This window comes from Roseospira navarrensis, from assembly GCF_009601025.1.
GTDB classification, from domain to species: Bacteria; Pseudomonadota; Alphaproteobacteria; order Rhodospirillales; family Rhodospirillaceae; genus Rhodospira; species Rhodospira navarrensis.
In genome coordinates this window covers 1-112782 of sequence record NZ_WIVE01000002.1, presented here as the reverse complement: position 1 = coordinate 112782, position 112782 = coordinate 1, and the positions used below count along the sequence as shown (strand labels likewise).

At 69.0% G+C, this 112782-nt stretch carries 103 protein-coding genes and 1 tRNA gene (1 of these 104 only partly in view); 46 read left to right on the top strand and 58 right to left on the bottom strand.

The window, feature by feature from the left end; genetic code table 11:
• From GHC57_RS01735 to GHC57_RS01720, 4 genes are all read left to right on the top strand, one after another.
• Window positions 1–1229 carry the final stretch of a sarcosine oxidase subunit alpha family protein gene (locus tag GHC57_RS01735; protein ID WP_153340512.1) on the top strand. It extends 1834 nt beyond the left edge of the window, so 1229 of the gene's 3063 nt are visible here — the last part of the coding sequence; the start codon falls outside the window, past its left edge; its stop codon occupies window positions 1227–1229.
• Window positions 1210–1881, top strand: coding sequence for a sarcosine oxidase subunit gamma (locus GHC57_RS01730; RefSeq protein ID WP_153340510.1), 672 nt, complete (start codon window positions 1210–1212; stop codon window positions 1879–1881). Before GHC57_RS01735 ends, GHC57_RS01730 begins: the two co-directional genes overlap by 20 nt.
• 252 nt (window positions 1882–2133) lie before the next feature.
• Window positions 2134–4581 carry a GcvT family protein gene (locus tag GHC57_RS01725; protein WP_153340508.1) on the top strand — a complete coding sequence of 816 codons (2448 nt, stop codon included), beginning with the start codon at window positions 2134–2136 and terminating at the stop codon, window positions 4579–4581.
• Window positions 4582–4937: 356 nt separating this feature from the next.
• Entirely contained in the window at window positions 4938–5585 is a 648-nt protein-coding gene (locus GHC57_RS01720) for a cation efflux transmembrane domain-containing protein (RefSeq protein WP_170294619.1), read from the top strand.
• Between the two features lie 50 nt (window positions 5586–5635).
• On the opposite strand, the gene GHC57_RS01715 is transcribed toward GHC57_RS01720, so the two are convergent.
• From GHC57_RS01715 to GHC57_RS01695, 5 genes are all read right to left on the bottom strand, one after another.
• Complete coding sequence (locus GHC57_RS01715) at window positions 5636–6097, bottom strand: hypothetical protein (RefSeq protein WP_153340504.1); 462 nt, start codon at window positions 6095–6097, stop codon at window positions 5636–5638.
• A 184-nt stretch (window positions 6098–6281) separates the two neighbouring features.
• The gene (gene fliP / locus GHC57_RS01710; RefSeq protein ID WP_425500632.1) at window positions 6282–7088 is read right to left on the bottom strand and encodes a flagellar type III secretion system pore protein FliP; all 807 of its coding nucleotides are present in this window, start codon (window positions 7086–7088) and stop codon (window positions 6282–6284) included.
• Window positions 7085–7456, bottom strand: a complete 372-nt coding sequence (locus GHC57_RS01705) for a flagellar biosynthetic protein FliO (protein ID WP_153340502.1) — start codon at window positions 7454–7456, stop codon at window positions 7085–7087. The genes fliP and GHC57_RS01705 overlap by 4 nt, the downstream gene beginning before the upstream one ends.
• Before the next feature lie 63 nt (window positions 7457–7519).
• A complete protein-coding gene (locus tag GHC57_RS01700; protein ID WP_153340500.1) occupies window positions 7520–8116 on the bottom strand; it encodes a hypothetical protein in 597 nt (198 codons plus the stop codon).
• Window positions 8113–8532, bottom strand: a complete 420-nt coding sequence (locus GHC57_RS01695; protein WP_153340498.1) for an EscU/YscU/HrcU family type III secretion system export apparatus switch protein — start codon at window positions 8530–8532, stop codon at window positions 8113–8115. The genes GHC57_RS01700 and GHC57_RS01695 overlap by 4 nt, the downstream gene beginning before the upstream one ends.
• A 195-nt stretch (window positions 8533–8727) precedes the next feature.
• Between GHC57_RS01695 and GHC57_RS01690 the strand changes: the two genes are divergently transcribed.
• The 7 genes from GHC57_RS01690 to GHC57_RS01660 all read left to right on the top strand — a co-directional run bounded on the left by GHC57_RS01690 (window position 8728) and on the right by GHC57_RS01660 (window position 14897).
• Window positions 8728–9144 carry a flagellar basal body rod protein FlgB gene (locus GHC57_RS01690; RefSeq protein ID WP_153340496.1) on the top strand — a complete coding sequence of 139 codons (417 nt, stop codon included), beginning with the start codon at window positions 8728–8730 and terminating at the stop codon, window positions 9142–9144.
• A 40-nt stretch (window positions 9145–9184) separates the two neighbouring features.
• Complete coding sequence (flgC, locus tag GHC57_RS01685) at window positions 9185–9595, top strand: flagellar basal body rod protein FlgC (protein WP_153340494.1); 411 nt, start codon at window positions 9185–9187, stop codon at window positions 9593–9595.
• A gap of 52 nt (window positions 9596–9647) precedes the next feature.
• On the top strand, window positions 9648–9974 hold the full coding sequence (gene fliE, locus GHC57_RS01680; protein ID WP_153340492.1) for a flagellar hook-basal body complex protein FliE: 327 nt from the start codon (window positions 9648–9650) through the stop codon (window positions 9972–9974).
• A gap of 71 nt (window positions 9975–10045) precedes the next feature.
• Window positions 10046–10312 carry a flagellar biosynthesis protein FliQ gene (gene fliQ, locus GHC57_RS01675; protein WP_153340490.1) on the top strand — a complete coding sequence of 89 codons (267 nt, stop codon included), beginning with the start codon at window positions 10046–10048 and terminating at the stop codon, window positions 10310–10312.
• Between the two features lie 34 nt (window positions 10313–10346).
• Window positions 10347–11108, top strand: a complete 762-nt coding sequence (fliR, locus tag GHC57_RS01670; protein ID WP_153340488.1) for a flagellar biosynthetic protein FliR — start codon at window positions 10347–10349, stop codon at window positions 11106–11108.
• Between the two features lie 20 nt (window positions 11109–11128).
• The gene (gene flhB, locus GHC57_RS01665; RefSeq protein ID WP_170294618.1) at window positions 11129–12196 is read left to right on the top strand and encodes a flagellar biosynthesis protein FlhB; all 1068 of its coding nucleotides are present in this window, start codon (window positions 11129–11131) and stop codon (window positions 12194–12196) included.
• Complete coding sequence (locus GHC57_RS01660; RefSeq protein WP_246152062.1) at window positions 12165–14897, top strand: hybrid sensor histidine kinase/response regulator; 2733 nt, start codon at window positions 12165–12167, stop codon at window positions 14895–14897. The genes flhB and GHC57_RS01660 overlap by 32 nt, the downstream gene beginning before the upstream one ends.
• Window positions 14898–15147: 250 nt before the next feature.
• Here GHC57_RS01660 and GHC57_RS01655 read toward each other — a convergent pair whose 3' ends face one another.
• From GHC57_RS01655 to GHC57_RS01640, 4 genes are all read right to left on the bottom strand, one after another.
• Window positions 15148–15303, bottom strand: coding sequence for an entericidin A/B family lipoprotein (locus tag GHC57_RS01655; RefSeq protein WP_153340486.1), 156 nt, complete (start codon window positions 15301–15303; stop codon window positions 15148–15150).
• Window positions 15304–15375: 72 nt separating this feature from the next.
• Complete coding sequence (locus GHC57_RS20375) at window positions 15376–16809, bottom strand: sensor histidine kinase (protein ID WP_211369098.1); 1434 nt, start codon at window positions 16807–16809, stop codon at window positions 15376–15378.
• Entirely contained in the window at window positions 16806–17477 is a 672-nt protein-coding gene (locus tag GHC57_RS01645; RefSeq protein WP_153340484.1) for a response regulator transcription factor, read from the bottom strand. Before GHC57_RS01645 ends, GHC57_RS20375 begins: the two co-directional genes overlap by 4 nt.
• Entirely contained in the window at window positions 17477–17986 is a 510-nt protein-coding gene (locus GHC57_RS01640) for a PepSY domain-containing protein (RefSeq protein ID WP_153340482.1), read from the bottom strand. Before GHC57_RS01640 ends, GHC57_RS01645 begins: the two co-directional genes overlap by 1 nt.
• Before the next feature lie 172 nt (window positions 17987–18158).
• Here GHC57_RS01640 and GHC57_RS19260 point away from each other — a divergent pair, with 172 nt between their 5' ends.
• Together GHC57_RS19260 and GHC57_RS01630 are read left to right on the top strand one after the other, a co-directional pair.
• Window positions 18159–18464 (top strand): PepSY domain-containing protein, encoded by a 306-nt coding sequence (locus tag GHC57_RS19260; RefSeq protein ID WP_170294617.1) that lies wholly within the window; start codon window positions 18159–18161, stop codon window positions 18462–18464.
• A gap of 46 nt (window positions 18465–18510) precedes the next feature.
• The gene (locus GHC57_RS01630) at window positions 18511–19212 is read left to right on the top strand and encodes a cytochrome b/b6 domain-containing protein (protein ID WP_153340478.1); all 702 of its coding nucleotides are present in this window, start codon (window positions 18511–18513) and stop codon (window positions 19210–19212) included.
• 204 nt (window positions 19213–19416) lie between these two features.
• On the opposite strand, the gene GHC57_RS01625 is transcribed toward GHC57_RS01630, so the two are convergent.
• Together GHC57_RS01625 and GHC57_RS01620 are read right to left on the bottom strand one after the other, a co-directional pair.
• Complete coding sequence (locus GHC57_RS01625) at window positions 19417–20325, bottom strand: isocitrate lyase/PEP mutase family protein (RefSeq protein ID WP_153340476.1); 909 nt, start codon at window positions 20323–20325, stop codon at window positions 19417–19419.
• Between the two features lie 82 nt (window positions 20326–20407).
• On the bottom strand, window positions 20408–20752 hold the full coding sequence (locus GHC57_RS01620) for a BolA family protein (RefSeq protein WP_153340474.1): 345 nt from the start codon (window positions 20750–20752) through the stop codon (window positions 20408–20410).
• A 366-nt stretch (window positions 20753–21118) separates the two neighbouring features.
• Between GHC57_RS01620 and GHC57_RS01615 the strand changes: the two genes are divergently transcribed.
• Entirely contained in the window at window positions 21119–21592 is a 474-nt protein-coding gene (locus tag GHC57_RS01615) for a J domain-containing protein (RefSeq protein ID WP_246152061.1), read from the top strand.
• A gap of 78 nt (window positions 21593–21670) precedes the next feature.
• A complete protein-coding gene (gene cobS / locus GHC57_RS01610) occupies window positions 21671–22657 on the top strand; it encodes a cobaltochelatase subunit CobS (RefSeq protein WP_153340469.1) in 987 nt (328 codons plus the stop codon).
• Between the two features lie 84 nt (window positions 22658–22741).
• On the opposite strand, the gene GHC57_RS01605 is transcribed toward cobS, so the two are convergent.
• The gene (locus tag GHC57_RS01605; protein WP_153340467.1) at window positions 22742–23035 is read right to left on the bottom strand and encodes a DUF4282 domain-containing protein; all 294 of its coding nucleotides are present in this window, start codon (window positions 23033–23035) and stop codon (window positions 22742–22744) included.
• A 124-nt stretch (window positions 23036–23159) separates the two neighbouring features.
• Here GHC57_RS01605 and GHC57_RS01600 point away from each other — a divergent pair, with 124 nt between their 5' ends.
• Window positions 23160–23969 carry a DNA polymerase beta superfamily protein gene (locus GHC57_RS01600; RefSeq protein ID WP_170294616.1) on the top strand — a complete coding sequence of 270 codons (810 nt, stop codon included), beginning with the start codon at window positions 23160–23162 and terminating at the stop codon, window positions 23967–23969.
• A 19-nt stretch (window positions 23970–23988) separates the two neighbouring features.
• On the opposite strand, the gene GHC57_RS19445 is transcribed toward GHC57_RS01600, so the two are convergent.
• From GHC57_RS19445 to GHC57_RS01560, 8 genes are all read right to left on the bottom strand, one after another.
• Entirely contained in the window at window positions 23989–24273 is a 285-nt protein-coding gene (locus GHC57_RS19445; protein WP_211369097.1) for a hypothetical protein, read from the bottom strand.
• Window positions 24274–24311: 38 nt separating this feature from the next.
• Window positions 24312–25139, bottom strand: a complete 828-nt coding sequence (locus GHC57_RS01590; RefSeq protein ID WP_153340463.1) for an MBL fold metallo-hydrolase — start codon at window positions 25137–25139, stop codon at window positions 24312–24314.
• Window positions 25140–25243: 104 nt separating this feature from the next.
• Window positions 25244–26020: an SDR family oxidoreductase gene (locus GHC57_RS01585; RefSeq protein WP_153340461.1), complete on the bottom strand. Its 777-nt coding sequence runs from the start codon at window positions 26018–26020 to the stop codon at window positions 25244–25246.
• Window positions 26021–26068: 48 nt separating this feature from the next.
• The gene (locus GHC57_RS01580; RefSeq protein ID WP_153340459.1) at window positions 26069–27070 is read right to left on the bottom strand and encodes a C45 family autoproteolytic acyltransferase/hydrolase; all 1002 of its coding nucleotides are present in this window, start codon (window positions 27068–27070) and stop codon (window positions 26069–26071) included.
• A 40-nt stretch (window positions 27071–27110) separates the two neighbouring features.
• Window positions 27111–27965: an ABC transporter permease gene (locus tag GHC57_RS01575; RefSeq protein WP_153340457.1), complete on the bottom strand. Its 855-nt coding sequence runs from the start codon at window positions 27963–27965 to the stop codon at window positions 27111–27113.
• 24 nt (window positions 27966–27989) lie between these two features.
• Window positions 27990–29267, bottom strand: coding sequence for an ABC transporter permease (locus GHC57_RS01570; protein ID WP_153340454.1), 1278 nt, complete (start codon window positions 29265–29267; stop codon window positions 27990–27992).
• 121 nt (window positions 29268–29388) lie between these two features.
• The gene (locus GHC57_RS01565; protein WP_153340452.1) at window positions 29389–30489 is read right to left on the bottom strand and encodes a polyamine ABC transporter substrate-binding protein; all 1101 of its coding nucleotides are present in this window, start codon (window positions 30487–30489) and stop codon (window positions 29389–29391) included.
• Window positions 30490–30554: 65 nt separating this feature from the next.
• Complete coding sequence (locus GHC57_RS01560; RefSeq protein ID WP_153340450.1) at window positions 30555–31646, bottom strand: ABC transporter ATP-binding protein; 1092 nt, start codon at window positions 31644–31646, stop codon at window positions 30555–30557.
• A 477-nt stretch (window positions 31647–32123) separates the two neighbouring features.
• Between GHC57_RS01560 and GHC57_RS01555 the strand changes: the two genes are divergently transcribed.
• The gene (locus GHC57_RS01555) at window positions 32124–32852 is read left to right on the top strand and encodes an N-acetylmuramoyl-L-alanine amidase family protein (RefSeq protein ID WP_170294615.1); all 729 of its coding nucleotides are present in this window, start codon (window positions 32124–32126) and stop codon (window positions 32850–32852) included.
• Between the two features lie 12 nt (window positions 32853–32864).
• Here GHC57_RS01555 and GHC57_RS01550 read toward each other — a convergent pair whose 3' ends face one another.
• Genes GHC57_RS01550 through GHC57_RS01540 form a run of 3 tightly spaced genes read right to left on the bottom strand, consistent with a single transcriptional unit; the run spans window position 32865 to window position 36455 of the window.
• Window positions 32865–33617, bottom strand: a complete 753-nt coding sequence (locus GHC57_RS01550) for an ATP-binding cassette domain-containing protein (RefSeq protein WP_170294614.1) — start codon at window positions 33615–33617, stop codon at window positions 32865–32867.
• A complete protein-coding gene (locus GHC57_RS01545; protein ID WP_153340446.1) occupies window positions 33614–35089 on the bottom strand; it encodes an EAL domain-containing protein in 1476 nt (491 codons plus the stop codon). Before GHC57_RS01545 ends, GHC57_RS01550 begins: the two co-directional genes overlap by 4 nt.
• Window positions 35082–36455, bottom strand: coding sequence for an EAL domain-containing protein (locus GHC57_RS01540; protein WP_153340444.1), 1374 nt, complete (start codon window positions 36453–36455; stop codon window positions 35082–35084). Before GHC57_RS01540 ends, GHC57_RS01545 begins: the two co-directional genes overlap by 8 nt.
• 353 nt (window positions 36456–36808) lie before the next feature.
• Here GHC57_RS01540 and GHC57_RS01535 point away from each other — a divergent pair, with 353 nt between their 5' ends.
• A complete protein-coding gene (locus GHC57_RS01535; RefSeq protein WP_211369099.1) occupies window positions 36809–37576 on the top strand; it encodes a metallophosphoesterase in 768 nt (255 codons plus the stop codon).
• A gap of 6 nt (window positions 37577–37582) precedes the next feature.
• Here GHC57_RS01535 and rsmA read toward each other — a convergent pair whose 3' ends face one another.
• Genes rsmA through GHC57_RS01515 form a run of 4 tightly spaced genes read right to left on the bottom strand, consistent with a single transcriptional unit; the run spans window position 37583 to window position 43615 of the window.
• Entirely contained in the window at window positions 37583–38449 is an 867-nt protein-coding gene (rsmA, locus tag GHC57_RS01530) for a 16S rRNA (adenine(1518)-N(6)/adenine(1519)-N(6))-dimethyltransferase RsmA (RefSeq protein WP_153340442.1), read from the bottom strand.
• Window positions 38446–39504, bottom strand: coding sequence for a 4-hydroxythreonine-4-phosphate dehydrogenase PdxA (gene pdxA / locus GHC57_RS01525; RefSeq protein WP_153340440.1), 1059 nt, complete (start codon window positions 39502–39504; stop codon window positions 38446–38448). Before pdxA ends, rsmA begins: the two co-directional genes overlap by 4 nt.
• A 42-nt stretch (window positions 39505–39546) precedes the next feature.
• A complete protein-coding gene (locus GHC57_RS01520; RefSeq protein WP_153340438.1) occupies window positions 39547–40866 on the bottom strand; it encodes a peptidylprolyl isomerase in 1320 nt (439 codons plus the stop codon).
• A gap of 10 nt (window positions 40867–40876) precedes the next feature.
• Window positions 40877–43615: an LPS assembly protein LptD gene (locus GHC57_RS01515; RefSeq protein ID WP_170294613.1), complete on the bottom strand. Its 2739-nt coding sequence runs from the start codon at window positions 43613–43615 to the stop codon at window positions 40877–40879.
• Between the two features lie 403 nt (window positions 43616–44018).
• Between GHC57_RS01515 and secG the strand changes: the two genes are divergently transcribed.
• From secG to GHC57_RS01490, 5 genes are all read left to right on the top strand, one after another.
• The gene (secG, locus tag GHC57_RS01510) at window positions 44019–44411 is read left to right on the top strand and encodes a preprotein translocase subunit SecG (protein WP_153340434.1); all 393 of its coding nucleotides are present in this window, start codon (window positions 44019–44021) and stop codon (window positions 44409–44411) included.
• A gap of 145 nt (window positions 44412–44556) precedes the next feature.
• Window positions 44557–46191, top strand: coding sequence for a CTP synthase (gene pyrG / locus GHC57_RS01505; protein ID WP_153340432.1), 1635 nt, complete (start codon window positions 44557–44559; stop codon window positions 46189–46191).
• A 52-nt stretch (window positions 46192–46243) separates the two neighbouring features.
• Complete coding sequence (gene kdsA / locus GHC57_RS01500; protein WP_153340429.1) at window positions 46244–47122, top strand: 3-deoxy-8-phosphooctulonate synthase; 879 nt, start codon at window positions 46244–46246, stop codon at window positions 47120–47122.
• Between the two features lie 84 nt (window positions 47123–47206).
• On the top strand, window positions 47207–48484 hold the full coding sequence (eno, locus tag GHC57_RS01495; protein ID WP_153340427.1) for a phosphopyruvate hydratase: 1278 nt from the start codon (window positions 47207–47209) through the stop codon (window positions 48482–48484).
• A 355-nt stretch (window positions 48485–48839) separates the two neighbouring features.
• Window positions 48840–51548 carry a bifunctional acetate--CoA ligase family protein/GNAT family N-acetyltransferase gene (locus GHC57_RS01490; RefSeq protein WP_153340424.1) on the top strand — a complete coding sequence of 903 codons (2709 nt, stop codon included), beginning with the start codon at window positions 48840–48842 and terminating at the stop codon, window positions 51546–51548.
• 65 nt (window positions 51549–51613) lie between these two features.
• On the opposite strand, the gene GHC57_RS01485 is transcribed toward GHC57_RS01490, so the two are convergent.
• Complete coding sequence (locus GHC57_RS01485) at window positions 51614–52144, bottom strand: peroxiredoxin (RefSeq protein WP_153340422.1); 531 nt, start codon at window positions 52142–52144, stop codon at window positions 51614–51616.
• Window positions 52145–52249: 105 nt separating this feature from the next.
• Between GHC57_RS01485 and GHC57_RS01480 the strand changes: the two genes are divergently transcribed.
• Window positions 52250–52726: a nucleoside deaminase gene (locus GHC57_RS01480; protein ID WP_425500628.1), complete on the top strand. Its 477-nt coding sequence runs from the start codon at window positions 52250–52252 to the stop codon at window positions 52724–52726.
• Here GHC57_RS01480 and GHC57_RS01475 read toward each other — a convergent pair.
• From GHC57_RS01475 to rpsF, 6 genes are all read right to left on the bottom strand, one after another.
• A complete protein-coding gene (locus GHC57_RS01475; RefSeq protein WP_153340420.1) occupies window positions 52723–53952 on the bottom strand; it encodes a D-alanyl-D-alanine carboxypeptidase family protein in 1230 nt (409 codons plus the stop codon). The two genes, GHC57_RS01480 and GHC57_RS01475, sit on opposite strands and share 4 nt — an antisense overlap.
• Window positions 53949–54881: a site-specific tyrosine recombinase XerD gene (locus GHC57_RS01470; RefSeq protein ID WP_153340418.1), complete on the bottom strand. Its 933-nt coding sequence runs from the start codon at window positions 54879–54881 to the stop codon at window positions 53949–53951. Before GHC57_RS01470 ends, GHC57_RS01475 begins: the two co-directional genes overlap by 4 nt.
• A 147-nt stretch (window positions 54882–55028) precedes the next feature.
• Window positions 55029–55634, bottom strand: coding sequence for a 50S ribosomal protein L9 (gene rplI / locus GHC57_RS01465; RefSeq protein WP_153340630.1), 606 nt, complete (start codon window positions 55632–55634; stop codon window positions 55029–55031).
• A gap of 2 nt (window positions 55635–55636) precedes the next feature.
• Window positions 55637–56608 carry a DUF2232 domain-containing protein gene (locus GHC57_RS01460; RefSeq protein WP_153340416.1) on the bottom strand — a complete coding sequence of 324 codons (972 nt, stop codon included), beginning with the start codon at window positions 56606–56608 and terminating at the stop codon, window positions 55637–55639.
• Between the two features lie 58 nt (window positions 56609–56666).
• Window positions 56667–56897: a 30S ribosomal protein S18 gene (gene rpsR, locus GHC57_RS01455; protein ID WP_153340414.1), complete on the bottom strand. Its 231-nt coding sequence runs from the start codon at window positions 56895–56897 to the stop codon at window positions 56667–56669.
• 3 nt (window positions 56898–56900) lie between these two features.
• Window positions 56901–57371, bottom strand: coding sequence for a 30S ribosomal protein S6 (rpsF, locus tag GHC57_RS01450; RefSeq protein ID WP_153340412.1), 471 nt, complete (start codon window positions 57369–57371; stop codon window positions 56901–56903).
• A gap of 505 nt (window positions 57372–57876) precedes the next feature.
• Between rpsF and fabD the strand changes: the two genes are divergently transcribed.
• The 8 genes from fabD to scpA all read left to right on the top strand — a co-directional run bounded on the left by fabD (window position 57877) and on the right by scpA (window position 67852).
• Window positions 57877–58833 (top strand): ACP S-malonyltransferase, encoded by a 957-nt coding sequence (gene fabD / locus GHC57_RS01445; protein ID WP_153340410.1) that lies wholly within the window; start codon window positions 57877–57879, stop codon window positions 58831–58833.
• 84 nt (window positions 58834–58917) lie between these two features.
• Entirely contained in the window at window positions 58918–59658 is a 741-nt protein-coding gene (gene fabG, locus GHC57_RS01440; protein WP_153340408.1) for a 3-oxoacyl-[acyl-carrier-protein] reductase, read from the top strand.
• A 289-nt stretch (window positions 59659–59947) separates the two neighbouring features.
• Window positions 59948–60184, top strand: a complete 237-nt coding sequence (locus GHC57_RS01435) for an acyl carrier protein (RefSeq protein ID WP_150060570.1) — start codon at window positions 59948–59950, stop codon at window positions 60182–60184.
• A 231-nt stretch (window positions 60185–60415) separates the two neighbouring features.
• On the top strand, window positions 60416–61675 hold the full coding sequence (gene fabF / locus GHC57_RS01430) for a beta-ketoacyl-ACP synthase II (RefSeq protein WP_153340406.1): 1260 nt from the start codon (window positions 60416–60418) through the stop codon (window positions 61673–61675).
• Between the two features lie 10 nt (window positions 61676–61685).
• Window positions 61686–62825, top strand: a complete 1140-nt coding sequence (gene mltG, locus GHC57_RS01425; protein ID WP_153340404.1) for an endolytic transglycosylase MltG — start codon at window positions 61686–61688, stop codon at window positions 62823–62825.
• A gap of 193 nt (window positions 62826–63018) precedes the next feature.
• Complete coding sequence (locus GHC57_RS19440; RefSeq protein ID WP_211369096.1) at window positions 63019–63378, top strand: TraR/DksA family transcriptional regulator; 360 nt, start codon at window positions 63019–63021, stop codon at window positions 63376–63378.
• 149 nt (window positions 63379–63527) lie between these two features.
• Window positions 63528–65660, top strand: a complete 2133-nt coding sequence (locus GHC57_RS01415; protein WP_153340402.1) for a methylmalonyl-CoA mutase family protein — start codon at window positions 63528–63530, stop codon at window positions 65658–65660.
• The gene (scpA, locus tag GHC57_RS01410) at window positions 65657–67852 is read left to right on the top strand and encodes a methylmalonyl-CoA mutase (protein ID WP_153340400.1); all 2196 of its coding nucleotides are present in this window, start codon (window positions 65657–65659) and stop codon (window positions 67850–67852) included. Before GHC57_RS01415 ends, scpA begins: the two co-directional genes overlap by 4 nt.
• Window positions 67853–68418: 566 nt before the next feature.
• Here scpA and GHC57_RS01405 read toward each other — a convergent pair.
• The 3 genes from GHC57_RS01405 to GHC57_RS01395 all read right to left on the bottom strand — a co-directional run bounded on the left by GHC57_RS01405 (window position 68419) and on the right by GHC57_RS01395 (window position 70554).
• Complete coding sequence (locus tag GHC57_RS01405) at window positions 68419–68787, bottom strand: type II toxin-antitoxin system HicB family antitoxin (protein ID WP_153340398.1); 369 nt, start codon at window positions 68785–68787, stop codon at window positions 68419–68421.
• Window positions 68788–68824: 37 nt separating this feature from the next.
• Window positions 68825–69709 (bottom strand): class I SAM-dependent methyltransferase, encoded by an 885-nt coding sequence (locus GHC57_RS01400; protein ID WP_153340396.1) that lies wholly within the window; start codon window positions 69707–69709, stop codon window positions 68825–68827.
• Window positions 69710–69849: 140 nt separating this feature from the next.
• Entirely contained in the window at window positions 69850–70554 is a 705-nt protein-coding gene (locus GHC57_RS01395) for a hypothetical protein (RefSeq protein ID WP_153340394.1), read from the bottom strand.
• A 109-nt stretch (window positions 70555–70663) separates the two neighbouring features.
• On the opposite strand from GHC57_RS01395, the gene GHC57_RS01390 reads away from it, so the two are divergent.
• Both GHC57_RS01390 and GHC57_RS01385 read left to right on the top strand, forming a co-directional pair.
• Window positions 70664–71464, top strand: a complete 801-nt coding sequence (locus tag GHC57_RS01390) for an exodeoxyribonuclease III (RefSeq protein ID WP_153340392.1) — start codon at window positions 70664–70666, stop codon at window positions 71462–71464.
• A gap of 366 nt (window positions 71465–71830) precedes the next feature.
• A complete protein-coding gene (locus tag GHC57_RS01385) occupies window positions 71831–72079 on the top strand; it encodes a hypothetical protein (RefSeq protein ID WP_153340390.1) in 249 nt (82 codons plus the stop codon).
• A gap of 9 nt (window positions 72080–72088) precedes the next feature.
• Here the strand turns inward: GHC57_RS01385 and GHC57_RS01380 are convergent, their stop codons facing one another.
• The 3 genes from GHC57_RS01380 to GHC57_RS01370 all read right to left on the bottom strand — a co-directional run bounded on the left by GHC57_RS01380 (window position 72089) and on the right by GHC57_RS01370 (window position 74545).
• The gene (locus GHC57_RS01380; RefSeq protein WP_153340388.1) at window positions 72089–72901 is read right to left on the bottom strand and encodes a DUF2189 domain-containing protein; all 813 of its coding nucleotides are present in this window, start codon (window positions 72899–72901) and stop codon (window positions 72089–72091) included.
• Between the two features lie 128 nt (window positions 72902–73029).
• Window positions 73030–73584, bottom strand: coding sequence for a hypothetical protein (locus tag GHC57_RS01375; RefSeq protein WP_153340386.1), 555 nt, complete (start codon window positions 73582–73584; stop codon window positions 73030–73032).
• 70 nt (window positions 73585–73654) lie between these two features.
• Window positions 73655–74545 (bottom strand): DUF3108 domain-containing protein, encoded by an 891-nt coding sequence (locus GHC57_RS01370; protein WP_153340384.1) that lies wholly within the window; start codon window positions 74543–74545, stop codon window positions 73655–73657.
• Between the two features lie 513 nt (window positions 74546–75058).
• On the opposite strand from GHC57_RS01370, the gene GHC57_RS01365 reads away from it, so the two are divergent.
• From GHC57_RS01365 to GHC57_RS01350, 4 genes are all read left to right on the top strand, one after another.
• Entirely contained in the window at window positions 75059–76213 is a 1155-nt protein-coding gene (locus GHC57_RS01365; protein WP_153340382.1) for a Re/Si-specific NAD(P)(+) transhydrogenase subunit alpha, read from the top strand.
• A gap of 14 nt (window positions 76214–76227) precedes the next feature.
• Complete coding sequence (locus GHC57_RS01360; RefSeq protein ID WP_153340380.1) at window positions 76228–76659, top strand: NAD(P) transhydrogenase subunit alpha part 2; 432 nt, start codon at window positions 76228–76230, stop codon at window positions 76657–76659.
• 12 nt (window positions 76660–76671) lie between these two features.
• Window positions 76672–78063: an NAD(P)(+) transhydrogenase (Re/Si-specific) subunit beta gene (locus GHC57_RS01355; protein WP_153340378.1), complete on the top strand. Its 1392-nt coding sequence runs from the start codon at window positions 76672–76674 to the stop codon at window positions 78061–78063.
• 329 nt (window positions 78064–78392) lie between these two features.
• Window positions 78393–79118 (top strand): VPLPA-CTERM sorting domain-containing protein, encoded by a 726-nt coding sequence (locus GHC57_RS01350; protein WP_153340376.1) that lies wholly within the window; start codon window positions 78393–78395, stop codon window positions 79116–79118.
• Window positions 79119–79324: 206 nt separating this feature from the next.
• Here GHC57_RS01350 and trxA read toward each other — a convergent pair whose 3' ends face one another.
• Window positions 79325–79639 carry a thioredoxin gene (trxA, locus tag GHC57_RS01345; protein ID WP_153340374.1) on the bottom strand — a complete coding sequence of 105 codons (315 nt, stop codon included), beginning with the start codon at window positions 79637–79639 and terminating at the stop codon, window positions 79325–79327.
• A gap of 447 nt (window positions 79640–80086) precedes the next feature.
• Here trxA and GHC57_RS19740 point away from each other — a divergent pair, with 447 nt between their 5' ends.
• Entirely contained in the window at window positions 80087–80812 is a 726-nt protein-coding gene (locus tag GHC57_RS19740; RefSeq protein ID WP_170294612.1) for an SGNH/GDSL hydrolase family protein, read from the top strand.
• Between the two features lie 50 nt (window positions 80813–80862).
• Complete coding sequence (gene thrC / locus GHC57_RS01340) at window positions 80863–82260, top strand: threonine synthase (RefSeq protein WP_170294611.1); 1398 nt, start codon at window positions 80863–80865, stop codon at window positions 82258–82260.
• A gap of 44 nt (window positions 82261–82304) precedes the next feature.
• On the opposite strand, the gene GHC57_RS01335 is transcribed toward thrC, so the two are convergent.
• From GHC57_RS01335 to mepA, 4 genes are all read right to left on the bottom strand, one after another.
• Window positions 82305–84869, bottom strand: coding sequence for a sensor domain-containing protein (locus tag GHC57_RS01335; protein WP_343031070.1), 2565 nt, complete (start codon window positions 84867–84869; stop codon window positions 82305–82307).
• Between the two features lie 408 nt (window positions 84870–85277).
• On the bottom strand, window positions 85278–87173 hold the full coding sequence (locus GHC57_RS01330) for a propionyl-CoA synthetase (protein WP_153340368.1): 1896 nt from the start codon (window positions 87171–87173) through the stop codon (window positions 85278–85280).
• A gap of 194 nt (window positions 87174–87367) precedes the next feature.
• Complete coding sequence (locus GHC57_RS01325) at window positions 87368–89128, bottom strand: L,D-transpeptidase family protein (protein ID WP_170294610.1); 1761 nt, start codon at window positions 89126–89128, stop codon at window positions 87368–87370.
• Window positions 89129–89215: 87 nt separating this feature from the next.
• A complete protein-coding gene (gene mepA, locus GHC57_RS01320) occupies window positions 89216–90124 on the bottom strand; it encodes a penicillin-insensitive murein endopeptidase (RefSeq protein ID WP_153340364.1) in 909 nt (302 codons plus the stop codon).
• 119 nt (window positions 90125–90243) lie between these two features.
• Between mepA and htpX the strand changes: the two genes are divergently transcribed.
• Window positions 90244–91209: a zinc metalloprotease HtpX gene (gene htpX / locus GHC57_RS01315; protein ID WP_153340362.1), complete on the top strand. Its 966-nt coding sequence runs from the start codon at window positions 90244–90246 to the stop codon at window positions 91207–91209.
• A gap of 37 nt (window positions 91210–91246) precedes the next feature.
• Window positions 91247–92542, top strand: a complete 1296-nt coding sequence (locus GHC57_RS01310) for an RsmB/NOP family class I SAM-dependent RNA methyltransferase (protein ID WP_153340360.1) — start codon at window positions 91247–91249, stop codon at window positions 92540–92542.
• A gap of 236 nt (window positions 92543–92778) precedes the next feature.
• On the opposite strand, the gene GHC57_RS01305 is transcribed toward GHC57_RS01310, so the two are convergent.
• Window positions 92779–92943 carry a DUF3096 domain-containing protein gene (locus GHC57_RS01305; protein ID WP_153340358.1) on the bottom strand — a complete coding sequence of 55 codons (165 nt, stop codon included), beginning with the start codon at window positions 92941–92943 and terminating at the stop codon, window positions 92779–92781.
• Window positions 92944–93057: 114 nt separating this feature from the next.
• Window positions 93058–93813 (bottom strand): SDR family NAD(P)-dependent oxidoreductase, encoded by a 756-nt coding sequence (locus tag GHC57_RS01300; protein WP_246152069.1) that lies wholly within the window; start codon window positions 93811–93813, stop codon window positions 93058–93060.
• Between the two features lie 96 nt (window positions 93814–93909).
• Here GHC57_RS01300 and GHC57_RS01295 point away from each other — a divergent pair, with 96 nt between their 5' ends.
• Window positions 93910–94560 (top strand): SOS response-associated peptidase, encoded by a 651-nt coding sequence (locus GHC57_RS01295; protein ID WP_153340354.1) that lies wholly within the window; start codon window positions 93910–93912, stop codon window positions 94558–94560.
• Window positions 94561–94770: 210 nt separating this feature from the next.
• Here GHC57_RS01295 and GHC57_RS01290 read toward each other — a convergent pair whose 3' ends face one another.
• The 3 genes from GHC57_RS01290 to glmU all read right to left on the bottom strand — a co-directional run bounded on the left by GHC57_RS01290 (window position 94771) and on the right by glmU (window position 99421).
• Complete coding sequence (locus tag GHC57_RS01290) at window positions 94771–95928, bottom strand: PAS domain-containing sensor histidine kinase (protein ID WP_153340352.1); 1158 nt, start codon at window positions 95926–95928, stop codon at window positions 94771–94773.
• A gap of 300 nt (window positions 95929–96228) precedes the next feature.
• Window positions 96229–98058 (bottom strand): glutamine--fructose-6-phosphate transaminase (isomerizing), encoded by a 1830-nt coding sequence (gene glmS, locus GHC57_RS01285; RefSeq protein WP_153340350.1) that lies wholly within the window; start codon window positions 98056–98058, stop codon window positions 96229–96231.
• A gap of 19 nt (window positions 98059–98077) precedes the next feature.
• Entirely contained in the window at window positions 98078–99421 is a 1344-nt protein-coding gene (gene glmU, locus GHC57_RS01280) for a bifunctional UDP-N-acetylglucosamine diphosphorylase/glucosamine-1-phosphate N-acetyltransferase GlmU (protein ID WP_153340348.1), read from the bottom strand.
• A gap of 174 nt (window positions 99422–99595) precedes the next feature.
• Between glmU and gph the strand changes: the two genes are divergently transcribed.
• From gph to GHC57_RS01265, 3 genes are all read left to right on the top strand, one after another.
• Window positions 99596–100324, top strand: coding sequence for a phosphoglycolate phosphatase (gene gph / locus GHC57_RS01275; protein WP_153340346.1), 729 nt, complete (start codon window positions 99596–99598; stop codon window positions 100322–100324).
• A gap of 79 nt (window positions 100325–100403) precedes the next feature.
• Window positions 100404–100478, top strand: a tRNA-Val gene (locus GHC57_RS01270).
• A 255-nt stretch (window positions 100479–100733) separates the two neighbouring features.
• Window positions 100734–102215, top strand: coding sequence for a PAS domain-containing sensor histidine kinase (locus GHC57_RS01265; RefSeq protein WP_170294608.1), 1482 nt, complete (start codon window positions 100734–100736; stop codon window positions 102213–102215).
• A gap of 15 nt (window positions 102216–102230) precedes the next feature.
• Here the strand turns inward: GHC57_RS01265 and treY are convergent, their stop codons facing one another.
• The 8 genes from treY to GHC57_RS01225 form a co-directional block, all read right to left on the bottom strand.
• Window positions 102231–105296 (bottom strand): malto-oligosyltrehalose synthase, encoded by a 3066-nt coding sequence (gene treY, locus GHC57_RS01260; RefSeq protein WP_153340342.1) that lies wholly within the window; start codon window positions 105294–105296, stop codon window positions 102231–102233.
• 313 nt (window positions 105297–105609) lie between these two features.
• A complete protein-coding gene (frdD, locus tag GHC57_RS01255; RefSeq protein ID WP_153340340.1) occupies window positions 105610–105957 on the bottom strand; it encodes a fumarate reductase subunit FrdD in 348 nt (115 codons plus the stop codon).
• Window position 105958: 1 nt separating this feature from the next.
• Window positions 105959–106351: a fumarate reductase subunit C gene (locus GHC57_RS01250; RefSeq protein ID WP_153340338.1), complete on the bottom strand. Its 393-nt coding sequence runs from the start codon at window positions 106349–106351 to the stop codon at window positions 105959–105961.
• Window positions 106348–107094: a succinate dehydrogenase/fumarate reductase iron-sulfur subunit gene (locus GHC57_RS01245; protein WP_153340336.1), complete on the bottom strand. Its 747-nt coding sequence runs from the start codon at window positions 107092–107094 to the stop codon at window positions 106348–106350. The genes GHC57_RS01250 and GHC57_RS01245 overlap by 4 nt, the downstream gene beginning before the upstream one ends.
• Window positions 107091–108854 (bottom strand): fumarate reductase (quinol) flavoprotein subunit, encoded by a 1764-nt coding sequence (gene frdA / locus GHC57_RS01240; protein WP_153340334.1) that lies wholly within the window; start codon window positions 108852–108854, stop codon window positions 107091–107093. Before frdA ends, GHC57_RS01245 begins: the two co-directional genes overlap by 4 nt.
• Window positions 108855–108933: 79 nt before the next feature.
• Window positions 108934–109776, bottom strand: a complete 843-nt coding sequence (locus GHC57_RS01235; protein WP_170294607.1) for an endonuclease/exonuclease/phosphatase family protein — start codon at window positions 109774–109776, stop codon at window positions 108934–108936.
• Window positions 109777–109867: 91 nt separating this feature from the next.
• On the bottom strand, window positions 109868–112111 hold the full coding sequence (locus GHC57_RS01230; RefSeq protein WP_153340329.1) for a VTT domain-containing protein: 2244 nt from the start codon (window positions 112109–112111) through the stop codon (window positions 109868–109870).
• Window positions 112112–112138: 27 nt separating this feature from the next.
• Entirely contained in the window at window positions 112139–112381 is a 243-nt protein-coding gene (locus tag GHC57_RS01225; RefSeq protein ID WP_153340327.1) for a hypothetical protein, read from the bottom strand.
• Window positions 112382–112782: the final 401 nt, after the last annotated feature.

The window sequence follows — 112782 nt, the reverse complement described above, 5'->3', positions numbered from 1 at the left end:
CCATGGCCGGGCGCGACCGGGGCGATCACCTGGACCCGGCGCGGCTGACCGCGATCCACGATCGGCACGTGGCGATGGGCGCGGAGTTCGAGGACGTGGGCCAGTGGAAGCGCCCCTGGTACTACCCCCGCGCCGGGGAGAGCCTCCATGAGGCCGTCGCCCGCGAATGCCAGGCCGTGCGCGAGGGCGTGGGCATCCTGGATGCCTCCACCCTGGGCAAGATCGACATCCAGGGACCGGATGCCGCCGAGTTCCTGAACCGCGTCTACACCAACGCCTGGAAGAAACTCGCGGTCGGCCGGGTGCGCTACGGCCTGATGTGCCGCGAGGACGGCATGGTGTTCGACGACGGCACGACGGCCCGCATCGCCGAGGACCGCTTCCTGATGACCACCACGACGGGCGGCGCGGCGGCGGTCATGGACCACCTGGAGGACTACCTCCAGACCGAATGGCCGGACCTGCGCGTGCGCCTGACCTCGGTGACCGAGCAGTGGTCCACGGTCGGCATCGCCGGACCGAAGGCGGGGATCCTGATGGCGCGGCTGGCGTCGGGCCAGGACCTGTCGCCGGAGAGCTTTCCGTTCATGAGTTGGCGGCCGGCCATCGTCGCCGGGCTGCACGCCCGCGTGTTCCGCATCAGTTTCACGGGCGAACTGCAATACGAAGTCAACGTGCCCTGGCACCAGGGCGGCGCGCTGTGGGACGCCATCCTGCGCGTCGGCGTGGACCTGGGGGTGACGCCCTACGGCACCGAGACCATGCACGTCCTGCGGGCCGAAAAGGGCTTCATCATCGTCGGCCAGGAAACCGACGGCTGCCAGACGCCCCTTGACCTGGGCATGGACTGGATCGTCTCCAAGCAGAAGCCGGACTTCATCGGCAAGCGGTCCCTGTCCCGGTCCGACACCGCGCGGCCCGACCGCAGGCAGTTGGTCGGGCTGATGCCGAAGGACAAACGCCGCGTGGTCCCGGAAGGCAGCCAGATCGTCGAGCCGGGCGCGTCACGGGGACCGAAGCCGGTGCCCATGCTGGGGTTCGTCACGTCAGCCTACTGGTCGCCCGCGCTGGAGTCCGGGTTCGCGCTGGCGCTGGTGGCCGGCGGACGTGCGCGTTTGGGCGTGACGGTCTCGGTCGCGCTGCCCTCGGGCGAGGTGCCGGCGGTGATCTGCGATCCGGTGATGTTCGACAAGGAAGGAGCGCGCCGCGATGGCCTCCCCGCAGCTTGAGCCCGACGCGCCCAAGGACGGCCTGGAATACGGCCTGGGCGGTCCCGGCGGGCGCTGGGAAAGCCCGCTCTATCCCCTGGAACTGGCGATGGCCAGGGCCGGCGGGCCGCTGGTCACGCTGTCGTCCGGGGCGGCGCGCACCGTGCTGAACCTGCGCGCGACCGAGGGCATGCTGCCCGAGATCGGCAAGGCCTTCGGCGTGCAGCCGCCGACCGCGCCAAACACGTGGGTCGCCAGTCCGGACGGTCGCCGGCTGGCGCTGTGGCTGGGGCCGGACGAGTGGCTGCTGGTGGCGCCCGATGGCTCTGCCCGGGCGCTGGATCAGGCGATCCGCGAAGCGCCGGTGAACGATCCGTGGCTGTCGGTCAGCGACCTGTCGCACAATTATACGGTGCTGGTGCTGGCCGGGCCGCGCGCCCGTCTGGTGCTGTCCAAGGGCTGCCCGCTGGACCTGCATCCGCGCGCGCTGAAGGCGGGCGCCTGCGTGCAGACCACGCTGGGGCGGACCCGCGCCCTTCTGCGGGTGACCGTGGACGGGCCGGAGGGCGGTGATGCGATCGAGATCTGGGTGCGCAACTCCTTCGCCCGCTACACGGCGGCCTGGCTGATCGACGCCATGACGGGAATCGACAAGGAACCGTCGGATTTCTAGGCGCGCGATCCCTCTGCCGCGGGATACGCACGGGAAAGGCCGGGGCCGTGAACCGATTCGACTCACGCCCGAAGGTAAGGGAATGGCCCACCGCACAACCAAGTGCCATCCTGAGGGAGCGAAGCAACCGAAGGATCTCGTGGCAAGACGTGCTGCCGGTTCGGCGTCATCCAACCGCCCGAGATCCTTCGCCGCTTTCAGCGGCTCAGGATGACGCGATCAAGCTTCAGGGTGGCGAACAGGGAGGCAATCATGAGATCACACGCGCGCGTGGTGGTGATCGGCGGCGGTGTCGTCGGCGTGTCCACCCTGTACCACCTGGCTGCCAAGGGCTGGTCGGACGTCGTCCTGATCGAGCGCAAGGAGCTGACCTCGGGCTCCACCTGGCATGCGGCCGGGCTGCTGCCCCTGTTCAACATGAGCTATTCGGTCGGCCAGGTGCACAAGTACTCGGTGGACTTCTACCAGCGCCTTCAGGAAGAGACCGGCCAGGACGTCGGCTTCCGCAACGTCTCCAACATCCGCCTCGCCCAGACCCGCGACCGCATGGACGAGTACCACCAGTACGCCGGCGTCGCCCAGACGATCGGGGTCGAGGTCGAGTTCATGACGCCGGAGCAGGTCCAGGAAATCTGGCCGCTGTGCAACATTGACGGCGTGGTGGGGGCGATCCGGCATCCGGCCGATGGCTACATCCAGCCGGCGGACCTCACCCAGGCGCTGGCCAAGGGCGCCCGGGCGCGCGGGGCGGAGATCAACCGCAACACCACCGTGCTGGGCATCGAGCCGACCCGAAGCGGCGAGTGGCGGGTGAAGACCGACAAGGGCGACATCACCTGCGAGCACATCGTCTCGTGCACCGGCAACTTCGCGCGCGCGACCGGCCGCATGGTCGGGCTCGATATCCCGGTGATCCCGGTCGAGCACCAGTTCATCGTGACGGAACCCCATCCCGAGATCGTCGCCCGCCGCAAGCAGGGCCTGCCGGAAATGGGTGTGCTGCGCGATTCCGATAACGCCTGGTACATGCGGGAGGAGAACGGCGGCCTGCTGCTCGGTCCCTACGAGAAGGGCGCGCCTTGCTGCTATGCGGACGACCCGCACCCCGACACCGAGTGGGAGCTGTTCCAGGGCGACCTGGAGCGCCTGGAACCGCACATCGAGGGGGCGATCTTCCGCGTGCCGGCTTTCGGCGAGGTGGGCGTCAAGGAGGTCTACAACGGGGCCATTGCCTACACCCCGGACGGCAACCCGATCATCGGCCCGGCCTGGGGCCTGAAGAACTTTTGGCTGAACGAGGGTCACTCGTTCGGGATCACGGCCGCCGGCGGGGCCGGCTGGCAGCTTGCCGAATGGATCGTCGAGGGCGAACCGACCATCGACATGCTGGGCGTGGACCCGCGCCGCTTCGGCGACTACGCCACCAAGGGCTATCTGCGCCGCAAGAACGAGGAAGCCTACGCCAACGTCTTCACCATCCACTATCCGGACGAGGAACGCCCGGCCGCCCGGCCGCTGCGGACCGCGCCGTGCTACGAGCGCATGCGCGACCTGGGCGCGGTGTTCGGCCAGAAGTTCGGCTGGGAGCGGCCGAACTGGTTCGCGCCGCCGGGCGTGCCGCGCGAGGACGACTGGTCCTTCCGCCGCTCGCAGTGGTTCGAGGCGGTCGGCACCGAAGCCCGCAATGTGGCTGAAAACGTTGGCCTTCTGGACATGACGGCCTTCGCCAAGGCGCGCCTGACGGGCCGGGGGGCCGAGGCGTTCCTGACCCACCTCGTCGCCAACAGGCTGCCGAAAAAGATCGGCCGCGTCGGCCTGTGCCACGCCCTCACACCGCGCGGCGGGGTGCATTCCGAGTTCACCATCCAGCGCGAGGGCGAAACCCAGTTCTATCTGGTCTCGGCCGGTGCGCTGCAACGGCTCGATCACGACTGGCTGACCAGGCACATGCCCGATGACGGCTCGGTGCAGCTTCAGAACCTGACCGGGGCCATGGGCGTGCTGGTGCTGACCGGGCCGAAGTCCCGCACCCTGCTGGAGCGCGTTTCGGACGCCGACTTCTCCAACGCGGCCTTCCCGTGGCTGTCGGGCCAGGAGGTCGTGATCGGCATGGCGCCGGTGAAGGCGCTGCGGGTCAACTTCGTCGGCGAACTGGGATGGGAACTGCACCACCCCATCGAGTACCAGACCCACATCTTCGATACGTTGATGGAGGCCGGGGCCGATCTGGGCCTCAAGCCCTACGGCATTCGCGCCATGGACAGCCTGCGTCTGGAGAAGTCCTACCGCATGGTGGGCACGGAGCTGTCGATCGAATACGCGGCCTATGAATCGGGGCTGGATCGCTTCATCCATCCCGACAAGGGCGATTTCATCGGCCGGGACGCGCTGCTGCGCTGGCGGGATGCGGGCTTCCGGAACCAGTTCGTCACGCTGCAAGTGCACGAGGCGACGGATGCCGATGCGCTGGGCAACAACCCGATCTATGACGGCAAGACCGTGGTGGGCCGGGCCACGGGGGGCAATTACGGGTTCCGTGTCGGGCAGTCGCTGGCGCTGGCCATGGTCCGGCCCGAGGTGGCGGCGGTCGGCACCGACCTGTCGATGGACATCCTGGGGACCATGCACAAGGTGACGGTCATTCCGGAGAGCCCCTACGATCCCGACAACCTGCGCCTGCGCGGGGTGGCGCCGAACTAGCGAAAGGTTCGGATGGGCGGGAGGCTCCGTCCGGACGGTTGAAACGAGGCACGCGACAGGGCAACGGGCGCAGGGTAACGCGATCGCTCCTGCGGGTCTTTGCAGCGGATCGGAGACCCAAGCTCGAGATCCTTCAGCCGCTTCGCGGCTTCAGGATGACACCCTATCGTTTTCGTTTGTCATCCCGAGTGAGCGAAGCGAGACGAGGGATCTCGAGAGGCCTGCGCTGACGGCGCGGACCGTGCCGTCATGGAAACCTGCGCCCGTTGCCCTGAGGCATGCGACCCTTCCCCTTTCGTGCGCAACGCCGCCGTGCCATATAGGTGCGATTGGCTCTCAAACACAGGAGGGGCGCCGTGTCTGGCTGCGGCTGTTCCCACGACACCAAATTCGACGGCGTGTCCGCCGACTACAAGCGCATCCTGCTGGTGGTCATCGCCATCAACGCCGCCATGTTCCTGGTGGAGATGACCAGCGGTCTGTATGCCCAGTCGATGGCGCTGAAGGCCGACGCCCTGGACTTCCTGGGCGACAGCGTGACCTATGCGATCTCGCTGGCCGTCATCGGGATGTCGGTGCGGGTGCGCGCCACCGCCGCGCTGTTCAAGGGCGTGAGTCTGGGGGTGATGGCCGCCGTGATCCTGTCGGCCAGCGTGTATCGGACCTTCGTCGTCGCCCAACCGGACGAGGTGGTGATGAGTTCGGTCGGCCTGCTCGCCTTCACCGCGAACCTGATCGCGGCGTTGCTGCTGATGCGCTACCGCGATGGGGATTCCAACGTGCGCTCGGTCTGGCTGTGCAGCCGGAACGACGCCATCGGCAACCTGGGCGTGGTCGGCGCGGGCGTGCTCGTGGGCGTCACCGCAACCCCGTGGCCCGATCTGGTGGTGGCCGTGGTGCTGGCGGCGCTGTTCCTGTCCTCGGCCGTGGGCATCATCCGGCAGGCGCTGACGGAGAAACGCGAGGCGGCGTGCGCCGTCTCGGCCGCCGCGATGGCGGAATAGGGCAACCGCGGCCATGAAACGGACCGTTCCGTTTCATGGCCGAATAAACCCTAGTGCACGTACTCCTTGTAGGCCTTCTTGACGGCCGACTCCATGCCCTTCTTGATGACGAACTGCTTGACCACGTTTTTGGTCACGGCCTTCGCCACCCCGCCGGCGGCGGAGCCGATTCCTCGGCTGAAATAGGCCGCATAGACACCGTCGGCGACCAGGCCCCGGGCGAAGTTCAGGTACATCTTGTTCGCCATGTGCGTGAAACTGGCGTCGCGCCGCAGCACCTCCATGTTGTAGCGGGCCGCCATGGCGACCTCGGTGACGGCCTTGTTCTTGATGTCCAGGGGCGACAGGAACGCGGCCACGCGCTCCGGAATGGAGACCTCGCCGTCCATGTTGCCGTCCCGGTAATCGTAGAACGAAGCGACCACAGCGGCTTCGCCGTTGATGAAGCCGATCGCGCCGATTTCCTTGTTCAAGCTCTTGATGATGACCCAGTCGATCTCGTCGTTCGCCATGGCCCAGCCCCCCGGTTGCTGCGTTTGGGTGACCGTCTCGCTTCCGCCGGGGCGAACGGCGGACGATCCCCGCGAAATAGGTCCCTCCGCCGCCAAGTGTCCGGATTTCCCGCGATGAAATCAACGTTGTCCTGCAAACGGAACGGCCCCAAGGGCATGCCCGCCACGCGCGGCGGTCTCGGGGCTATCCGCCGGGCAGGGTGGCCGGGCCGAGTCCCTCGCCGAAGCTCTCCACCAGACTGCCGACGACCAGATACCAGCCGTCCACCAGCACGAAGAACACCAGCTTGAAGGGCAGGGCGATCATCATGGGCGGCAGCATCATCATGCCCATGGACATGAGAACCGAGGCGATCACCATGTCGATGATGACGAACGGGACGTAGATCAGGAACCCGATCTCGAAGGCGCGGCGCAGTTCGCTGATGATGAAGGCCGGCACGATGGCGGCCAGAGAGGCGGTCTCGGCCGTGGTCTCCGCCGGCGCCTGGGACAGGTTGAGCATCAACTCCAGGTCCTTGGGCCGGGTATGGCGCAGCATGAATTCGCGGAACGGCACCACGGCCCGGTCGAAGGCCTCCATTTCGTCGATCTGCTCGTTGACCAGGGGGGCGATGCCCTCGTCCCAGGATTGCTGGAACGTGGGCGCCATGATGAACACGGTCATGAACAGGGCGAGGCCGACCAGCACCATGTTGGGCGGCGTGGTCTGCGTGCCCATGGCATGGCGCAGGATCGAGAACACCACCAGGATGCGCGTGAACGAGGTGGTCATCAACAGGATGCCCGGCGCCACGGACAGCACGGTGATGAGCGCCACGAGCTGGACGATGCGGCCGGTCAGGGTGCCGTCCTCGCTGCCCAGGTCGATGGACAACGACTGGGCGAGCGCCGGCCCGGCGGGCACCAGCACCAGCAGCGCGGTGGCGGTCAGGATCAGGAGCAGGACGAGCACGGCCGGCACGCGGCGCATTCCCGGGAGCGGGCTCATGGGCGGCCCCCGCCGGTGCGGCCCAGCAGGGTGCGGAACGATGGGGTAGGCTCCGATGCTCCGGTGTCCGCGGCGTCCGGGGTGGTGGTCTGGGGCAGGGGCAGGGCGATGCCCGCTTCCACCACCAGATCCGTGGTGCCGCCGATCAACAGCAGGTGTTCCCGGTCGTCCCGGCGCACCAGAAGCAGCCGGCGGCGCGGATCCACCATGATGGCCTCCACGACCTGCAGGCGCCGACGCCCGGTCCGCCCGCCGCGCGCAGGTCCGCTCATCGGGCCATAGCGCCGCACCAGGGCCGCGACCAGAAAGATGAGGCCCAGCACGATCAGCAGGGCCAGAACAAAACGGGTGTAGGTGTCCAGTTCCATTGACGGTGGTCCGTGGGGCGCCCAGGGCCGGGCGCGGAAAAAAGCAAAGCTGGCGCGTTTTCCTCAAACGCCGCCGGGGTCCTGCGCCGAGGCGCCGCCGGGCGGTGCGGCGGTGTCGGGATCACCGTCCTCGCCTGTGTCACGTCGATCCGAGCGGCGCCGGTCCCCGCCACGGCGCCGCTCTCCGTTGCGGCGCTCCACGCGGCGGCGGTTGCCCTGGGGGTCCGGTTCCACAAACGTTTCGGGCGGCGCGACCGCCAGGGCGCGGGCATAGGCCGCGCTGGCGCGGGTGGAGTCGGACAGCCGCGCGCCGGAATCAGGGGAGCCGGCCGGGAGCCTGGGGGGGCCGTCGCCCCGGGCGGCGGCCAGGGTCCGGCTGGCGTCGCGCGTCACCCCTTCCAGGCGGTCCAGGCTGGCGACCAGCACGGTCAGTTGGGGGGCGAAGGCGTGCGCCTCGCTCGGCGGCAGGGCGGAGACGGCCTGGCAGATTTCCATGACCCGCGTGTCCAGGTTGCGCAGGGTCACGATCTGGTTGTTCCGGGACAGCCGTTCGGCGGTCGCCACGAGGCTCAGCACCTGGTCCAGGGCGTGAAGGATATCGTCGTGCGTCTGCCGGCCAGGGGGGCCGGGGGGCGGCTGGGGAGGGGAGGCTTCGGTCATGGCGGGCCGCTCCTGTGCGTCGGGTCGTCGTGCGCGGCGCCATCGGCGGGCGGGTCCTGCGGGACGGGTGGGTCGTGCGGTGGCGGGGCCGGGTCGGATCGGCCGGCCAGCCGCCCGTTGGCCCGATACACATAACTGAGGATTTCGGCGACGGCTGCCAGGGCCTCCAGCGGGATTTCACTGTCCACCTCCACCGCGGCCAGGATTTGGGCGAGGTCGGCGTCCTCGCGTACCTTGACGCCCTGCGCGAAGGCGATGGACAGGATCTGTTCGGCGACGGTGCCCCGGCCGCTGGCCAGAACGGTGGGCGCCCGCCCGCCTTCCGGGTCGTAGCCCAGGGCGACGGCGATGGCGTCGGTTCTGCGCGATGGCGCGGCCGGGCCGGCGGCGCGGGCGGAAGACCGGGGGTCGGACATAGAAAGGCGGCTCCGGAACGAGCGGGGCGCGACATCCTTTTATCGCCACCCTGCCGTGAATATTCCGTTAAGTCAGACACATCACGGCGATCCCCGGGCCGTCGCGCCACTTTACCGAATGTTAAAGCGCCCGGCGGATAGTGGAGAGGTCGCAGAGGGGTCGGGGGCCGACCCCGACTGAACGGGATGTGCAGGATGGATCTGAGCAAATTCGCGCTGTTTCGGATGGCGCAGACCACGATGAACTGGAGCGCCCAGCGCCAGAAGGTGCTGGCGCAGAACGTCGCGCACATCAACACGCCGGACTATCGGCCCAAGGACCTGAAGGAGTTGGACTTCCGGCGCATGGCCACCGAGGCGGCCCGTCCGGAGCCGGTGCGCGCGACCATGACCCACGCGGCCCATCAGCCGGGCACCCGCGAGGAACCGGGCCAGTTCGCGGCGCGCGAGTCCCGGCGGACCTTCGAGACGACGCTGGACGACAACACCGTGGTCCTGGAAGAGCAGATGCGGAAGATCGGCTCGACCAAATCCCAGTTCATGCTGGCCACGAACCTGTTTGAACGCAACCTGCGCATGCTGAAGACGGCCCTGGGCCGCCAGGGCGGCTGACGGATTCCCCGCCGTCCCGGTCAGGAAGGATGAGACCACCATGGACGACCTGAAATCGGTCACGCGCATTGCCGTTGCGGGGATGAAGGTCCAGGCCGAACGCCTGCGGGTCATCTCGCAGAACCTGGCCAATGCGGACTCCGTGGGCCAGCGCCCGGGCGAGACGCCGTACAGACGCAAGCTCATCACGTTCGAGGACGCCATGGACCGCGAAATGGGGCTCCGCAGCGTTCACGTGCGCGGCGTGACCGAGGACATGTCGCCGTTCCCGAAGCGCCTGGACCCCAGCCACCCGGCCGCCGACGCGGATGGATATGTGATGATGCCCAACGTGGACCCGCTGGTGGAAATGATGGACATGCGCGAGGCGCAGCGCTCCTACGAAGCCAACATGAGCACCATTTCCGTGGCCCGCGAGATGGCCAAGCGCACCCTTGAGATGCTGAAGTAAGACCCGGCAGCGCCGGACTCCCGTGCCCGTGCCCGTGCAAGGACCCTGAATCATGGCCGACGTCAGTTTCAACAGCGCCATCCAGGCCTATCGCGCCGCCTCCCGCCAGATGTCGGAGAGCGCGCCCCAGCCCGGCCAGATGCCCGAGGCGTCGGCCGGCTCGTCCAGTTTCGCGTCCATGGTCCATGACGTGGTCAAGGACTCGATCGGCTCCGTCCGCGAGGGCGAGCGCATGAGCCTGAAGGCCGTGACCGGCGAGGCCGACACGCGCGACGTGGTCATGGCCGCCAACAGCGCGGAAATCACGCTGCAGACCGTGGTGGCCATCCGCGACAAGGTCATCAGCGCCTACGACACCATCATGCGGATGCCGCTGTAATCCGCATCCGGGCCCGGGGCCCGGCCCCGATCACGCCAGACCGCGCACGACCGACAAGGGAACCGTCCGACATGGAGGAGGCCCAGATCCTCGACGTCGCCCGCGACGGCATCTACACCATGATCCTGATGGCGGCCCCCATCCTGCTGTCCGGGCTGGTGGTCGGCCTGGTGATCTCGCTGTTCCAGACCCTGACCCAGATCCAGGAAATGACACTGGTCTTCGTACCCAAGATCCTGGTCGTGTTTCTGGCCACGCTGGTTCTGCTGCCCTTCATGATCCGTACACTCACGGACATGATGACGCGGTTGATGGACATGGCCGTCAGCCTGCCATGACCGTCCGAGGGGCGGCGCGGACAGGAGGCCGGACGTGCTCGAATCCCTGCTGACGACCTCGGTCTTCAATTTCTTGCTGGTGTTCGCCCGGCTGGGCATCGTGATGATGCTGCTGCCGGGGTTCGGGGCCGCCTATATCACCGCGCGCACCCGGCTGGCCTTTTCCCTGCCGCTGGCCCTGGTCATCCTGCCGACGGTCGCGCCGGCGCTGCCGCCGCCGCCGGAGAGTGCCTCGGTGCTGGTGTTCCTCCTGGTCTCCGAGGTTCTGGTGGGCGTCTACCTGGCCTTCGTCGTGCTGCTGTTCCAGGCCGCGCTGCACCTGGGGGGCACATCCATAGGCTTCGCCGGCGGCCTGATGCACGCGCGGGCGTTCGACCCGGTGACCGCGCAGAGCAGCCCGATGATGGTCAACTTCATGATCCTGGTCTCGATCGTGTTGATCTTCGCGGTGGACCTGCACCACCTGTTCATCGAGGCCGTGGTGCATAGCTATTCCCTGTTCCCGCCCGGCGTGCTGCCGCCGCCCGGGGATTTCGTCAGCTATGCGACCGACGTGCTCGACAGATCGTTCCGGGTCGGCTGGCAGTTGGCCGCGCCCGTGGTGGTGTTCTCGTTTGTGTTCTTCGTCTCGATGGGGATCATCAGCCGGTTGATGCCGCAGATGAACGTGTTCTTCGTCGGGCTGCCGCTCAACATCCTGCTGGGGTTGGCGATGGTGTTTCTCACCCTGCCGGCCATCATGCTGGTGTATCTGAGATACCTTGACGAGGGCGTCCGGACCTTTATCGGGTTCTGAGCCCCTGACCGGAGGCCGCCGTGGCCGAGGAAGACAAGGCATCCAAAACGGAAGACCCGACCGACCGGCGCATCCAGAATGCCCGCAAGGAAGGCAACGTTGCGAACTCGCGCGAAGTTTCCAACTTCGCGGTGCTGCTGGGCGCGACCGTTTTCATGATTGCCCTGCTGCCCTGGGCGGCGGAGGGCATCGCCGGGCATCTGGCCAACTTCCTGGCCCGCGCGCACCAGTTCCCGCTGGAGACGGAGGGGATCGCCGTCGGCATGGCCGAGTCCGTGTTCACCGTGCTGCCCTACGTCATCGGGCCGGTGGTCATGTTCATGGTGTTGGGCTTCGTCTCACAGGTGGGCCAGGTGGGCTTGCTGTTCACGGCCAAGCCATTGAACCCGGAACTCAACAAGCTGTCGCCCATCAAGGGCTTCAAGCGCATCTTCTCGCTCAAGCAGCTTCTGGAGATCGTCAAGGGACTCCTGAAGCTGACCCTGGTGGCGATCCTGGCCTATTTCGTGCTGCGGCCCATCGCCGAATCGCCCAACCTCTATGTGGATCAGGATATCCTCATCACGCTGCACGACCTGCACGATGCACTGATCGCGCTGTTCGTGGGCACGCTGCTGTTCATGACCGTGATTGCCATGGCCGATCTGGTGTTCACGCGCTACAAGTATCGCGAAGACCTGCGCATGACCAAGCAGGAGGTCAAGGACGAGCACAAATCGACCGAGGGCGACCCGCACGTCCGGGCCCGCATCCGCAGCCTGCGTGTGGAACGCGCCCGCAAGCGCATGATGCAGGCCGTGCCCAGCGCCGATGTGGTCGTGACCAACCCCACACACTTCGCGGTCGCGCTGAAATACGATATGCAGAGCATGGCGGCTCCGCGCCTGGTCGCCAAGGGACAGGACCACCTGGCGCTTCGCATCCGCGCCCTGGCCGAGGACAATGACGTTCCGCTCGTTGAAAACCCCCCGCTGGCCCGCGCGCTCTATGCCGCCGTGGACCTGGATCAGGAGATCCCGCCCGAGCACTACCAAGCCGTGGCCGAGGTAATCGGGTATGTCATGCGGCTCAAGAAGGCATTTCGCTAGAAGCCCCGCCGTCTGGGGCCTGCTGCTGGGTGTGGTCGCGCTTCTGGGTGCGGTGCTCGCCAGTCATCCCGCCCTGGTGGAGACCTGGCCCGATCTGGTCCGTCAGGCCGGTCCCGTCCTGGCCGGACTCGGGGTCCCGCTCACGGTGTTTTCGCTGGCGGGGCTGATGCGGCTGGTCATCCGGCTGCACCGCATGGCGGCGTCCGGAGACCTGCTGCGCGACGTGCTGGAGGACGACCGCGAGGCGCGTCTTCTCTGCACCGAGAACGGCGAGATCGTCGTTGCGAACGAGACCGCGCGCAGCCTGTGGCCGGATCTGGAGCCGATCCGGGATCTGCGGCGGCGGTTGTATGATCCCCGCCGGCTTCCGGGGCCGGAGGACGGCGACAGCCGGCTGGACCGCCTCGCCGGGGCGGCGGCTGCGGGGTTCACGGAACACGTCACGGTGCCGCTCCGCCCGATGGCGGAGGGCTTTCCGGTCGGCGCGGGTGATGTCGCCGCGCGCGAATGGCCCTTCGCTCTGGAGGAGCCGGAGTGGTGGGACATTACCGTGCGCCGTGTGGCCGCACCGGGGGCGCGGGGACGGCGCGGCGAGGGCGGGTCGCACCGCCTCTGGGTGGGCCGCGACGTCACCGCCCAGCGCGCCATCGACGAGGTGCTGGCCCGAGAGCGGGAAAGCCTGGCCGACCTGCTGTTCTACCTGCCGGTGGGTCTGTACTCCGTCGATGCCAACGGCAGCCTGCGCTTCGTCAACCAGCGCATGGCCCGCTGGCTGGACCGCGACCCGGCCGCGCTGCGCGGCACGCCCCTGGTCGAGGTCGTGGACGGCAGCCTGCCGCCGCCGGAGGACGGGGACTGGCGCGGCGAGATGCGGTTCCTGACCGCCGACGGCCACCGCTTCTCCGCCCTGGTCAGTCAGGCCGCCTATGACGAGGCGGGGGAGCTGTTCACCCAGGCCGTGGTGATGCGCGAGGCCGTGGACGCCACCGCCGTGGGCCGGGAGCAGGCGGACGGCGCCCCCGGGTCCTGGCGCTGGGACCGCATGTTCCGATGGCTGTTCGACGGCGCGCCGGTCGGCATTGCCCTGACCGACCCGGAAGGCCGTCTGACGGACTGCAACCGGGCGCTGGTGTCGTTGCTGCGCCAGCGCCGCGACGATCTGCTGGATCAGTCGTTGATCGCGCTGGTCTCAGAGGGCGACCGTCCCGCCGTCGCCGATGCCATGGCCCGCCTTCTGTCCGGCGTGGAGGTCGGCGGCATGCACTTCGACATCACGCTGGATGCGGGCGGCGGCGCGGCGGCCGGGCGTGGGACCGGCGGCGCCCGGGGGCGGCCGCCGCAGGGGCCGTCCGGTCCGGTGACGGCGGCGCTGTTCCTGGGACCCATGGGCGGCAAGGAGGGAGCGGATGTGGAGGGCGTGATCGCCCATGTCATCGATACATCCGAACAGCGCAGCCTGGAGCGCCAGTTCGCCCAGGCGCAGAAGATGCAGGCGATGGGGCAACTCGCCGGCGGCGTGGCGCACGACTTCAACAACCTGCTGACGGCCATGATCGGCTATTCGGACCTGCTGCTGCAGCGGCACGGGACCGGCGATCCGTCCTTCGCCGACATCATGCAGATCCGCCAGAACGCCAATCGGGCCGCCAATCTGGTTCGCCAGCTCCTGGCGTTCTCGCGACGTCAGCCCCTGCGACCGCGCCCGCTCGACGTGGGGGCCGCGCTGTCCGAGCTGTCGCACCTGCTGCGCCGCCTGCTGGGCGAGGCGATCCAACTCCGTCTGGTTCACGGGCGCGACGTGGACCGGGTGCGCGTCGATCCGGGGCAGTTCGATCAGGTCATCATCAACCTGGCGGTCAACGCCCGCGACGCCATGCCGGACGGAGGGGCGCTGACCATCTCCACCCGGCTTGCGACCCTGGATGCACCCATCGACCGGGGCGCGGAGACCATGCCGCCCGGCCCCTACGTGGTGATCGAGGTGCGGGACACCGGCAAGGGCATCAGCGAGGAAAACCTGTCCCGCATCTTCGAACCGTTCTTCACCACCAAGGGCGGCGGCGCGGTGGGGGCGGGGACGGGGCTCGGCCTGTCCACGGTCTACGGCATTCTGCGCCAGACGGGCGGGTTCATCGACGTGGCCTCGACGCCGGGCGAGGGCACCACGTTCTCGATCAGCCTGCCCAGCGAACCGATCGCCGAGGTGGTGGAGGCGCGCGCCGAGACCGGCGCGCCGCCGGCCCCTCAGGACGAGTCCGCCGAGAGCAGCCCGGCCCCGGCGGTCGAGGACCTCACGGGGGCGGGGACAATCCTTCTGGTCGAGGACGAGGTGCCGGTGCGCCTGTTCGCGGCGCGCGCGCTGCGCAACAAGGGGTATTCGGTCATCGAGGCCGGCACGGGCGAAGCGGCCCTTGATGTGCTGGAGGATCAGCCCTCGCTGGTGCTGCTCATCACCGACATGGTGATGCCCGGCATCGACGGCGCGACCCTGGCCCGTCGGGTGCGGGAGAGCCGCCCGGACCTGCCCGTCATCATCACCAGTGGCTATTCCGAGGACGCGGCGCGTGGCGACATCCTGGAGCAACCGGCCATTCACTTCCTGCCCAAGCCGTTCAGTCTCAAACTGCTGGCGGAGACGGTGAAGGATATTCTGGCCGGCCGCACGTCCGGCCGCACGCCCGACCCCGACGCGGGCGCCTGAGGCAGGGCAAAGGTCTCGGGTCAACGGGATCTCACCTGCAGGTCTCTACAGCGGATCGGCGACCCGCGCCCGAGATCCTTCAGCCGCTTCGCGGCTTCGGGATGACACCCTATCGTTTTCGTTGGTCATCCCGGGCGAGCGAAGCGAGACGAGGGATCTCGAGAGGCCTGCTCCGGCCGAGCGGACCGTGCCGTCATGTTGACCTGAGCCCCGTTGCGCGGGCGCCTGACCGGCCGGGGCCATCCCGCAATCACAGCTTCTCGCGCACGTCCCGCGCCGTGTCGGAGATGACCTCGCCGCCTTTCTCGATGTCCTTGCCCATGCCTTCGATAGTGCTGCAGGCGGACAGGGCGGCGGCGCAGGTCAGGACCAGCAGCAGAAGGGCGGCGGGGCGTCGTCGGGTCATGGGTGTCTCGTGGATGATGAGGACAGGGGAAGAGTCAACGGTCCCTGTCAATTATCGCCAGAATATGGCGCGTCAAGGCGTTCCGCCGCGCCTTCGCATCGCCTGTTCATGAGCGGCCTGCCGAACAGGCAGCGTGACCACGGCGGCGAGGCCGCCAGACGGCGCCGCCTCCAGCGTCAGGGTCCCACCCCAGGCGGCCAGGATGTCCTGCGCGATGGCCAGGCCCAGACCACTGCCCGCCGACGCCATGTCCAGGCGCACCCCGCGATCGAGCACCGTAGACCGCATGTCGGCCGGAATGCCGGGTCCGTCGTCCAGCACCCGCAGCACCACGCCGCTGTCGGCCGCCGCGCCCTCGATCCGGATGTGTCCGGCGGCATGGCGGGCCGCATTGTCGATCAGGTTGCCCAGAACCTCGGTCAGGTCGTCCGCGTCCATGCGCGCCGTCAGATCGTCCGGCACGGCGCTGTCCCACTGCAGACGAGCGCCGTCGGGCGCCCGCCGCACAACGTTGACCACTCGGCGCACCACCTCCGCCGGCCGGCACCGGCTGTCCACCACGCCGGCGGCGAGGCGGGCGCGGGCCAGTTCGCGTTCGACGTGCCGGCGCATGCTGGTCGCGACCTGCTGGATCTCGTCCGCCACGGCGGTTTCGCCCTGGTTTCGCAGGCGGTCCACGTCGCCGGCGAGCACCTGCAGCGGGGTCTTCAGGCCGTGCGCCAGATCGGCGGCGCGGGCGCGGGCGCGCACAACGTCTCCCTCGCGGGCGGTCAGCAGCGCGTCAACCTCGGTCGCCAGCGGCATCACCTCGCTCGGGAAATCGGAGCCCAGGCGGCTGGCCGTTCCCGACCGGATGGCGTTGATTCGGGCCCGGATGGCGGCGAGCGGCCGCAGGCCCACGGTGATCTGGATCGCGCTCGCGCCGATCAGCATTAGGGCGAGCACCCCCAGATAGGGCAGCAGATCGCGCGCGAAATGGGCGGTCGCCGCGCGCAGGTCGGCGCGGTCCAGCGCCACCACCGTGCGCACCCGGGTCCCGCCCAGGCGCTCCGGCAACTGCACCATGCGTTCCAGCGTCAGCAGCGAGGCCCCGAGCGGCCCCGTGATGACATGCTCGTGCACCTGGCCGTCCGCCAGATCGTCCTGGAGCACCGGCAGCCGGGCATCCCAAAGCGAGCGCGAGCGCAGCACCCAGGGGTCCGCATTGGTGCGATGGTCGCTTTCCACCTGCCAGTACAGCCCGGACAGAGGGCGGCCGAAACGCGGGTCGGCCGGCGTCTGGCTGAGATTGACACGGCCGGTCTCGGGATCGCGGTCCAGGCTGGCGATGATCTGGTCCAGATGCACCGAGAGTTCGGCGACGGCCCGGCGCTCCACGTGGCGCTCGAACACCAGCGTCATGCCGGCCCAGGCGAGGGCGAGGGCGATCAGGATGGACAGCGCCCCCACCGCCAGCAGGCGCAGGCGCAGCGAGCGGCGCCACCCAAAGACGCCGAGTTGCCTCACGACGGGTCGTCTCCGCCCGCCAGCGTGTAGCCGAACCCGCGCCGGGTCTCGATGATCCCGGGACCCAGCTTGCGGCGCAGGCGCGCGACGACCGCTTCCAGGGCGTTGATTTCGCGGGAGTCGTCGTCGCCGTACAGGTGATCCAGCAGTTCGGGCGGCGGCACCACGCGCGCGCGCTGGTGGACCAGATAGGCCAGCAACCGATATTCCAGCGGCGAGACGGACACCGGCGCCCCATCCACCGCCACCGACAGGGTACGCGTGTCCACGGACAGACGGCCGGCGCGCAGCACCGTCGAGCCGTGGCCCGAGGCCCGCCGGATGAGGGCGCGGGCGCGGGCCAGCAGTTCTTCCATCTGGAAGGGTTTCGGCAGGTAGTCGTCCGCGCCGGCGTCGATCCCCTCCACGCGCTCGGTCCAGTTGCCGCGCGCGGTCAGAACCAGAACGGGCGTCTCGCGGCCGCCGGTCCGCCAGCGTTTGAGCACGCTGAGCCCGTCCATGCCCGGCAGACCCAGGTCCAGGACGATCAGGTCATAGTCCTCGGTGTCGCCCAGGAACCACGCCTCCTCGCCGTCGCCGCAAGTTTCGACCCGGTAGCCGGCGGACTCCAGGGCGCGGGCCGTGTCCTGTGCAATGCGGGCATCGTCCTCGACGACCAGAACGCGCATCAGTCGTCCTCGACCTTCACGATGGCGCCGGAGGCGGCGTCCACATAGACCTCGCGCAGGCGGCCGTTTGGCGTGACCACCTTGATTTCGTACACGTACCGCCCGTCCTCGCGCTCGAACTCGGTGTCGATCATGCGGCCGCCCAGGTGGGGCGAGACGATGGCCATGATCTCCACCAGCGAGCGGATCTCTCCGGCTTCCAGCAGCCGGCGGGCGAGGTCGTGATCGTGTCCGTCGCCGTGACGGTTCGGACGGGCATCGCCACGGCGGTCGTCGCCGCGCCGATATCCGTCGTCGTCATCGTGGTCGTCATCATCATCGTCGTGGTCGCGATGGATGTAGCCGTCGTCATAGCCGGTGTCGCCGGACCTATACCCGGTGCCGGCGTCGGCCAGGGCGGGCGTGTGGGCCAGGCAGGCCAGCAGGACCACGGCGCCGGGCAGCGTCAGCCGGCCGGGACGGATCGGGCGGCGCAGGGTCCGCCGGGCGGTGAGGGGTGTGTAGCGCATGGCGGCATCCTCGCCGATCGCCGCTGACAGGACGCTGACGGGCGCTATCAGGTCCCTGTCAGGGGCGGTGTGGCAGGGTGCCGATCGTGACGCGGCCATGTCCCGAACCCGTCCCCCAGAAAAAGGGCGCGTCGCGCCGACTGGATCATGCATCGCGGAAGGAGACGCACCCATGCGCAACACGCTTGTCGGCCTGACGGCCGTCATGGCCCTGTCGGGCGCGATCACCGCGTCCGCCCTGGCCGCCGAACCCGCCCTGATCGGCACCGACGCCCCGCGTTCCGAGTGGCTGAGCGTGGGGCAGGCCGCCAATCTTCTGACCAGCCAGGGATACGACGTGCTGGAGATCCGGACGGACGCCGGAGTCTACGAGATCCGGGCCTATGACGCCAAGGGCGAGCACATCGAGGCCTTCGTCGATCCCATGAACGGCAAGGTGCTGATGAAGAAGCGGGGACACGGCGCCCCCCGCCCATGACCCCGGGCGGGTCCCACACACTTGTTTCGCAGGAGAACACAACACCATGTCCACAGCCTCCGCCGACCCAACCACGTCCGACTCCGACCCCACCCCCAACGGCCGCACCGTCAGGGTCTGGGACCCGGTCGTCCGCATCGGACACTGGGTTCTGGTGGCCGGATTCCTGATCTGCTACCTGACCGAAGGCGAGCCGGAGTGGCTGCACAACTGGTCCGGCTATGCCGTGGCCGCCGTCGTGGTGCTGCGCATCGTCTGGGGTGTCGTCGGCACCAAGCACGCCCGCTTCAGCGATTTCGTGCGCGGCCCCGGCGCGGCCCTGGAGTACCTGAAGGGAACCGTCAGCGGTGCCGGCAAACGATACCTGGGCCACAACCCGGCCGCCGGTCTGATGGCGCTCGCCCTGCTGACCTCGATCGGGATCACGGCCTTCACCGGCATGGCGATGATCGCCGAAGAGGGCCGGGGGCCGCTGGCGTCGTTCATCGGCCCGCAGGCGGCTGTTGAAATGCAGGTGGTCTCGCCGGCGCTGGCCGATGATGACGAGCATGAATACGGCGAGCACGGCGAAGGGGGCGAGGGCGCCGGCGAGGGCGCCGGCGAGCAGTGGGAGGAGATCCACGAACTCTTCGCCAACATCACCCTCGGCCTGATGGTCCTGCACATCCTGGGTGTGCTGGTCAGCAGCATGGCCCACAACGAGAACCTGGTGCGCGCGATGATCGACGGCCGCAAGCGGGCGTCTTAATCCGGCGCGTCTTGAACCGACCTCAAGCCGGGCGGGAGTTGGACTCCCGCCCGGACCGCTTTTTCCCTGGTCCGGGGTGCCTTCGCAACCGCCGGGGCTTCTGACGGGTGAGTCCTTCGGCGACTCCGGCTGGTCCCGATCCGGACGGGGGTGAAACCCCCGTCCGGCAGGGCGCGCGATGATCGATGGCCGCAAGCGGACGTCTTAATCCGGCGCGTCTTGACCGTGACGCCGAAGGAGATCCTCGGAGAAATCCAGCACGGCCTGCTCGCGCGCCCGCAGCGCGGGCAGGCCGACCAGGTCGGCGAAGCCCTCGAAGTCCGTCATGCGGTCCAGCCATCCTTCCGTCGTGCCGGTCTCGCGCAACTCGGCGAACAGGCCCCGCAGGGTGTCCACGACGGCGTACAGCGCGCCGACCGGATGCGCGACGAGCGCATAGCCGATCGCCTCCAGCTCGTCCGCCGGCAGCAGCGGCGTCAGGCCGGTTTCCAGGGTGTTGGCCATGCAGGGTCCGTTGACCTCGGCGCAGATGCGGCGCATGTCCGCGATGGTGCGGGGGGCCTCCACGAACAGCAGGTCCGCGCCGGCCTCGCGGTACAGGTTGGCGCGCTCGATGGCCGCATCCAGCCCCTCGACCGCCAGCGCATCGGTCCGGGCCATCACCACGAAATCGGAGTCCTGGCGGGCATCGAGAACGGCCTTCAGCTTGGGCAGGAACTCGGCTGCCGGCACCACGTCCTTGCCCGCCATGTGGCCGCAGCGCTTGGGGAACACCTGATCCTCGATGAACACGCCGGCGAGGCCCGCGCGCTCGTAGGCCCGCATGGCGCGGGCGGCATTGGTGGCGTTGCCGAAGCCCGTGTCCATGTCGCCGAAGACGGGAATCTCCACGGAATCGCACAGCCGGGCGTAATGGTCCGCGAACTCGCTCATGGTGAGCTGCGACGTGTCCGGCTGGCCCAGGTGGGTGGCCGTCGCCGCATAGCCGCCGCAGGTGATGGCGTCGAACCCCGCCTCTGCCGCGAGGCGTGCGCTCAAGGGATCGTAGACCCCGGGCATGACGAGGATGCGGTCGGCCTCGACCAGACGGCGGAAACGGGTGGTGCGGCGCATGGGTCCTCCGAAGCGGGCGCGGGCGGGTCAACGGCGAAGCCCGCCACGCTATCCAATGCGCCGCCCCGGGGGAAGTGGCGGGTTACGCCCCCGGCTTGTCGGCTTCCGCCGGGGTGCGCGCCTTGATGGCCAGGGCGTGCACGCGCTCGCGCAACTCATCCGCCAGCAGCGCATTGACCATGCGGTGGCGGTCCACGCGGGACTTGCCCTCAAAGGCGGCCGAGACGATGTCCACGCGGAAGTGGGTCTCGCCCTGGTCGTCGATCGGCGCGTGGCCGTGGTCCCCGCCCTGGGTCGCCAGCGCGGCCATGCGCGGGCCGTGGTGGGCGTGCTTGCGGGAGTCGTCCTCGATGTGCAGCGACACGGGGGCGAGCCCCTCGGTAAGCTTGGCTCGGATCCGTGTCTGATAGGGGCCCTGCGTGGTCATGTCCTCTCCGTCCGTCTGCCCTGCGCACGGTGCGCGGCGTGTGCTCTTCCGGGCATATGGCGGGCGGATCGGGCGGGATCAAGCGCGGGGTCCTGCGAGGGACGGGCGCCGGGCGAGGTCGGCGCGGCGGCCCGGCTTGTCAGCGGCCCGGGCGAGCCCCATAGTAGACGGACCATGGCCGCATATGGACGGAAATCGGGTGCCCAGGGCGCCACTGCCGCACGGCGTCGACGGCTGGATCCGGTCCCCGATCTTGAGGAGTTCCTCGATCGGTCGGGACCAGGGGCCGGGCCGCCGCAGGACCCGGTGTGCGACGTGCCCGGCTGTGGCGAGCCGGGCGAACATCGCGCCCCCAAGGATCGCACGTTGAGCAGCTACTTCCGGTTCTGCCTGGAGCACGTGCGGGCCTACAACAAGGCGTGGAACTACTACGCCGGCATGAGCGAAGCGGAGATCGAGGCCCAGTTGCGGACCTCGACCATCTGGGACCGCCCGACCTGGCGCATGGGCGGAACGGGACACGGCGTCGGGCAGGATCCGCGCCGGTTCTCGCCGGAATACCTGCGCGATCCGCTCGGCATCTTCGCGGCCGCCCGCGAGGCCGAACGCCGCCGCGAGCACGAGGCCGCGAGCCCCTTCGCCCGCGACAGCAAGGAGACCCGGGCGCTGGGCGAACTGGAACTGACCTGGCCGGTCTCCCGCGAGGACCTGCGCGCCCGTTACCGCGTGCTGGTGAAGCGCTATCACCCCGACGCCAACAACGGCGCCAAGGAGGCCGAGGAGCGCTTCAAGCGCATCAGCGAGGCCTATCGGGTGCTGCTGCCGCTGGTGTCGGCGTAGGCCGCTTTCCGGTTTCCTCCCCGGCGGCTCATGGATTACTCTCCGCCCACTTTCGATTCCGTGACACGAGGACATTCTATGGACATCCAGGCCGAACCCCTCCTGGACAAGCCCGACACGACGGTCTCGGTCCGCGAGGCCTTCGGCATCGACTCGGACATGACCGTGCCGGCCTTTTCCCGCCGCACGGAGCATGTGCCGGACGTGGATCCGAACTACCGCTTCGACCGGGACACGACCCTGACGATCATCGCCGGCTTCGCGCATAACCGGCGCGTCATGATCCAGGGCTACCACGGCACGGGCAAGTCCACCCACATCGAGCAGGTGGCCGCGCGCCTGAACTGGCCGTGCATCCGCGTGAACCTGGACAGCCACGTCAGCCGCATCGATCTGGTGGGCAAGGACGCCATCGTGCTGCGCGACGGCCTGCAGGTGACCGAGTTCCGCGAAGGCATCCTGCCCTGGGCGCTGCAGCATGCCTGCGCGCTGGTGTTCGACGAGTACGACGCCGGCCGGCCGGACGTGATGTTCGTGATCCAGCGCGTGCTGGAGGTGGAGGGCCGCCTCACCCTGCTCGACCAGAACAAGGTGATCCGCCCGCACCCGTCGTTCCGCCTGTTCGCGACCGCGAACACCGTGGGCCTGGGCGACACCACGGGCCTTTATCACGGCACCCAGCAGATCAACCAGGGCCAGATGGACCGCTGGAACATCGTCGCGACCCTGAACTATCTGGAGCACGACGCCGAGGTGGAGATCTCGGCGGCCAAACAGCCGCAGTACGACACGCCGGAGGGCCGCAAGACCCTGAGCCAGATGGTCGCGGTCGCGGATCTGACCCGCAACGGCTTCATCAATGGCGACATTTCCACCGTCATGAGCCCGCGCACGGTCCTGACCTGGGCCGAGAACGCCACCATCTTCGGCGATCTGGCGTTCGCCTTCCGGGTCACGTTCCTGAACAAGTGCGACGAGACCGAACGGGCGCTGATCGCCGAGTACTATCAGCGCTGCTTTGGGGCCGAACTGAAGGAAAGCGCCGCGAACCTGACGGTGACCTGAGCGACCGGCGATCCGGGCGCATCCGGCGCGGCGCCGCCGCCAAAAGCCCGGATCCTGATGGGTCAGGATCCGGGCACAATGGCTTCAAAGTCGTTGGCCGCCGGACTTGGTCTTGCCGTGCACCAGGGCGTCGTGGATCTGGAAGAAGGCGATCACGCCTTCGACACCCACGCGCACGAACACGATGCCCAGGAACGTGCCGACTACGGCCGCGATCAGCATGCCGAGCGCCTGGATGAAGCTGCTTCCGAGCATGCTCAGGGCCACGACGATCTGGACCACGCCTGACACGGCGACGACAACAAGCAGCACGTAATAGATGAACTTGATGACCGTCGGCGTGATGAACGAATCGAAACTGATGAAGCTTTTGACCATGCCGCTGTCCCCCTCATGAGTGGCGCACGCCCGCAAACCGGCGGCGTTGCGCCGGTGGAACGAGAAGTCTAGCGGCCCGGCCCGGAATCGCAAGCCGTGGGCGGTCCGTCAGGATGAATTGATCGTGACCGAGTTGGACGACCACCATGATCGCATTCTTGCGCGCCTGACGGACATTGAGGCCGAGGAAGGGGTGCGCATCCTCTATGCCGTGGAGTCGGGAAGCCGTGCCTGGGGTTTCCCCTCGCTGGACAGCGACTACGATGTCCGGTTCGTCTATGCGCACCCGGTGGAGTGGTACCTGTCGCTCGATCCGGGTCGCGATGTGATCGAGCGGCCCCTTGACCCGGATTTGATTGATCTGGCCGGGTGGGACGTTCGCAAGGCGTTGCGGCTGCTGCTGAAATCCAACCCGGCTCTATCGGAGTGGCTGCGCTCGCCGATTGTCTATCGGGACGACGGGGCGTTTCGACCTGCCGCCCGCGCGCTGTTCGACCAGTGCGGCGACCGCAGCACGCTGGCGCGGGCCTACGCCAGCATGGCCTGGACGAACTGGCGTGCGTATCTCGGGGATCGCACCGAGGTTCGCCCGAAAAAATATTTCTATGCGATCCGGCCCTGTCTCTGCCTGCTGTGGATCGCGGAGACCGCCGTGCCACCGCCCATGGCCCTGGCGTCCCTGCTGGCTGACCTTGACGTCCCGGAGTCCGTGCGCTCGGCCATTGCCGATCTGCAGGCCGCCAAGGCGCTCACGTCGGAACTGGGCAGAGAGCCTCGCGTGCCCGTCCTGGACGACTGGATCAAGGCGGTGCTGGATCAGGGCATTCCCGACCGGGTGGGGACGTCCGGCCCCAATAGGTCGGTGCTCGGCCGGGCCGAGGCCGAGGCGCTGTTCCGGGTGACCATCGGCCACGTTCCCACGCCTGGTGGCTGATCCTGCGGCAGGCCAGGGATCAATCGCCGCCGCCGCCATCGCCGCCGCCATCGCCGCCGCCATCCCCATCCCCATCGCCGTCGTCATCATCGTCGTCCGGGTCGCGCCAGGATCCGCGCGCCCAGGCGCGGCGCTGGGTCTCGTCCTCCCAGTTCGGATTGTCGGCCCAGGCGAGATGGGCGGAGGGGTTCCGCGCCCGAGGCCGGCTGCGGCGGAGCGCCTTCGTGGCGATACCCATGAGGACGATCGCGAACAGGGCTGGGAGCAGATAAGTCTCAAGGACTTGCAGCAGGATGCACGCCATGGTCAGGGTTCTCCCTGGTGGAGCCGGCGACAGATCCTTCAGGGGCGCAACGTCAGTTCCATGCCGTCGCGCGCCACCAACGCGTGGGTCCAGCGCTGCCGGACCTCGTCTTCCAGACGCCCCATGAAGGCGTCGTCATGCTCCGGTTCGTGGTGGAACACCGCCAGCCGCTTGGCCCCGGCCATCCGGCACAGGCGGATGCCCTCCTGCCAGGTGGAATGGCCCCAGCCGATCTTGGCCCCGAACTCCTCGTCCGTGTACGTACTGTCGTAGATCACGAGGTCCGCGCCCTCGATCAGGTGCAGCACATTGCGGTCCGGCTGGTTGGGCACGTGTTCCGTGTCGGTGATGTAGCAGATGGCCAGCCCGGCGTATTCCAGCCGATAGCCGGTGGCGCCGTTCGGGTGGTTGAGCGGCGCCGTGGCGACATGCACCGCATCTTCGAGCACGAAGGTATCCCAGGGCTGGAAGTCCCGGAAGGTCATGCGGCTGTTCATGGAATCCAGCGGCACGGGGAACATGGGGTCCGCCATGCTGGTGGAGAACAGACGGCGGATGCCCCCGTTGTGGGAGACGTGGCCGGCCATGATGTCCAGCGAGAAATCGGCGCGATAGGCGGGGGCGAAGAACGGGAAGCCGATGATGTGATCCCAGTGCGTGTGGGTCATCAGCAGGGTGCCCTGGGTGATGCCCCGCGCCAGCCAGGACTTGCCGAGCAGCCGCAGCCCGGTGCCCGCATCCAGGATGATGTGTCGCCCGTCCAGGACGACCTCGACGCAACTGGTGTTGCCGCCATAGACGACATGGTCGGGAGATGGGCACGGGACGCTGCCGCGGACCCCCCAGAATTTCACCCAGCATCCCATTCCGCGTCGTCCTGACCGAGTCCCGAGGGCAGGAGGTATTCCCCCGATGCCGTATCACGATACGCGATCGGGTCATGGATTGGCAATCTGGGCTTTCGGCCGGGTTACCGGCCCCCGGTGACGTCGATGGTGGTGCCTGTGACGTAGGACGCCGCCGGCGACAGCAGCCAGACGACGGCCTCCGCCACTTCCTCGGCCGATCCGGCCCGGCCGATGGGGACGGCGGGTCCCAGCCGGGCCAGCCGGTCCGGCGCGCCCGCCGCCGCGTGGATGCCGGTCTCGATCAGCCCGGGTGCAACGCCGTTGACGCGGATGCCCTCGTCGGCGACCTCCCGGGCCAGCCCCACGGTCAGGGAGTCGATGGCGCCCTTGGTGGCGGCATAGGCCACCAGTTCGCCCGGCCCGCCCAGCCGCGCCGCCGCCGAGGAGATATTGACGATCGCGCCGCCCGCACCGCCCCGCGCCGTGGACAGGCGGCGCACGGCCTCGCGCGCGCACAGGATCGCGCCGGTCACGTTCACCGCCACGAGGCGTTCAAGGTCGGCGGTCTTTAGGTCCGCCACCCGGGACACGGGCCCCGTGATGCCGGCGTTGTTGACCAGCCCCGTGATGGGGCCGAGCCGGTCGGCGGCGAAGGTGAACAGGGCGGGAATGTCGGCCTCGACCGTGACCTCGCAGTGGACCGCCTGGGCGTGGCCGCCGGCGGCGGCGATGTCGCGGGCCACCGCCTCGGCCCCTTGGGAGTCCTGGCTATAGGCCACCGCGACGGCCCAGCCGTCGCGCGCCGCCCGTCTGGCCACGGCCGCGCCGATGCCGCGGCTGCCTCCCGTGACGATCAGCGTGCCCTTGTGTCCGCTGGTATCCGGCCCGTTGGAGGACATGGCGGCGTTCCTTTCCCGCTGCGCAGCCGATCTCCAACCATCGCGGAGTTACGGGCTCTGGACAAGACCTGCGTCAATCTGCAGGTCCGCGGCCGTCACGGTGGCGACCAGCCGCCCCAGGATGTTTTCGCCGTCCGGGTCGGCCGGATCGGTGCGCCGGATGGGCAGGGCGGGGTCCGCCCGGTCGTCGAGCACACCGCGCAGGTGGTCCGAGGTCGGGCGCGCGGGCCAGGTCCTGAGGAGGGTCTCGGCGCGCGTCTGACGGGCGGCGGACGAGGGCGTGACCACCTGATCCACGGGACGGCTCCACAGCGCGTGGTTGGCGTGGGCGAAGGCCGCCGGGCCCGGATCGCACGCACAGCCCTCGGCGGCGGTCTCCACGCCCAGCAGGCCCTCGCCCGGGCGGGCCAGAAGGTGATGATAGGCGCCGGCGATCGGGCCGTTTTCCAGGAGGGACCGCGCCTCGGCCAGGGTGTGGGCCGCGAGCGCGGCGCGGGCGCGCAGGATGCGGGGCACCCCCAGGCCCGGACGGCCGGCGCGGATGTTGTTGATGGTCATGACCAGCCCGGCGTCGGTCCAGGTGAAGGCGTGGCCGGGCAGCGAGCCCGGGTAGCAGAACGCGGTGAAGGCGGGCGCGCCGTCGGGCTCGATCCGGGCCAGGAAGACAGCGTCGCGAAGCGTGGGGTCGCCGTCCTCGTTGTGGGCCAGCAGGCCGCCGCCGGCCCCGTCCCGCCACGCGACGGTCGTGCAGCCCTCGGCACCCGCGTCGGGTGGGGCGGGCCAGAGCACGCCCGGCAGGTCGCCCCGGCACATCCAGGCGAACACCTCGGGGAAGGGCAGGGCGAGGCCCTCGGCCAGTCCCGCGACCTCGGCCAGGGCGGCGGGCGTGTGGGTGCGCGCGGCGGCCTCCAGCGCGGCCAGCCGGTCCGAGCCGACGAAGGCCGCACAGGCCGTGAACGCGCGCGAGGGCTTAATGCGACGGTGAAAGGCGTTTACTCCCGCCACCCCCAGCGCCCGGCCGATGGCGGCCGGATCGCCGGCGGTGTGCAAGGTCGGTCCGTCCCCGGTGGCCTCGATCAACGCCAATGCCTCACCCCGGGCTCAGGCCCCGCAGTCGCTCGCCGCGGCGCCGCAGCAGTTCCAGCGTCACCAGCAGCAGCACGGACACGCAGATCAGCAGCGTGGCCACGGCCAGGATGGTGGGACTGATCTGCTCGCGGATGCCGGCCCACATCTGGCGCGGGATGGTGCGTTCCTCGAACCCGGCCAGGAAGAGCACCACCACCACCTCGTCGAAGCTGGTGATGAAGGCGAACAGCGCGCCCGACACCATCCCCGGCATGATGAGCGGCATGGTGATGTTGAAGAAGGTGTAGGTCGGCGTGGCCCCCAGACTGCTGGAGGCGCGGATCAGGTTGGTGTCGAACCCCGACAGGGTGGCGGTCACGGTGATGACCACGAAAGGCGTGCCCAGCGCGGTGTGGGCCAGGATGATGCCGGGCAGCGTCTGGGCCAACCCGACGTCGGAATAGAAGAAGTACATGCCGGCCGCCGTGATGATGAGCGGCACGATCATGGGCGAGATCAGGATGCCCATGAACAGGTTGCGCGCCGGCATGTGCGCGCGGCTCAGGCCCAGGGCGGCCAGGGTGCCCAGGGCGGTGGCCAGGATGGTCGCGCAGATGCCGACGATGAAGCTGTTCTTCATCGAGTGCAGCCACTGTTCGTTCTCGATGATGTCCCGGTACCAGCGCAGGGAATAGGCTTCGCTGTCGAAGGCGAGCATGCCCTTGGTGAAGGTGAAATAGGGTTCGGCGTTGAACGACAACGGCACGATCACAAGGATCGGCATGATGAGGAAGAACAGGATCAGGCCGCACAGCACGCGGAAGGCGTAGTACCAGAACCGTTCCAGCGGGCCGGCATAGGGGGGCAGGGCGCTCATGGTGGTGTCTCCTCCCGTCCTGTCCTATCCGAACTTCATCTTGTCCACGCCGATCAGGCGGTTGTACAGCCAGTACAGCACCAGCACGCCCAGCAGCAGCAAGGCCCCCAGGGCGGCGGCCAGCCCCCAGTTGAGCGACTTCTGCATGTGATAGGCGATGAAGTTGGAAATCAGCTGCCCGGTGCGGCCGCCGACCAGGGCCGGGGTGATGTAGTAGCCCACCGACAGGATGAACACGAGGATCGAGCCGGCGCCGATCCCCGGCAGGGTCTGCGGCACATACACGTCCCAGAAGGCGCGCGGCGGCGTGGCTCCCAGCGAGCGCGCGGCCCGCATGTGGCTGGGCGAGATGGTCTTCATCACCGAATAGATCGGCAGCACCATGAACGGCAGCAGAATGTGCGTCATGGCGATGATGGTGCCGAGCTGGTTGTAGATCATCTGGACGCGGCCCTCATCCGAGAGGATGCCGATCCAGACCATGATGTCGTTGAGCACACCCTCGGTCTGCAGCAACACGATCCATGACGTCGTGCGCACCAGCAGCGAGGTCCAGAAGGGCAGCAGCACCAGGATCATGAGGATGTTGGACTGCCGCATGGGCAGGGTGGCGAGCAGGTAGGCCACCGGGAAGCCGAGCGCCACGCACAGCACCGTGACCAGGCCGCTGATCCACATGGTGCGGACGAACATCTTCACGTAGATCTGTTCGTATTCGGGCTGTTCGACAATGTTGCCCTGCCAGTCGTAGCGCAGGTCCAGCGCCGCCAGAAAGAACGACAGCGTGTAGCGCGGGGCGGCGTTCTGGATGATGCCCCAGGTCTCGGGCTGGCCCCATCGCTCATCGATGGCGATGAAGGCGTCCTTCCAGGGCGGCTCGGCGCGGTGGGCGATGTTGCGCGCGGTCTTGGTGATGAGGCTGCGCAGGCCGCCCTGCTCGTAGTTCAGGCGGGTGCCGACCTTGGCGATCTCCCGGACCTTGTACTGCTGGATCATCTCCTCGGCGAGCACGTCGAACACGGCATCGTCGGGGACGCTCTCGCCGTCCCAGGTCTCGTTCAGCAGGGCGACGGTGCGGGGGATCTGCTCCTGGATCACGGGGTTGTCCACGGCCCGGAACAGCATCATGCCGATGGGCGCCAGGAACGTGACCAGGATGAACAAAAACAGTGGCAGGACAAGGCCAAGCGCGACCATCTTCTGACGCCGGTTGACCCGGCGCAGGGTGGTCTTCAGCGGGACGCCGTCGTTGGTGCGGAGAATGCCGTCATCGGGCGGGGCGGCGGACTCGGCGGTGGCCATGGCGATGTCCCTCGGGGTCGGGATCGGGCGAAGCAAGGGGGATCGGCGGACGAACCGAACCGTCCCGGGGCGGCGATGGGCGCGCGCGCCCCGGGGTCGGCCGGATGTGCGGACGGGACGCTTACTGCGCCAGCCAGGCGTTGAAGCGCTCGTTCAGCTCATCCGCGTGGTCGGCCCAGAACAGGAAGTCGTTCTGCAGCGCGTACTGGAAGTTCTCCGGCGCCGTCGGCATGTGCGGGCCCATTTCGATGCCGGCCTCGGCGTGCTTGCCGATCAGCGGCACGGAGGACTGGCGGGCCGGGCCGTAGGAGATCCACTCGGCCTGGGCGGCGAGCTGCTCGGTCCGGGTGGCGAACTTGATGAACTCCCAGGCCAGTTCCTTGTTCGGGGCGTCCTTGGGGATCACGAACAGGTCCAGGTCCCAGACCTGGCCGTGCCAGACGATCTTGAACGGCTTCTCTTCGACCGCGATGGCGTTGAAGATGCGGCCGTTGTAGGCCGTGGCCATGGACACCTCGCCATCGGCGAGCATCTGCGGCGGCTGCGCGCCGGTCTCCCACCACACCACGTCGTCCTTGATGCGGTCCAGCACGGCGAAGGCGCGGTCCACGCCCTCGGGCGTCGAAAGCACGTCATAGACCTCAGCCGGGGGTACGCCGTCGGCCATCAGCGCCATTTCCAGGTTCGCCTTGGCGGTCTTGCGCAGGCCGCGCTTCCCGGGGAAGTTCTCGACGTCGAACAGGTCGGCGATGGTGGTCGGTGGATTGTCCGGGAACTGGGTCTCGTCGTAGGCGTAGATGTTGGTCCAGATGATCGAGGCCACGGCGCAGGCGTGCAGGGTGCCCTCGATGAAGTCCTCCTGGGCCGGGGTGCCGTCGGCGGCCGGCGGCAGGTCGTCGAGGTCGACCAGCTCCAGAAGGCCCTCGTCGCACAGGCGCACGGCGTCTGACAGTTCCACGTCCACCACGTCCCAGGTGACGTTGCCGGATTCCACCTGGGCCTTCACCGGGGCCACGTTGCCGTCGTAGTCGATGGAGTTGATGTTGTGGCCGGTCTCCGCCATCCAGGGGTTGTGGTAGGCCTCCACCTGGCTCTTGGTGTAGGCGCCGCCCCAGGAGACGACGTTCAGGTCCTCGGCCTGCGCGTTACCGGCCGCCGCGGCGATGGCCAGGGCGCAGGTCGCGGCGAGTGTGCCGCGCAGATGCTTCTTCAATTCGATCATGGATGACAGACTCCCTGTTCTTTGCTTGGTATGGGGTGGCACAGGCAGGGGAGGCCGGGGCCCGGTCAGGCGTCCAGCGCCCGGCAGTCCGAGGCGAACCACCCGATCTCGACCTGTTCACCCTGACGCAGATGCACGTGCCCGGCCCAGTTGGGCACCTTGACGATGAAGTCGTCGTGGCCGCACACCTTCATGCGCGAGCGGATATGGTCGCCCACGTAGATCACTTCGAGCACCTCGGCGGGGAGGATGTTGGGGGTCGTCCCGGCTCCAGGGTTGATCGAAACGCGTTCCGGCCGCAACGAAAGTTCGGTCCGGCCACCCACGCCCGTGGTCCGGACGTCGAGCGCGTGAATCACGTCGCCACTGTCGGCCCGCACCCGGCATTCCTGGCCATCCACGGCTTCCACCGTGCCGAGCAGCCGGTTGTTCTCGCCGATGAACTGGGCGACGAAGGAATTGCCCGGCTCCTCGTAGAGCGTCGAGGGCGCGGCAAGCTGCTGGATGATGCCGTCGTCGAACACGGCGATGCGGTCCGACATGGTCAGGGCCTCGGTCTGGTCGTGGGTCACGTAGACCATGGTCACGCCCAGGGTTTCGTGGATGTGTTTCAACTCGTACTGCATCTGCTCGCGCAGATTCTTGTCCAGGGCGCCCAGCGGCTCGTCGAGCAGCACCAGCGCCGGCTCGAACACCAGGGCGCGGGCCAGCGCAACACGCTGCTGCTGGCCGCCGGAGAGCTGCGCGGGCCGACGTCCGCCCAGGTGGCCCAGCTCCACCATGTCGAGCACCCGTCTGACGCGCCGGTGCATCTCGTCACGGCCCATGCCGCGCACCTTCAGGGGATAGCCGACGTTTTCGGCGACGCTCATGTGCGGGAACAGGGCGTAGTTCTGGAACACCATGCCGATGCCGCGCTTGTGCGGCGGCACGTTGCTGATCGGCACGCCGTCGAGGATGATTTCGCCGTGGGTCGGGCTTTCGAAGCCCGCGAGCATCATCAGGCAGGTGGTCTTGCCCGACCCGGAGGGGCCGAGCAGGGTCAGGAACTCCCCCTTCGCGATGTCGAGCTGGAGGTTCTTCACCACGAGGGTTTCGCCGTCGTAGCTTTTTTGAACGTCCATGAACCGAACGAACGGGTCGGTGATGTCCGCCATACGATCCTCGTCCTGTTCCCGGGAGCCGGCCGTCTGCAGGGGCGGCCTGCGCGGTCGCGGCGCGATGCGACCGGGCTCCATCTTTGTATTGAGGGCGACGTTAGCATGCTCTCTCAAAAAAACAACAGGCGCCTTTCGCGGGCGCAAATACTGCGACCCTGCCGCACATTAAAAATTTCGCACATGCACAAACTAGAGCGCCTGACCCGCCTATCGTTATTCCGAAAATATGCTGCGGCGTTTCACGTTGTTTTTCAAATGGGGGCAAGTTGAATGGGAAAGTCACTCCAAATCATGACCGTGATCCCAGGACGATTGCACGGGTTTCGACTTGCTCGGGCCGTAAAATGCATCCGGATTGGGCACGCTGCCTCCAGCATTGTTATGGTGTGCCTAAAAGGCGCGCAGGGCTGGCTCTCCGCCTTTCGAGCGGTCCTCCGCCGCCGAGACAGGGGGCACAGGCGCGCGGGGGCCGTGATGCTGCTCCTTGCGGCGGTCTTGGCGCCCGACTCGGTTGGGGCGGCGTGCGCACCCTCGGCCCTGACCGTGGCCGTGGACATCGGGCACGGCCCGGCGTCGCCTGGGGCCACCAGCGCGCGCGGGCGGTCCGAGCACGCCTTCAATCAGGAGCTGGCCGCGCGCGTGCGCGACCATCTGGTGAGTCGCGGGGTGGCCGCGCGGCTGGTGCTGACCGAGGCGGGCGGGGCCCCGGACCTGTGGGATCGCCCCCGGCTGGCGCGGGCCATGGGGGCGAACCTGCTGCTGTCGATCCATCATGACTCGGTGCAGCCGCAGTACCTGGAGCGCGGCGATCTGGAGGGGCGGCCGGCCCGCTTCAGTCGCCACGCGCAGGGTCATTCGCTGTTCGTTTCCAGCAAGAACCCGGCGTCAGACGCCAGCCTGGCCGCCGCCCGGGCCATCGGCCGGGCGCTGGCGGACTGGGGCCTTGCGCCCAGCCTGCACCATGCCGAACCGATCCCGGGAGAGAACCGGCCGCTGCTCGACAAGGCCCTGGGCATCCACGATTTCGCGGATCTGATCGTGCTCAAGACCGCGGCCATGCCGGCGGTTCTGGTCGAGGCGGGCGTGATCGTGCATCCGGAGGAGGAGACCCGGCTGCGCGATCCGTTCCATCAGGACATGCTGGCCGAGGCCATCGCGCGCGGCGTGCTGGAGGCCTGCCCGGTTCTGACCGGCCAGCCGTGACGCACAGGCCCGTCAGGCCAGCGGATCCGGGCGCCGCGCGATCTCGAGGAACACGTCCTCCAGGGTCCGCCGGCCGTAGCGGTCGATCAGCGCCCGCGGCGGTCCCTCGTCCTGGATCCGGCCGCCCTTCATGATGAACACGTCGTCGCACAGCCGCTCCACCTCGGCCATGTTGTGGGAGGCGAGGAAGATGGTCGCCCCGGTGCGCCGGCGCCAGCGGCTGAGGTGGTCGCGCACCCAGTCGCCCGTGTCCGGGTCCAGCGAGGCCGTGGGCTCGTCCAGCAGCAGCAACACCGGATCGTTCAACAGCGCCTTGGCCAGCGACACCCGCGTCTTCTGCCCCGCCGACAGCTTGCCCGCCGGGCGGCGCAGCAGGTCGGTCAGGTGGAGGTCCTCGGCCACCGTTTCGATGCGCTCGGGCAGGCGGGGAATGCCGTACAGGTGGCCATAGACCGTCAGGTTCTCGCGCACGGTCAGCCGGTGCGGCAGGTCCACATAGGGCGACGAAAAGTTCATGCGGGCCAGGGCCAGATGCCGCTCGTGCAGCATGTCGCGCCCCAGCACCCGCAGCGTGCCCGACGACGGCAGCAGCAACCCGACGATCATGGCAATCGTGGTGGTCTTCCCGGCGCCGTTGCCGCCCAGCAGCCCGACCGTGGAGTCCGCCGGCACGGCGAAGGTGATGTCGTTCACGGCGGTGACCGCTGACCCGCCCGAGGCCTCGAAGACCTTGGTCAGGCCCACGGCCTCGATGGCCGGGCTCACCGTCGGCGGTCCTGGGCCGGCGGGGCCTCGGCGTCGCTTACCAGGCGATCCACGTGATGGCCCTGGAACAGGGTGATGTCCAGGGACCGGCCCAGGGCGATCGCGGCCGGGTCGTCGCACCGGGCCAGGATGGTTCGCCCGTGCTCGCCGCGCCGCAGGCGCTCCGCCACACGCTGCCCGGTGGGGGTCTCCAACTGACGGGGCAGACCGGGGGTCCAGAACAGCTTGAGCAGGTCGATGCCCATGCGGTCCCGGTCCAGCATGGCGATGCGGTCCGGCGACAGGAAGTCCAGGCACAGCCGGTAGCCGCGCTGGTGCACGAAGTCGCGGGCGAAGGCGAAGGCTTCCAGGTCCGCGAACACGTCCTCGACCCGCACTTCCAGGATCACGGTGCCGTGGATGCCCGCCGACAGCACCTGCTCGAAGCGCAGGAAGTGCTCCGACAGGATGGTGGGAATGTTGATGTTGATGGCGATGCCGGTGCGGGCGAGCCGCCCGCCCTCCTGCATCAGCCAGGACAGCACGCGGTGATCCAGGATCTCGGTGAAGTGCAGGAACAGCCAGCGGTTGGCCGTGATGTCGATGGAGGGCGCAATCGTCTCCTGCAACGCCGGGATGGAGACGAACACCTCGCTGAACACCGGCTGCGGCGGAGCGCTGCCCACCAGGGCGCAGACCGGCTGGCGCCGCACGTGGTTGGACAGGTCCGCCCCGGCGATGCCGTTCTGAAGCCGGTCGAGGATTTCCAGGTCGATCGGTTTCAGGCGGCGCCCCTGGCTCTGCCCGGGTCGCTCCTGCCGTGTCCAACGGGCGTCGGGGCCGGTCGCCCGGAGCGGCGCGGCGGCCCCGGGCCCCGAGGCCAGGGGCGGCAGCAGCGCCGCCATCGCCCGTTCCGGGTCGAGGGCGGTGTCCGCGTCGTCCGACCCCGATGCCCCGGCCTCGCCCTCGGTCCCGAGCCCGAGGCGCTCGGCCCGGATCCTCTCGTCTTCCGCCGCCGCCTCCCGCGCGGCGGCCCGGACCGCGCCGCTGCCGCCGGACGGGCGGCCGCCTGCGCTGACCTCGGCCTCAAGGTCCTCGGCGAGGGCGCGCAGCCGAGAGAAGTCGTCCTCCAGCCGCCACCACTGCAGCAGAGGATTGTCCTCCTCCGCCGGGCCGGCGAAATACTCGTTCAGCGGGTCGTCGGGCACCAGGAAGCGAAGCCGGATCAGCAGCGCGCGCACCTCGTCCATGTGGTCCCGATGAAAGCTCAGGAGATAGTCGCTGTCCGGCAGGTGAAAGACGCGCACCTTGCCCGCCTGAATCATGGGCCGCAGGGCGGAATCCATCGCGCGCAGCACATCGTCCTCGCGATTGTCCGGGCGCAGTTCGGACAGCCGGAGGCGAAGGCAGCGCAGCCCGTAGTGAACATCGGCGATCTCTCGCACGTAGCTCGACAGCAGATAGCCGGAGCGGACGGCGGGGCTCTCAGACACGACGGGGGCCTCCGCTGGCAGGGCCGGACAGGGCGCGCAGGTGAGTCACGGCGGTTAGCTGCTTCGGGTTGGGGCAGGTGGTGCGGCTGCCGCCACAGGCGGCGCGCCGGCGCTCCACGCATTGGGTGAGGGTGCACAGGCCGCGCTTGGCGCAGGCGGCCATGGTGGTCGCGCCGAACACCTGGTCGATGAAGAACCCCTGAAAGATGCGGATGCCGTGCTTCAGGCCCCACATGACGGCGCGTTCGGTATCGACCCGCGACAGGACGAGCCGCTCCGGTCCCAGCGAGCGGATCACCACCTCGGGGTGGGGACCGTCCCAGCGGGCGGCGGGGTCGATCAGGTCATCGGTCCACAGCAGCTTCAGGTGGTCGATGGGCAGGCGGGCGGGGTTGATCATGGCCAGGGCGCGCGGATCCACCGCGTCCAGCGCCAGGGCGTGGCCGGCCGCGCGCAGCCGCTTCGCCGCCGCCGGCACCAGGTCCAGGTTGGTGAAGGTGTCGGTGACGCCGATTTCCGCGATGATGCGCGTGCCCGGCGGGACACCCTTCAGCAGCGGATCAAGCTGCGGCCCCACCAGCGTCTCCAGGGTCAGGTTGAGGCCGAGGGCGATGTCCCCCTCGGTCAGGCGCGGCAGCCCCCGGATGTTCGAGATGATGCGGGGGTCGAGCTGGCGGCAGACTTCCTGGAACAGCCAGCGGTTCCGCTTCACGTCCATGGTGGGGGCGCACTGGCGGCGCACCTCCGCCACCGAGACATAGAACTCCTCGCAGAACACCCGACCCAGCCGCTCGGAGTCGATGTGGACCATGGGCTGTCGCCGCACCAACTGGCGAATGTCCAGGGTCTCCAGGGCGCGGGTCAGATTGAGCAGGGGACGCGGGGTCGGCGCGGTGTCCGCCGGGGGCGGCTGGGTGCGCGTCAGCACGCGTTCGGAGGCGGTCGAGGCCGCGACCTTCGCCTCGACCCGGCGGCGCAGCAGGCTTGCGCCGGTCTCCAGGTCATAATGCACGATGAACAGCCGCTCGTCCGTCGGCGCGACGTCATCCACCAGGCGGCTGGCGGGATCGGCCCGGAACAGGGCGCGCACGCGCTCCGCGTGGGCCTCCAGCATCGACATCGGCACATCGCGACCAAGCACCACCAGGTCGCCGTCGGACAACAAGAAGACCTGGCAGCCCTGGCCCGTGACCAGCGGTTCGAACAGGTGGGCGGCCAGCCGCAGCCGGATGGGGTCGCGGTGCACCGGGCGCAGCCGCGACAGCGCCAGGAACACGGCGCGGCAGCCCTCCGGCGCCCGCTCCACCCGGTCCAGACCGTTCAGAAGACTCTGGTCCCCATGGACCAAGGTGTTGCCCGAACCCATATGTTACACTGCATCAAATGAGAGATGTTTCCGGCGGGGTCTTTACGCCGAGGCGGTACGGTAGCACAGGTCGAACACCGACCGCCAATTGAGATGGACACATCCGATTCCTCGGTCCGGTTCGGGGCTGGCGCCCGTGGGCGTCGCCGGGCGGGGCGACGAGGCAATGAACGTGGGGCGACCGGCCAGGGGAGGTCCGGCGCCCCGGTCAGGCGGAAAACCGCCGCCTGACCGGCGGTCGGGGCGTGGCCTGCTGCGGCGGGCCGGCCTGTTTCGCGTGAGCGCATCAAGGTCCCAAGGACCACCGCGCCGGCGTCGTGATCGTCTCTGGAGGGAGAGTGAGCCCCGTGACCATGATGGACACAGCCTGGCCTGTCGATTTCTGGATCCCGTCCCCGGGTCGGGTTCCCGACGGCGTTCGGGTGTACGCCGTCGGCGACATTCACGGCCGGGCCGATCTGGTGGAGCGCATGCTTGACGCCATCGACCTGGACATGGCCCGCGGGGCCACCGGGGTCGAACGGTTCGTGGCGGTCTTCCTGGGGGACTACATCGACCGTGGACCGCGCTCGCGGCGGGTCCTGGATATCCTCAGCAACGGCATGCCCGCGGGACTGGAAACCGAGTTCCTGATGGGCAACCACGAACACTTCCTGGTGTCGTTCCTGGATGGCGTCGGCGATCCGGCCGGCTGGCTGTTCAACGGCGGCATGGCCACCCTGGCCAGCTACGGCGTGCAAGCGCCCGGGACCATGTTCCCCACCGGCCAGGACGAGAACGAACTGCGCGATGCCCTTCTGGACGCGCTGCCCGAGCGTCACATGGTGTTCCTGCGGAACCTGACGATGTCCTACCGTCTGGGGGACTTCCTGTTCGTGCATGCCGGCGTCCGGCCCGGCGTGGCGCTCGATCACCAGGCCCCGGAGGACATGCTCTGGATCCGGGGACCGTTCCTGACCAGCGATGCCGATCTGGGGGCCATCGTCGTGCATGGGCACACCATCACGCCGCGCCCTTTGATCCTGGCCAATCGCATCGCGCTGGACACCGGCGCGCATGACAGCGGCCGCCTGACCTGCGGTGTGTTCGAGGCCGACCGCCTCCGCTTCCTGCAGACCTGACGGCGGCTATCCTTCGGCGTCCGGCCCTGCGCCCTTCGCCTTCACGTGGGCCGCAACCCGAAGGATCGCCTCCACGGGCAACTGCTCCGCGCGCTGCGTGGGCTCGATGCCGCACGCCGCGCAGATCGTCTCCGGATCGCCGAACGCCTTCAGCGGCGCCCGCACCATCTTGCGACGCTGACCGAACAGGGCCGCCGTGATGCGCTCCACCGAGGCGATGGGCAGGTCCATCAGGGGCGCCGGGCGGGGCGTCAGCCGGACCACGGCCGAATTCACCTTGGGCGGCGGGGTGAAGGCCCGGGGATTGACGTCGAACAGCGGCTTCACCTCGCACAGCCACTGCGTGATGACCGACAGCCGGCTGTAGCCGCGCAGGCCGGGGCGCGCCCACAGGCGATCCGCGACTTCCTTCTGGAACATCAGCACCAGACCGTCGAGCGCGTCGAGGTCGTGCAGCCACTGGATCAGCAGCGCGGTCGAGATGTTGTACGGCAGGTTGGAGACGACGCGGCGCGGCCGCTCGCCCAGCGCCGCCATGTTCTGGGTCAGGGCGTCGGCCTCGATCACCGTCAGCCGGCCCGGAAAGGCCGCCCCCAATTCCTCCAGCGCAGCGAGGCAGCGGGCGTCCTTCTCGATCGCGATGACCCGGCCGCCCTGCTCCAGCAACGCGCGGGTCAGGCCGCCCGGCCCCGGGCCCACTTCGATCACCGTGCCCGCGGTCAGGTCGCCGGCCGCCCGCGCGATCCGTCGGGTCAGGTTCAGGTCCAGCAGGAAATGTTGTCCGAGCGCCTTGCGGGCATCCAGCCCATGGCGGGCGATGACCTCGCGCAGGGGCGGCAGGTCCGGAAGGTCCGGCGGGGCGGCGTCCGTCATGGGGCCGCATCCCCCTCCAGGGGGCCGCGCCGCCGGTGCGCGGCCATCTCCGCCGCCATGCGCAGGGCCGCGATCAGGCTGTCCGGGCTGGCCGCGCCCGTGCCGGCCAGGTCGAACGCCGTGCCGTGATCCGGCGAGGTGCGGATGAACGGCAGCCCCAGCGTCACGTTCACGCCGCCCGAGAAGTCGATGGTCTTGAGCGGGATCAGCGCCTGATCGTGATACATGCACAGCACCGCGTCGCTGCGGGCGCGGGCGTCCGGATGGAACAAGGTGTCGGCGGGCAGGGGATCGGTCACGGCGATGCCGTCGGCACGCAGGATCTCCACGGCCGGCTGGATGATCCGGGACTCCTCGTCGCCCATGCGGCCCCGCTCTCCGGCGTGCGGATTGAGCGCGGCCACGGCAAGGCGGGGGTGGGCAACGCCGAAGTCCCGCGTCAGCGCCCGGGCGGTGATCCGCCCGGCGTGCACGATGGCGTCTGTGGTCAGGGCGGCCGGGATGTCCCGGATCCGCAGGTGGATGGTCACCGGCACGACGCGCAGGGCCGGGCAGGCCAGCATCATCACGGCGTCGGTGGCGCCGCCCGCCAGGTCGGCCAGATACTCGGTATGGCCCGGGAACCGGAACCCGCTCGCCTGCATCACGTCCTTGTTGATGGGGTTGGTGACGATGCCGCCGGTCTGGCCGGCCCGGGTCAGGGCCACGGCCTCGGCGATGCGATCCCGCACCGCGCCGCCGGTGGCGGGATCCGGCCGCCCGGGGAGCACCGGGGCGGGCAGGGGGCGGTCCATCACCGGCAAGGCCTGCGCGAAGCAGGCCGACGCCTCGGCCGGATCGGTGATCCGGGCCACGGGCACGCGCAGGCCGAGCCGGTCGGCGAGGGCCTCCAGCCGGGCGGCGTCGTCCAGCATCAGGAACGGCGGCAGGCCCAGCGCGTCTCGGGCCCGCCACGCCGCAAGCGCGATGTCGCCACCGATCCCGGCGGGCTCACCCATGGTCAGGGCGAGGGGCGCGCCCTCGGGGGCAACGGGACCGGCGGAGTCCTGGGGCATGGGATGGGGGTTCCGATCGGTCGGGTGAAGCGCGTCTAGCGATCAGATGCGCACGTCGATGAGGGCCTGTTGGCGTAGCGTGCGCAGGTGCCGGTTGGCGAGAGTCTCCAGGCGCTCGTTGCGCAGGCGGGTCTGGATTTCGTCACGGGTGGGCATGCCGCCCGGCACCTCGCGGTCGCAGACCATCAGGATCAGTTCACCGCCCGGCGTGGGCAGGGGCTCGGAGACCTGGTTCTCGCCGAGGTTCATGAGCACGTCGCGGATGGGTCCCTCGACCCGGGCCATGGAGACCGTCCCCACCGGGCCGGAGTTGGGCACGTCCATTTCCTGGGCAAGGCGGTTCATGTCCTCGCAGGTCTTCACCGAGTTCGCCACCACGGTCTTGACTTCCTCGCGCGTCGCCCGGGACAGCGCCTTGGGACCGCGCGAGGGCAGGGCGAGCTGGCTGACGGTCAGGCGGGCCTTCTCCGGCTCCGGCTCGGCGGTGCGACGCCGGTCGGCCAGGGCCAGGATGTGATACCCGGCTACGGTGCGGATGGGCTCGGAATACGTCTCGGGCTGCATGGCGAGCAGGGCGTTTTCCAGGGTCTCGTTCAGGTCGCCCTGACGCACCCAGCCCAGTTGCCCGCCCTTGGCGGCCGAGGGGCTTTGCGAGAACTGGCGGGCCAGCGGCGGCAGGGCCGCGCCCTCGCGCAACTGGGCGACCAGCCGCTGGGCGTTCTCACGCACGCGGGCTTCTTCAGAAGGATTGTCCACGGGCAGATAGATTTCGCTCACCAGGTGCTCGGGCTTGCCCCGGGCCGCGTTCAGGCGGTCCATCACCAGGTCCACCTGCTCTTCGCTGATATCCACCCGCTGGGCGAACAGGGTGCGCACGGCCTTGATCCACATGACCTCGGCCCGGACCTGCCGCAGGGCCGAGTTGCGGTCCACCCCGGCGGCCCGGATGAAGTCCTCGAAGCCGCCCGGCGGAATGCGGTTCTGCTGCTCGAGCTGGGCGACCGCGCTTTCCATTTCCTCATCGGACACGCTCAGGCCCAGCCGCTCGCCTTCCTGCAGCTTCAGGGTCTCGTCGATCAGCGCGCGCAGCACCTGGCTGCGCAGGCGTTCCCGCATCTCGGCCGTGTCGGGCATGCCGGCGGAGCGGATCAGAATGTCCGTGCGGGCGTCCAGGTCGTAGACGGAGATGATGTCGTCGTTCACCACGGCGGCGATGCGCAGCACCATGTCCGCGGCCGGCTGGGCCTTCGGCGCGGCGGACGGCATCGAGCCGATCGCCACGGCCACCGCCACGGCCGCCGCCGGCAGAAGGCGGAGGCTGCGGGCTCGCGCGGGCCGGCGCCGGGTCGCGATGTCCTTCATGACTCCTCCCTCAATAGGTGATTTCGCCCAGGGTCTTCAGTGTGAAGCGGGCAAAGAAGGCCGTGTCTTCTTCTTCCGTGGTGGCGTTGTAGGAGTTCGCCACCTGCAGATTGAAGACGAGGCATTCGTCCTCGTAGGTCAGTCCGGCCCACTTGGACGTGGTGACGTCGGTCAGCAGGTTCTGGGTGGCGCCGGCGGCGGCTTGCCAGTACCGGCTGAAGTTCGTGGACACGGAGGCCGAGATCTCCTCGCGGCCCGGCAGGTCGGTGCCGTCGTCTGTCAGCAGCGGCGCCGCATTCACATAGGTGCCTCCGAACGAGAACGCAGGGCCCCCGACCGAAAAGCCGAGCAGCGTCGTGTTCGGGGTCAGTGTGTCGCGGTCGAGGCGCAGACGCGCATAGATGTCCAGGAATTCGTTCGGCCGTACATCGATGCTGGCCAGGTATTCCGAGAAGCCCTCGCTGTAGCCGGACTCCGACGGGAAGAATTCCGTGTTGCCGAACATGCGATAGGCCTGCCCGAAGTCCACGCCGAGCGCCGCCCCCTCATCGCCGATGTAGCGCCAGCGCACACCGTAGTTGACCGACACCCCGTCGTCGATCAGGTCCCGCCCGGTCGTCCTGTTGCCCGTGAACAGGTTGGCGATGTTCAGGGCGGGGTCCTGGCTGTCCTCGTTGGGGATGCGGTCGGTGTTGAGGCCGGGCGGGGTCATGGCCAGGGTGACCACGGGCTCCAGCACCTGCCGGTGGCTCTCCCCGACGCGTACCAGCGGGTAGCGCGCCGTCACGCGGCCCGACGGATAGGCGCGGGCCAGTGTGCCGTCGAAGCCGGAGGCCGGGTTTCCGTCGATGGAATCGGCGTCGGTGATGAAATAGAGATCGGTGTAGAGCCGGGCCTCGGTCTCGTAGGCCAGCCCCCAGGAGGTGGTGTCGGGGCGCAGCCATCCCACCGAGCCGGACAGGCGCGTGCTGCTGGGCCCCTGCTGGCGCTGGATACCCTGGACGCTGGCGTCCATCAACAGGCTGCCGCCCCACAGCGCCGGATCGCTTTCGTAGTCATAGATCATCAGGGGCAGCACGATCGGGTTGGTCTCGTCGTTGCTGCCATCTCGGGTGTCGTCGTAATAGATGCTCTCCAGGCCCGCATAGCTGCGCGCCGAAAAGGCCTCCAGCCACGCGCGGGTCGTCAGCCAGTTCGGATTGCCGAACGCGTACCGCTCCCGGTACTCGTTGAACGATGCGATCTGGCTGTCGATGCCGGCCCGCCACATTTCGTTGATGTGCCAGCGGCCCCGGGTGTTGAGGTGGCCTGACAGGCCCTCGAGGCCGTCATGGGTCAGACTGCCATCCACGGCCAGTTCACCCTCGGCGAAGCGCACGCGGTACTCGGGGCGGAGCAGCCACGCTTCCTTGGTCATCCCGCGCACCGCGATGGTGGCGTCCTGCTGGTCGTCGATCACGATGTAGTAGGGCACTTCCACCCAGTTGCCCATTTCGTCCGTCTGGCCGTACGCGGCGGCCAACACGCCGCTGCGGCGGTACACGGTGGGGTCGGGCTGGGTCATATACGGTGTGTAGAACACCGGCACGCCGAAGATGTCCACGGTGGCATCGCGGTAGATGATGTCCCGGTTCACCTCGTCGTGGATGACGTGGCGGGCGCTGACCTGCCAGACCGGCGGCATGCGGTCGCGGGTGCCGTCCATGTTGCCGGTGATGGTCGGCCAGATGGAGCCCTCGCTGGGGGCGCAGGTGTCGCAGGGGGTGTAGACGCCCTTCCAGAAGTCCTTGCGCTCGCCGTCGGTGCGGGTGGCGTAGACCGCCGTGATGCGCGAGCGGTCGTCCAGCAGCACCGAAATGTCGCGCACGAATCCATTGCGGAAGTCGGAGGACAGTTCAACGTAGTTCGCAAAGAACACCTGGCCGTCCGCCTCGACCACGCGCACGTTGCCGTTGGCGGTCAGGGTGTCGGTCTGCTCGTTGAACGAGACCATGTCGGCGAGCACCACACGCCCGTCGGTGGTCAGTTCCACGTTGCCGCGCGCCGTGTATAGGCCGAGGTCGCGCTCGTGGCGCAGCTCGTCGGCGCGAATCAGGGTCGGCGCCGGCCCCTCGGTCTCCGCCAGCGGATCGTCCGGCGGCAGGGTTGGGAGCGGGTCCGGTGCCTCCGGCTCCTGCCCGGCCTGCCGCTGCGCCGCCCCGACGGGCAGCGGGTCGGTCCCGAAGCCGCCGGGTCCGAAGGGGTCGGACCCGGAGCCGGTGACCCCGTATCCGGGCGCGCCGAATCCGGCGCGTCCGGGCGCGGCCGGCCGCTCCGTCGAGATGGGCGCGGGTGCCGCGACGGGGACCAGAGTGCCGGGGGTCAGGGTGTCGGGGACGGGTCGCAGGCGCGGCTCGGGCACGGCCATGGGGACGGGCGCGGACAGCGAGGGCGCCCGGGGCAGGGCGCCGGGCTGCGCGGCCGGCGCCGGCCCGTCCGGCACGGGCTGCAGGCGGACATCCGGCGCGGCGGTTTCGGATGCGCCCAGGCTGTCGAGTCCGCCCAGGATGCCGTCGACCGCCCCCGCCGCCTCGGCCGCGCGTCCGTCGTCGATGGAAAAATCCCGGAACCCCTGACCCGCGCCGGCAAGGTCGCGGGCGCTCAGGCCCTGCGCGGACAGCGGCGTCGTCTGCACAAGCAGAACGGCGCCGGCCGCGAGGCCGCCGAGCCGCAAGCGGGTGGTATGGAGTGGCCGAACATCCCCGGTCATGGTGGCCGGAGTATAGGCAGGAACGTGGCCGGGAAACCATGGATTTTGTGACCCGTCGGGCGCGCGATCGTCTCCGTGTCGGCGCGCGCGCAAAAAGGGGCGGCCCTCGACATCCGCGCCCGGACGTCTCGCCGGATCTTCCGACCTGAGACGCATGACCGCGGGCCTCCCGGCCTCGGCCCTGGGACCGGGCCTTCCCGGGAGCCGGGGCGACAGATCGGGGTCGTCGTGGCGTGCATCCACGGTCGCTGAAAATCCGCTGGCCATGGGCGGAGCGGACGATTACAACAACGGGCGAACACACACCGGCTCCCGATCCGGCGGGGGCGACCAGACACGATGTCGCGGGGCCAGCCGAGGCCGGCCCCCGGCATCGTCTGTTTGCGGGCGGCATCGAGGTTTCATGATTACGGTCATTCTGGTCATCCATCTGCTCATCGCCATCGCCATGGTGGCTCTGATCCTGCTGCAGCGCTCGGAGGGCGGAGCCCTCGGCATCGGCGGTGGCGGCGGCGGAGGTGGCGGCGGCGGCGCGGGCCTGATGACGGGGCGGGCCGCCGGCAATCTTCTCACCCGTGGCACCGGCATCCTGGCGGCCTGCTTCATGGCCACCAGCCTGACGCTGGCCATCCTCGCGGACGGCGGGGCCCGGACGAGCAGCGTGCTGGACGCCGTGCCCGCGGACACCGGCGCCGGCGCGTCCGGGGCGGACTCCGCGCCGGCGGAAGCGGGCGGCGAGCCCAGCCCGGCGATCCCGGCCGTGCCTCAGGTGCCGTCGGCGCCGCTGTCGGAGTGATCCGGCGGGCCGGCGCCCTCGGCCGGGCCGGATCGGCCCGCGATCGCGGCAGAAAGGCCGGCGACAAAGTGACAAGGCGGACCGGACGGGGCACCCCCGGATCCGGTGTCAGGACAAGCGCGAGAGTGGGACACGCGGTCGGATCATGACGACACGCTACATCTTCATTACGGGCGGGGTGGTCTCGTCCCTGGGCAAGGGTCTGGCCTCGGCGGCGCTGGGGGCCGTGCTGCAGGCCCGCGGATTCTCGGTGCGCATGCGCAAGCTGGACCCGTATCTGAACATCGACCCGGGCACCATGAGCCCGACCCAGCACGGCGAGGTCTACGTGACCGACGACGGCGCGGAGACGGACCTGGACCTGGGGCACTACGAGCGGTTCACGGGCGTGGCCTCGCGCCAGTCCGACAACGTGACCGCCGGCCGCATCTACAAGACGGTGCTGGAGAAGGAGCGGCGCGGCGACTACCTGGGTGGAACCGTCCAGGTCATTCCGCACGTGACCGACGCCATCAAGGAGTTCATCACCGCCGACCTGTCCGACGAGGACTTCGTGCTGATCGAGATCGGCGGCACCGTGGGCGACATCGAAAGCCTGCCGTTCCTGGAGGCGATCCGCCAGCTCGGCAACGAGGTGGGGCCGGAGCGCACCATGTTCGTGCATCTGACCCTGTTGCCCTATATTGCAACGGCGGGCGAGTTGAAAACCAAGCCGACGCAGCACTCGGTGAAGGAACTGCTCAGCGTCGGCATTCAGCCCGATTTGCTGCTGTGCCGCAGCGAGCATCCGATCCCCGAGAACGAGCGGCGCAAGATCGCCCTGTTCTGCAACATCCGCAGCGACGCGGTGATCGCGGCCTACGACGCCCCGTCCATCTACGACGTGCCGATCAACTACCATACCGAGGGCCTGGATACGCAGGTCTGCCGACACTTCCGCCTGGGCTGCGAACAGAAACCGGACCTGACGCGCTGGACGACCATCGTCAACCGCATTCGCCAGCCGGAAGGCGAAGTGACCATCGCCGTCGTCGGCAAGTACACCAAGCTGCTGGATTCCTACAAATCCCTGGCCGAGGCCCTGACCCACGGCGGCATCGCGAACAACGTCAAGGTCAAGCTGGAGTGGCTGGACAGCCAGGTGTTCGAGACCCCCGAGAACAGCTATCTGCTGTCGAACGTCCATGGCATCCTGGTGCCCGGCGGCTTCGGCGAGCGCGGGGCCGAAGGCAAGATGGCCGCCGCCCGCTTCGCCCGCGAGAAGAACGTTCCGTACTTCGGCATCTGCTTCGGCATGCAGATGGCGGTGATCGAGGCGGCGCGGAATCTGGCCGGCATTCCCGGGGCGGGCTCCACCGAGTTCGGCGATCCGCCGGCCAAGGTGGTCGGCCTGATGACGGAATGGATGCGCGGCAACGAGATCGAGGTGCGCGGGGCGGGCGACGATCTGGGCGGCACCATGCGCCTGGGGGCCTATCCGTGCATTCTCAAGCCGGGGTCGCGCGCGCGCTCCATTTATGGCGAGGTGCAGACGATTTCCGAGCGCCACCGGCACCGCTACGAGGTCAACAACGCCTATATCGGGCCGCTGGAGGCGCGGGGGCTGGTGTTCTCGGGCATGTCGCCCGACGGCCTGCTCCCGGAGATCGTGGAGATCCCGGACCATTCCTGGTTCGTCGGTGTGCAGTTCCATCCCGAGCTGAAGTCCAAGCCGTTCGATCCACACCCGCTGTTCACCTCCTTCATCGGCGCGGCGGTCGAGCAGTCGCGCCTGGTCTAGGGTCCAGCCGGCCCGGCCGGGCCCAGGCAGACCCTGTCAGGGGAGATCCGAAATGCCCTACTCCGACGCCGATGGGAGCCCGCGCCGGCCCGACCCCCGGGCCGTGGCGGTCGGCCCGCATACGCTGGCCAACGACCGCCCGCTGGCGCTGATCGCCGGACCGTGCCAGATGGAGAGCCGGGACCACGCGATGGAGGTGGCCTCGGCCCTGGTGGAGATCGCCGGCGCCGCCGGATTGCCACTGATCTTCAAGACGTCGTTCGACAAGGCCAACCGCACATCCGTGTCCGGGCAGCGTGGGATGGGCCTGAAGGCGGCCCTGCCCGTGTTCGCCGAGATCCGCGAACGCCTGGGCGTTCCGGTGCTCACCGACGTGCACGAGATCGGGCAGTGCGCGCCCGTCGCCGAGGTGGTGGATGTGCTGCAGATCCCCGCCTTCCTGTGCCGGCAGACGGACCTGCTGGTGGCGGCCGCCGAGACGGGCGCGGTGGTCAACGTCAAGAAGGGCCAGTTCCTCGCGCCCTGGGACATGAGCAACGTGGTCGGCAAGCTGGAGGCCGCCGGCAATCCGCGCGTGCTGCTCACGGAACGGGGCGCCTCGTTCGGGTACAACACCCTGGTCACGGACATGCGGGGCCTGCCGATCATGGCCCGCGACACAGGCTGCCCGGTGGTGTTCGACGCCACGCACTCGGTCCAGCAGCCGGGCGGGCAGGGGGGATCCTCGGGCGGCCAGCGCGAGTTCGCCCCGGTGCTGGCGCGCGCCGCCGTCGCCGTGGGGGTGGCCGCCGTGTTCATCGAGACCCATCCAGACCCGGACCACGCGCCTTCGGACGGGCCGAACATGATCGCGTTGAAGGACCTGCCGGATGTCCTGGCCGTGCTGGCGGCCCTGGACCGAATCGCCAAGGCCAACCCCGTTCGCCTTTGACCCCTTCCTCCTTCCCAGCATCCCCTTTCCCTGCCACACCGGCCCGTAGCTGCGGGCCTCGACGATGACGGGAGACGACACACCATGGCCGAGATCATCGATATCACCGCCCGCGAGATTCTGGATTCCCGCGGCAATCCGACCGTCGAAGTCGATGTCCTGCTGGACAGCGGCGCGATGGGTCGCGCGGCCGTGCCCTCCGGCGCCTCCACGGGCGTGCACGAGGCCGTCGAACTGCGCGACGGCGACAAGGGCCGCTTCGGCGGCAAGGGCGTGCTGCGCGCGGTGGAGGCCGTCAACGGCGAGATCTTCAGCGCGCTCGCCGGCATGGAAGCGGACGAACAGCTTCTGATTGATTCCACCATGATCGACCTGGACGGCACGCCCAACAAGGGCCGCCTGGGCGCCAACGCCATCCTGGGCGTGTCCCTCGCGGTCGCCAAGGCCGCGGCGGAAGAGGCCGCGCTGCCGCTGTACCGCTACATCGGCGGTGTCTCGCCGTCGGTCCTGCCGGTGCCGATGATGAACATCGTCAACGGCGGCCAGCACGCCGACAACCCGATCGACATCCAGGAGTTCATGATCATGCCGGTCTCGGCCGCCTCCGGCGCCGAAGCGGTGCGCATGGGCGCCGAGGTGTTCCACGCCCTCAAGAAGCAGCTCAAGGACGCCGGCCACAATACCAACGTGGGCGACGAGGGCGGCTTCGCGCCGGGCCTGAACAGCGCCGACGAGGCCCTGAGCTTCATCATGAAGTCGATCGAGGCGGCCGGCTACAAGCCCGGCGAGGACATCGTCCTGGCCCTCGATGCGGCCTCCAGCGAGTTCTACAAGGACGGCAAGTACGTGCTGGAGGGCGAGGGCAAGACCCTGGATGCCGCCGGCATCGTGGACTACTACGCCGATCTGTGCGCCCGCTATCCGATCTTCTCCATCGAGGATGGCTGCGCCGAGGACGACTGGGACGGCTGGAAGCTGCTGACGGATCGTCTCGGCGCCACCGTTCAGCTCGTCGGTGACGACCTGTTCGTGACCAACCCAGTCCGCCTGGAAGACGGCATCAAGAAGGGCGTGGGCAACTCGATCCTGGTGAAGGTCAACCAGATCGGCAGCCTGTCCGAGACCCTGCGCGCGGTCGAGATGGCGCACAAGGCGGGCTACACCGCCGTGCTGTCGCATCGCTCCGGCGAGACCGAGGACAGCACCATCGCCGATATCGCGGTGGCCACCAACTGCGGCCAGATCAAGACCGGCTCGCTGTCTCGCTCCGACCGCATCGCCAAGTACAACCAGCTCATCCGCATTGAGGAGGAGCTGGGCCCGTCGGCGCGCTACGCCGGCAAGGGCATCCTGCGCGCCTAGTGCAGCGACGCCGACAAGGGTTACACCCTTGACGGCAAATGTCGCGGCACAACTTTATGAATTGAGTGCAGTCTCGATCCGGACACATGATGCTCGGTGCATCTTTTGTCTGGGTCAATGTACTAGGCATCAGGAAAATCGAAAACGGGGCCGTTGGCTTCCAATGCGGAAAGGGCCGGTCCGTGCCGAGGCGCGGGCCGGCCCTTCGTCGTGCGGGGCAACCGGAGGCTTCGCAGGGGTTTGCGAAATTTCACGCCATGGCATCCCGGTTCGCCTTGCGGCTGCGGGCAAAAAGCGTAGGCTCGAACCCGTTTCGGCCGCCGTTCGGCCGGATCGCGACTGGCAGGGGGGCTCCATGAGCACGCATAATCTGGACAAGCTGTTCGCACCGACGTCGGTCACGGTGATCGGCGCGTCCAACCGGCCGCACACCGTGGGCAATCTGATCATGCGCAACCTGCTTCAGGGCGGGTTCGAAGGACCGATCATGCCGGTCCATCCGAAAAGTCAGGCCGTCACGGGGGTGCTGGCCTATCCGACTGTGGAAGATCTTCCGATCGTGCCCGACATGGCCGTGGTGGTCGTGCCGCCGGCGGCCGTGCCCGGCGTCATCGACAGCCTGGGCCGCAAGGGCGTGAAGGCCGCGATCGTGATTACCGCCGGCCTGGGCCAGGTGGTGGACGAACAGGGGGTGACGGCCCAGGCCCGTATGGTCGAGATCGCCCGACGCTACAGCATGCGCCTGCTGGGGCCGAACTGCGTCGGGCTGCTGGTTCCCGGCGTCAATCTGAACGCGAGCTTCCTGCACGAGCCGGCCCGGCCGGGCAAGGTGGCGTTTGTCAGCCAGTCCGGCGCCCTGTGCACCGCCGTCATGGACTGGGCCTCGCCGCGCGGCATCGGGTTCTCGCACTTCATCTCGCTGGGCGACAACCTGGACGTGGATTTCGGCGACACTATCGACTATCTGGGCACCCATCCCGATGTGCGCGCCATCCTGCTGTACATCGAGGCCGTGCGCGACGCCCGCAAGTTCCTGTCCGCGGCCCGCGCCGCCTCGCGCAACAAGCCGGTGCTGGCCATCAAGGCCGGCCGCGTGGCCGAGGGCGCCAAGGCGGCGGCCTCCCACACCGGGGCGTTGGCGGGCGCGGACCACATCTACGACGCCGCCTTCCGCCGCGCCGGCGTGCTGCGCGTGTACAATCTGGAAGAGCTGTTCGAGGCCGTGGAAACGGTCGCCCACCAGCGCCGCCTGGTCGGGGAGCGGCTGGCGATCATGACCAACGGCGGCGGCATCGGCGTCATGGCCGTGGATGACCTGATCGACATGGGCGGCTCCCTCGCCACCCTGTCGGACGACACGGTGGAGAAGCTGAACAAGGTGCTGCCGCCGACCTGGTCCAAGGCCAATCCCATCGACATCATCGGCGATGCCCCGGGCAAGCGCTATACGGACTCCATGGAGATCCTGTTCCAGGCGCCGGAGGTGGACTCGGTGCTGGTCATGCACGCGCCGACGGCCATCAGCAGCCCGGACGAGATCGCCGGCAAGGTCATCGACCTCTACAACAAGAACAAGAAGGCCCACGTCACCACCTGTTTCGTCGGCGAGGGCGCCGTGGCCAATGCCCGGCGCATGTTCGCCCATGCGCACATCCCCAGCTACGAAACGCCCGACCAGGCCGTCCGGGCCTTCATGCACACGGTGACCTTCGCCCGCAACCGCAAGATGCTGATGGAGACACCGCCGTCGCTGCCGGTGGAGTTCACGCCGGCGGCCACGACGGCGCGGCTCATCATCGAAGCGTCGATGTCCAGGGGCTCGATGATCATGAACGAGCCGGACGCCAAGGCGGTGTTCTCGGCCTACGGCATTCCGACCGTGGAAACCCACATCGCGCGCGGGCCGGACGAGGCCGCGGAAATCGCCGACCGCATGGGGTGTTCCGTGGCCGTCAAGATCCTGTCGCCGGACATCACCCACAAGTCGGATGTGGGTGGCGTCGTGCTGAACCTGAACACACCCGAGGAGACGCGGCAGGCCGCCCAGAACATCCTGGACCGGGTCGGCCAAGTCTATCCTGACGCCCGCATCGACGGCTTCACCGTGCAGAAAATGATGCGGCGCCCGGGGGCGCACGAGCTCATCATCGGCGTGGCCACCGATGCGGTGTTCGGGCTGGTGATTCTGTTCGGTGAGGGCGGCACGGCCGTCGAGGTGATCGCCGACCGGGCGGTGACGTTGCCGCCCCTCAACATGAACCTCGCCCGCAATCTCATTGAAAATACGCGCATCTACAAGCGGCTTCAGGGGTACCGCGACCGGCCGGCGGCCGATCTGGAATCCATCTGCCTGACCCTCATCAAGGTCTCGCAACTGGTCATCGATGTCCCCGAGATCGTCGAGCTGGACATCAACCCGCTGTTCGCGGACAGCCAGGGCGTGCTGGCCGTCGATGCCCGAATCAAGCTGGACCCGTCGCCGCAGGCGAGCGCACAGCGCATGGCGATCCGCCCCTATCCGAAGACTCTGGAGGAGTGGTTCACCATGACCGATGGGCGGTCGGTGCTGCTGCGCCCGATCCGGCCGGAGGACGAGCCCAAGCACTACGAGTTCGTCTCGCGCCTCACGCCGGAGGACATCCGCTTCCGGTTCTTCGGTCTGGTCAAGGAGTTGCCGCACGACCAGATGGCCCGGCTGACGCAGATCGACTACGCCCGCGAGATGGCGTTCATCGCGCGCGCCGACCTGGACAAGGACGGCGAGGAGGAGACCCTGGGCGTGGTGCGGACGGTGACGGACGCCGACAACCAGCGAACGGAATTCTCCATCGTGGTGCGCTCGGATCTGAAGGGGTCGGGCCTGGGGCTGGCTTTGCTCGAAAAGATGATCCGGTACGCGCGCGACCGTGGCACGACGACGATGATCGGGCAGGTCCTGAAGGACAACACCCGAATGCTGCACTTCTGCGAGAACCTGGGGTTCAAGCGGGCCCGCATGGTCGAGGAGGATGTGGTGGAACTGGAACTGGATCTTCAGCACACGGGCGACAAGGCGCCCGCCTGACGATCCGGCGCGGGCCGAGCCCGGGACGGGGGCGCGCCCCCGTCCCGGGCTCCGCAGGACGGCCATCAGGCCGCCGCGCGCTGACCCTTCAGCCAGGACAGCATGGTGTCGGCGTCGGAGACCTCGAACGGGTCCACCGGGCAGTTGTCGTCGTGGCCCGGCTCGACGAACATCTTCTTGATCTCGCCGTCCTCCACGACCATGGAATAGCGCCAGGAGCGCATGCCGAAGCCCAGATTGGACTTGTCCACGAGCATGCCCATCTTGCGGGTGAATTCGCCGTTGCCGTCGGGCAGCAGGAACACGTTCTCGGCGCCCTGGCTGCGGCCCCACTGGTACATCACGAAGGCATCGTTGACCGACAGGCACACGATCGCATCCACACCCTGGGCGCGGAACTCCTCGTACAGCTCTTCGTAGCGGGGCAGGTGGCTGGTGGAGCAGGTCGGCGTGAACGCACCGGGCAGCGCGAACACCACCACTTTGCGGCCGCCGAACAGCTCGGCCGAGGTCAGGTCCTTCCACTCGAAGGGATTGGGCCCGCCCAGGGCTTCGTTGCGGACGCGGGTCTTGAAGGTGGTCTGGGGGACACGCATGAAAAACCTCTCTGTGGTGCGGTGATTGGGATGCCCTGAGAATACCCCTCCAGTTTTGCGATGCAAACAAATCATTCCGAGCAAAATGATCGAGCAGGTCGATAGATGAGCGATCCATCCCTGACCGTATCCCAGGCGATGGTTGAGGCTCTGCACGTGGCGGCCGATGCGGGGCGGGCGGGGGATGTGCCCGTGGGGGCGGTGCTGCTGGATGCGGCGGGGCACCTGTTGGCCCGGGCGGGCAACCGTGTCGAGGCCGACACCGACCCCACCGCCCATGCCGAGATGCTGGTGTTGCGCGCCGGGGCCGCCCGGATGGGCAGCCCGCGCCTGGTCGGCTGCACGCTGGTGGTGACCCTGGAGCCCTGCGCCATGTGCGCCCAGGCCATCGCGCTGGCGCGTGTGGCGCGGCTGGTCTTCGGGGCCTATGACCCCAAGGGTGGCGGCGTGGAGCACGGCGCCCGCGTGTTCGAGCAGCCCACCTGCCACCACCGGCCCGAGGTCGTCGGCGGCCTGCGCGAGACCGAGGCGGGTGCTCTGCTGCGCACCTTTTTCCAGGACTTGAGAGAGCGGCGGCCCTAGTCCATGGCCCGGCGCAGGCGCTGCGCGGCCTGCTGCGCGGCCCACATCATGCGCGGGCTGCGGACGACGCAGTACTGGCCGGCCTGCTGCCGCCGGGCGCAGATGGAGCGCGCCTGTCCGGGCGACAACGAGACCACATAGGCGGTGTGCTTGAGCAGGCCGCCGGAGCCCACGGGCACCGTGATGGCCTTGCCGCCGTACTGGTCCTGCGCCGTGCGGGCCATCCAGCGCGCCTTGTTCAGGCTCCCCGTGGTGCCCAGGGCGATGCCCCAGCCGCCGGCATAGGTGCCGCCGCAGCCTTCCACGTCCGGGGCGGTCAGGCCGCGCAGCGGGCGGGGGACGGTCAGATCCGCCAGGGTGAGCGCCGGACCACCCTCCCCGGATGTGGCCTCCGCCAGACGCGTGAACCCCTCATCCATCAGCGCGGTGATGGTGCTGTTGCGCTCGGCGCTGGTGCCGGCCCCCATGACCACCGCGATCACCCGGCGGCCGTCGCGCAGGGCCGTGCCGGCCAGATTGTAGCCGGCCGCGCAGGTGAAGCCCGTCTTCAGGCCGTCGGCGCCGTCGTAGCGGGCCAAAAGGGGGTTGTAGGTGGGCAGCGCGCCGCCGTTGTACTGAAAGGTCCGCGTCGCGAAGACCCCGAAGCGGTCGGCGTGGTTGCGCCACAGCACCTGGGCCAGCCGCGCCATGTCGCGCGCCGACGACACATGGGCGTCGTCCGGCAGGCCGGAAGCATTGCGGAAGGTGGTCTGGGTCATGCCCAGGTCCTCGCGCGCGACTCGGGTCATCGCCTCGGCGAACGCGGCTTCGGTGCCGCCCAGGGCCTCGGCGACGGCCACCGCCACGTCATTGGCCGACCGGGCGATCAGGGCCGGGATGGCGTCGGCGACCGTGATCGAGGACCCGGGCGCCAGCCCCAGCTTGACCGGATTGGCGGCCGCGGCCGTGCCGGAGATGGGGATCGGCGTGTCCGGTGTGAGCGCGCCCGCATCCAGGGCGCGGAACAGCATCAGCACCGTCATCATCTTGGTGAGCGACGCCGGATACCGGGGATGATTGGGCTTGTGCGCCGACAGGATGGCGCCGGTCGCGGCGTCGAGCACCACGTGGGCGTGCCGGTCCTCGAAGGCGCGGGCGGGCGCGGCCACGCTGAGCAGGGCCAGCATCAAAGCCAGCGCGGCCACCGGCAGCAGGCGCGCGCGGGTGAGTCCGGCCGTCATGGTCATGGCGGTACCGCCTTGCGGCCCGCCAGCGGATGGTGCTCGCCCACCAGAGCCTTCAGGCGCGCATCCAGCACGTGGGTGTAGATCTGCGTCGTGCTGATGTCGGCATGCCCCAGCATGGCCTGCACGCCGCGCAGGTCCGCGCCGTGCGCCAGCAGGTGCGTGGCGAAGGCATGGCGGAGCACGTGGGGCGACACGCGGGACGGCGGCAGCCCGGCCCGGACGGCCAGGTCGCTCAGCATTTTGGAAAAGCCGTCGCGGGTCAGATGACCGGCGGCGGCGCGCGACGGGAACAGGGCGCGCCGCCCCAGGGCGCGGGCGCGCCCGCCCGGGGCCAGGAAGGTCTCGCGCACCGGCAGGTAGTCGCGCACGGCGGCGCGGGCGGGCTCACCGATGGGCACCACCCGTTCCTTGCCGCCCTTGCCCCGGATCAGCAGCACATCGGGGTCGCGGGCCACGGCCGAAAGCGGCAGGGAAACAAGCTCCGAGACCCGCAGGCCGGCGGCGTAGACCAGCTCCATCAGCGCGGACGCGCGCAGGCCGTGCGGGCCGTCCCAGGCGCGGGCGGCGGCCAGCAGACGGTCCACCTCGGCCTCGTCCAGCAGGCGGGGCAGGGTGTGATCCGCCCGGGGGGCATCCAGGATGTCGGCGGGGTTGTCGGGCCGGCGGCGCTCGGCCGCAAGAAACCCGTAGAACTGTCGCAGGGTGGAGCGGCGGCGGGCGGCGGTGCGCGGGGCCATGCCCTGGGCCGCCTGATGCTGCAGGAAGGCGCGCAGATCGTCGGTGGAGGCCCGCTCCAGCGGGCGGGTGGGGCCCAGGAAGGCGGCCAGTCCCTCCAGGTCCCGGCGATAGGCATCGAGGGTATGGGGCGAGGCGCCCCGATCCACCGCCATCATCTCCAGGAAGGTCTCGACGTGGCGTGACTCCATCATCCCCGCTCCCGAGCTGGCGCGCGTGGGCTCCAACACAACCCGATCCGGGCCGCCCTGTCCAGGAAGGAGAGGGACCGGGCGTTGGGCGGGCCGGCCGGTCGGCCCCACGCCGTTTGGCGCGGGGCCGGCGTCGCGGCGGGCCGGGCGTCAGGCCGGTTCGGAGTCGGTGTCCTCTTCGGCCCCGCCGTCGTGCTCATCCCACGCGGCGGCTTCGGCCTCTTCGTACACGTGCTCGCCGTCCTCCGGCAGGCCGGCCTCCCCGGCGGCCTTGGCCGCAGCTTCGGCCTCGGCGGCCCGCTCGGCCTCCTCCAGGCTGCGGGCGACGGTGACCGGGACGGTCACGGCCACTTCGGAGTGCAGCGAGATGCGCACCTCGGTGGTGCCCAGCAGCTTGATGGGATTGTTTAGCTGCACCTGGGAGCGGCCCACGGTGTAGCCTTCCTCCCGCAGGGCGTCCGCGATGTCACGCGCGGTCACCGAGCCGTAAAGCTGGCCACCCTCGGACGCCTGACGCACCAGCACGAGGGAGACGCCGGCCATGCGGCTCGAAGCCTCTTCGGCTTCCTGCTTGCGCTTCAGGTTGCGAGCTTCCAGCTCCACCTTCTGGGCCTCGAAATACGCCAGGTTGGCGTCGGTCTTGCGCAGCGCCTTGTGCTGCGGCAGCAGAAAATTGCGGGCATAGCCCGGGCGCACCTTCACGATGTCGCCCATGAAGCCCAGATTCTCGATTCGTTCCAGCAGGATGACGTCCATCATCACTCCTCCGATGCCCCGCCGGCCGCGCGCCGGCGCAAATTGGCCAGAAACTCAACCAGTCCGGCGAGCACCATGGCCACGATGGCCAGGGCCGAGACGGACAGGAATACGACATAGAACACGCCCAGCAGCATCCCCGGATACGGGGTGCGTCGGGCCACGGCGTGGACCAGCTTGAACCCCAGCAGCATGAACGGCAGCGACAGTCCCATCGCCACCGACCAGGCCACGTACCCGAGGTCGCCCCCGAACAGCACGGCGAGGATTGCCACGATCCCGAACAGCACGCCGGACCAGGCCGGCACCTGCATCGCGATGTAGACGGGCGAAGGTCGCAACGCCCGCCCCATTCGCCGCGCGATCGCCTGCGCCAGCGCCCCCGCGACCACCGCCCGCACCAGCCACGACATGGCCAGCATCCCGGGCAGAAGCATCACGGCGTTGCGGACCACGGCGTCCCGGGTCTCGGGGTCCAGCACATCCTGTCCACTCGCGGACAGGGCCTGCTGCAGCGCGCCCCCGATCGATGTGCCCAGGAAGCCCGTCAGCCCACCCTCGTGCGCCGGGGCGAGCAGGGCCGCGCCCACGATCAGCACCGGCGGCACCAGCGCCAGCCGGGCGAGAATCTCGCCGGGCGGGTACCAGTCCTCCGGCCGGGACGGCTGCGGACTGGGCACACCCGGCGCGGGCCGCAGGGCCAGCGACAGGATGACCAGCGCCGGCAGCGTGTCCGACACCAGATAGAGCAGGCCGGCCACAACCGACAGACTCATCAGGGCGAACGCCACCACACCCGCGGCACAGGCCAGCAGTCCCGCACCGCGCCCAAGCGTCAGACCGGCCAGAATCAACGGCACCGACGAGACGAACCAGGGCACGGCGCCCAACAGCGGGCCGAGCACCAGCATGCTCGCATAGAGCAGGGCGCTGGCGATGCCGGCCGCCAGGGCGATCGGGACGGAAGGAGGCATGATCGCGACGATCCTCAGACCGCATCCCCGGACGGCATGCGCCCGGGGATGCCCGCCGTCACTGCCGGATCACGTAGGGCAGCAGGCCGAGGAACCGGGCCCGCTTGATCGCCCGCGCCAGTTCGCGCTGCTTCTTGGCGGACACGGCGGTGATGCGGCTCGGCACGATCTTGCCCCGCTCGGACACGTACCGCGACAGCAGCCGGATGTCCTTGTAGTCGATCTTGGGCGAGTTCGCGCCCGAGAACGGGCAGGTCTTGCGCCGCCGAAAGAACGGACGTCGAGCCATGGCTTACTCTCCTCCTTCCTGACGGCGCGGACGGTCGCCGCGATCCCCGCGGTCGCCCCGATCTCCGCGATCACCCCGGTCGCCGCGATCACCCCGGTCGCCGCGATCACCCCGATCCCGGCGGCCGCCGCGTTCCGGACGATCCCCGCGCTCCTGCTTCTGCATCATGATCGAGGGCCCTTCTTCCAGGGTCTCGACGCGGATGCTCATGTAGCGAACGATATCCTCGTTCAGCCGCAGGCGACGTTCGGCCTCGTGCAGGGCGGGCGGCGGCGCGTCCACGTTGAGCATGAAGTAGTGACCCTTGCGGTTCTTCTTCATGCGGTAGGCGAGGCCGCGCAGACCCCAGTATTCCTTTTTGGTGACAGAGCCACCCATCTCGGTGATGACCGCAGCCGTCTGATCCGCGATCTGGTCGACCTGATTGGCCGACAGATCCTGACGGGCGATCACCACGGTCTCATACAAACCCATGGTGCTTCCCTTTTGGCTTGTCTCAGCCCGGAGGCCCGTCCGGCATCACCACGGCCGGAAACGGTCGATCGGGCATAGCCGGCACACTCCGGCAAGGGCGGCCGAACGCAGCCCGGGACGGGCGACGGTCCGGCCAATACGATCCCGCCCGTCCGGCGGGGCCGGCGGGTCGGGACGGCGCACTATACACATTGCGCGCCCCGGTGCAAGGGAACCTTGACAACTGTTACAGGGTTTCACACTGTGCCGCCCGCCTGACCCCTTGCGCCTAAACGGGCGGCACTCAACACGATTGAATCCGCGCGCGTTTCGCGGCCTTTGGTGTCAGGCGGCGTTGACGATTGGGGGGCGGGACCGGCGGGAGGCCGGAGGCCATCCCAAGGGGTCGGCGCTGCGCCATGGTGGCGCGGGCCGCGCGACGGGATGCGCGGCCGGAAGCGCGGCCGGTCGGGCCGCACCGTCTCTCGCAGTCCGGGGGGCGGACATGGAGGGAGAGGCCGTCGAAATGTCTCAGGCGAGTCAGACGCGGGCGTTCGTGTTTCCGGGGCAGGGGTCGCAGGCCGTCGGCATGGGGGTGGACCTGGCCGAGGCGTTTCCGGCGGCCCGCGAGGTGTTCGAGGAAGTGGACGACGCGCTGTCCCAGTCGCTGTTCAAGCTAATGGCGGCGGGACCGGCGGAGACCCTCACCCTGACCGAAAACGCCCAGCCGGCCCTGATGGCCGTGTCCATGGCGGTGGTGCGTGTGCTGGAGCGCGAGGGCGGCATTGTCCTGCCGTCTGTGGCCCGGTTCGTGGCCGGCCATTCCCTGGGCGAATACTCGGCCCTGGCCGCCGCCGGAACCTTCTCTCTCGCGGATACCGCGCGACTGCTCAAGACGCGCGGTCAGGCCATGCAACAGGCCGTGCCGGTCGGGCAGGGCGCCATGGCGGCCCTTCTGGGGCTTGATGTGGATGCCGCCCGGGCCATTGCCGCCGAGGTGGCCGGCGACCGGGTCTGCACCGCCGCCAACGACAACGCGCCGGGTCAGGTCGTGGTTTCGGGTCATGCCGAGGCGGTCAAGCTGGCCGTCGAAGTGGCGGCGGACCGGGGCGCCAAGCGCGCCGTCATGCTGCCTGTCAGCGCGCCCTTCCACTGCGCCCTGATGGCGCCGGCCGCCGAGGCCATGGCGGAGGCCCTGGGCCGCGTCGCGATGGCGCCGCCGGACCCGGCCGTGGTCGCCAACGTGCTGGCCCGCGCCATCGAGGACCCGGAGGAGATCCGCGCCCGGCTGATCGAGCAGGTCACCGGCGCCGTGCGCTGGCGCGAGAGCGTCCTATACATGAAGGACGCGGGCGTGCAGACGCTGGTTGAGGTTGGCGCGGGCAAGGTGCTGTCCGGCCTGGCGAAACGGATCGACCGTTCGCTGACCGGCGTGGCGGTGGGCACCCCGGCCGATGTCGAGGCCTTCCTCAAGACGCTGTAACCGCCGGACCGGCGGGTGCGGTGGCAATGGCCGCGCGGCATCCGCGTCCGGTTTGATCCTGCAAAAACAAGGGAATATCCGTTCATGTTCGACCTGACCGGCAAGACCGCCCTGGTGACCGGGGCCTCGGGCGGGATCGGCGGGGCCATCGCGCGCGCCCTGCACGCCCAAGGCGCCACCGTGGTTCTGTCCGGCACCCGCCGCGAGGCGCTGGAGGCCGTCGCGGCCGACCTTCAGGACCTGAATTACGTGGTGCCCTGCGACCTGTCGGATGCCGACGCCGTCAACGGTCTGGTGGCCGCCGCCGAAGAGGCCGCCGGCGCGGGCGTGGACATCCTGGTCAACAACGCGGGCCTGACCCGCGACCAGCTCGCCATGCGCATGAAGGATGACGAGTGGTCGCGCGTGCTGGAGGTCAATCTCTCCGCCGCGTTCCGTCTGTCCCGCGCCGCCCTGAAGGGCATGATGAAGCGCCGCTGGGGCCGGATCATCTCGGTCACCTCCATCGTGGGGGTCACGGGCAACCCGGGGCAGGCGAACTACGCCGCCTCCAAGGCCGGGTTGATCGGCATGAGCAAGTCCCTGGCCGGCGAGGTCGCGCCGCGCGGCATCACGGTCAACTGTGTGGCGCCCGGATTCATCACCTCGCCCATGACGGACGCCCTGTCGGACGCCCAGAAGACCCGCCTGCTGGGCGCGATCCCGACCGGGACCATGGGCCGCAGCGAGGATATCGGGGCCGCCGTGGTCTATCTGGCGAGCGCCGAGGCGGCCTATGTGACCGGCCAGACGCTGCACGTCAACGGCGGCATGGCGATGATCTAACCCCATGATGCTGAAAAACAATCCGGCGTCCGCCGGGGACGCCCGCGGATGCTGGTCAAGCCATGGGAAGTGTGTTAGGTACCGCGTCTCGGTTGCCCGGGACGCGGCCTGGACCGGGCGGGATGATGCGCAATGGCGCGCCCGCACGGGGTCGAGCCTTCCGGGACCGCTGCCGCGGCGGTGCCCCGCAGTGCGGGGCGGGCGGGACGGTCCCGTCTGTCGAGGGGCGCATTGGCGCCTCTTTTTCAATCCCTTTCCCAGGACCCCTTCATTCTAAGGACGAAGCAAGATGAGTGATGTCGCCGAGCGCGTGAAGAAGATCGTTGTGGAACACCTGGGCGTCGAGGAGTCCAAAGTGACCGAGAACGCCAGCTTCATCGACGATCTGGGGGCGGACAGCCTGGACACCGTCGAGCTGGTCATGGCGTTCGAAGAGGAATTCCAGTGCGAGATCCCCGATGACGCCGCGGAAAAGATCCTGACCGTCAAGGACGCCATCGCGTTCATCAACGAACACACCAAGTAACGCGCCGCCGGCTTCCTTGCCGGGGCGGGGCTTCGCGGCCCCGGCGCCCGGCAGGGACGGTGCCCGCGCGCCCGTGGTGTTGGTGGTTCGGCGCCGGCCGCGGACGAGCGCGGGTCCTGGCCTGCCGAGCGGGCGCGATCTCGATCGGGCGCTCCGCCTGCCTGGACTGGTGGTCCCGCCGGCGGGCCCCGTGTGCACACAGCAGATGGCACGGGACATATGGTTAGGGAAATGAGACGAGTCGTCGTCACCGGACTGGGCATGGTCACCCCGCTGGGGACTGGGGTGCCGTTCAACTGGGACAGTATCACGAACGGCCGGTCCGGCATCCGGGCGATTGAAGCGTTCGAAGTGTCCGATCTCCCCTCCCGTGTGGCCGGCATGGTGCCGCGCGGCGACCAGCCGGGGGCGTTCGACGCGGATCAGACCGCCAGCCCGAAGGAACGCCGCCGCATGGACGAGTTCATCGTCTTCGGCATGGCGGCGGCCGACGAGGCGGTGAAGGATTCCGGCTGGACGCCCGAGGCCCCCGAGGACTGCGAGCGCAGCGGCGTCATGATCGGGTCCGGCATCGGCGGCCTGAAGGGCATCGCCGAAGGCGCGGTGACGCTTGAGAAGTCCGGTCCCCGCCGCATCAGCCCGTTCTTCATCCCGGCGAACCTCATCAATCTCGTCTCCGGTCATGTCTCCATCCGGCACGGGTTCAAGGGTCCGAACCACGCGGTGGTGACGGCCTGCTCGACGGGTGCGCACGCCATCGGCGACGCCAGCCGCCTGATCGCATTCGGCGACGCCGACGTGATGGTGGCCGGCGGCGCGGAATCGGCTGTCTGCCGCCTGGGTCTGGCCGGGTTTTCCTCGGCCAAGGCGCTGTCCACCGGGTTCAACGATCGGCCGTCGGCGGCCTCCCGGCCCTGGGATCGGGACCGTGACGGCTTCGTCATGGGCGAGGGCGCCGGCGTCGTCGTGCTTGAGGAGCTGGAGCACGCCCGTCGGCGCGGCGCCAAGATCTACGCCGAAATCAGGGGCTACGGCCTGTCCGGCGACGCCTACCACATCACGGCGCCCGTGGAGGACGGCAACGGCGGGTTCCGCGCCATGCAGGCCGCCCTGCGCAACGCCGAACTGAACCCCGAGGATATCGACTACATCAACGCCCACGGCACCTCGACCCCGTTGGGGGACGAGATCGAACATTCCGCCGTCAAGCGTCTGTTCGGCGAACACGCCAAGTCGGTGTCCATGTCCTCGACCAAGTCGGCGATCGGGCACCTGTTGGGCGCCGCCGGCAGTGTCGAGGCGATCTATTCGATCCTGGCGCTGAAGAATGGCGTCATTCCGCCGACCCTGAACCTGGACAACCCCTCCGACGGCTGCGACATGGACCTTGTGCCGCACGAAGCCAAGGAACGGTCGGTGCGCTACGCCCTGTCCAACAGCTTCGGGTTTGGCGGCACCAACGCCTGCCTGATCTTCGGGCACGCGCCCTGAGCGTGGTCCGATGAGCGAGGATCGCCAGAGTCCGGGCGACGCCGAGGCCCCGCCCGGCGCCGACCGGCCCGCCCAGCCGGGCGTCGACCAGGGCGCCGGCGCCGGTGGTCGCGGCTCGGGCCCACCCCGAGCGCGTCGACGGCGCGGCGGCGGCGTTGTCCGGGCGCTGGTCACGCTGGTGTCCCTGCTGGCCGGCATCGCGGTGGTCGGGGCCTACGCCGGCTGGCGGTATCTGCAGGATGCCTTCACCACGCCCGGCCCTCTGACGGAGCCGGTCACGGTGGTCGTGCCCCAGGGCGCGACTCTGGGGTCGATCGCGGGCCAACTGGCCGATGCGGGCGTGATCCGGGATGCCACGATCTTCGAATGGGGCGCGCGGCTGGCCGAGCGGGCCCGCGACCTGAAGGCCGGGGAATACCGCTTTGATGTCGCGGTCACACCGTCGGGGGCCCTGGACATCCTGACCCGCGGTGACGTGGTCGCGCGCAAGGTGACCGTCAGCGAGGGCCTGACCACCCATCAGATCCTGGACGTGGTGCGGAGCGCCGAGGGGCTGGAGGGAGCCGTCACCCTGGACCCGCCGGAAGGCAGCCTGCTGCCCGAGACCTACCACTTCACGCTGGGCGATACGCGCGACGCCATCCTGCGCCGCATGATGGCGGCGATGGATGAGACCGTGGCCGAACTTTGGCCGGAGCGGCAGGAGGGGCTGCCGATCGAGACGCCCGAGGACGCGGTGATCCTGGCCTCCATCGTGGAGAAGGAAACCGGGCTGGCCAGCGAGCGCGCCCATGTGGCCGGGGTGTTCATCAACCGCCTGCGCAAGGGCATGCGGCTGCAGTCCGACCCGACGGTGATTTATGGCATCACCACCACAGGGTCGTTGGGGCGTCCGTTGCTGCGGTCCGATCTGAGGGAAGAGACGCCCTACAATACCTACGTGATCGGCGGCCTGCCCCCCGGTCCCATCAGCAATCCGGGGCGCGACACCATCGCCGCCGTGCTGAACCCCAAGGACACGGACGACCTGTTCTTCGTCGCCGACGGGACGGGCGGCCATGCCTTCGCCCGCACGCTCGCCGAACACAATCGCAACGTGGCGAAGTGGCGGCGGTTCCTGCGCGAACAGCGGGCCGGGTCCGCCGACTAGCGTGACCTCGGCGCGCCCGCCAGACGGTCGCGGCGGGGGCGCCGGCGCCCGTTAAGGCTTTTCGACGCCCCATGCGTCGTGTCATGATTCGAACACCGAAAGCGGCTGCCGCCCGGCCCGCTGTCCCTGCACGGGGCCGGCGCGGCGGGGTGCGCCGTGCTGTGAACCGAGTTCCTGTCAGGGGAGAGTGGGCTTGACCGAACGGACGGACCTGGACCTCGACGCCCTCCGGGCGAAACTGACGGCCCACCGCGAGGACGTGCTGGCCGACGAGGCGGCGACGGCGGGTGATCGCGCCGTGGTGGACGCCGGCGACACGGCCATGGGGCGGCTGTCCCGCATGGATGCCCTGCAGCATCAGGCCATGGCGCAGGAGACCGAGCGCCGCCGGCAGGTCGAGCTGAAACGCATCGACGCCGCCCTTGAGCGCATGAAGGAGGGCGAGTACGGCTTGTGCGTCCATTGCGGCGAGTCCATCGCGACCCGCCGGTTGGAGTTCGACCCGGCGGCCCCCCTGTGCATCACCTGCGCCAGCGCGGCCAAGTCCGGATGACGCGACCGTTGCCACGGCATGCTCGATGATGCGGCCGCGAAACGAAAGACCGCGCGCCGTGTCGCGTTGAAGGAACGCGCGGACCTTTGCTAAGCTTCGCGTCCCGATTCCCACGGATTCCCTGTTGGACACCGGAAGGGTTCTCCCACATGACGGATACCCCGCTGCGCTTCGCCGAGGATTTCGCCCCGGCCAGCCACGCCGACTGGATGGCGCTGGTCGAGAAGGCTCTCGACGGCGCCCCCTTCGACAAGAAGCTCGTTTCCCGCACCCTGGAGGGCCTGGCCATCCAGCCGCTGTACAGCCGGGAGCACTGGCCGGCGGCCGATGACCCCTCCGGCATGCCGGGCGCGATGCCGTTCACGCGCGGCCGCACGCCGCTGGCGCAGGCGGACAGCGGGTGGGATGTCCGCCAGCTTCACGCCAACCCCGACGTGGCCGCCACCAAGGCCGCCATCGCCGACGATCTGGCCAACGGGGTCACCTCGCTGCTGATTCGGCTGGATGCCGCCGGCCGCGCCGGGCTCGACGCGGACGATCCGACCGCCGCCGACCTGTTCGGTCAGGGCGGTCTGTCGCTGTCATCCATGGCCGCGTGGGATCAGGTGCTGGCGGACGTGGACCTGCGCCGGGTGCCGATCGCGCTCCAGGCCGGCCCTCAGGCCCCGGTTGCGGCGGCCATGCTGACGGCGCTGTGGTGCCAGCGTGGCGTGACCGAGTTCGACGCCAAGGGCGCGTTCAACATCGACCCGCTGGGCGCGCTGGCCGAGTTCGGCACCCTGCCGACCGGCATCGACACGGTGCTGGGCCACATGGCCTCCATCGCCGACAAGACGGCGCGGACCTTCCTCGAGGGCAAGGTCACCGCGGTCGGGGTCGATTCGGCCCCGTACTACGATGCCGGCGCCAGCGAGGCGCAGGATCTGGCCTGTTCCATGGCCACCGCCGTCGCCTATCTGCGGGCGATGGAAGAGGCCGGCGTCCCCATCGATGACGCCTGCGGACAGATCGCCTTCTCGTTCTCGCTGGGGACCGACCAGTACCTGAACATCGCCAAGCTGCGCGCCGCCCGCCTGATGTGGGCGCGCATTGCCGAGGCCTGCGAGGCGTCCGAGCCGGCCCGGGCCGCGCGCATCCACGCGGTGACCGCCGGGCGCGTGCTGACCCGCCGCGACCCCTGGGTGAACCTGCTGCGCGGGACCATGGCCTGCTTCTCGGCCGCCGTCGGTGGGGCGAACAGCATCACCGTGATGCCGCACGACGCCGCGCTGGGCCTGCCGAGCCCACTGGCGCGCCGCATTGCGCGCAACACGCAGTTGATCCTGCAGGAGGAAAGCCACCTGAACCGGGTCATCGACCCGGCCGGCGGCTCCTGGGCGCTGGAGTCCCTGACGCAGGATCTGGCCGGCGCGGCCTGGGCTCTGTTCCAGGACATCGAGAAGGGCGGCGGTATGGCCGAGGCGCTCACCTCCGGCCGGATCGCCGCGCAGATCGCGGAGGTGCGCGAGGCGCGCCGCAAGGACATCGCCAAGCGCAAGGCCCCGATCACCGGCATTTCGGAATTCCCCAATCTGGGCGAACCCGCGCCGGAACTCGCCGATCCGGACATGGATGCGCTGCGCGCCGAGGCCGGCAAGGCGCTGGCGGCGGTCCGCGAGGATGCGACCTGCGACATTTTCGCCGTGGAGGGCGCGGCCGAGGAGCTGGAGTCCCTGCCCACCGAGATCGCCACCGCCACCATCAAGGGCGCGACCCTGGGGGAACTGGCGCGGGCCTCGACGCAGGAGGGCGCCCGGACCATCGAGATCGCGCCGCTGCCGTCGTACCGGCTGGCCGAGGACTTCGAGGCCCTACGCGATGCCGCCGACGAAATGCTGGAGGGCACCGGGGCCCGGCCGTGTCTGTTCCTGGCCAACCTGGGGCCCATCGCCCATCACACCGCCCGCGCGACCTATGCCCGCAACCTGTTCGAGGCCGGCGGCATCGAGTGCCTCACCAACACCGGCTTTTCCGACGCCGAGTCCTGTGCCGAGGCGTTCCGGGACAGCGGCGCCCGCGCCGCCGTGCTGTGTTCGTCCGACAAGGTCTACGCCGACATGGCCGAGGATGCGGCCCGCGCGCTGAAGGCGGCGGGCTGCGCGGTGCTCCACCTCGCCGGCCGACCCGGGGAGAAGCAGGCCGCCTTCGAGGCCGCCGGCATCGACCATTTCATCTACATGGGGTGCGACGTGCTGGGCACGTTGCAGGGCCTCCACGCCGATCTGGGAGTGACCAGCCGATGAGTGCGATCCCCGACTTCACCGGCGTTGCCTTCGACCCGAAGGGCAGCGGAGACCTGGACGACTGGCGCGCCGCGGCCACCGAGGACGCGGGGCGGTCGCTGGACGAAATGACCTGGCAGACGCCCGAACACGTGCCGGTCAAACCGCTCTACACCGCCGCTGATCTGGACGGGCTGGACTTCCTGGACACGGTGCCGGGCAAGGCCCCGTTCGTGCGCGGGCCCTATCCGACCATGTATGTGCAGCGGCCCTGGACCATCCGCCAGTACGCCGGGTTCTCGACGGCCAAGGACTCCAACGCCTTCTATCGCCGCAACCTGGCGGCGGGTCAGAAGGGGCTGTCGGTGGCCTTCGACCTGGCCACTCACCGGGGCTATGACAGCGACCACCCGCGCGTCTCCGGCGATGTGGGCATGGCCGGTGTGGCCATCGACTCCATCCTGGACATGCGCCAGTTGTTCGACGGCATCCCGCTCGACAAGATGAGCGTGTCCATGACCATGAACGGCGCCGTGCTGCCGGTGCTGGCGCTGTACATCGTGGCGGCGGAAGAGCAGGGGGTGAAGCCGGAGCAACTGGCGGGGACCATCCAGAACGACATCCTCAAGGAGTTCATGGTCCGCAACACCTACATCTATCCGCCCATGCCCTCCATGCGGATCATTTCGGACATCTTCGCGTTCACGTCTCAGAAGATGCCCAAGTACAACTCCATCTCCATTTCCGGCTATCACATGCAGGAAGCCGGCGCGACCGCCGACCTGGAGATGGCCTACACCCTGGCCGATGGCGTGCAGTACGCCCGCGCCGGCATGGACGCGGGACTGTCCATCGACGCCTTCGCGCCGCGCCTGTCGTTCTTCTGGGCGGTGGGCATGAACTTCTACATGGAGGTGGCCAAGCTGCGCGCCGCGCGCCTGCTGTGGGCGCGACTCATCAAGCAGTTCGACCCGAAGAGCGAGAAGTCGCTGTCGCTGCGCACGCACTGCCAGACCTCGGGCTGGTCGCTGACCGCGCAGGACGTGTTCAACAACGTGGCGCGCACCTGCATCGAGGCCATGGCCGCCACCCAGGGCCACACCCAGTCGCTGCACACCAACGCGCTGGACGAGGCGCTGGCGCTGCCGACGGACTTCTCGGCCCGCATCGCCCGCCAGACCCAGTTGTTCCTGCAGGAAGAGGCGGGCACCAACCGGATCATCGACCCGTGGGGCGGCAGCTACTACGTGGAGCGCCTGACCCACGATCTGGCCGCCCGCGCCTGGGCGCACATCCAGGAGGTGGAGGCCGAGGGCGGCATGGCCAAGGCCATCGAGGCCGGCATCCCCAAGATGCGCATCGAGGAGGCTTCGGCCCGCACTCAGGCCCGCATCGACAGCGGGTTGCAGACCGTCGTGGGCGTCAACAAGTACCGCGCGACCGGCAAGGACAACATCGAGGTCCTGAAGGTCGAGAACGCCGCCGTGCGTCGCGAGCAGGTGGAGAAGCTGGAGCGCCTGCGCGCCGCGCGTGACTCCGAGGCCCTGCGCCCGCACCTGGAGGCCCTGACCAAGGCCGCCGAGACCGGCGAGGGCAACCTGCTGGAACTGGCTGTCAACGCCGCCCGTGCCCGGGCCAGCGTGGGCGAGATCTCGGATGCCCTGGAAAAGATCTATGGCCGCCACAAGGCCGATATCCGCGCCATCTCGGGCGTCTACGGACGGGAGGTCAGCGCCGTGTCCGATGTCTTCAACCGTGTGAAGGGCATGGTCGAAACATTCGAGGCCAACGACGGTCGCCGGCCGCGCATTCTGATCGCCAAGATGGGTCAGGACGGCCACGACCGGGGCCAGAAGGTGATCGCCACCGCGTTCGCCGACCTTGGGTTCGATGTGGACATCGGCCCGCTGTTCCAGACCCCGGAAGAGGCGGCCCGGCAGGCGGTCGAGAACGACGTTCACATCGTCGGTGCGTCGTCGCTGGCGGCGGGGCATCTCACCCTGGTGCCGGAACTGCGCAAGGCGCTGGACAAGGAAGGCCGCGACGACATCATGATCGTGGTCGGTGGCGTGATCCCGCCGCAGGACTTCGACGCCCTGATGGAGGCCGGGGCCAAGGCCATCTTCCCGCCGGGCACCTCGATCCCCGAAGCCGCCATCGACCTGATGGCCAAGCTGAACGAGTCGCTGGGCTACGCCACCAAGGCGGCGTAGGCCGGCGGTCATCCCCTGGCCGCACAATCCGTTCGGGTTGGCGGGGCACCACCCAAACGCCTCCCCCCTTCTGGGGGGAGGTCGGGAGGGGGGAAGCGCCCACGCGTGGGATGCGTTCGACCGCCGCGATAGCGGCGGGCAACGCGCCGATGGCCTTCGTCGTCATCCTGAATGGCCAACGACCACGACGGATCTCGGGCGCCGATGACCAGACCTGCTGCGGGATATGACGACGGCAGGGAGGAGACGCCTCGCCTTGGTGTCTTTGTGCCTTGGTGGTTCCAATCCTGGCAGGCGTTCGGAAGAAGAGACCACCAAGACACCAAGGCACCAAGGCGTGCGCACCCGGCCGCGCCGACACCACGCGCCTGAACGGGGCAAAGGCACGCGGCCTGCATCCGGGCCATGACACTGGCGACGGCAGTGAAGATCGCGATTGTTGGTCCTGGAAGAACGGTCCTGAATGTTCCGGCGGCGCATTCAGTATGACCGGCAGGTGATCGCGGAAAAAGCGCAACGCCTCTTTCTTATGCCGCCGTATCCTCACGCTGCGCACGGACCAGCTTCTACCGCGCGGCTTCGGCCAGGAAGCGGGAGCGGTTGCCGCGCCCGGCCATCTGATCGATTTCGGCCACAAGGCTTTCGTCCAGGGTCACGTTGTATCGCTGCACCCGCCCGGGCACCGGCACGCTCACCAGGGTGACGCAGACCACGGACTTGTCCGGTTTCCACGTGTCATACTCCAGCGGGGTCGGGTCGGGGAGGGCATCGCCGTCCTCGACCATGCAGGCGATGTGCCCGGTCAGGGCCTCCGTGCCGCCCGCGCCGGCGGCTTCGACGGTGTCGCCTGCGCTGATGCACCCCGGAACGTCGGGGAACGTGATCCCGTAGAGGCTGCCGTCCCGGTCCAAGACGGCTGGATAGGTGCGGCGCATGGCTGGGGTTCCTTCTTCAGTGCAAACCCGATGCCCCTCACCCCACCGGCCGTCCGGCCGCCGGTTTGCGCGGGTCGATCTTGCGCCACAGGCGGGGCAGGCCGTGGATGTCCTCGCCGGGGTACAGGTAGGGCCGGAACTCCAGCACGAAGCCGAGCTGGCTGAGGGTGCGCTCCAACTCGTGGTCGAAGCCCGCGTCGGCGTCGTCGCGCACGTACAGCCCGCCGCCCGTCGCGAGGCAGCGATGGAACAGCGGCAGCATGTGCCGGACCAGCCGCTGCGACAGATGCGGCAGCACGTCCACGCACAGGATCATGTCGAAGAACCCGGGCGGCAGCAGGTCGAAGCGCCAGGTGGGCAGGTGGTAGATCCCGGCCCGCTCGCGCACGGCGAAGTCGCGGGGCTCGGCCACATAGTCCATCACGGGAAGGACGTTGCCGTGCCGGAAGTACTCGGCCTGGGCGATGTAGGCGGCCTCGTCCGACTCCATGGCGCAGTAGACCAGCCCGGGCACCTCCTGGCACCAGATGTTGACCTGCCGGCCCACGCCCGGATGGAAGTCCAGGATGCGGCGGGTCTGCCAGCGCGGCGGGCGCGGGTAGAGGTCCTGGAAGCGGTAGTCCTCGGCGTTGCGGATGTCCAGCGCCAGCGGCCCGGCGGGCAGGGCGGGCAGCCGGCCCTCGCGCCCCAGGCTTTCCAACACCAGACGGGTGACGGCGAAACTCTGGGCGGCGCGGGCGGCATCGGCGCTCGCGTAGAGGGGCGCCGGCGTCCGCGCCGGGTCGAGCAGACTCAGCGCCAGATCAATGGGTTCGGGCGGTTCGTCGGCGTCGTCGCCGGCGGGCGCGATCCATGGCGCGATGCCGGGCGGCAGGGCGCGCAGGTCGGTCTTGCGGCGCTGACGGAACTGGTCAGGGGTCATGCGGGGCCTCTCGCCGGCGGCATCGGGCGGGGGATGGGAGAGAGGGCAGCGGGATGCGGTGCTGCCGTTCGACTATCCCATTCGGGCCGGCTTGGCAAATGCCCGGCGGGCATGACACGGATGGGGTTCACCGCCGGAGGCTAGTACCAATTGTCGCACTTGGCCTGTTCCCGGGCGTAATTCTCCGGCGTGTCCAGCATGCCGTTGCGCCGCGTCCGCTCGGCCTCCAGCGCGTCCAGGATGGGCTGCATGCCCGCATTGATCTCGCGGGCGTGGACCCGGCGGGCTTCCTCCACGGAGCCCACCACGCGCGGGGCTGTGTTGGAGACCAGGTCGCGCAGTCGGGCCTCGATGCGGGGCGCGAAGTCCTTCTGGGTGAAGTAGTAAATGCCGACGTGCTTCTTCTCGTGCGCGTAGGTGACCTCGTAGGCGCAGGAGTGGCGCGGGAAGTCGCGCGAGACATAGACCTTGGTGTCGATCTGGTTGAGATAGGACTCGACACTGCGCAGATAGGCGCAATAGCCGCCGCCTTCGCGGCGATAGACCTGCACGTTGGTGTTGAAGCCGAACTGGGACTGCGTGGCGGTGAGGCCGACCGCCATCTCCTGCGCGCCGCCGTGGGGGCGCCGGTTCAGGGCGTTCTGTTTGATGAACAGGCCGTGGATGTATTCCTTGCGCCGCGTGTGGTCCAGGCTGGCCGTATCGAACCGCGTGCTGAACTCCACCGTGACGGGGCGGCGCTCGCCCGGGCAGCTCGCCGCCACCGCGGGCGCCGGCAAAAGGCCCACCACCATCAGGCCCATCATCAGCAGGCCCAGACCGAGCAGCCGGGCTGTCCACGCCACACCTCGGCGCGCGGACCGCTGTCCTTGAACCGCCGGGCCGTCCTGCGGATGATGGCGCGCCACACCGCTTTTGCCCCCGGGCAGGCCACCTTTCTGGGATCTGCGCACCATGCCGACCATCGCCACCTGGAACGTCAATTCGATCAAGGCCCGCCTTCCTGCGGTCCTCGGCTGGCTGGAAACGGCCCGGCCCGATGTGGTCCTGATGCAGGAGATCAAGACCGTGGACGAGGGCTTTCCGGCCGAACCGCTGGAGGACCTAGGCTATCAATGCGCGGTCCACGGCCAGAAATCATACAACGGCGTGGCGATCCTGTCTCGCATCGGTCTGGAGGACGTGACCCGGGGCCTGCCCGATCGGCCCGGAGAGCCGGACGATTCCGGGGACGAGCAGGCCCGCTACATCGAGGCGGTGGTGGGGGGCACGGACCCGATCCGGGTGGCCTCGATCTACCTGCCGAACGGGAATCCGAGCGACTCGCCCAAGTTCGCCTACAAGCTGGCCTGGATGGAGCGCCTGCGCGCCCATGCGGCGCGGCTGGTGCGGCTGGACGAGACGGTCGTGCTGGGCGGGGACTACAACGTCTGTCCGACCGACGGCGATGTCTATGACCCGGCCGGTTGGGTGGACGATGCCCTGTGCCGGCCGGAAAGCCGGGAACGGTTCCGCGCCCTGCTGCACCTGGGCTACACGGAGGCCATCGCGGTCCGCCATCCCCGACCCGGCGTGTATACCTTCTGGGACTACCAGGGCGGGGCGTGGCAGAAGGACAACGGGTTGCGGATCGACCACCTGTTGCTGTCGCCACGGGCCGCCGACCGCCTGGACGACGCCGATGTGGACCGCACGCCGCGCGGGGCCCCCAAGGCGTCCGATCACACGCCCGTCTGGGTGCGGTTGCGCGCCTGAGGGAACATCAACGCCCCTGGGCACGAACGGTTGCATGCGAAATCTGCATGGGCGTCATGCGCGGGCTGCGATTTTATTCCCGGGCGGGTCACCCCATCTGCTGACTCAAGGCGGGCGGCCATGACAATGGCCGCTTCGCTTCGGCGAGGATCGGTCCGCCCCCCTGTCCGATCCTCGTGCTCCTGCTGGAGCGGAAGGCGCCCGGTCCCTCCCCCCCGACCGGGCGCCTGACCGCTTCTTTTTTTTTGTGGTCTGCCCCTGGCTTGTGATCCGGTTGCGCCGTTGACGATGTCCATGTCCGAGCGTCATGCTCGGGTTCTGGATGTTCCGGCCCATCGCCGATCCGTGTCAGAGAAGGGGGCTCCCATGCCCATGCCCCGCCACGAGCGCAACGCCATCGTCTTCATGCTGCAGCACGTCGTCTACGGACTGGCGGGGGCGGTCAGTTTCGGAGTCAGCCTGCTGTGGTTCGATGTCGGCGGCATCGGCACCCTGGCCATGGCCTCCGAGCACTGGGCGCTGAACCTGGTGCTGTTGTTCGCCGGGCTGTTCGTCACTTTCGGCAGTGTCGCCATCGGGGTCGGGGTGATGAGCCTCGCCGAGGACAAGTACTGATCCCCCGGCTCACTCCGGTGTTCCGCCTGCGTCGTCCGGCACCAGCGTTCTGTAAGCGTGCCAGGACGCATGTCCGATCAGGGGCAGCGTCACGGTCAGGCCGATCAGGAGCGTCACCAACCCGGCCTCGGTGAACACCACGATCAGCCCGGCCCACAGGGCCATGGGCGCCGGATTGCGGACCACGGCCAGGATGCTGGTGACGACCGCTTCGAACACGTCGCTGCGGCGGTCCATCATCATGGGCATGGACACGGCGGCGCACATGAACGCGATGGCCGCGAACACGGCCCCCACCGCGCCGCCCACGGCCAGGAACACCAACCCCTCGGCCGACAGCGTCTGGTTCAGCATGCTGCCCCAGGACATGCTGACGTACGGGAAGAAGATCGCGAACACCAGGGCGGCGAAGCGCAGCCAGATCATCATGAAGAACATCAGCGCGATGCCGAACGACAGCATGTGGACCGGGTTCGTGCGCCACGCGGTCAGCGCCGACCACACGCTCGGCCGTTCGCCCCGCTCAAGACGGCGGCTGATGTCGTAGAAGCCCATGGCCAGCCCCGGGGCCACCAGCATGAATCCGGCGATGGTCGAGGTGATGAGGTACCCCATCCCGGCCAGCGCGAGCCCCAGGCTCAGCAGCAGGCCCGTGCCCGTGAACAGGGCGCCGAGCCCCAGGCTCACCGGCCATGCGGTCACCAGGTCCCGCCAGCCGGCCTGCAACCACTGCCAGGGATGATCCAGGGTGACGGTGGCGACCCTGTCGGACAACACGGGGCGTGATTCGACGGCCGCCGTCGCGGGCGGTTCGGTGGGCATGACGCGGCCTCCCTCCCAGGGGCGCGCGGCCCGCCCCCGGACGGGACGGCCGACGCCCTTTTGTTTCCATCATGGAACAAGAGGGCGTCCTCGGAAAGCCCTGAGACGGGGGCGGCCGTGCGGGCCGATCAGCCGAAGCGGACGACGGTGCCCAGGTCGGGCCGGACGAACATCAGGAAACCGATCGCCAGCACGCCCATGGCCGAGAAGACCACCCACACGGCGGTCTGGGTGCGCCGTGAGATGGGCCGGAACCCGCGCGAGCGCCGCCATCCGACGAACCCGGCCACGATCGGGACCAGGAACGGGAACCCGGCCAGCGCGAAGGGGGCGACGGTCACGATCCACAGGATCAGCACCATCAGGTTGCCGGCCCGCAGATCGACCTTGGGCACGCCGTCGATCAGGTCGGTCATGAACGACGAGAACAGGCCCACCATGACTCCGGCGATGCCGAACACGATCACGCCCGCGAGTTGGAGTTCGGGCGCGGCGCCCTCGCGCGGGGTGCCGAACGTGGCCGTATAAAGCTCCAGGGCCCGGGCCTGCAGGGGCGAGTCCAGGGTGAGCAGCAACGCCGCGGCCAGCGCCCCGAGCGCCCAGCCGAGCGTGGTCACGATCACGGGCGCGCCGCGCGGCTGCGCGAGGTAGCGTTCGTCGTTGGTCGGTTCGTGCAGCGCCACCGGGGTCCTCCGTGTTCAGGCTCTGGTCCGTGCGCGCGGAGCCGCCGCCGCCGGCCGGTCCCGCAAATCCTCATCGCTCGTTGGTATATTCGGTCGAGTCCAGGGGGTCCACCTCGTTGTCCGGGCAGGGGGTCGGGACCTGGCCGCATCGGCCCACATAGACGAGATCAAAGGCGCCCCAGCCCTGCTCCAGCTCGAAGCGCAGAGGAATCGCGGCAGTGTGATCCGTCAGCGTGAGGCGCGACCCGCCCCGGCGATACTCCGCGGCGTGCTTGTCGCTGAATCCGCCCAGGGGGTCGAAGGTGACGGTGGCCACGCGCGCCCGCCACGGCTGCCCGGCGGCGGTCACCTGGGTCGGCGTGCCGAGTCGCACCATCGCGTCAAACCGCACGGTGGCGTCGTAGACGGGCAGGGTGAGGGTTTCGGGGGCGGTCTGGCCGGCTTGCGCCAAGTCGCCCACCCGAGTCCGCAGGTCGAGGATGGCCGACAGCGGGTCGAGGGCGCCCATCCGTAGTTCGTCCTCCATGCGGTCCACCGGGCGGCCGTTCTTGAACCCCTGGGGGAGGCCGTCCGGGCCGTGGAAGTCCACCCGACGGACACCCTGCCGGTCCCACTCGCGATAGGCTTCCCGGTACGAGTCGGGCTCAAGCGCGCCGTCGGGCGTGATCCGGCCCCGGGCCTCGCGATGGACGCGGATGCCCTTCAGCAGCCAGTACAGGCCCGTTGCGCGGCCATTGACGGTGACGGCATAGGCCTCGTCGGTGCGGGTCATGTGGACCGCCACGTCGCCGACGGGCAGCCCCAGGAACCGCGCCTCATAAAGCAGATGCTGGCTCTCCTCGGCCGCCGTGGGCCCGGGGCCAACCACCAGCGCCGCCGCCCCCAACAGAGTCGCGAGAGCACGACGCGGCCAGCGCCAGTGAAGCGGCGCGGCAGGGCAGACCGGGGGCGGGCAGGACATCGCGAAACCCGATGGACTGTGGGCGGACGATCCAGCGTGCCATCGGTCCCGGTTCAGAGTCCACGGGCCGGCATTTGTTCGCGGGGCTCCGAACCCGGATTGCCGTTCTGTGACACGGATGGGGTCGAACCCGCCTCACGAGGTCCTTCGGTCGCTACTCTCCCTCAGAACTACACACTATTAATAGAGCACGTCATCCTGAGCGCCCTACGGGGGCGAAGGATCTCGTGATGGGGCACGAACCATGACACCCCTGTCATCTGGATTCGGAGCCCGGCAATTGTTCGCGGGTGCGGAAAAGTCGACCTTGGCAGTGGCCTTGCGCGTCATGATCGGCTAGGGTCCCCGGACTTCGGGATGGGTCGCCCCTCCCGTCGGGCTCGTTTGCATGCCTATGTTTTTCACTGTGGCATGTTGCCGAGACCCGAACCGGCTCCAATATCCCGGCGGTGCTGCGGGCGATTCCGTTCCGCGTTGCAACGCCATTCGTTGATCGATCGAGGGTCCCAATCCATGAAACTCGCCGTACCAAAGGAACGCCGCAGCGACGAGGCGCGCGTGGCGATCTCCCCCGAGGTCGCCAAGAAGCTGGTCGGACTGGGCGTCGAGGTGGTGGTTGAATCCGGCGCCGGGATGGGCGCCGATGTCACCGACGCCATGCTCAAGGACGTGGGCGTGACCATCGCCCCGGACGCCAAAAGCGCGCTGGCGGACGCGGATCTCGTCTGGAAGATCCAGCGTCCGATGACCGCCGACGAAGGCACGGACGAGATCGCCCTGATGAAACGGGGCGCGATGCTGATGTGTCACCTGAACGCGCTGACCCAGAAGGACATGGTGGAAAAGCTGGCCGCCGCGGGCGTGTCGGCCTTCGCCATGGAGCTGATGCCGCGCATCAGCCGCGCGCAGTCCATGGACATCCTGTCGTCCCAGGCCAACCTGGGCGGCTACAAGGCGGTGATCGAGGCGGCCAACGCCTTCTCGCGCGCCTTTCCCATGATGATGACCGCCGCCGGCACCGTGCCGCCGGCGCGCGTGCTGGTGTTCGGCGCCGGTGTGGCGGGCCTGCAGGCCGTCGCCACCGCCAAGCGCATGGGCGCCGCGGTCCAGGCCACGGACGTCCGGCCGGCCACGCGCGAACAGGTGGAGAGCCTGGGCGGTAAGTTCGTCACCGTGGACGCGGAGATGGAGAAGCAGGCGGAGACCGAAGGCGGCTACGCCAAGGAAATGCCGCCCGAGTACTTCGAGAAGCAGAAGCAGGTCATCTCCGAGGTCCTGAAGAAGACGGACATCGTCATCACCACCGCCCTGATCCCCGGCCGTCCGGCGCCCAAGCTGGTCACCGCCGAGCAGGTCAAGAGCATGAAGAAGGGCTCGGTGATCGTGGACATGGCGGTCGAGGCCGGCGGCAACTGCGAGCTGTCCGAGCTCGGCAAGGTGGTCGAGGTGCACGGCGTCAAGATCGTCGGCTATCCGAACCTGCCGACCCGCGTGGCCGCCGACGCCAGCCCGCTGTTCGCCAAGAACCTTTTCAACTTCTTCACCCCCATGTTCGACAAGGAGTCCAAGGGGCTCAAGCTGAACTGGGATGACGAGACCATCAAGGGCACCTGCGTCTGTCACGACGGCAAGGTGGTCCATCCGGCCCTCGCCGGCGGTTCGAACTAGGAGAGGGACCCCCAATGGCAACGCAAAACGAGACCATCGCGTCCCAGGCCGGCGCGCTCGCCGAGCAGGCCGGCGCCCTGGCCGAGAACGCCCAGGCCCTGGCCGATCAGGTCGCCGGTTCGGCGATGGGTGCCGCGGCCGCCGCCGGCAGTGGCCACGCGCCCGGCGAATTCTGGTGGCTGTTCACCGTGTTCGTGCTGGCCTGCTTCATCGGCTTCTACGTGGTCTGGAGCGTCACTCCGGCGCTGCACTCCCCGCTGATGGGCGTGACCAACGCGATCTCCTCCGTCATCATCGTCGGCGCCCTGATCGCCGCCGGTCCTGCCGAGTTCACCAGCGCGAGTTGGCTCGGCCTCGCGGCGGTTCTTCTGGCGTCGATCAACATCTTCGGCGGCTTCATCGTCACCGAACGCATGCTCGCCATGTTCAAGAAGAAAAAGAGCTAGGGAGGGCGAGACATGGGATTCGGTTTGACAATGATGGCCTATCTGGTCGCCGCGGTGTGCTTCATCCTGGCGCTCAGGGGCCTCTCCTCCCCCACCACCGCGCGACAGGGCAACCTGTACGGCATGATCGGCATGGGCATCGCCGTGCTGACCACGCTGGTTTCGCCCAATGTGGTCAACTACCTGCCCATGGCGTTGGCTGTGGCGATCGGTGGCGGCATCGGCGCCGTGGTGGCCCGCAAGGTCAAGATGACCGCGCTGCCGCAGTTGGTGGCCGCCTTCCACTCGCTGGTCGGCATGGCCGCCGTTCTGGTGGCCTGGGCCGCGCTGTTGACGCCGGAGAACTACGGCATCGGGTCGGTGGGCTCGCTGCCCGCCGCCAGCCTGATCGAGATGTCGTTGGGCCTGGCCATCGGCGCCATCACCTTCTCGGGCTCCGTGGTGGCGTTCGCCAAGCTTCAGGGGCTGGTCTCCGGCTCGCCGGTGACCTTCACCGGGCAACACAAGCTGAACGCCGGCCTGGGCATCACCCTGCTCGTGCTTCTGGTGATCTTCTGCGTCACCGAGAGCTACGTGGTCTTCGGCCTGCTCACCGCGCTGGCGTTCACCCTGGGCTTCCTCATCATCATCCCCATCGGCGGCGCCGACATGCCGGTGGTGATTTCGATGCTGAACAGCTACTCGGGGTGGGCCGCGGCCGGCATCGGCTTCACGCTGGGCAACCCGCTGCTGATCGTGGCCGGCGCCCTGGTGGGCTCGTCCGGTGCGATCCTGTCCTACATCATGTGCAAGGGCATGAACCGCTCGATCTTCAACGTGATCCTGGGCGGCTTCGGCGGCGACAGCGCGGCGGCGGCCGGCGGCCCCGGCGGCGACAAGTCGGTCAAGCCGGGCAGCGCGGACGACGCCAGCTTCATCATGTCCAACGCCTCCAAGGTCATCATCGTGCCGGGCTACGGCATGGCGGTGGCCCAGGCCCAGCACGCCCTGCGCGAGATGGCGGACAAGCTGAAGGCCGAGGGCATCGACGTGAAGTACGCCATCCACCCGGTGGCGGGCCGCATGCCGGGGCACATGAACGTGCTGCTGGCCGAGGCCAACGTGCCCTATGACGAGGTGTTCGAGCTGGAGGACATCAACAACGAGTTCTCCACCGCCGATGTCGCCTATGTCATCGGCGCGAACGACGTCACCAACCCGTCGGCCAAGACCGACCCGACGAGCCCGATCTACGGCATGCCGATCCTGGACGTGGAAAACGCCAAGACCGTGCTGTTCGTGAAGCGCTCCATGGCGTCGGGCTATGCCGGCGTGGACAACCCGTTGTTCTTCAAGGACAACACCATGATGCTCTTCGGCGACGCCAAGAAGATGACCGAAGAGATCGTGCAGGCGCTGGAGTAGGCGGCCCGATCCGAGCCCGGATCCCGGGGCGCAAGGGGGCGGTTCCGCGAGGGACCGCCCCTTTTTCATGTACGCAATCCCACCCGTTGGGGGAGAACTCGGCCTGCGGCGGACTCCACCGAATGGTGGAGGCGGCGGGGCAGGCAGGGGCGCGCCTGGGAGCCCGAGCCCACCAAAAGGGTGACTCGCCTTAAGGAGAATTGCGCCACGCCCCGCGCTCGTGAAATCGTGTGTCTCACAACGGGATCGAAATCACAATCGGCTGCAGGGCTGAGCATGACGGGACCGGATCCCGCCGTCCGTCAGCCAAGACCAAGGAGTATGTGGCAATGGGTATGCGCGGGTCTCTTCTCTCTCTCGGTGCGGCGACCGCCGCCCTGGTCATGGTCGCTGGCGCTTCGACCGCGTCGGCGAGCTTCATCCAGAACGGCAGCTTCGAGGAAGACGGCGGGTTCGTCGGCTTCATCGGCGGCAAGACCATCACGCAGTTGCAGACCAATGGCGGCTGGGACGTGTACGAGGAACTGCCGGGGTGGGGCAGCAACGTCGGGTCCGGCATCGAGGTGCAGTCGAGCGGCACCGTCGGCAGCTTCCAGGCCTACGACGGTGACCTGTACGTCGAGCTGGACAGCCATCCCCGGAACGGTTCCAACAGCAACGCCTATCAGAAGATCGTGAACCTGGATGCCGGCCGCTACATCCTGTCCTATGCCTACTCCTGGCGGACCAACAAGGAGAACGACAACGGCATTGAGGTGCAGGTCATGGGCGCCAATGGTGCCGTGCTGGGTCCGATGAATTCCGAGGACAACTACTCGGTCAACAATGTCCCGCAGTGGCAGGTCCTGAGCTACGCCTTTGATGTGGCGATCGCCGGCGATTACGAGGTGAGCTTCCTCGCCACCGGCGAGGCGAACACGCTGGGCGGCTTCATCGACGACGTGAAGCTGACCGTGGCGCCGCTGCCGGCCGCCGCCTGGTTCCTGCTGACGGCCCTGGGCGGCCTGTTCGGCTCGCGCTGGCTGCGCAAGGGCGGGGTGGCCCGCGCGGCCTGAGCCAGGTTGCCGGTGACCGGGATGAGCCATCCCGGTCCATCGCCGTTGGCCAACAAGAAGAAGAGGGGGTGGCTCCGACCGGGGCCGCCCCCTTCTCTGTCTACGGACCGTCGGCGTCCCGCGCAGACGAAAACCCCGCACCAGTCGGAGCGACCGGGCGGGGTTTTCGGGGCGTCGTGCCGTGTCAGACGTGGGCCGGGTGGCGGTCAGACCACCGATTCGACCCATTCGATCAGCTTGCTGCGGGGCAATGCGCCGATCTTGGTCGCGGCGACCTGACCGTCCTTGAACACCATCAGAGTCGGAATGCCCCGCACACCGTACTTGTTCGGCGTGTTGGGATTCTCGTCAATGTTGATCTTGGCCACGGTGACCTTGTCGCCCATGGACTGATCCAGCTCCTCCAGCGCCGGCGCGATCTGCCGGCAGGGGCCGCACCACTCCGCCCAGAAGTCCACCAGCACGGGGGACGAGGACTTCAGGACATCCTCCTCGAACGAGGAATCGGACACATGTTTCATGGGACGATCGTCCTTCTACGGTTCCGGGCCGGCCACGCGCACACCTCGAGCGAGTGACCGAACATGCTGTGTGGAAACTGTAGGTCCGGGAGATCACGGGCGTCAAGATGAGGTGAGGGCGATGAGAGGGCGACGGGCTCAGGTTAACGGGATCGCTCTTCCAGGTCTTTGCAGTTGGGCGGGGATCTGCGCTCGAGGTCCTTCAGCCGCTTCGCGGCTTCAGGATGACATCCTATAATTTTAATGGGTCATCCCGAGTGAGCGAAGCGAGACGAGGGATCTCGAGAGGCCCGCTCCGACAGCGAGGAACATGCCGCCATGTTAACCTGAACCCGTTGCCCTGAGGGCGATGACGCTCGCCCCTGGCCGCCGCCCCGCGAGGGCGTTAGGGTCGGTCGGGTTCGTGGATCGAAATCGAACCACCGCCCCGGTGTTGAAGGAGCCCCCATGCCCGCCACTGTGCTCGTCTATGGCGATTCCAACGCCTGGGGCTGGATCCCTGACGTGGAACGTCGCCCGCTTGAGCGCTTCCCGGACGGCGTCCCCTGGCCGGAGGCCATGGCGGCGCGGCTGGGCGGCGCCGCGCGCGTTCGCGTCGATGCCCTGCCGGCCCGGACCGTGGATCGGGACGACACGTTCGCCGCCGAGACATTCCCGCCGCTCGCGCCCGAGGCCTTCAACGGCCGCCACCACCTTCCGGGCGCGCTGGTCCGGGCGACGCCGGTGGACCTGGTCGTTCTGGCCCTGGGCACCAACGACATGAAGGCGCGCTTCGCGCGCTCGGCGGGGGCCATCGCTGCGTCCGTGCTGGCCCTGGCCGCCGTGGCCGGAACGGGCGGCCCGGCCAGTGCCTATGCGCCGCCCGACGTCCTGATCCTGGCGCCGCCGCCGCTGGGCCCGCTGGCCCCCTGGACGCGGGAGACCTTCGCGGGGCAAGAGCCCCTGTCCCGGCTGGTCGGCCCGGCCGTGGCGGCGGCCGCCGTCGGCGCGGGCCTGCGGGTCGCGGAGGCCGGGGCGATCACGGGGGGAACCCACGGGGTGGACGGCGTACACTACACCGAGGCCGATCATGCCGCCCTGGCCGAGGCCCTGGCGACGCAGGTGGATGCGGCCCTCGCGGCGCGACGGGGACCGGGCATGCGTGGTGTTGCCGCTCCCCGCGACAGGGCTTAGGGTCCGGGACGGGGCCTGACCCCGCACACCGTGAAGGGAGATCTTGTGCCGTGCGATATGTAAGCACCCGGGGCACCGCCCCCGTTCTGGGCTTCGATGATGTCGTCCTGACCGGCCTGGCTGCCGACGGCGGCCTGTACGTGCCCGAGGAGTGGCCGGTCCTCTCGGAGCGGGAGTGGCGCGACATGCGCGGCCTGTCCCATGAGGAACTGGCGTTCCGGATCATGTTGCCGTTCGTGGGCGCGGCGCTGACGGAAGAGGAACTGGCCGACCTGCTGGACGCCGCCTATGCGCGCTTCGATCATCCGGCGGTGGCGCCGCTGCGCCAGATCGGCCCCCACGACTGGATGATGGAGCTGTTCCACGGGCCCACACTGGCCTTCAAGGACCACGCCATGCAGGTGCTGGGGCCGCTGTTCGAGCTGCTGCTGACGCGCGCCGGCCGCCGCGTGACCATCGTCGGGGCGACGTCGGGCGATACCGGCTCCGCCGCCATCGAGGCCTGCCGGGACCGCGAGGCCATCGACATCTTCATCCTGCACCCCAAGGACCGGGTGTCGGAGGTGCAGCGGCGCCAGATGACGACCGTGCAGTCCGCCAACGTGCACAACATCGCGGTCAACGGCACGTTCGACGACTGTCAGGCGCTGGTGAAGTCGCTGTTCGGCGATCCGGACTTCCGCGAGGAAGTGGGCCTGTCCGCCGTCAACTCGATCAACTGGGCCCGCATCATGGCGCAGGTGGTCTACTACGCCTGGGCCGGCGTGGCGCTGGGCGCGCCGGATCGGGGCCTGGGCTTCAGCGTGCCCACGGGCAACTTCGGCAACATCTTCGCGGGCTACGTGGCCCGCCAGATGGGTCTTCCCATCGACCGGCTGGTGGTGGGCTCGAACCAGAACGACATCCTGAGCCGGTTCCTGGAAACGGGCACCATGCGGCAGGAAACCGTGGTGCCGACCATCAGCCCCAGCATGGACATTCAGGTGTCCAGCAACTTCGAGCGCCTGCTGTTCGAGGTGTACGGGCGCGATGCCGCCGAGGTGCGGTCCGCCATGGACAGGTTCCGCCAGAGCGGGGCCTTCGACGTTCCGGACGACCTGCACCAGGAGCTGCTCGGCCTGTTCCGGGGGCACCGCCTGACGGACGAGGAAACCTCGGCCTCCATGCGCCGCATCCTGGAAACGACGGGCGTGCTGGCGGACCCGCACACCGCCATTGGCATCGTGGCCGGGCAGGTGGCCGGGCGGCGCGACGAAGGCGGCGTGACGGTGTCGCTGGCGACCGCCCATCCGGCCAAGTTCCCGGATGCGGTCGAGCAGGCCACCGGCGTGCGCCCCCCGCTGCCGGCGCGGCTGGCCGATCTGTTCCAGCGGCCCGAGCGCATGGTGGAGGCGCCCAACGATACCCGCGCCCTGCAGGCCGTCGTCCGGGAGGGCCTGCGGCGGTAGGTCACGACCGGATCGGAGTCGAGCGTCGGACGGCCGCCCGCCCCTCAGGAGGCGGGCGGGGTCGCCGAAACCGTGCCGCGCGGCAGGCGGCTGCGCAGAAATTCCGTGAAGGCATCCACCGGCAGGGGCCGGCTGGCCAGATAGCCCTGGAACAGCGGGCAGTCGCTGCCAATCAGGAAGGCCAATTGGTCATGTGATTCAACGCCTTCCGCGATGACGTTGAAACCCAGGTTGCGGGCCAGCGTGACGATGGTCGTCACGATAGCCGCATCCTTGGTGTCATGGCTGAGATCCCGGACGAAGGTCTGGTCGATCTTCAGCGTGTCGATGGGGAAGGTCTTGAGGTAATTCAACGAGCTGTAGCCGGTGCCGAAGTCGTCCATGGAGAGGGTGACCCCCAGCGACTTCAGCCCGTTCAGGATCGACACGGCGCGTTCCACGTTGCCGGTCATCACGCTTTCGGTGATCTCCAGATCCAGGCAGCCCGGCGGAATCCCGGTGGTCTCCAGCACGTCGCGCACGCTTTCCAGCAACGACGTGTCGGTGAACTGGCGCATGGAGACGTTGACGGACACGCTGTCGGGCGCGATCCCCTCGGCCTGCCAGAGCATGTACTGCTTGCAGGCCGTCACCAGCGTCCAGCGGCCCATGGGGATGATGAGGCCGGATTCCTCGGCCAGCGGGATGAAGTCGCCCGGACCCACCAGCCCCAGCCGGGGATGACGCCACCGGATCAGGGCCTCCGCGCCGACCACGCTGCCGTCGTGGCCCGAGACCTTCGGCTGATAGTGCAGTTCCAGCTCTTCGCGGTTGAGGGCATGGCGCAGGTCGTTTTCCAGGTTCATCATTTCGATGGACCGTTGCGCCATGTCCTCCGAGAACGCGATATGCCGCCGGTCCCCCAGCAGCTTGGCGTGATACATGGCGATATCCGCGTTGCGCAGCAGCGCCTCGACGGAATCGGCCTGGTCGGGGAAGTAGGTGATGCCGATGGACGGCAGGCAGAACAGCTCGGCGTCCAGGATCAGGAAGGGTTCGGACAGGGCCTCGATGATCTTGCTTGCCACCTGGTCGCCCACGTCGCCGTCGGCCACGTCGGTCAGCGCGATGATGAACTCGTCGCCGGCCAGGCGGCCGACAGTGTCCGACATGCGCACCACCTGCCGCAGGCGGCGCGCCACCAGCTTGAGGACCTCGTCGCCGGCGGCGTGGCCGTACAGGTCGTTGATGTTCTTGAAGCGGTCCAGGTCCAGGAACAGCACGCACACGCGCGTGTCGTCCCGCCGCGCTTTCAGGATCGCCTGTTCCAGCCGGTCCATGATGAGGTACCGATTGGGCAGGTGGGTGAGCATGTCGTAGTTGGCCTGGAAGCGGATATGCTCCTCGTCCCGCTTGCGCTTGGTGATGTCGGTGCAGGCGGCGACGTAGTGGGTCAGGGTTCCGTCGCGGTCGCGCACGGCGGAGACCGACATTTCCATGGGAAAGGGCGGCGCATTGCGGCGCTGCGCCCAGACCTCGCCGACCCAGTGCCCGGTGGCCTCCACCTGTTCCAGGATCATGCCCTCGAACCCGGGTTCGTGCAGTTCCGGCGTGGTCAGGCGCGCGGGGCGGCTCAGCAGGTCGGCGGCATCGTGGCCGGTCATGCGCTGGTAGGCCTCGTTGGCGCCCCAGACCAGCCGGTCGCGGTCGATGATGACGATGCCCTCGTGCACGCTGTTGACCACCTTGGCCATCAGGTGCAGGTCGGCGTCCGCCTGCTTGCGGGCCGTGATGTCCGCCATCGTGCCTTCGTAGATGACGGTGTTGCCGTTCTGGTCGCGCACGCAGCGGGCGTTTTCCGTGATCCAGATGACCGAGCCGTCCTTGCGCAGCATCTGGGACTCGAAATGCTCGACGACGCCTTCTTCCTCGACCCGGGCGATGAACCGCCGGCGGGCGTCCGGGTCCAGGTAGGACTGGCGCGCGATGTCGGTGCGCGAGGCGATGAGGTCTTCGGGACCGTCGTAGCCCAGGATCTCGGCGCAGGCGGCATTGACGGTGACATAGCGCCCGTCCGGGGTGGTCTGGAAGATCCCCTGAAGCGCATGCTCGAACAGGCCACGGTAGCGTCGCTCGCTGTCCTGCAGGGCCTGCGCCATCTCGGTTTCCCGGGTGGCGTCGCGCATCTCGACCAGGACCGGGATCTCGGTGTCGCCGCGTGGGCCCATGTCGAGGCCCTGGGCCCGCACCGTGACCCCGACGGGCTCGTCCTGATCCGGCGCCCGCAGATGGTAAACCGAGGGCGGGGCCTGCGTGTCGGCGCAGGGTCCGCAAGCCCCACCGGGTTCCGCCGCGCCATTCAAGCAGGTGTTGAGCAGCTTTCGATCATCTTCGACGAACAGGGACAGGAACGGAACGTCGATGAGCTGGTCGCGCTCCCGGCGCGCCAGCGCTGCAAACGAGTCGTTGACGAAGACGATCGCACCGCCATTGACCAGGGCGAGCCCGGCATCCACGCGCTCCAGCACATGGTGACACGACAGGCCCCGGGGGAGGTTCGCGGGACAGGTCGACGGAACGGAGGCACAGACCGCGCAGGCGGTGGTGGACATCGCTTCCCTGGGCCGCACGGGCACTCCTGGATCCGTCTGACTCCCGTTCATCCGAAACACTCTCCTCGACCGTCCGCGCCCCCCCAGAACCCCGCGGCGGCCAAGGCGGGGTCATGCGCCCTCGGCGCGGCCCTGCAGTTTTATGCAGGGTATAAAAACAATACGTGCCCCATGGTCGTAAATGATTTTATCGACGTCCGCAGGAAAATAGGGAACAGCCCTTGAGAAATCGTAAAGCACCGTTACACCGGCAGTTGATGCCCCGGCTGGTGCCGCAATCATGAATGCTCGGAGTCGCGTCCGGACGCGGCGCGAGTCCTGACCAAGCCGGGGCGCGCCGTGGCGTCCACAAAACAGAACGGCCGGCGCGCCCCAGGGGGGGGTGCCGGCCGCTCCGTTAACGCGACAGGTGCGGTTCAGGCCGGGTTACTTGGCCAGTCCGACCTCCTTCAGCGCGTCCTCGATCTCGGGCAGGATGTCCGGATCGTCGATGGTCGCCGGCATCTTGAACTCCTCGTGGTCGGCGATCTTCTGCATGGTGCCGCGAAGGATCTTGCCGGAGCGGGTCTTGGGCAGACGGTTGACCACCAGGGCCTTCTTGAAGGCCGCGACGGGACCGATGGTCTCGCGCACCATCTTGACCGCCTCGGCCACGACCTCGGCGTGCGGCTTTGTCACGCCGGCCTTGAGGACCAGGAAACCGAGCGGCATCTGCCCCTTCATGTCGTCGTGCACGCCGATCACGGCGCACTCGGCCACATCCGGGTGATTGGCCAGCACCTCTTCCATGGCGCCGGTGGACAGGCGGTGTCCGGCGACGTTGATGATGTCGTCGGTCCGGGTCATGACGTAAACGTAGCCCTCTTCGTCCACGAAGCCGGCGTCGCCCGTCTTGTAGTAGCCCGGGTACTCGTCCATGTACGCCTGACGGAAGCGGTCGTCGGCATTCCACAGCGTCGGCAGCGTGCCCGGAGGCAGCGGCAGCTTGCAGACCAGGGCGCCGATCTGGCCGGGGGCGACGGGCTGCTTGTCCTCGCCCAGGACCTGGACGTTCCAGCCCGGCACGGCCTTGGTCGGCGAGCCCAACTTGACCGGGAATTCCTGCAGGCCCATGCAGTTGGCGGCGATGGCCCAGCCGGTTTCCGTCTGCCACCAGTGGTCGATGACCGGCACCTTGAGCTGAGCCTGCGCCCAGGTGATGGTGTTCGGGTCGGCGCGCTCGCCGGCCAGGAACAGGGTGCGGAAATGGCTCAGGTCATACTTCTGCAGCAACTCGCCGTTCGGGTCTTCCTTCTTGATGGCGCGGAAGGCCGTCGGCGCGGTGAACAGCACCGGGATCTTGTGCTCGCTGATGACCCGCCAGAAGGTGCCCGCGTCGGGCGTGCCCACGGGCTTGCCCTCGAACACGACCGTGGTGCAGCCGTGCAGGAGCGGGCCGTAGCAGATGTAGGAGTGCCCGACGACCCAGCCCACGTCGGACGCGGCCCAGTACACCTCGCCCGGCTCCATGTTGTAGATGGCCTTCATGGTCCATTTCAGGGCGACGGCGTGCCCGCCGTTGTCGCGCACCACGCCCTTGGGCTGCCCGGTGGTGCCGGAGGTGTACAGGATGTACAGCGGGTCGGTGGCCTGCACCGGCACGCAGTCGTGCGGACGGGCCGAGGAGACGGCCTCCGCCCAGTCCACGTCACGGCCGGCGATCAGGTCACCCGGCTTCTGCTCCCGCTGCAGGATGACGCAGCGGTCGGGCTTGTGCGTGGCCACGCGGATGGCCTCGTCCAGCAGCGGCTTGTAGGCGATGACGCGGCCCGGCTCCAGGCCGCAGGACGCCGCCACCACCACCTTGGGCTTGGCGTCATTGATGCGGGTCGCCAACTCGTTGGCGGCGAATCCGCCGAACACCACCGAATGCACGGCGCCCAGGCGGGCGCAGGCCAGCATGGCCACCAGGGCTTCGGGCACCATCGGCATATAGATGATGACACGGTCGCCCTTGGTCACACCCTGGTCGGCCAGCACGCCGGCGAAGGATGCGGTCTGCTGCTTCAGTTCGGCATACGTGGTGGTGCGCTTGGTCCCGGTGATCGGGCTGTCATAGATGATCGCGGCCCGATCGCCGTGACCGGCTTCCACATGCCGATCCACGGCGTTGTAGCAGGTGTTCAGCTCACCGCCGACGAACCAGCGATAGAAGGGCGGGTTGGACTCGTCGAGCACCTTGTCCCACCGCTTGACCCAATGGATGTCCTCGGCAGCCTTGCCCCAGAAGGCTGCCGGGTCCGTCAGGGACAGGTCGTGGGCTTCTTGGTAGGCGTCGGACATGGCGCGCGCTCCGCTGCGGTTTCCGGGTGGTTCGGTGAGCCCACGCGGCGCGGAAGCCGGCGCGGGCCGGTGCAATGCGACCCGGGGCCGCAGCCCCGGAGGGACAGCAAAATTGCGCACCGCAGCGACAAAAGCAACAAAGAATGCGCGAAAGCTGGACTCCGGGCCTGGACTCTTTCCAGAAACCGCGAAACTCAGCGCAGATCCGCGACCGTTGAGAGATCGCCGGCATCCGTGCCGTAAACATCGCGACGGAAGTGAATCGTCCCGTCTTCCGCGACCCAGGCCGTCAGGTAGATGATCGACACCGGGATGGACTGGCCGGGACGGACCGTGCGCGTTCCGCCCGCCCGGATGCGGTCCCGGAGCGTTTCGGCGGTCCACGTGCCAGGGTCGTCGAGGATGAAGGTCGCCAGATCCAGCGGATCGCGCACCCGCACGCATCCCGAACTGAACGTGCGGGTCGAGCGCGCGAACAGACCCCGGCTGGGCGTGCTGTGCAGATAGACGTCATGGTCGTTCGGGAACAGGAACTTGATCTCGCCCAGGGCATTGCCCGGGCCGGGCGCCTGCCGCAGACGCATGCCGCGAATATCCACGTCGGGCGCGTGCCAGTCGATCTGGGAGGGGTCCAGCTCGGCCGCGCCGCCGGTCCACCCCTCGAACACCTGGAACCCGTGCGAGGTCAGATAGGTGGGGTCGTTGCGCAACTTGGGCAGGATGTCCTTCTCGGCGATGCTGGTGGGCACCGTCCACGTGGGGTTCAGCACAAGCTGGTTGATGGCGCTGCGCAGTTCCGGCGTCGGCCGGTCACGCATGCCGACGATCACGTCGGTGCGAAACACCGTCTCGCCGTCCTGGCGTCCTTCCAGCGCCGCCCCCGCGATGTTGACCTCGATGGAGCGTCCGTCGGGGAGCGGCGGCAGCGCCCGCAGGCGTTTCAGGTTGAGCGCCATCTGGCGCAGCCGCCGGTCCGCCGGCATGGCCATGGCGGCGCGGGTCTGGGGGCCCACCTTGCCGTCGATGGCCAGACCGTGGCGGGCCTGGAACCGCCGCACGGCGGCCGCGAGGACCGGGTCAAGCAGGGTCGGATCCACGGCGGCCGAGGCGGAGGGGCCGGCGTTTTCGTCCGTCAGGTCTCCGGTCACGGCCAGGCGGGCGCGGATCAGGGGCACGTCCGGATGGCGGTCGCCGGGTTCGATCTTGGCGCCGTCCGGGTTCACGCGGGGCCAGCCGCCGCCCTCGGCCAGGGCGTGATACCGCAACAGGCCACGGCGCAGGCGCGCCGTGCGGTCGTCGTCGGAGACGAGGCGGAACAGGCGGCCGGGCGGCTCGGCGGCCGGGTTCTCCGCCGCGATCTCGCGCAGGGCGCCCAGGGTGCCATCGGGGATGCGCGGCGCCCAGACGACCCGGCGTTGCAGCGCGCGCCCAGCGTAGGTCGCCAGCGCGCGCGTCACGGCCAGATCATGCCGCGCCACGGCCGCCGGCGGCACGGGCGCGCCGGCCTCGGCCTCGGGCACGGGCGGAACCGCGATATCGGGGATGGCGTCCGCCCAGGCGGTCACGAGCACATCCCGGACCGCCTGTCCCCGGGCCGTGGGGCCCGTTCCGTCGGTCCACGCCGGCGCGAAGCCGCGCCCGGCGTAGAACGCCTGGACGAGGGCGGCATCCTGGGGCCGGGTCGAGGCGTCAGCGGTCCCGGATTCCACCAGGGCCTTCAGGGCTTCGGTTGTCGCGGTGCCGGTCGGGTCCCCCGCCGCCGATCCGTCGGAGCCGTTCTGGATGCGCGCCAGCAGCAGCAGACCAAGGTCCGTCTCGCCCTCCGGCGGGGTCGTCACGCAGGCCGCCAAAGCGGGGATGAGCAGCAGCGCGCCCATGCCCAAGGCCAGCCGGCCGCCGACGCTGGGCCGAGAGGGCGGGAAGGGGCGTGCTGTGTTCAGCGGGATCTGGATCATGGACCGATCAACCTTCTGTTGAGCGCTGCCGCATGGTGCCGGGCGGGCCGTCACCGCAGCTCCTGAGCATACATCCATGCACACCCGTTATCGAGACGACAGGACGCCGCCGCAGGCCTCGGGCACGGATTGCGGCGGCCCGGCAACAGGCGCGGCCACCGGCGCGGGTGCGGACGCCTTTTGGGTGAGACGATCGGCAATTCTGTTCGCCCACCAGGCGAACCCCTCGGCCTCGCATCCGGCTCCGGGCGGCGGCGGGTCCTGCGGCACACAGCCCGGACTGTCCGAAGGACAGTGCAGCCGGATGTGGACGTGCGAATCGTGCCCGTACCAGGCCCGGACCTTCTGGAGCCAGCGTGTGTTGCCGTCGGCGTCCGGCGGGAAGGCCCGGCAGAGCGTGGCCTTGATCGCCGGGTTGACGAACAGGCGGGCCACACGAGGGTCCTGGGCGGCGGCGCGCACCAGGGCGGCATGGGTGTCGGTCCACACGGCGGGATCGGCGGTCGGCGCGCCCGTCCGCACCATGGACACCGGAGTGGGGTCGCGCCGCTCCGCGTCCGACAGGCGCTGGCCCGGCGGCAGCAGGCGCAACCAGATGTCGGCGTCAAGACCGGCCTCGTGGCTGGCGTGGCCGTAGCTCATGGGGCCGCCGCGCGGCTGCGACAGGTCGCCCACCAGCAGGGTGCCCCAGCCGTGGCGGTCGGCCCAGGCCCCCAGGTCGCGGATCACGGCGATCAGCGCGGGATGTCCGAAATAGCGCAGGCGCTGCGGCCGGAGCACCGTGTAGCCCGGGCCGTCGAGGGGCAGGGCGACCGCGCCGGCGATGCATCCGTGAGTATACCCGCCGATCACCCGGGCCGGGCCGGGCGCGGGCTCGGTCTGCCGGGACCAGGCGCTCTCCCCCGCCGCGACCGGCGATGCGGCGAGCAGCGCCGCGAGCCCGACGACAAGGGCGGCGTATCGCCGCTGCGTTCCACCGACCGTTCCGCGCCCCATGCCGCCCTCCGCCGTCCGGACCGTCACACCGACGAAGAGCTTACCAGGAATTTAGTTGAATGCACCGCCCCCGATCCTATCTCGAAGGCGCTTTTCCGCCGCTTTGGGGAGGACCCTCCATGTCGTTCGCCCGTGTCGCCCTGCTGCTGGCCGCCATGACCGGCCTGTTCCTGACCGTCGGTTACATGATCGGCGGGGCCGGGGGCATGATCCTGGCGCTGCTGGTGGCGCTCGGCATGAACTTTTTCGCCTACTGGAACTCCGACAAGGCGGTGCTGTCCATGCACGGCGCCCGTCAGGTCACCGAGCAGGAGGCCCCGGAGTTCGTGGGTCTGGTGCGCGATCTGGCGCGCCGGGCGGACCTGCCCATGCCCAAGGTCTATATCATCAACACGCCGCAGCCGAACGCCTTCGCGACGGGGCGAAACCCGCGGAATGCCGCCGTGGCGGCAACCACGGGCCTGCTCAACGTGATGAGCCGCGAGGAGGTCGCGGGCGTGATGGCCCACGAACTGGCGCACGTGAAGAACCGCGACACGCTGACCATGACGATCACGGCGACCATCGCCGGCGCCATCGGCATGCTGGCCAACTTCGCGCTGTTCTTCGGGGGCAACCGCGACAACCCGCTGGGGATCGTGGGGGCGATTCTGGTGGCGATCCTGGCGCCCGTCGCGGCCATGATCGTGCAGATGGCGATCTCGCGGCACAACGAGTACGGGGCCGACGCCGAGGGCGCGCGCATCGCCGGCAACCCGGAATGGCTGGCGAGCGCCCTGGAGAAGCTGGAGCGGGGTGCGAAGTCCATCGACAACCACGCGGCCGAGCGCAACCCGGCCACGGCGCATCTGTTCATCGTCAACCCGCTGCACGCCCACAAACACGACAGCCTGTTCAGCACCCACCCGGCCACCACCAATCGGGTCCGCGCCCTGCGCGAGATGGCGGCGCATGGGGGCACGGGGTCGGTGGCCGCGACCGTGGCCCCGGGCGGCAGCGGTGCGGCGACGACGGCCGCCAGCTCCCGAATCCCCTCCACCGGCGCGGCTGGCGGACGTCGGCGGCGGCGCGGTCCCTGGGGATGACCTTGACCTGCGAGCCGGCGGGGCGTAGACGGCGCGGATGACCGCCATCCCCTCCCGCCGTGCCGCGCTTGCGGTGCTCCGCCAGGTGCTCGACAAGGGCCGCCCCCTCGATGAGGTTCTGGGCGGGGCCGTGGGCGATCTGGCGCCGCGCGACCGGGCCTTCGTCCATTCGCTGGTCGCGGCCACCCTGCGGCACCTGGGCCGCATCGACGCTCTGCTGGATCGCTGCCTGGACCGCCCGCTGCCGGCCAAGGCGCGCCCCGTGCGCCATGTGATGCGGCTGGGCGCGGCCCAGCTTCTCGTGCTGGAGATGCCGCCCCACGCCGCCGTCACCACCGCCGTGGACCTGTGCGTCGCGGCCCGCCAGGGCGGGCACAAGAGCCTCGTCAACGCCGTGCTGCGTCGGCTGGACCGGGAGGGTCGGGCCTGGTGGGCGGCGCAGGACGGCCCACGCCTGAACACGCCGGACTGGCTGTGGACCGCGTGGGCCCGGGCGTACGGCGAGGACGCCGCGCGCGCCATCGCCGGCGCGCACCAGAATCCCGCACCGCTGGATCTGACCCTGAAGGACCCGGAACAGGTCCCGGTCTGGGCGGAGCGCCTGGGGGCCGTCGCGCTGCCGACGGGCACGATGCGGCTGCCGGCCGATCATCCGCCGGTCCCCGACCTGCCGGGCTTTGTCGAGGGCGCGTGGTGGGTGCAGGACGCCGCCGCCGCGCTGCCCGCGCGCCTACTGCGGGCGGGCCCCGGGAGGCGGGTGGCCGACCTGTGCGCGGCCCCTGGCGGCAAGACCCTGCAACTGGCCGCGACGGGGGCCGAGGTGGTGGCGCTGGACCGCTCCGACGGCCGACTCAACCGCGTGCGGGAGAATCTGGCCCGCACCGGACTGTCCGCGCAGGTGATCGCCGCCGATGCCCTGGCCTGGACGCCGCCGGACGGCCCGTTCGATGCGGTGTTGCTGGACGCCCCGTGTTCCGCAACCGGCACCCTGCGGCGGCATCCGGATGCGCTGTGGCTGAAAACGCCCGAGGCGACGGCCGGCCTCGCCCACCTGCAGACCGCGCTGCTGGATGCGGCGCTGGGCCTGCTCAGGCCGGGCGGCACGCTGGTCTACTGCGTGTGCTCGTTGCAGCCGGAGGAGGGACCGGGTGTGATCGCCGCCGCTCTGGCGCGGCGCGCGGACCTGATCCGGGATCCCGTCACGCCGGACGAGGTGGGCGGCCTGTCCGATCTGCTCACGCCGGAGGGCGACCTGCGCACCCTGCCGTGCCACCAGTCCGACACCGGCGGCATGGACGGGTTCTATGCGGCGCGGCTGGTGCGGACGGTTTGAGAGCAGGATGATCGGTGAGGAGGGCGCGACTCTCACGGCCGCTTGCGCGTCATCGTGAGCCGTTGAAAACGGCGAAGGATCCCGGGCTGGCGCGTGCGTCGGCCGGCCCGGACTCACCCGTCCTCCCGAGATCCTTCAGTCGCTTCGCTTCTTCAGGATGACAACCCTTTCTTGCTGTCGCATCCGTCCTGACGGTCAAAGCCTCCTGCCGTTGGTATAAGGCCACCCGATCCGGATCACATATGCATCCCGGCCATGTTGGCGCCCCCGACCAGTCCCAGGATCCCGGCCAGGATCAGGTAGCCCGCGATGATGTAGTTCAGCAGCTTGGGCCAGACCAGAATCAGAATGCCGGCGACCAGCGAAATGATGGGCTGAAGGCTGTTGATGGTGATGGTCATGGTGGCGGTCCCCTCTCGTGGGTGTTCCGGGTTTCGGGGTCCCGACCGTCGTGATGGTCGAGCCCCCGTGCTCCCAGGAAACCGGCGAAGGGGCCGCTCGGTTCCATGCGGCGGCTAAAGAAGCCGCTGCCCGCCGTCCACGAACACCTCGTTGCCGGTCACGTAGCTGAAATCGGCGTCGCACAGCCGGAAGACCACGCCCGCCACGTCGGCGACCGAGCCCATGCGGTCCAGCGGGATGCGCGGGATCAGCGATTCGTACTCCTCGCTGATCATGTCGGTGGCGATCTCGCCGGGGGCGACCGCGTTCACGCGCACGCCCAACTGCGCGAACTCCGCCGCCATCTCGCGGGTCAGGCCGGAGAGCCCGGCCTTGGAGGTGGAATAGGCCGACCCGGCGAACGGGTGCACGTAGTGCCCGGCGATGGACGTGATGTTGATGACCGTGCCCTTGCCGCGCGCGAGCTTGACGCTCATCGCCCGGGCCAGACGCAGGGGCGCGAAGAAGTTCAGCTCGAATACGTCATGCCAGCCCTCCAGCGAGCCGTTGAGGATGCCCAGGCGCTCCTTGTAGGGGGTCTTGGGCGAGACACCGGCGTTGTTGATGAGGGCGTGAAGGGGCTCGTCGCCCAGGGCCTCGTTGGCCTGGCGGGCGAACTCGTCCAGGCTGTCCGGCTGGCCCAGGTCTGCGACGAAGTGGTGCGTCCACAGGGGATCGCGGCGGCAATGGGCCGGCACGTCGCGGCGGGCGCAGGTGATGACACGCCAGCCCTCGGCCATGAAACGGGCGGCGATGGCGTGACCGATGCCCTGGCTGGCGCCGGTGATGAGCACCGACTGGCCGGTGTATTTCGGCGCGGCCTCCTTCATGGCGCTGTGATCGACGGGGCAGGCGAGGGGGTCGTTGGCATCCGACATCGGCGGGGGTCCTTGCGGGGGTCTGGGAAGCGCCCCATCCTACCCGGCATGTGCTCGCGTTTCGAACTCAATGTGGCGCCCGCCGACCTGCTGGCGCGCTTCGGCCTGACCGCCCCGCCGGACGAGGACGCGGCGACCCGCGCCGCGCTGGACGGGCTGCCGAAAGCCGAGATCCGGCCGACCGACCGCGTGCCCGTGATCGGGCCGCGCCGGGTACCCATCGCGCTGCCCTGGGGGTTCGCGGTGGATTGGGACACCAAGCCGCTCATCAATGCCCGGGCCGAGACCCTGACCGAGAAACCCACGTTCCGGCCGGTCTTGGGCAACCGCTGCCTCGTCCCGCTGAGCGCGTTTTATGAGTGGACGCCCGTGCCCGGCGCGCCGGCCAGGGCCCGCAAGCGCCGCCACCGGATCGGGCGGGCCGATGCGCCGGTGCACGCCATGGCCGGCCTGGTGGATGACCGGGGCCGGTTCACCGTCATCACCCGCCCCGCGACCGAGCAGATGGCCGCGCTGCATCACCGCATGCCGGCGTTCCTGACGGACGCCGAGGCCGAGGCCGCGTGGCTCGACCCGGACCGCCCTTTTGAGGCGGTGCGGGGGCTCCTGACCGCCTGGGATGGGGCGCTCGCCATCGATGACGACGAACCGGGCGGCGAGGGACGGGCGGCGCCTGGCTCTCAGGAGTCGATGTTCTGACACGCTCGCCGGGGCGTCCGTTCCGGTCAGGACCGCGCCACCCAGACTCCGCCCCCGGCAGGGGCGATCACGTTCACACTTCTCAACGCGTATGACGGACAGACGAATGTGCCGGACGGGGCTTGCAGCCCCGTCCGGAGCGTTATTCCTTGCGAAAGAAATGAACGGTCCGGGCGGGAGTGCAACTCCCGCCCGGCCTAGGAAGTGACGTCAAGGTCGGGCGGTATGAGCCGCCGCGTCCTGCGGGTACCGAACCGTGAAGGTGGTGCCGGACTCGGGGTCCGAGGTGAAGGCGATGGTGCCGCGCAGGTACTTTTCCGTCAGCAGGCGGGCACTGTAGGTGCCGATGCCGCGCGATGCGCCCTTGGTCGAGAAGAACCGGCGGAACACGCGCGCCGCGATCTTCGGCGGCATGTGCGCCGCGTTGTGGACCGAGAACCAGACGGTGCCGCCGTCCTGGCCCGTATCCGCCGTCACCGTCTGGCTGGGGTCGCTGGCTTCAAGGGCGTTCTTGAGCAGGTTCAGGATCACCCGGGACAACAGCCCCTCGTCGGAGCGGAACACGACGCTGCGGGCCGAGGGCGCCAGCACCACGGATCGCCCTTCGCCGGCCGTGTGCTGCGAGACGATCGAAATCATCCGCTCCAGCACTACCAGCGAGTCGAGCGGGACGAAGGTGGGCTCCAGATCGCCGTCCTCCGCCGAGATCATCAGGCGGTGGCTGTGAATCTCCGAGATGAGCGTGTCGCAGGCCGTGACGATCCGGCTCATATAGTCCTGCTGCGTGGCGGCATCGAACAGCGACAGCGCCTCGGACGAGCTTCGGATGGACCCGGCGATGTTCATGACGTCGTGCAGGAACGCCCGTTCCACGTCGCGCCGCCACAGCGTGTCCTTGATGTCCACCAGGGCGACGATGATGAAGGTTTCGCCCTCCACCTCGATGCGGGTGGCGCGGATGATGGCGTTGACCGCCTCGCCGCCTTGAAGGACGAGTTGGAAGGTCCGCTCGTCCCGGCCCTTGGCGTGGGCCTGCAGGACCGCCTGGATGGCTTCGCAGTTGCGGCAGGCCTCGGCCGTGCCGCACCCGCCCGGCGCCAGGTCGTTGTCGGCATGGACGCAGCGGACGGCCTCGCCCGCGCGCCGGCCGATGAACCGCGCCGGATCGTCGTCCGGCACGAACTGCTGAAAGGCCGTGTTGGCGAACACGATCTGCCGCTGTTCGTTCAGGACGAACACGGGCACGCTGACCCCGTCCAGGATGGCGGCCGGATAGTCGGCCCCGGCCACCTTGCGGGCCTGCCGCCCCAGGGCCTCCCGATCCAGCCGTACGGACGAGGCGAAATGGGTCGTCGGGTCGTCGGCCATGCGATGCCTTCCGCCGCTACACTGCGTCAGACTCGCAGGCCCGGCCGACGATTGCAACGGGCTTGGACGCACGGCAACGAGCCCAGGTTAACGGGATCGCTCTTCCAGGTCTTTGCAGCGGGTCGGAGACCTGCGCTCGAGGTCCTTCAGCCGCTTCGCGGCTTCAGGATGACATCCTATAATTTTAGTGTGTCATCCCGAGTGAGCGAAGCGAGACGAGGGATCTCGAGAGGCCCCCTCCGACCGCGCGGAACATGCCGTCATGTTAACCTGAGCCCGTCGCCCTGGGCTTGGACGGCCCTATTCCACCGTGACCGCCTTCGCCAGATTGCGCGGCTGGTCCACGTCCGTGCCCTTGGCGACGGCGGTGTGATAGGCCAGCAACTGCACCGGGATGGCGTACAGGATCGGGGCCACGAACGGGTCCACAGCGGGCAGGGCGATGGTCTCCAGCGCCAGGTCCTTGAGCCGCCCCACCCCCGCGTCATCGGCGAACACCACGGCCTTGCCGCCGCGCGCCACTACCTCCTGCACGTTCGACGCGGTCTTCTCGAACAGGTCGTCACTGGGGGCGATCACGACGACGGGCACATGCTCGTCGATCAGCGCGATGGGGCCGTGCTTCATCTCGCCCGCCGCGTAGCCCTCGGCGTGGATGTAGCTGATTTCCTTCAGCTTCAACGCACCTTCCAGGGCCAGCGGATAGCTTGTCCCGCGCCCCAGATAGAGCACGTCGCGGGCCGGCACGAAGGTCTCTTCGGCGATGGCGCGGATGCGCTCGTCGTGGTTCAGCACCTCGGCGGCGCGGCTCGGCACCTCGGTCAGGGCGCCCGACAGGCGGGCTTCCGTCTCGTGATCCAATGCGCCGCGCGCCTTGCCGAGGGCGATGGTCAGGCAGGCCAGGACCACGAGCTGGGTGGTGAACGCCTTGGTGGAGGCCACGCCGATTTCCGGCCCGGCCAGGGTGGGCAGGACCGCGTGGGCCTCGCGCGCGATGGTGCTTTCCGGGGCGTTGACGATGCCCAGGCAATACTGCCCCTGCTGCTTGCAGTAGCGCAGCGCGGCCAGGGTGTCGGCCGTCTCGCCGGACTGGCTGATGAAGACGGCGAGCCCGCCCTCGGTCATGACGGGCTCGCGGTAGCGGAACTCGCTGGCCAGGTCCCAGTCCACGGGAATGCCCGCGTGCCGCTCCAGCCAGTACTTGCCGACCATGCCGGCCAGCGAGGCGGTGCCGCAGGCGATCATGGTGATGCGCGGGACGGTCGCCGGATCGAACGGCAGATCGGGCAGCGTGATGGTGCGCGCGGTCGGGTTGAACATGGCGCTGAGGGTGTCGCCGATCACCTGCGGCTGCTCGAAGATCTCCTTGGCCATGAAATGCCGGTGGCCGCCCTTGCCGATCATGGCGCCGGACAGGCTGGAGAGCTGCTCGGGCCGGGATACGGTCTGCCCCGACAGGTCGCGGATCGTGGCCCCTTCCTTGGTCAGCACGGCCCAGTCGCCGTCCTCCAGGTAGGTGATCCGCTGGGTCATGGGGGCCAGGGCGAGGGCGTCCGAGCCCAGGAACATCTCGCCGTCGCCGTGGCCCAGGGCCAGCGGGCTGCCCTGGCGCGCCGCGATCAGCACATCCGGCCGGTCCAGCAGCAGGATGCCGAGCGCGAAAGCGCCCTCCAGGCGGCCAAGCGCCCGACGGGTGGCCTCGATGGGATCGTTCGTGCCCTCGGCGATCTCCTGGCTGATGAGGTGGACCACGACCTCGGTGTCGGTGTCCGAGGTGAACACGTGTCCCTTGGCCAGCAGGTCCTCGCGCAACTCGTGGAAGTTCTCGATGATGCCGTTGTGGACCACCGCCACGTTCTCGTTGGCGTGGGGGTGGGCGTTGGCCTCGTTGGGCATGCCGTGGGTGGCCCAGCGGGTATGACCAATGCCGGTCGTGCCCTGGATCGGCTCTTCCCGCAGGCGCTCTTCCAGGGCGGCGATCTTGCCCTTGGCGCGGCGCCGCTGGATGGTGCCGCCGTCCAGCGTGGCCAGACCCGCGGAGTCATAGCCGCGATACTCCAGCCGCTTCAGGCCCTCGATGAGCCGGGGGGCCACGGGTGACGCTCCGATGATGCCGACGATCCCGCACATGGTGTTGGTCTCTCCTTGCCTAGGCTTTGCCCGTGAGCCGCTTCATGTGGGTCCGGAAGCGCGCGGCCCAGCCCTGGCGCGTGGACTGGGGCGCGCGGGTCAGGGAAAGGGCGTCCGCCGGGACGTCGTCGCTGATCGCGCTGCCGGCGCCGATGATGGCGCCGTCCCCGATGGTCACGGGCGCCACCAGGGCCGTGTTGGAGCCGATGAACGCGCCGGCCCCGATGTCGGTGTGATACTTGCCGAAGCCGTCGTAGTTGCAGGTGATGGTCCCGGCGCCCACGTTGGCCCCGGCGCCCACCCGGGCGTCGCCGATATAGGTGAGGTGGTTGACCTTGGCGCCGGCCTCGACGGTGGCCTTCTTGACCTCGACGAAGTTGCCGATGTGCGCGCCCGGCCCGATGGTGGCCGCCGGACGCAGCCGGCTGTAGGGGCCGAGGACGGCGCCGTCCTCGACGATACAGCCTTCGAAGTGGCAGAAGCCCTTGATCTCGACGCCCGCGCCGATGCGGACGCCGGGCCCGAACACGCAGAACGGCCCCACGGTCACGTCGCGGCCGAAGGCGGTGTCCATGGACAGCGTCACTGTGGCCGGATCGGTCAGGGTCACCCCGCCCGCCATGGCGGCGGCGCGCAGGCGATCCTGCACCACGCGTTCGGCGGCGGCGAGCTGCGCGCGGTCGTTGATGCCCAGCATTTCGGACTCGGCGCCCTCGACCACGGCGCAGCGGTGGTGACCGTCGGCGCGGGCCAGGGCGATGATGTCGGTGAGGTAGAACTCGCCCTTGGCGTTGTCATTGCCGACCCGGTCGAGCAGCGGGAACAGCAGCGCCCCATCCACCGCCATGACGCCGGAGTTGCACAGGTCGATGGCCCGTTGGGCCTCGCTGGCGTCGCGGTGCTCGACGATGGCGTCCAGGTCTCCCGCCGCATCGGTCACCAGGCGGCCGTATCCGGTGGGATCGGCCGCGCGGAACCCCAGCACGACGACGGCGGCGGATTGACGCGCCTCGACCATGGCCCGAATGGTCTCCGGGCGGATCAGGGGCGTGTCCCCGAACAGGATCAGCACGGTCCCGGGCGGCGCGGGCAGGGCCGGCTTCGCCTGGAGGGCCGCATGGGCGGTGCCCCGGCGCTCGGCCTGGGTCACGGTTGGGCGGGGCGCGGCGATGGCCTCGACCGCGTCCATCTCCGGCCCCACCACGACGACGACCGTGCCGGCCCCCAGGTCGTCGAGCGTCGCCAGCACATGCCCCAGCAGCGGGCGACCGGCCAGACGGTGGGCGACCTTGGGATGGGCGGACCGCATCCGGGTCCCCTCCCCGGCGGCCAGGACAATGGCGGCGAGATCGGTCTGGCTCATGGGTGATCCGTGCGGTTGATCGGGCAGGCGGGCGCCACCGGCGGTCCGGAGGGTAGGGCAGGCCTACCCGAACTGGGGTGGTCGCGGCAAGTACGCTGCCATACTCTGCCGGGCCTGCAAACTCACACAGTCTTTCGACTGGTTACAGCCGCCCCATCGTGAAAGAGGGAGTCCATGACCACCGCATCCCCCCTGCCCGAGGCCTTCCCGTTCGACGGCATCGTCTTCGACCTGGATGGCACCCTGATCGACAGCGTGCCCGATCTGGCGCTGGCGTTGAACGCCATGCTGGACGAGGAAGGCCTGCCCCGTGTGCGGCACGAGCAGGTCCCCGCCTTCGTGGGGCAGGGGGCCCGGGTGCTGGTGACCAAGGCCATGGCCGCGGTCGGGCGGCCGATCGCCGAGGGCGCGGCGGGCGCCGCCGAACTGGACCGCCTCCACGATCGGTTCGTCGTGCTGTACGAAGAAAAGCCGGTCGTGGGGACGCGCACCTATGACGGGGCCGAGGCCGCCCTGCGCGATCTGCATGCCCGTGGGGTGCGCCTGGGCGTCTGCACCAACAAGCCCCACGGTCCCACGCTCGGCGTGATGGAGGCGCTCGGGCTGGCGCCGCTGTTCACCGCCGTGGTGGGCGGCGGCCTGATCCCGGAAAAGAAGCCCGATCCCGCGCCCCTGCTGCTGACCCTGGAGAAGATGGGCGTCGCGCCGGGCCGGGCGGCGCTGGTCGGGGACACGCCCTACGACGTCGGCGCGGCCCGGGCCGCCGGCGTGCCGGTGGTCATGGTCGATTTCGGCTACAGCCCGGTGCCGCCGGCCGAGGCCGGGGCGGACGTCCTGATCTCGTCCTACGCCGAGTTGCCCGCCGCCTTCGCCCGATTGGCGGCGGTCGCGAAACCCGCTTGACGGGGCTGCTCGGGCGGCGCTATAAGCCCGCCTCCACACCGCGACGGCGGCGCCGACACGGCACCGACCCGAATGGGACGGGCGCGTAGCTCAGCGGGAGAGCACTCGCTTCACACGCGAGGGGTCGCTGGTTCAATCCCAGCCGCGCCCACCATTCCCCCGGCCGATGGCCGATCTGAACCCCACGCCATTGATCGTCCCGTTGCCCGGCATCGCAAGGCCTGTGCCTTGCCAAGGTCACGGCCTTTGTCCAGAGTGATCCTGGATCAATGGAATCGGACGGGCGCGCGCTGCGTCCGGTCTCGGTCGGGCTGACCCCGGTGGGGGGACGGAGTCCCGGTGCATGGGTTTGGACGGCGCTGACGCGGAATCAGGGACGGAACCGGGCGGCCTCGCGGGGCCCCTGGCCATGGCCGATTCTCCGGCTTTGATCCTGGATGCGGCCGGGACGGTGACGCACGCGAACCCGGCGGCGATCCGCCTGTTCGGTGGGGCGTCCGGGGCGCTGGTCGGCACGATCTGGACGGACACGGTGGTGGCCCCCGCCAGCGGCGACGAGGCCCGCTGGCTTCACCGCGAGATCATGGCCGGGCACAGGGCGGCCCGGCAGGCATCCCTGTCCGTCAAGGGCGGGGCCTCGCCCCTGGGCCGGATCATCTGGTTGGGCACGGTCCTCCGCGATGCCGGCGGCCGGATCACCGGGGCGCTGATGGTGGGCGAGCCGGATCCGGACGGCGCGGTGCTGGAGACCCTGGGCAATGTCGCCCAAATGCGGGCGATGCTGGACAACACCCGGGTCGGGATCGTCATCGTTCGGCCCGGGCCGGAACCGGGCAGCCGGGTGATTCGCCTGTGCAACCGCCGGATCCTCGACATACTGGGCTATGAGGCGGCCGAAGACCTGATCGGCCGCTCCGTGGACACGTTCCATGTCTCGAAGGAGGCCGCCGACCACTTCGGCCGCACCTTCTTTTCATCCCTGACGAATCACGAACAGCTTCATATCGAGTATCAGTTGCGCCACCGCGACGGACATCCGGTGTGGTGCCTGATGTCGGGCAAGGCCATCGACCAGGCCATGCCGGCCGATCTGGCCAAGGGCGTCATCTGGGTGGTGGACGACCTGACCGACCGCAAGGCGCTGGAGGGGGCCCTGGTGGCGGCCCGCGAGCAGGCCGAGGCCGCGAGCCAGGCCAAGTCGCACTTCCTGGCCAGCATGAGCCATGAACTGCGCACGCCGCTGAACGCGATTCTGGGCTTTTCCGATGTCATGCGGGAACAGTCGTTCGGGTGTGTGCCGCCCCCCTACCTGGAGTATGCCGACAGCATCCACCGAAGCGGCAAGCACCTGCTCGACATCATCAACCAGATCCTGGACCTCGCCAAGATCGAGGCCGGGCGCGTGGACCTGTTGATCGGGCATCATCCGATGCGGTCGGTGGTGGACGACGCGTTCGAGCTGCTCGGTCCGTCGGCGGCCGCCAAGGGCCTGGATCTCCTGAACCAGACCCATTGTCTGCATGACATTCAGTTCGACCGCGTCCGCATGCGGCAGGCGCTCATCAATGTCGTCGGCAATGCCATCAAGTTCACGCCGCGTGGCCATGTGGTGGTGCGGAACAGTTGTTCCGGCGGGTGGCATGGACTGGTCATCGAGGACACGGGGCCCGGAATGACGGCGGACGAAATCCAGGAAGCCCTTCAGCCGTTCGGACAGGTGGGGCGGGACAGCATGGTTCGGGGCGCCGACGGCACCGGGCTCGGCCTGACCGTGACGCGCCAGATCATGCGGCTGCACCGGGGCGACATGGTGATCGAGAGCGTAAAGGGTCGCGGCACGACCGTCACGCTCCTGATCCCGGAGGACCTGGGCAAGCGCCTGGCCGAGTGACGCCGCGCGGGTGGCTCAGGCGTCCGCCGGTTCGGACACAAGCACGGCCACCGGCAGGGACCGCAGGATCTCCCCCACCGCCAGCGCACCATCGGAGGACGGAGCCAGGGGCGCGGCGTTCCCGTGGTCCTGAACGGCCAGCGCATCGTGCAGGGGCCGGCCCGCCCAGGGCGCGCCGTCCGGCAGGCGAACACAGGTGCCGTCCCAGCCGGTGGGCAGCGGCTGGTCCCGGCCGTCCATCAGGGGCCAGACCAGACGCGGGACGACCACCACCACCGCCGCATCGCCATCGGGCGCGACCCGGGCGAAGGCAAGAACCCGGTCCTTGTGGGCGCCCTCGGTTTCGAGCGGCGTATAGTTCCCCTTCGCGAAAAGCATGGGTGTCCGACCGCGCAGGCGCAGCAGGGCCGCGAGCAGGGCCTGTTTGATCCGCCCGTCGCGCCAGTCGTTCATGCGGTCCGCCGGCGCGGCCGCCTCGTCCAGGCTGCGGGCGCGGGCCTCGAAATCCACCGGCCGGCGATTGTCCGGATCCACAAGCGTGAAGTCCCACAGGTCCGTGCCCTGATACAGATCGGGCACGCCGGGCGTGGTCATCCTCAGCGTGGTCTGGGCGAGGGCATTGACCGCCCCGGCCGGCGCCAGACGGGCCACGAAGGCCGCCATGTCGGCGACGAACGCGCCGCCCAGGCCGGGCGACAGCACCGCGCGCACGAATCCGTCCAAGCCGGCTTCATAGTCCGGGTCCTGGGCCGTCCAGGCCGTGTCGCGCTTGGCCTCGCGCGCCGCCTTCATCATGTAGGCGGCCATGCGCTCGGTCAGGCTCTCCAGCACCTCGGGCGGCGGCGGGGCGACCTGTCCGGTTTCGTCCGGGCGCGCCCAGTCGAGCGGCCAGATCGCGAGCAGGGTCTGATAGAACAGGTACTCATCCGCCGCCGAGGGCGCCCGCCGCCCATCGGGCAGGGCCGTGATCCGGCGTTGGTTGAGATCCTGCCAGCGGCGGACCCGCTCGTCCCACAGCCCCGGCCCTTCGGACAGCAGGGCGAGCCGCACGCGGGCATCCTCGCCGCGCTTGTGGTCATGCGTGGCCGTGGCCAGCAGGGTGAAGGGCCAGGCGTCCAGACGCGCCTGACAGGCATGATGAAACGCCGCGGGCGACATCCCGAAACGGTCGGGCTCGCCGCCCACCTCGTTCAGCGCGGCGAGGCGCACATACCGATAGAACGCCGTGTCCTCCATGGCCTTGGCCATCACCGGGCTGGTGAGCTGTTGGACGCGCATGGCCACATCGAGCACGGTGGCGGCCTGATGGCCCCGGCTGGACAGGGCGAGGTCGCCCGTCAGTACCTCGTGCAGGAAATCATAGACCGACAGGTCCGGCACCCGGGCGGCCTTGCGCGCCCGGCCGATGGCCCATTGCAGGTCGCGGCGGTCCTGGTCGTCGATGTTGGCGCGCGCCGGTTCGCCTGGGTCGGCCGCGCCGCGCTGGTTCCAGTCCGACAGCGCGTACGGGTCCACATACGTCCGGTACACCGGGAAATGGGCGATCACGTTGATGAGCGCGGCGCGCAAAGCCATGCGGCTGTAGTCCTTGGTGGACCGGGCCTGCTTGGCGAGGCGGTTCAGGCGGTTGGCCATCACGCCGATCTCGCTGGCGAGCGATTCCTCCATGATCTGCCGCTTGGCCGACAACACCTCGTCGTGATAGGCGCGCCGGTGACCCACGGTGCGGGCATAGATGTCGTCCAGCGGCATTTCGCCCGCCGGATCTATGAACAGACCGAGCACCTGATTCATGAACTCGTACCCGGTGGAGCCCGCGATCGGCCAGGACTCCCGCAGACGCTCGTGCGGGGCCAGGATCTTTTCCACGATCACGTACATGGGCTGCTCCGGCCCGAACGGCGACTCACCCAGCCGGGCCCGGTCCGTCGCGCCGGGGTAGGGGGCGACCATGCCCGTCGCGACGCCCCGCAGCATGGCGTCCCGGCCGTCCGCCTGCAGGCGCTGGAAATAGGCCTGCGGGTTCCACAGGCCATCCACGTGGTCCAGGCGGACCCCCTGCACCCGGCCTTCCGCGATCAGGCGGAACAGCAGCGCGTGGGCGGTGTCGAACAGGTCGTTGCGCTCCATGCGCAGCGCGGCCAGATCGTTGATCTCGAAGAACCGCCGGTAGTTGATCTCGTGCGCCGCCACGCGCCAGAACGCCAGACGGTACGACTGGCGGCCGATCAGAGCGTCCAGGTCGTCGAAGCTGGCCGGCTCCCCCGGGCGGCCGTTGAAGGCCGCCACGGCGCAGGCGACCACGGTGCGCACCTGTTCGCTGGACGCCACCAGTTCGGCGAGACGCTGGCGCACGACGGCGGCCACCCGGCGGCGGCTGCGGGCGTCGGTCTCCGAATCCCGCAGCACACTCAGCGAATCCGCGCCGGCGATGACGAGGGCGAGGCTGCCGTCCTCGGCCCGGTCCGGGGCCATGCCGCGGCGCAGAATATCACCGTAGTCCTGGGGCCGGACCGGAAAGGCGTGCTCGTAGTACCGGATCACGAAGCCGCCGTCGTCCGGGTCATGGCACAGGGTGAGTTCCCCGCGCTCCAGGATGGCGCCGTAGTGATCCCCCAGGACCGGCAGCAGAAGCTTGCCATGCAGCGACGGTTCCGCCGGTTCCCAGTCGATATCGAACCAGTCCGCGTGGGGGCTGTCCTTGCCCCACTCCAGGACATCCCGCCACCATTGGTTTTCACTGACGCCGATGCCCATGTGGTTGGGCACGAAGTCCACGACCAGCCCAAGGCCGTGCGCCAGAAGGGCGTCGCTGAAGCGGCGGAAGCCGTCCTCGCCCCCCAGTTCGGGATTGAGGCGCCCGTGGTCGATGATGTCATAGCCATGGGTCGAGCCGGGCCGCGCCTTCCAGATGGGCGAGGCATAGACGTGACTGATCCCCAGCCGGGCCAGGAGGGGCACGATGGCGGTGGCCGCATCGAAGCCGAAGTCCGGCGCCAGTTGCAGGCGCAGGGTCGCGCGCGGCCAGGGCGGCGGGCCCTGGGTGGTCGTCGCGGCGGCAGGCGGGTTCGGGGACGGCATGTCGGGACCTTTCATACCAGTTTGCCTAAATCCTGACTCGTCAGGATTCAGGCGTCACGCGGCTTCGCCGCGCCGGCCCAGTCGGGCCGGCCGCTTCCGACACGTCGAACCGTGTCGGAAGCGGTAACATTCGGGGGGTCGAAGCGCACCGTGGATTGGTCGGGAAACGGCCAGGGACGGGGCGGCGTTCCGTCCCGTCCGCTGAACTGCGGCGCGGTGCGCCCGCCAAGCCGGCACGACAAAGGTCGCGCCAAGGCCCGCAGGCACCCGGCGCGACCTGTGCGTCCGGCCCGGCCCTGAGCGAGGCCGCCGGTCAGATGGCCAGTACGGCGAACAGCGCGATCACCGAGAACAGCCCGGCGAACCCGTAGACCCCCATCGCGATGGTGCTGTCGTTGCGGATGCCGAAGTCGTGCGCCGTGATGCGCAGCCGGTGCGCGGCATGCCACAGGGTCAGGATGACGATGCCCAGCAGCCCGATCTTGACGATCCAGTGGCTCAGGAACGCGGTCATGCGCTCGTAGGACATGGCGTCCTCGCCGAACACGCCGAGCGGCACCAGGAGACCCGTAATCAGGATCATGACCGGCGCGACGAAGGCCGAGATCGTGCCGCCGGCGGCAAACAGGCCCCAGACGATGGGCTTGTTGGACTTGGCCATCTCACAGCACTCCCATCAGAACGAGGGCCACCAGCGACACGCCGCCCCAGATGCCGTAGTGCGTGCCGACGATGATGCGCCCGGGGACGAAGTCGTTGCCCTGCGGGATCCGCATGGCCTTGGGGGTGACATCGAACCAGCTCTTGGCGTGGTAGCAGGCGAAGCCGAAGGCGATCAGATGGAAGATCACCGCCGGGGTCGAGGACACGCCGGCCAGATACGTCTCCCACTTGTCCGGCCCCTGCATCAGCCGCACCAGACCGATGGTCAGGCCGGCCATGTACAGGGCCAGGAAGATGCAGGTCACCTCGCGCGCCATGTAGCGCAGATAGCGCCCGTTGCGCATGTACCAGGTGGCCTTGGGGACCTCGCGCACATAGGGTTTGCGGCTCATTTGCCCCTCCACGGCATCAGGTGCTCAAGGTACCAGTCCACGGTGCTGGCAATCTTCATCTGCTGGATGGCGCCGGCCGGGTCCACGTCCTTCGGGCAGACCTCGGAGCAGGCGCCGACGAACGAGCATTCCCACACGCCCTCGTGCTGGGCGACCACCTCCTGACGCTGGCTGCGCCCGCCGTCGCGGGAATCCAGGTTGTAGCGGTGGGTGAGGGCGAGGGCGGCGGGGCCGATGAACTCGTCGTTGAGGCCGTACTGGGGGCAGGCCGCGTAGCACAACATGCAGTTGATGCACATGGTGTACTGCTTGTAGTTCTTCAACTGACGCGGGGTCTGCTTGTACTCGCCCTCCTCGACCGGCTTTTCCTTCTTGGGGATGATGTAGGGCTTCACGGAGGTCAGCTTCTCCATGAAGTCGTCCAGCACCACCACCAGATCCCGCTCGATGGGGAAATGAGTCAGCGGCTCCACCCGGATGGTGTTGCCCTTGTAGTCGCGCAGGAAGGCCTTGCAGGACAGCGTAGGCTCGCCGTTGACCATCATGCCGCAACTGCCGCACACGGCCATATGGCACGACCAGCGATAGCTCAGCGAGGTATCCAGGTGGTCCTTGATGTAGTTGATGGCATCCAGGACGACCCATTCCTCCTGACACGGAACGGCGTAGGTCTGGACCCAGGGCTTGTCGTCGGTCTCCGGATTGTAGCGGAGCACCTCGAACGTGATCTGCCTTTCGCTCATGACTTCGCTCCCGAGTAGTCGCGAACCCCGGGCTGGGATTTGGTGATGACGACATCCAGGTAGTCGATGGCCGGCGCATCCTCGCCCCGATACTGTGCCATCGAGTGCTTCAGATATGTGGTGTCATCGCGTTCGGTGTGGTCGAGCCGCTGGTGGGAGCCGCGCGATTCCTTGCGCTCAAAGGCGCTCACGGCGACCGCCTGGGCGACGTCGAGCATGCACGACAGCTCCAGGGTCTGGGTCAACTCGGTGTTGAAGACCTTGGACTTGTCCTTCAGCGCGATGCCGGTCTGGCGCTTGCGCAGGTCGGCCAGGGTCGCCGTGGTGTCCTTCAGCAGCTCTTCCGAACGGTAGATGCCCGCGCCGCTTTCCATGCTGTCGGCCATCGCATCGCGGATGCCGGCGATGGTCTCGCCGCCGTCCTTGCGGTCGAACAGGGCATGAATGCGGCCCTCGGCTTCGGCGGCCTGCCGGTCGGCGGCGGCCGTGTCCACGGCGGGTTTCTGGGCGCCGTTCAGGTAGGCGATGGCGCTTTCCGCCGCCCGGCGGCCGAACACCAACAGTTCCGTCAGCGAGTTGGAGCCGAGGCGGTTGGCGCCGTTGATGCTGACGCAGGCGCATTCGCCGGCCGCGAACAGACCGGGCATGGGGGTGGCCGCATTGATGTCGGTGTGGATGCCGCCCATCATGTAGTGCACGACGGGGCGGATCGGCACCATGTCGGTGACCATGTCCACGCCGACGTAGCTCTTGGCCAGTTCGCGCACGAAGGGCAGCCGCTCGTTGATCTTTTCCTCGCCCAGGTGGCGCATGTCCAGATAGACGCAATTGCCCCACTTGGTGGGGATGGTGTTGCCCGCCTTGTCCTCGTGCCAGAACGCCTGGCTGAGGCGGTCGCGCGGCCCCAGTTCCATCGTCTTGAGGACGGTCTCGCCCAGCGGCGTTTCCGGCCCCATGCCGTAATCCTGGAGATAGCGGTAATCGTCCTTGTTCCGCAGCACGCCGCCCTCGCCGCGGCAACCCTCGGTCAGCAGGATGCCGGTGCCGGGCAGGCCGGTCGGGTGGTACTGCACGAACTCCATGTCCTTCAGCGGCACGCCAGCCCGGTAGGCCAGGGCCATGCCGTCGCCGGTCTTGATCGCCCCGTTGGTGGTGAAGGGGAAGATGCGGCCGGCGCCGCCCGAACAGATGATGACCGCCGGGGCCTGGAACTGGAGCATCTCGCCGGTGCGCATCTCGATGGCGCAACAGCCCTGCACGCGGCCGTCCGAGACCAGCAGGTCTGTGGTGAACACCTCGTCGAAGCGGCGGATGGACTCATACTTCAGCGACGTCTGGAACAGCGTGTGCAGCAGGTGGAACCCGGTCTTGTCGGCGGCGAACCACGTGCGCTTCATCTTCATGCCGCCGAACGGACGCACGCCGACCGCGCCGTCCTTCTCGCGGCTCCACGGGCAGCCCCAGTGCTCCAACTGGGTCAGTTCCTTCGGCGCCTCGTTGATAAAGAACTCGACGGCGTCCTGGTCGCACAGCCAGTCGCCGCCGCCCACGGTGTCGCCGAAGTGCAGGTCCAGGCTGTCGTCGCCCTTGATGACGCCGGCAGCCCCCCCTTCCGCGGCGCAGGTGTGACTGCGCATGGGGTAGACCTTGGAGAGCAGGGCGATGCGCAGGCTCGGGTCGGCTTCGGCCAGGGCGATGGCGGCGCGCAGTCCCGCGCCGCCGGCGCCGATAATGACGACATCGGACTGGATGGTTTCCATAAGGCGGACTCCACGCTTGCGGATCCGGCGGGGGCGCCGGGTCTCGGGGAGGGGCAGTGGGAGCGAAACGCTAACAGATTTACGGGGCGGACCGTAAGGCGGTTCTCGGGTCCGTGGCGTGAAAGTTCGGGGCCACCGGGTCCAGCGCCAGTCGGCCCACGAGCGGCAGATGGTCGGAGGCCACGCGCGCGCCAGGACCACGCCAGGCCTGCGCGTCCTCCAGGTGAGCGCCGGGACCCGGCCAGATCTTGTCCAGCGGCAGGATCGGCGCCGGCGCCGGCCACGTCCGCCGCCAGGGCGGGCGTCCGCCCAGCGCCTCGATCATGGGGTGATAGGTCTTGGAGGGCGGCCACATGTCGTTGAAGTCGCCCAGGACGATGGTCGCGGCGGGCACCAGGGCGGGCACGCCCGGCGGCGGCTCGGCCAGGTATTCGGCCAGCCGGGCCGCCTGCCACGCCCGCTCCGGTCCGCCCAGGCCGAAGTGGGTGACCAGCACGCGCACCACGCCGGCCGGCGCCGAGATCACGGCATCGATCGCGCCGCGCGGTTCCCGTCCGTTGCCGTGGGCGAGGTTCAGGCGGCGGGCCGACACGATGGGATGACGGCTGAGCAGCGCATTGCCGAACCGCCGCCCCTCGCGCATCAGGTTCGCCCCCGCCCGGGCCTCGTAGCCCAGGTGATCGGCGAACACGGCGAGCTGATCCCGCCCGGGGGCGTCGCCCTTGGAGGTCACGGGGAAGACCGTCATGGTCTCCAGGTCGGCGCCCTGGCCCAGCACCTCCTGCAGCCCGATGATGTCGGCATCCAGGTCGCGCAGGACACGGGCCACGCGGCCGGCATCCTGGCGCCGGTCGAGGCCGACGCAGCCGTGCACGTTGTAGGTTGCGATGCGGATGGTGGGGGGCGTTCGGGGATCCCTCACGCAGTCTCCGAGTGTGTTTGTCAGGCTTTCAAGTGTACCGGAACAGGGACCGGCGCGCCAATCGTGGACCCGCCGGCGATCGCGGCAGGCCTTATCCCGGCTGATCGTCCCCGGTCACGGCGGCCGGACGGCGGCGCCCCACGGCCCAGGACATCAGACGGCCGAGGAGCACCAGTCCAACCAGCCCGGCGATGATCAGGGCGGCCTCGGTCCAGGTGGCGGCCTGGATCAACTGCCCCAGGCCGGCCCCGAACAGACTCAGCACGGCGATGCCGGGCAGCTGGCCCAGGACCGTGGCGAGCAGATAGGTCCGCCACCGGATCCCGCCGGCCCCGCAGGCCAGGTTGACCACCATGAACAGCAGCACCGGCACGACGCGGAAGAACAGGACGGTCTTGAAGGCGTGTCGTCGCAGGGCCGCGACGAGACTCCGCACGCGGTCGTATCGCTCCGTGATCCGCTCAAGGCCCTGTTGACCAAGGGCCCGGCCGACGGCGAAGCCGCCCGAGGCGCTGATGAGCGTGCCGATCAGGTTGTAGACGAGGCCCCAGACCGGCCCGAACACGAGGGCGTTGGCGACCATCAGGGGCAGAATCGGGGCCATCAGGAAGGACCCCGTGGCCACGAAGGCCACCGCCCCCAGCGGGGCCAGCGGATGGCCGCGCACGCCGTCGATCCACGCGGCGGCGGACTCAACGGTCAGGAGACCGTCCACCGGCACCAGCCGCCACGCCAGCAGCAGAGCCACGACCACGCCCGCCAACGCCAGCGCCCGCCGATACGGGTGGCGGCGGGTCTGCTTCGGTTCGGCTGTCGGCAATGGGTCCGGCAGGAAGACGTCCCGCAGGCGTTCGGCGGACACCGGCTCCTCGAAGTCGCCGGGCACGGGGTGCGGCATCGACTCCACCAGGTTTTCCGGCGCGTCGCCGCTCTCCACCGGCGCCAGGTCACGCACCGCCGGGTCCCCGTACCGATCCAGGACCGCGTGCAGAGAGTCGGTCTCGCGCAGGGTCTCCCGCACCCGATCCGGCTCGGTGGCCAGATGTTCCGCGAGCAGGCGGCACAGCACGGATTCGATCAGCGCGCGCACGGGTTCGCCCCGGGGCTCGCCGGTCTCCGGATCGGGCAGGCCCGGCTCCAGGTGATAGTCCAGCTCGCTGTCCAGGCCCATCGAGCGGTTGTTGAGGTTCGCCGACCCATGCCGCATCGCGATGGTGTCCACGATCATCAACTTGGTGTGGACCTTCATCTTGCCCTGGCCCTGGCCTTCCAGCACGGGCGAGACCACGCGAAGCCGGTCGTGGCGGTCGGCGGCCTTCAGCACGCGCAGCAGGCGTTCGCGTCCAACGCCCATGGTGGCGGTTTCCAGCCAGCCGTCCCAGATGCGCGGGATCACGGCGACCACCTCCGGGCCGTCCGGCTCCTGCAGCCGCCGGGCCAGCCCGTCGGCCACGAGCTGCGAGGTCAGATACTGGTCCTCGATGTAGATCCAGTGGCGCGCGGCATCGATGTCCGCCGCGATCAGGGCGGCGATCTCCCGCACATCCGGTGTATCGCCATGCGCAGGCAGGGTGCGCGCCAGGGCCAGCGGCAGTTGCTCCAGGTCGGGTGCGATATCTTCCGGCCAGGGCGAGGGCAGGTCGGCCTTGGGAGGAGACGGGGCGGGCTCGCCGGTCACGCGGGTCCAGCGGTCGCGCACCATCGTGCCCAGGCGCGCGGCGACCGGCCCTTCCATCATGGCCTGCATGTCGTGGAACGGGACGTACGGCGTACCGCTGGTGGGCAACCGCCGCCGCGAATCGTCGAGGCGGTGCGTAGGCGTGTCCCACCGCGCCGGCGCCAGATCCAGGCCCCCGGTGAAAACCACCCGGTCGTCGATGACAACGACTTTTTCGTGATGCGCGGCCTCGACCGGGCCCGTGCCATCCAGACGCAACCGCATGCGCGGGTGCGGGTTCCAGTCCTGCCGCCACGCGGGCAGCAGTTCCCGATCAGACGCGTACAGCATGGGAAAGTCCCACAACAGGACGCGGACATCGAGGCCGGGTCGGGCCTCGGTCAGGGCGCGCAACAGGTCCGCCAGGCGGATCGGCCACCCGTCATCGGGCGGCGGCGCGTCGGGATCGAGAAGCGGGATCGTGCTGGAGATGTCCCACGCCACGATCAGGATCTGTTCGCGGGCGCGGATCAGCGCACTGCGCAGAGCTGCGTAGTAGGCGGCGCCGTCGATCAGCGCCCGGTAGCGGTCCGCCCGCGAGATCTGCCAGCAGGTCTCGCCGGGGACCGCGAGGGCGGGCGCGGGGAGCACGGTCGGGTCATCGTGGTTCGACATCATGCTCCCCACTTAGGGGGGCGCGGCGCGTTACGCCACCCGCAGGCACGCGCCGGCGCAGCCGTCGCGGCGCTCGACCTCGTCCAGCATGGCGATGGAGGGGCGCGGCGCGGGCAGGGTCGCCCCATCGCGCGCCAGGGCGGACAGCGCCTTGGATGCCTCGTTCACGGCGTCGTCAACGGTCGGCCCGTCACCGCCGCATCCGGCGACGCCGACCACATCCGCACGATACCCATCGGAACGACGAGAGACGACAACAATATGTCCTTTCATGACGGACATCCTCCGGTAAACACAGCAAAAAAGAAAGTCAGGGGGCTGGTGACATTCGGGCTGACCCCCATGGTCGAGTCCCAACAGACGCGGGAATGGACCGGCTGAATCCCGAGACAACAACTTGCCCGCTGGTCCGGTGGCCTCGTGTGCCGGTGGACCGATGCCTCGTGGATCGTGAGACTGAGAATACGGACCCCGATGAGAAATGCAACCCCGTTCATGAAGGAAAAATCACCAGTAGGCTGAGGAAAAATTGTTTCATGCTGGGAAATTCGGAGGCCAGATTGAACCCAAGTAAAATTTATTTGCCAATATTATTATGGCTCAGTTTGCGTTAGATATGCATGCTGGTTGTTTGGGCGAGATAAGTCCGGCGATGCATGCCAGGATTGCACGGG

What these genes read in the sequence shown, in the direction of transcription:
- trxA (WP_153340374.1), bottom strand. Translation starts at nt 79,639, where the DNA reads ATGAAACATGTGTCCGATTCCTCGTTCGAGGAGGATGTCCTGAAGTCC.
- GHC57_RS01435 (WP_150060570.1), top strand. Translation starts at nt 59,948, where the DNA reads ATGAGTGATGTCGCCGAGCGCGTGAAGAAGATCGTTGTGGAACACCTG.
- flgC (WP_153340494.1), top strand. Translation starts at nt 9,185, where the DNA reads ATGGACGACCTGAAATCGGTCACGCGCATTGCCGTTGCGGGGATGAAG.
- htpX (WP_153340362.1), top strand. Translation starts at nt 90,244, where the DNA reads ATGTCGTTCGCCCGTGTCGCCCTGCTGCTGGCCGCCATGACCGGCCTG.
- GHC57_RS01535 (WP_211369099.1), top strand. Translation starts at nt 36,809, where the DNA reads ATGATGGACACAGCCTGGCCTGTCGATTTCTGGATCCCGTCCCCGGGT.
- GHC57_RS01470 (WP_153340418.1), bottom strand. Translation starts at nt 54,881, where the DNA reads ATGATGGAGTCACGCCACGTCGAGACCTTCCTGGAGATGATGGCGGTG.
- GHC57_RS01585 (WP_153340461.1), bottom strand. Translation starts at nt 26,020, where the DNA reads ATGTCCTCCAACGGGCCGGATACCAGCGGACACAAGGGCACGCTGATC.
- GHC57_RS01705 (WP_153340502.1), bottom strand. Translation starts at nt 7,456, where the DNA reads ATGGAACTGGACACCTACACCCGTTTTGTTCTGGCCCTGCTGATCGTG.
- GHC57_RS01230 (WP_153340329.1), bottom strand. Translation starts at nt 112,111, where the DNA reads ATGATGTCGAACCACGATGACCCGACCGTGCTCCCCGCGCCCGCCCTC.
- scpA (WP_153340400.1), top strand. Translation starts at nt 65,657, where the DNA reads ATGAGTGCGATCCCCGACTTCACCGGCGTTGCCTTCGACCCGAAGGGC.
- GHC57_RS01460 (WP_153340416.1), bottom strand. Translation starts at nt 56,608, where the DNA reads ATGCCTCCTTCCGTCCCGATCGCCCTGGCGGCCGGCATCGCCAGCGCC.
- GHC57_RS01625 (WP_153340476.1), bottom strand. Translation starts at nt 20,325, where the DNA reads ATGCGCCGCACCACCCGTTTCCGCCGTCTGGTCGAGGCCGACCGCATC.
- GHC57_RS01520 (WP_153340438.1), bottom strand. Translation starts at nt 40,866, where the DNA reads ATGAAGGACATCGCGACCCGGCGCCGGCCCGCGCGAGCCCGCAGCCTC.
- GHC57_RS01310 (WP_153340360.1), top strand. Translation starts at nt 91,247, where the DNA reads ATGACCGCCATCCCCTCCCGCCGTGCCGCGCTTGCGGTGCTCCGCCAG.
- GHC57_RS01515 (WP_170294613.1), bottom strand. Translation starts at nt 43,615, where the DNA reads ATGACCGGGGATGTTCGGCCACTCCATACCACCCGCTTGCGGCTCGGC.
- GHC57_RS01300 (WP_246152069.1), bottom strand. Translation starts at nt 93,813, where the DNA reads ATGAAGGAGGCCGCGCCGAAATACACCGGCCAGTCGGTGCTCATCACC.
- GHC57_RS01645 (WP_153340484.1), bottom strand. Translation starts at nt 17,477, where the DNA reads ATGCGCGTTCTGGTCGTCGAGGACGATGCCCGCATTGCACAGGACACG.
- fliE (WP_153340492.1), top strand. Translation starts at nt 9,648, where the DNA reads ATGGCCGACGTCAGTTTCAACAGCGCCATCCAGGCCTATCGCGCCGCC.
- fabF (WP_153340406.1), top strand. Translation starts at nt 60,416, where the DNA reads ATGAGACGAGTCGTCGTCACCGGACTGGGCATGGTCACCCCGCTGGGG.
- fliQ (WP_153340490.1), top strand. Translation starts at nt 10,046, where the DNA reads ATGGAGGAGGCCCAGATCCTCGACGTCGCCCGCGACGGCATCTACACC.
- GHC57_RS01250 (WP_153340338.1), bottom strand. Translation starts at nt 106,351, where the DNA reads ATGAGCCGCAAACCCTATGTGCGCGAGGTCCCCAAGGCCACCTGGTAC.
- glmS (WP_153340350.1), bottom strand. Translation starts at nt 98,058, where the DNA reads ATGTGCGGGATCGTCGGCATCATCGGAGCGTCACCCGTGGCCCCCCGG.
- GHC57_RS01695 (WP_153340498.1), bottom strand. Translation starts at nt 8,532, where the DNA reads ATGTCCGACCCCCGGTCTTCCGCCCGCGCCGCCGGCCCGGCCGCGCCA.
- GHC57_RS01370 (WP_153340384.1), bottom strand. Translation starts at nt 74,545, where the DNA reads ATGTCCTGCCCGCCCCCGGTCTGCCCTGCCGCGCCGCTTCACTGGCGC.
- GHC57_RS01560 (WP_153340450.1), bottom strand. Translation starts at nt 31,646, where the DNA reads ATGGCGGACATCACCGACCCGTTCGTTCGGTTCATGGACGTTCAAAAA.
- GHC57_RS01415 (WP_153340402.1), top strand. Translation starts at nt 63,528, where the DNA reads ATGACGGATACCCCGCTGCGCTTCGCCGAGGATTTCGCCCCGGCCAGC.
- pdxA (WP_153340440.1), bottom strand. Translation starts at nt 39,504, where the DNA reads ATGCCCCAGGACTCCGCCGGTCCCGTTGCCCCCGAGGGCGCGCCCCTC.
- GHC57_RS01605 (WP_153340467.1), bottom strand. Translation starts at nt 23,035, where the DNA reads ATGGTCAAAAGCTTCATCAGTTTCGATTCGTTCATCACGCCGACGGTC.
- GHC57_RS01295 (WP_153340354.1), top strand. Translation starts at nt 93,910, where the DNA reads ATGTGCTCGCGTTTCGAACTCAATGTGGCGCCCGCCGACCTGCTGGCG.
- GHC57_RS19445 (WP_211369097.1), bottom strand. Translation starts at nt 24,273, where the DNA reads ATGGCGTGCATCCTGCTGCAAGTCCTTGAGACTTATCTGCTCCCAGCC.
- GHC57_RS01540 (WP_153340444.1), bottom strand. Translation starts at nt 36,455, where the DNA reads ATGGGTTCGGGCAACACCTTGGTCCATGGGGACCAGAGTCTTCTGAAC.
- GHC57_RS01725 (WP_153340508.1), top strand. Translation starts at nt 2,134, where the DNA reads ATGAGATCACACGCGCGCGTGGTGGTGATCGGCGGCGGTGTCGTCGGC.
- GHC57_RS01620 (WP_153340474.1), bottom strand. Translation starts at nt 20,752, where the DNA reads ATGACCACGCAGGGCCCCTATCAGACACGGATCCGAGCCAAGCTTACC.
- GHC57_RS01640 (WP_153340482.1), bottom strand. Translation starts at nt 17,986, where the DNA reads ATGCGCTACACACCCCTCACCGCCCGGCGGACCCTGCGCCGCCCGATC.
- GHC57_RS01325 (WP_170294610.1), bottom strand. Translation starts at nt 89,128, where the DNA reads ATGATCCAGATCCCGCTGAACACAGCACGCCCCTTCCCGCCCTCTCGG.
- GHC57_RS01385 (WP_153340390.1), top strand. Translation starts at nt 71,831, where the DNA reads ATGCCCATGCCCCGCCACGAGCGCAACGCCATCGTCTTCATGCTGCAG.
- kdsA (WP_153340429.1), top strand. Translation starts at nt 46,244, where the DNA reads ATGCCCTACTCCGACGCCGATGGGAGCCCGCGCCGGCCCGACCCCCGG.
- rsmA (WP_153340442.1), bottom strand. Translation starts at nt 38,449, where the DNA reads ATGACGGACGCCGCCCCGCCGGACCTTCCGGACCTGCCGCCCCTGCGC.
- GHC57_RS01490 (WP_153340424.1), top strand. Translation starts at nt 48,840, where the DNA reads ATGAGCACGCATAATCTGGACAAGCTGTTCGCACCGACGTCGGTCACG.
- GHC57_RS01225 (WP_153340327.1), bottom strand. Translation starts at nt 112,381, where the DNA reads ATGAAAGGACATATTGTTGTCGTCTCTCGTCGTTCCGATGGGTATCGT.
- GHC57_RS01305 (WP_153340358.1), bottom strand. Translation starts at nt 92,943, where the DNA reads ATGACCATCACCATCAACAGCCTTCAGCCCATCATTTCGCTGGTCGCC.
- GHC57_RS19740 (WP_170294612.1), top strand. Translation starts at nt 80,087, where the DNA reads ATGCCCGCCACTGTGCTCGTCTATGGCGATTCCAACGCCTGGGGCTGG.
- GHC57_RS01350 (WP_153340376.1), top strand. Translation starts at nt 78,393, where the DNA reads ATGGGTATGCGCGGGTCTCTTCTCTCTCTCGGTGCGGCGACCGCCGCC.
- GHC57_RS01265 (WP_170294608.1), top strand. Translation starts at nt 100,734, where the DNA reads ATGGCCGATTCTCCGGCTTTGATCCTGGATGCGGCCGGGACGGTGACG.
- GHC57_RS01330 (WP_153340368.1), bottom strand. Translation starts at nt 87,173, where the DNA reads ATGTCCGACGCCTACCAAGAAGCCCACGACCTGTCCCTGACGGACCCG.
- GHC57_RS01660 (WP_246152062.1), top strand. Translation starts at nt 12,165, where the DNA reads ATGTCATGCGGCTCAAGAAGGCATTTCGCTAGAAGCCCCGCCGTCTGG.
- fabG (WP_153340408.1), top strand. Translation starts at nt 58,918, where the DNA reads ATGTTCGACCTGACCGGCAAGACCGCCCTGGTGACCGGGGCCTCGGGC.
- GHC57_RS01655 (WP_153340486.1), bottom strand. Translation starts at nt 15,303, where the DNA reads ATGACCCGACGACGCCCCGCCGCCCTTCTGCTGCTGGTCCTGACCTGC.
- GHC57_RS01590 (WP_153340463.1), bottom strand. Translation starts at nt 25,139, where the DNA reads ATGGGATGCTGGGTGAAATTCTGGGGGGTCCGCGGCAGCGTCCCGTGC.
- GHC57_RS01245 (WP_153340336.1), bottom strand. Translation starts at nt 107,094, where the DNA reads ATGAGCGAAAGGCAGATCACGTTCGAGGTGCTCCGCTACAATCCGGAG.
- mltG (WP_153340404.1), top strand. Translation starts at nt 61,686, where the DNA reads ATGAGCGAGGATCGCCAGAGTCCGGGCGACGCCGAGGCCCCGCCCGGC.
- GHC57_RS01575 (WP_153340457.1), bottom strand. Translation starts at nt 27,965, where the DNA reads ATGAGCGCCCTGCCCCCCTATGCCGGCCCGCTGGAACGGTTCTGGTAC.
- GHC57_RS01405 (WP_153340398.1), bottom strand. Translation starts at nt 68,787, where the DNA reads ATGCGCCGCACCTATCCAGCCGTCTTGGACCGGGACGGCAGCCTCTAC.
- GHC57_RS01730 (WP_153340510.1), top strand. Translation starts at nt 1,210, where the DNA reads ATGGCCTCCCCGCAGCTTGAGCCCGACGCGCCCAAGGACGGCCTGGAA.
- treY (WP_153340342.1), bottom strand. Translation starts at nt 105,296, where the DNA reads ATGCCGTCCCCGAACCCGCCTGCCGCCGCGACGACCACCCAGGGCCCG.
- GHC57_RS01355 (WP_153340378.1), top strand. Translation starts at nt 76,672, where the DNA reads ATGGGATTCGGTTTGACAATGATGGCCTATCTGGTCGCCGCGGTGTGC.
- GHC57_RS01555 (WP_170294615.1), top strand. Translation starts at nt 32,124, where the DNA reads ATGCTGCTCCTTGCGGCGGTCTTGGCGCCCGACTCGGTTGGGGCGGCG.
- GHC57_RS01480 (WP_425500628.1), top strand. Translation starts at nt 52,250, where the DNA reads ATGAGCGATCCATCCCTGACCGTATCCCAGGCGATGGTTGAGGCTCTG.
- GHC57_RS01365 (WP_153340382.1), top strand. Translation starts at nt 75,059, where the DNA reads ATGAAACTCGCCGTACCAAAGGAACGCCGCAGCGACGAGGCGCGCGTG.
- eno (WP_153340427.1), top strand. Translation starts at nt 47,207, where the DNA reads ATGGCCGAGATCATCGATATCACCGCCCGCGAGATTCTGGATTCCCGC.
- GHC57_RS01565 (WP_153340452.1), bottom strand. Translation starts at nt 30,489, where the DNA reads ATGATCGAATTGAAGAAGCATCTGCGCGGCACACTCGCCGCGACCTGC.
- fliP (WP_425500632.1), bottom strand. Translation starts at nt 7,088, where the DNA reads ATGAGCCCGCTCCCGGGAATGCGCCGCGTGCCGGCCGTGCTCGTCCTG.
- GHC57_RS01690 (WP_153340496.1), top strand. Translation starts at nt 8,728, where the DNA reads ATGGATCTGAGCAAATTCGCGCTGTTTCGGATGGCGCAGACCACGATG.
- GHC57_RS01485 (WP_153340422.1), bottom strand. Translation starts at nt 52,144, where the DNA reads ATGCGTGTCCCCCAGACCACCTTCAAGACCCGCGTCCGCAACGAAGCC.
- secG (WP_153340434.1), top strand. Translation starts at nt 44,019, where the DNA reads ATGATTACGGTCATTCTGGTCATCCATCTGCTCATCGCCATCGCCATG.
- rpsR (WP_153340414.1), bottom strand. Translation starts at nt 56,897, where the DNA reads ATGGCTCGACGTCCGTTCTTTCGGCGGCGCAAGACCTGCCCGTTCTCG.
- mepA (WP_153340364.1), bottom strand. Translation starts at nt 90,124, where the DNA reads ATGGGGCGCGGAACGGTCGGTGGAACGCAGCGGCGATACGCCGCCCTT.
- GHC57_RS01700 (WP_153340500.1), bottom strand. Translation starts at nt 8,116, where the DNA reads ATGACCGAAGCCTCCCCTCCCCAGCCGCCCCCCGGCCCCCCTGGCCGG.
- gph (WP_153340346.1), top strand. Translation starts at nt 99,596, where the DNA reads ATGACCACCGCATCCCCCCTGCCCGAGGCCTTCCCGTTCGACGGCATC.
- frdD (WP_153340340.1), bottom strand. Translation starts at nt 105,957, where the DNA reads ATGGCCAAGTCCAACAAGCCCATCGTCTGGGGCCTGTTTGCCGCCGGC.
- rplI (WP_153340630.1), bottom strand. Translation starts at nt 55,634, where the DNA reads ATGGACGTCATCCTGCTGGAACGAATCGAGAATCTGGGCTTCATGGGC.
- cobS (WP_153340469.1), top strand. Translation starts at nt 21,671, where the DNA reads ATGGACATCCAGGCCGAACCCCTCCTGGACAAGCCCGACACGACGGTC.
- GHC57_RS01715 (WP_153340504.1), bottom strand. Translation starts at nt 6,097, where the DNA reads ATGGCGAACGACGAGATCGACTGGGTCATCATCAAGAGCTTGAACAAG.
- fabD (WP_153340410.1), top strand. Translation starts at nt 57,877, where the DNA reads ATGTCTCAGGCGAGTCAGACGCGGGCGTTCGTGTTTCCGGGGCAGGGG.
- GHC57_RS01380 (WP_153340388.1), bottom strand. Translation starts at nt 72,901, where the DNA reads ATGCCCACCGAACCGCCCGCGACGGCGGCCGTCGAATCACGCCCCGTG.
- GHC57_RS01390 (WP_153340392.1), top strand. Translation starts at nt 70,664, where the DNA reads ATGCCGACCATCGCCACCTGGAACGTCAATTCGATCAAGGCCCGCCTT.
- GHC57_RS01400 (WP_153340396.1), bottom strand. Translation starts at nt 69,709, where the DNA reads ATGACCCCTGACCAGTTCCGTCAGCGCCGCAAGACCGACCTGCGCGCC.
- frdA (WP_153340334.1), bottom strand. Translation starts at nt 108,854, where the DNA reads ATGGAAACCATCCAGTCCGATGTCGTCATTATCGGCGCCGGCGGCGCG.
- GHC57_RS01475 (WP_153340420.1), bottom strand. Translation starts at nt 53,952, where the DNA reads ATGACCATGACGGCCGGACTCACCCGCGCGCGCCTGCTGCCGGTGGCC.
- GHC57_RS01630 (WP_153340478.1), top strand. Translation starts at nt 18,511, where the DNA reads ATGTCCACAGCCTCCGCCGACCCAACCACGTCCGACTCCGACCCCACC.
- rpsF (WP_153340412.1), bottom strand. Translation starts at nt 57,371, where the DNA reads ATGGGTTTGTATGAGACCGTGGTGATCGCCCGTCAGGATCTGTCGGCC.
- pyrG (WP_153340432.1), top strand. Translation starts at nt 44,557, where the DNA reads ATGACGACACGCTACATCTTCATTACGGGCGGGGTGGTCTCGTCCCTG.
- glmU (WP_153340348.1), bottom strand. Translation starts at nt 99,421, where the DNA reads ATGAGCCAGACCGATCTCGCCGCCATTGTCCTGGCCGCCGGGGAGGGG.
- GHC57_RS01360 (WP_153340380.1), top strand. Translation starts at nt 76,228, where the DNA reads ATGGCAACGCAAAACGAGACCATCGCGTCCCAGGCCGGCGCGCTCGCC.
- GHC57_RS01570 (WP_153340454.1), bottom strand. Translation starts at nt 29,267, where the DNA reads ATGGCCACCGCCGAGTCCGCCGCCCCGCCCGATGACGGCATTCTCCGC.
- GHC57_RS19260 (WP_170294617.1), top strand. Translation starts at nt 18,159, where the DNA reads ATGCGCAACACGCTTGTCGGCCTGACGGCCGTCATGGCCCTGTCGGGC.
- GHC57_RS01290 (WP_153340352.1), bottom strand. Translation starts at nt 95,928, where the DNA reads ATGGCCGACGACCCGACGACCCATTTCGCCTCGTCCGTACGGCTGGAT.